Source organism: Streptomonospora nanhaiensis (assembly GCF_013410565.1).
Lineage (GTDB): Bacteria > Actinomycetota > Actinomycetes > Streptosporangiales > Streptosporangiaceae > Streptomonospora > Streptomonospora nanhaiensis.
This window is the reverse complement of the sequence record NZ_JACCFO010000001.1, coordinates 5180595-5295937: the sequence shown is the minus strand read 5'-3', so window position 1 is coordinate 5295937 and position 115343 is coordinate 5180595. Positions and strand designations below refer to the sequence as shown.

The 115343-nt window shown below is 75.8% G+C and carries 92 protein-coding genes, 2 pseudogenes and 2 riboswitches (1 of these 96 only partly in view); of the genes and pseudogenes, 40 read left to right on the top strand and 54 right to left on the bottom strand.

The annotated features are described in order from the left end of the window. From HNR12_RS29610 to HNR12_RS23490, 5 genes are all read left to right on the top strand, one after another. Window positions 1-1914: the 3' portion of a DNA/RNA non-specific endonuclease gene (locus HNR12_RS29610; RefSeq protein ID WP_338119851.1), read on the top strand. Its footprint begins 54 nt before the window's first position; 1914 of the gene's 1968 nt are visible here — the last part of the coding sequence; its start codon lies off the left edge, out of view; its stop codon occupies window positions 1912-1914. 23 nt (window positions 1915-1937) lie between these two features. Then, complete coding sequence (locus HNR12_RS28740; RefSeq protein WP_179769603.1) at window positions 1938-2411, top strand: hypothetical protein; 474 nt, start codon at window positions 1938-1940, stop codon at window positions 2409-2411. A gap of 130 nt (window positions 2412-2541) precedes the next feature. Then, window positions 2542-3006: an acyl-CoA thioesterase gene (locus HNR12_RS23500; RefSeq protein WP_179769602.1), complete on the top strand. Its 465-nt coding sequence runs from the start codon at window positions 2542-2544 to the stop codon at window positions 3004-3006. Between the two features lie 26 nt (window positions 3007-3032). Then, window positions 3033-3245, top strand: coding sequence for a hypothetical protein (locus HNR12_RS23495; protein ID WP_179769601.1), 213 nt, complete (start codon window positions 3033-3035; stop codon window positions 3243-3245). Window positions 3246-3302: 57 nt separating this feature from the next. After that, window positions 3303-4556, top strand: coding sequence for an MFS transporter (locus tag HNR12_RS23490; RefSeq protein ID WP_222600527.1), 1254 nt, complete (start codon window positions 3303-3305; stop codon window positions 4554-4556). A gap of 70 nt (window positions 4557-4626) precedes the next feature. On the opposite strand, the gene HNR12_RS23485 is transcribed toward HNR12_RS23490, so the two are convergent. Together HNR12_RS23485 and HNR12_RS23480 are read right to left on the bottom strand one after the other, a co-directional pair. After that, window positions 4627-5100 carry a carboxymuconolactone decarboxylase family protein gene (locus HNR12_RS23485; protein ID WP_179769600.1) on the bottom strand — a complete coding sequence of 158 codons (474 nt, stop codon included), beginning with the start codon at window positions 5098-5100 and terminating at the stop codon, window positions 4627-4629. A gap of 86 nt (window positions 5101-5186) precedes the next feature. After that, the gene (locus HNR12_RS23480) at window positions 5187-5936 is read right to left on the bottom strand and encodes a TetR/AcrR family transcriptional regulator C-terminal domain-containing protein (protein ID WP_179769599.1); all 750 of its coding nucleotides are present in this window, start codon (window positions 5934-5936) and stop codon (window positions 5187-5189) included. A 93-nt stretch (window positions 5937-6029) separates the two neighbouring features. Between HNR12_RS23480 and HNR12_RS23475 the strand changes: the two genes are divergently transcribed. Next, on the top strand, window positions 6030-7388 hold the full coding sequence (locus HNR12_RS23475; RefSeq protein ID WP_179769598.1) for a hypothetical protein: 1359 nt from the start codon (window positions 6030-6032) through the stop codon (window positions 7386-7388). Here HNR12_RS23475 and HNR12_RS23470 read toward each other — a convergent pair. The 9 genes from HNR12_RS23470 to cobC all read right to left on the bottom strand — a co-directional run bounded on the left by HNR12_RS23470 (window position 7354) and on the right by cobC (window position 22525). Further along, complete coding sequence (locus tag HNR12_RS23470; RefSeq protein WP_179769597.1) at window positions 7354-7812, bottom strand: globin; 459 nt, start codon at window positions 7810-7812, stop codon at window positions 7354-7356. The genes HNR12_RS23475 and HNR12_RS23470 overlap by 35 nt on opposite strands. A 148-nt stretch (window positions 7813-7960) precedes the next feature. Beyond that, window positions 7961-9625: an energy-dependent translational throttle protein EttA gene (gene ettA / locus HNR12_RS23465; protein ID WP_179769596.1), complete on the bottom strand. Its 1665-nt coding sequence runs from the start codon at window positions 9623-9625 to the stop codon at window positions 7961-7963. A gap of 98 nt (window positions 9626-9723) precedes the next feature. Beyond that, window positions 9724-10782, bottom strand: a complete 1059-nt coding sequence (locus tag HNR12_RS23460; RefSeq protein ID WP_179769595.1) for a DUF4192 domain-containing protein — start codon at window positions 10780-10782, stop codon at window positions 9724-9726. 80 nt (window positions 10783-10862) lie between these two features. Next, window positions 10863-12305 carry a sensor domain-containing diguanylate cyclase gene (locus HNR12_RS23455; RefSeq protein WP_179769594.1) on the bottom strand — a complete coding sequence of 481 codons (1443 nt, stop codon included), beginning with the start codon at window positions 12303-12305 and terminating at the stop codon, window positions 10863-10865. 621 nt (window positions 12306-12926) lie between these two features. Beyond that, complete coding sequence (locus HNR12_RS23450; RefSeq protein WP_179769593.1) at window positions 12927-15386, bottom strand: YfjP family GTPase; 2460 nt, start codon at window positions 15384-15386, stop codon at window positions 12927-12929. Continuing rightward, window positions 15383-17200: a GTPase gene (locus HNR12_RS23445; RefSeq protein WP_179769592.1), complete on the bottom strand. Its 1818-nt coding sequence runs from the start codon at window positions 17198-17200 to the stop codon at window positions 15383-15385. Before HNR12_RS23445 ends, HNR12_RS23450 begins: the two co-directional genes overlap by 4 nt. Before the next feature lie 32 nt (window positions 17201-17232). Beyond that, window positions 17233-18546, bottom strand: coding sequence for a uroporphyrinogen-III C-methyltransferase (gene cobA / locus HNR12_RS23440; protein WP_308118512.1), 1314 nt, complete (start codon window positions 18544-18546; stop codon window positions 17233-17235). Between the two features lie 214 nt (window positions 18547-18760). Beyond that, complete coding sequence (gene cobT, locus HNR12_RS23435; protein WP_179769591.1) at window positions 18761-21313, bottom strand: nicotinate-nucleotide--dimethylbenzimidazole phosphoribosyltransferase; 2553 nt, start codon at window positions 21311-21313, stop codon at window positions 18761-18763. A 135-nt stretch (window positions 21314-21448) separates the two neighbouring features. Continuing rightward, complete coding sequence (gene cobC / locus HNR12_RS23430; RefSeq protein WP_308118790.1) at window positions 21449-22525, bottom strand: Rv2231c family pyridoxal phosphate-dependent protein CobC; 1077 nt, start codon at window positions 22523-22525, stop codon at window positions 21449-21451. Window positions 22526-23568: 1043 nt separating this feature from the next. On the opposite strand from cobC, the gene HNR12_RS23425 reads away from it, so the two are divergent. From HNR12_RS23425 to HNR12_RS23405, 5 genes are all read left to right on the top strand, one after another. Then, complete coding sequence (locus HNR12_RS23425) at window positions 23569-24297, top strand: energy-coupling factor ABC transporter permease (RefSeq protein WP_179769589.1); 729 nt, start codon at window positions 23569-23571, stop codon at window positions 24295-24297. Window positions 24298-24299: 2 nt separating this feature from the next. Beyond that, complete coding sequence (locus HNR12_RS23420) at window positions 24300-24677, top strand: energy-coupling factor ABC transporter substrate-binding protein (RefSeq protein WP_179769588.1); 378 nt, start codon at window positions 24300-24302, stop codon at window positions 24675-24677. A 5-nt stretch (window positions 24678-24682) separates the two neighbouring features. Next, window positions 24683-25438: a cobalt ECF transporter T component CbiQ gene (gene cbiQ / locus HNR12_RS23415; RefSeq protein ID WP_179769587.1), complete on the top strand. Its 756-nt coding sequence runs from the start codon at window positions 24683-24685 to the stop codon at window positions 25436-25438. Next, window positions 25435-26286 (top strand): energy-coupling factor ABC transporter ATP-binding protein, encoded by an 852-nt coding sequence (locus tag HNR12_RS23410; RefSeq protein WP_179769586.1) that lies wholly within the window; start codon window positions 25435-25437, stop codon window positions 26284-26286. Before cbiQ ends, HNR12_RS23410 begins: the two co-directional genes overlap by 4 nt. 437 nt (window positions 26287-26723) lie before the next feature. Next, window positions 26724-27323, top strand: coding sequence for a GNAT family N-acetyltransferase (locus tag HNR12_RS23405; RefSeq protein ID WP_179769585.1), 600 nt, complete (start codon window positions 26724-26726; stop codon window positions 27321-27323). Between the two features lie 59 nt (window positions 27324-27382). Here HNR12_RS23405 and cobO read toward each other — a convergent pair whose 3' ends face one another. Then, window positions 27383-27985, bottom strand: a complete 603-nt coding sequence (cobO, locus tag HNR12_RS23400; protein ID WP_179769584.1) for a cob(I)yrinic acid a,c-diamide adenosyltransferase — start codon at window positions 27983-27985, stop codon at window positions 27383-27385. A gap of 130 nt (window positions 27986-28115) precedes the next feature. After that, the gene (locus HNR12_RS23395; RefSeq protein ID WP_179769583.1) at window positions 28116-30206 is read right to left on the bottom strand and encodes a putative cobaltochelatase; all 2091 of its coding nucleotides are present in this window, start codon (window positions 30204-30206) and stop codon (window positions 28116-28118) included. Window positions 30207-30262: 56 nt separating this feature from the next. Continuing rightward, a riboswitch (cobalamin riboswitch) is annotated at window positions 30263-30389 on the bottom strand. A 222-nt stretch (window positions 30390-30611) separates the two neighbouring features. Here HNR12_RS23395 and HNR12_RS23390 point away from each other — a divergent pair. Then, window positions 30612-32063, top strand: coding sequence for an amidase (locus tag HNR12_RS23390; protein WP_179769582.1), 1452 nt, complete (start codon window positions 30612-30614; stop codon window positions 32061-32063). Window positions 32064-32201: 138 nt separating this feature from the next. Continuing rightward, on the top strand, window positions 32202-33614 hold the full coding sequence (locus tag HNR12_RS23385; RefSeq protein ID WP_179769581.1) for an APC family permease: 1413 nt from the start codon (window positions 32202-32204) through the stop codon (window positions 33612-33614). A 62-nt stretch (window positions 33615-33676) separates the two neighbouring features. On the opposite strand, the gene HNR12_RS23380 is transcribed toward HNR12_RS23385, so the two are convergent. After that, on the bottom strand, window positions 33677-33946 hold the full coding sequence (locus tag HNR12_RS23380) for a DUF6504 family protein (RefSeq protein ID WP_179769580.1): 270 nt from the start codon (window positions 33944-33946) through the stop codon (window positions 33677-33679). Window positions 33947-34212: 266 nt separating this feature from the next. Here HNR12_RS23380 and HNR12_RS23375 point away from each other — a divergent pair, with 266 nt between their 5' ends. Continuing rightward, entirely contained in the window at window positions 34213-36504 is a 2292-nt protein-coding gene (locus HNR12_RS23375; protein WP_179769579.1) for a protein kinase domain-containing protein, read from the top strand. Between the two features lie 91 nt (window positions 36505-36595). Then, window positions 36596-37561, top strand: coding sequence for a quinone oxidoreductase family protein (locus HNR12_RS23370; protein WP_179769578.1), 966 nt, complete (start codon window positions 36596-36598; stop codon window positions 37559-37561). Between the two features lie 23 nt (window positions 37562-37584). Here HNR12_RS23370 and HNR12_RS23365 read toward each other — a convergent pair whose 3' ends face one another. The 3 genes from HNR12_RS23365 to cobN form a co-directional block, all read right to left on the bottom strand. Continuing rightward, a complete protein-coding gene (locus tag HNR12_RS23365; protein ID WP_179769577.1) occupies window positions 37585-38664 on the bottom strand; it encodes an SPFH domain-containing protein in 1080 nt (359 codons plus the stop codon). Between the two features lie 58 nt (window positions 38665-38722). Further along, entirely contained in the window at window positions 38723-39163 is a 441-nt protein-coding gene (locus HNR12_RS23360) for an NfeD family protein (protein WP_179769576.1), read from the bottom strand. Between the two features lie 158 nt (window positions 39164-39321). Then, window positions 39322-43077 carry a cobaltochelatase subunit CobN gene (gene cobN, locus HNR12_RS23355; protein WP_179769575.1) on the bottom strand — a complete coding sequence of 1252 codons (3756 nt, stop codon included), beginning with the start codon at window positions 43075-43077 and terminating at the stop codon, window positions 39322-39324. A 44-nt stretch (window positions 43078-43121) separates the two neighbouring features. Beyond that, a riboswitch (cobalamin riboswitch) is annotated at window positions 43122-43247 on the bottom strand. A gap of 111 nt (window positions 43248-43358) precedes the next feature. Here cobN and HNR12_RS23350 point away from each other — a divergent pair. After that, window positions 43359-43919 carry a hypothetical protein gene (locus HNR12_RS23350; RefSeq protein WP_179769574.1) on the top strand — a complete coding sequence of 187 codons (561 nt, stop codon included), beginning with the start codon at window positions 43359-43361 and terminating at the stop codon, window positions 43917-43919. Between the two features lie 77 nt (window positions 43920-43996). Here HNR12_RS23350 and HNR12_RS23345 read toward each other — a convergent pair whose 3' ends face one another. The 3 genes from HNR12_RS23345 to HNR12_RS23335 all read right to left on the bottom strand — a co-directional run bounded on the left by HNR12_RS23345 (window position 43997) and on the right by HNR12_RS23335 (window position 47279). After that, window positions 43997-44518: a hypothetical protein gene (locus HNR12_RS23345; RefSeq protein ID WP_179769573.1), complete on the bottom strand. Its 522-nt coding sequence runs from the start codon at window positions 44516-44518 to the stop codon at window positions 43997-43999. A gap of 191 nt (window positions 44519-44709) precedes the next feature. Further along, window positions 44710-46269 carry a cobyric acid synthase gene (locus HNR12_RS23340; protein ID WP_308251321.1) on the bottom strand — a complete coding sequence of 520 codons (1560 nt, stop codon included), beginning with the start codon at window positions 46267-46269 and terminating at the stop codon, window positions 44710-44712. Continuing rightward, complete coding sequence (locus tag HNR12_RS23335; protein ID WP_179769572.1) at window positions 46266-47279, bottom strand: cobalamin biosynthesis protein; 1014 nt, start codon at window positions 47277-47279, stop codon at window positions 46266-46268. Before HNR12_RS23335 ends, HNR12_RS23340 begins: the two co-directional genes overlap by 4 nt. 310 nt (window positions 47280-47589) lie before the next feature. Between HNR12_RS23335 and HNR12_RS23330 the strand changes: the two genes are divergently transcribed. Next, the gene (locus HNR12_RS23330; protein ID WP_179769571.1) at window positions 47590-47934 is read left to right on the top strand and encodes an MmcQ/YjbR family DNA-binding protein; all 345 of its coding nucleotides are present in this window, start codon (window positions 47590-47592) and stop codon (window positions 47932-47934) included. Window positions 47935-48448: 514 nt separating this feature from the next. Here the strand turns inward: HNR12_RS23330 and HNR12_RS23325 are convergent. Both HNR12_RS23325 and HNR12_RS23320 read right to left on the bottom strand, forming a co-directional pair. Further along, a complete protein-coding gene (locus HNR12_RS23325) occupies window positions 48449-49885 on the bottom strand; it encodes an ABC transporter permease (RefSeq protein WP_179769570.1) in 1437 nt (478 codons plus the stop codon). Further along, a complete protein-coding gene (locus HNR12_RS23320; protein WP_179769569.1) occupies window positions 49882-50796 on the bottom strand; it encodes an ABC transporter ATP-binding protein in 915 nt (304 codons plus the stop codon). The genes HNR12_RS23325 and HNR12_RS23320 overlap by 4 nt, the downstream gene beginning before the upstream one ends. 65 nt (window positions 50797-50861) lie before the next feature. Between HNR12_RS23320 and HNR12_RS23315 the strand changes: the two genes are divergently transcribed. The 3 genes from HNR12_RS23315 to HNR12_RS23305 all read left to right on the top strand — a co-directional run bounded on the left by HNR12_RS23315 (window position 50862) and on the right by HNR12_RS23305 (window position 54161). After that, a complete protein-coding gene (locus HNR12_RS23315; RefSeq protein ID WP_179769568.1) occupies window positions 50862-51359 on the top strand; it encodes a GbsR/MarR family transcriptional regulator in 498 nt (165 codons plus the stop codon). A 206-nt stretch (window positions 51360-51565) separates the two neighbouring features. Beyond that, entirely contained in the window at window positions 51566-52525 is a 960-nt protein-coding gene (murQ, locus tag HNR12_RS23310) for an N-acetylmuramic acid 6-phosphate etherase (protein WP_179769567.1), read from the top strand. 40 nt (window positions 52526-52565) lie between these two features. Beyond that, window positions 52566-54161, top strand: a complete 1596-nt coding sequence (locus HNR12_RS23305; RefSeq protein WP_179769566.1) for a PTS transporter subunit EIIC — start codon at window positions 52566-52568, stop codon at window positions 54159-54161. Window positions 54162-54266: 105 nt separating this feature from the next. Here HNR12_RS23305 and HNR12_RS23300 read toward each other — a convergent pair whose 3' ends face one another. The 5 genes from HNR12_RS23300 to HNR12_RS23280 all read right to left on the bottom strand — a co-directional run bounded on the left by HNR12_RS23300 (window position 54267) and on the right by HNR12_RS23280 (window position 60087). Continuing rightward, the gene (locus HNR12_RS23300) at window positions 54267-54635 is read right to left on the bottom strand and encodes an alpha/beta hydrolase domain-containing protein (protein WP_179769565.1); all 369 of its coding nucleotides are present in this window, start codon (window positions 54633-54635) and stop codon (window positions 54267-54269) included. A 141-nt stretch (window positions 54636-54776) separates the two neighbouring features. Then, a complete protein-coding gene (locus tag HNR12_RS23295; protein ID WP_179769564.1) occupies window positions 54777-56756 on the bottom strand; it encodes a hypothetical protein in 1980 nt (659 codons plus the stop codon). Then, entirely contained in the window at window positions 56753-57901 is a 1149-nt protein-coding gene (locus HNR12_RS23290) for a 5'-methylthioadenosine/S-adenosylhomocysteine nucleosidase family protein (protein ID WP_179769563.1), read from the bottom strand. Before HNR12_RS23290 ends, HNR12_RS23295 begins: the two co-directional genes overlap by 4 nt. Further along, on the bottom strand, window positions 57898-58629 hold the full coding sequence (locus tag HNR12_RS23285) for an NUDIX hydrolase (protein WP_179769562.1): 732 nt from the start codon (window positions 58627-58629) through the stop codon (window positions 57898-57900). The genes HNR12_RS23290 and HNR12_RS23285 overlap by 4 nt, the downstream gene beginning before the upstream one ends. 231 nt (window positions 58630-58860) lie before the next feature. Further along, window positions 58861-60087 carry a cytochrome P450 gene (locus tag HNR12_RS23280; protein ID WP_179769561.1) on the bottom strand — a complete coding sequence of 409 codons (1227 nt, stop codon included), beginning with the start codon at window positions 60085-60087 and terminating at the stop codon, window positions 58861-58863. 773 nt (window positions 60088-60860) lie between these two features. On the opposite strand from HNR12_RS23280, the gene HNR12_RS23275 reads away from it, so the two are divergent. The 4 genes from HNR12_RS23275 (at window position 60861) to corA (ending at window position 67506) form a co-directional block, all read left to right on the top strand. After that, complete coding sequence (locus HNR12_RS23275; RefSeq protein WP_179769560.1) at window positions 60861-62648, top strand: AMP-binding protein; 1788 nt, start codon at window positions 60861-60863, stop codon at window positions 62646-62648. Beyond that, complete coding sequence (locus tag HNR12_RS27940) at window positions 62645-65407, top strand: FAD-dependent oxidoreductase (RefSeq protein WP_218902027.1); 2763 nt, start codon at window positions 62645-62647, stop codon at window positions 65405-65407. The genes HNR12_RS23275 and HNR12_RS27940 overlap by 4 nt, the downstream gene beginning before the upstream one ends. After that, entirely contained in the window at window positions 65400-66236 is an 837-nt protein-coding gene (locus HNR12_RS23265; protein WP_179769559.1) for a thioesterase family protein, read from the top strand. The genes HNR12_RS27940 and HNR12_RS23265 overlap by 8 nt, the downstream gene beginning before the upstream one ends. A 292-nt stretch (window positions 66237-66528) precedes the next feature. Beyond that, entirely contained in the window at window positions 66529-67506 is a 978-nt protein-coding gene (gene corA, locus HNR12_RS23260; protein ID WP_179769558.1) for a magnesium/cobalt transporter CorA, read from the top strand. A gap of 42 nt (window positions 67507-67548) precedes the next feature. Here the strand turns inward: corA and HNR12_RS23255 are convergent, their stop codons facing one another. Together HNR12_RS23255 and HNR12_RS23250 are read right to left on the bottom strand one after the other, a co-directional pair. Then, the gene (locus HNR12_RS23255; RefSeq protein WP_179769557.1) at window positions 67549-68205 is read right to left on the bottom strand and encodes a response regulator; all 657 of its coding nucleotides are present in this window, start codon (window positions 68203-68205) and stop codon (window positions 67549-67551) included. Beyond that, the gene (locus HNR12_RS23250) at window positions 68202-69683 is read right to left on the bottom strand and encodes a histidine kinase (RefSeq protein ID WP_218902026.1); all 1482 of its coding nucleotides are present in this window, start codon (window positions 69681-69683) and stop codon (window positions 68202-68204) included. The genes HNR12_RS23255 and HNR12_RS23250 overlap by 4 nt, the downstream gene beginning before the upstream one ends. A gap of 208 nt (window positions 69684-69891) precedes the next feature. On the opposite strand from HNR12_RS23250, the gene HNR12_RS23245 reads away from it, so the two are divergent. Next, complete coding sequence (locus tag HNR12_RS23245) at window positions 69892-71448, top strand: serine hydrolase domain-containing protein (RefSeq protein WP_179769556.1); 1557 nt, start codon at window positions 69892-69894, stop codon at window positions 71446-71448. Window positions 71449-71513: 65 nt separating this feature from the next. Here the strand turns inward: HNR12_RS23245 and HNR12_RS23240 are convergent, their stop codons facing one another. Then, complete coding sequence (locus HNR12_RS23240) at window positions 71514-73229, bottom strand: right-handed parallel beta-helix repeat-containing protein (protein ID WP_179769555.1); 1716 nt, start codon at window positions 73227-73229, stop codon at window positions 71514-71516. Between the two features lie 51 nt (window positions 73230-73280). Between HNR12_RS23240 and HNR12_RS23235 the strand changes: the two genes are divergently transcribed. Further along, complete coding sequence (locus tag HNR12_RS23235) at window positions 73281-74120, top strand: TetR/AcrR family transcriptional regulator (protein WP_179769554.1); 840 nt, start codon at window positions 73281-73283, stop codon at window positions 74118-74120. Window positions 74121-74205: 85 nt separating this feature from the next. Here the strand turns inward: HNR12_RS23235 and HNR12_RS23230 are convergent, their stop codons facing one another. The 5 genes from HNR12_RS23230 to HNR12_RS23210 all read right to left on the bottom strand — a co-directional run bounded on the left by HNR12_RS23230 (window position 74206) and on the right by HNR12_RS23210 (window position 80449). After that, window positions 74206-75765, bottom strand: coding sequence for an AMP-binding protein (locus HNR12_RS23230; RefSeq protein WP_179769553.1), 1560 nt, complete (start codon window positions 75763-75765; stop codon window positions 74206-74208). Between the two features lie 92 nt (window positions 75766-75857). Further along, window positions 75858-76700, bottom strand: coding sequence for a class I SAM-dependent methyltransferase (locus tag HNR12_RS23225; RefSeq protein ID WP_179769552.1), 843 nt, complete (start codon window positions 76698-76700; stop codon window positions 75858-75860). Continuing rightward, a complete protein-coding gene (locus HNR12_RS23220; RefSeq protein ID WP_179769551.1) occupies window positions 76697-77995 on the bottom strand; it encodes an aspartate aminotransferase family protein in 1299 nt (432 codons plus the stop codon). The genes HNR12_RS23225 and HNR12_RS23220 overlap by 4 nt, the downstream gene beginning before the upstream one ends. A 10-nt stretch (window positions 77996-78005) precedes the next feature. After that, entirely contained in the window at window positions 78006-79139 is a 1134-nt protein-coding gene (locus tag HNR12_RS23215) for an NAD(P)/FAD-dependent oxidoreductase (RefSeq protein WP_179769550.1), read from the bottom strand. Next, window positions 79127-80449 carry a threonine synthase gene (locus tag HNR12_RS23210; RefSeq protein WP_179769549.1) on the bottom strand — a complete coding sequence of 441 codons (1323 nt, stop codon included), beginning with the start codon at window positions 80447-80449 and terminating at the stop codon, window positions 79127-79129. Before HNR12_RS23210 ends, HNR12_RS23215 begins: the two co-directional genes overlap by 13 nt. A gap of 160 nt (window positions 80450-80609) precedes the next feature. On the opposite strand from HNR12_RS23210, the gene HNR12_RS23205 reads away from it, so the two are divergent. Together HNR12_RS23205 and HNR12_RS23200 are read left to right on the top strand one after the other, a co-directional pair. After that, the gene (locus HNR12_RS23205) at window positions 80610-81971 is read left to right on the top strand and encodes a phenylacetate--CoA ligase family protein (protein WP_179769548.1); all 1362 of its coding nucleotides are present in this window, start codon (window positions 80610-80612) and stop codon (window positions 81969-81971) included. Continuing rightward, entirely contained in the window at window positions 81968-83485 is a 1518-nt protein-coding gene (locus HNR12_RS23200) for a class I adenylate-forming enzyme family protein (protein WP_179769547.1), read from the top strand. The genes HNR12_RS23205 and HNR12_RS23200 overlap by 4 nt, the downstream gene beginning before the upstream one ends. Window positions 83486-83609: 124 nt before the next feature. Here the strand turns inward: HNR12_RS23200 and HNR12_RS23195 are convergent, their stop codons facing one another. Continuing rightward, window positions 83610-84194, bottom strand: a complete 585-nt coding sequence (locus HNR12_RS23195) for a helix-turn-helix domain-containing protein (RefSeq protein WP_179769546.1) — start codon at window positions 84192-84194, stop codon at window positions 83610-83612. Window positions 84195-84431: 237 nt separating this feature from the next. Beyond that, window positions 84432-84872, bottom strand: coding sequence for a hypothetical protein (locus tag HNR12_RS23190; RefSeq protein ID WP_179769545.1), 441 nt, complete (start codon window positions 84870-84872; stop codon window positions 84432-84434). Window positions 84873-85127: 255 nt separating this feature from the next. Here HNR12_RS23190 and aac(3) point away from each other — a divergent pair, with 255 nt between their 5' ends. Next, a complete protein-coding gene (gene aac(3) / locus HNR12_RS23185; protein WP_179769544.1) occupies window positions 85128-85979 on the top strand; it encodes an aminoglycoside 3-N-acetyltransferase in 852 nt (283 codons plus the stop codon). Between the two features lie 142 nt (window positions 85980-86121). Here the strand turns inward: aac(3) and HNR12_RS23180 are convergent, their stop codons facing one another. The 3 genes from HNR12_RS23180 to HNR12_RS23170 form a co-directional block, all read right to left on the bottom strand. Further along, on the bottom strand, window positions 86122-86328 hold the full coding sequence (locus tag HNR12_RS23180; RefSeq protein WP_179769543.1) for a YbdD/YjiX family protein: 207 nt from the start codon (window positions 86326-86328) through the stop codon (window positions 86122-86124). A gap of 39 nt (window positions 86329-86367) precedes the next feature. Then, window positions 86368-88572: a carbon starvation CstA family protein gene (locus tag HNR12_RS23175; RefSeq protein ID WP_179769542.1), complete on the bottom strand. Its 2205-nt coding sequence runs from the start codon at window positions 88570-88572 to the stop codon at window positions 86368-86370. Window positions 88573-88874: 302 nt separating this feature from the next. Beyond that, complete coding sequence (locus tag HNR12_RS23170; RefSeq protein WP_338119821.1) at window positions 88875-89627, bottom strand: helix-turn-helix transcriptional regulator; 753 nt, start codon at window positions 89625-89627, stop codon at window positions 88875-88877. A gap of 333 nt (window positions 89628-89960) precedes the next feature. Between HNR12_RS23170 and HNR12_RS23165 the strand changes: the two genes are divergently transcribed. Further along, the gene (locus HNR12_RS23165) at window positions 89961-90821 is read left to right on the top strand and encodes an SDR family NAD(P)-dependent oxidoreductase (RefSeq protein ID WP_179769541.1); all 861 of its coding nucleotides are present in this window, start codon (window positions 89961-89963) and stop codon (window positions 90819-90821) included. A 69-nt stretch (window positions 90822-90890) separates the two neighbouring features. Here HNR12_RS23165 and HNR12_RS23160 read toward each other — a convergent pair whose 3' ends face one another. Beyond that, window positions 90891-91991, bottom strand: a complete 1101-nt coding sequence (locus HNR12_RS23160; RefSeq protein WP_246425159.1) for an alanine racemase — start codon at window positions 91989-91991, stop codon at window positions 90891-90893. Between the two features lie 280 nt (window positions 91992-92271). Here HNR12_RS23160 and HNR12_RS23155 point away from each other — a divergent pair, with 280 nt between their 5' ends. Together HNR12_RS23155 and HNR12_RS29255 are read left to right on the top strand one after the other, a co-directional pair. Then, complete coding sequence (locus HNR12_RS23155; protein WP_179769539.1) at window positions 92272-92982, top strand: sulfotransferase family protein; 711 nt, start codon at window positions 92272-92274, stop codon at window positions 92980-92982. Further along, the gene (locus HNR12_RS29255; RefSeq protein WP_179769538.1) at window positions 92979-93590 is read left to right on the top strand and encodes a DUF6875 domain-containing protein; all 612 of its coding nucleotides are present in this window, start codon (window positions 92979-92981) and stop codon (window positions 93588-93590) included. The genes HNR12_RS23155 and HNR12_RS29255 overlap by 4 nt, the downstream gene beginning before the upstream one ends. Window positions 93591-93708: 118 nt before the next feature. Here HNR12_RS29255 and HNR12_RS23145 read toward each other — a convergent pair. The 5 genes and pseudogenes from HNR12_RS23145 to HNR12_RS23125 form a co-directional block, all read right to left on the bottom strand. Continuing rightward, a pseudogene (locus HNR12_RS23145) lies at window positions 93709-94086 on the bottom strand (response regulator transcription factor); the annotation flags it as partial. A 339-nt stretch (window positions 94087-94425) separates the two neighbouring features. Then, on the bottom strand, window positions 94426-96189 hold the full coding sequence (locus HNR12_RS23140) for an ATP-binding cassette domain-containing protein (RefSeq protein WP_179769537.1): 1764 nt from the start codon (window positions 96187-96189) through the stop codon (window positions 94426-94428). A 62-nt stretch (window positions 96190-96251) separates the two neighbouring features. Next, window positions 96252-97403: a DUF1611 domain-containing protein gene (locus HNR12_RS23135; RefSeq protein ID WP_179769536.1), complete on the bottom strand. Its 1152-nt coding sequence runs from the start codon at window positions 97401-97403 to the stop codon at window positions 96252-96254. 621 nt (window positions 97404-98024) lie between these two features. Beyond that, a complete protein-coding gene (locus tag HNR12_RS23130) occupies window positions 98025-99596 on the bottom strand; it encodes a HAMP domain-containing sensor histidine kinase (protein ID WP_338119820.1) in 1572 nt (523 codons plus the stop codon). Window positions 99597-99811: 215 nt separating this feature from the next. Next, entirely contained in the window at window positions 99812-100708 is an 897-nt protein-coding gene (locus HNR12_RS23125; RefSeq protein WP_179769535.1) for an RNA polymerase sigma-70 factor, read from the bottom strand. Window positions 100709-100945: 237 nt separating this feature from the next. Here HNR12_RS23125 and HNR12_RS23120 point away from each other — a divergent pair, with 237 nt between their 5' ends. Together HNR12_RS23120 and HNR12_RS23115 are read left to right on the top strand one after the other, a co-directional pair. Next, entirely contained in the window at window positions 100946-101596 is a 651-nt protein-coding gene (locus tag HNR12_RS23120; protein WP_179769534.1) for a LysE family translocator, read from the top strand. Window positions 101597-101683: 87 nt separating this feature from the next. Continuing rightward, a pseudogene (locus tag HNR12_RS23115) lies at window positions 101684-102561 on the top strand (IS5 family transposase). On the opposite strand, the gene HNR12_RS23110 reads toward HNR12_RS23115, so the two are convergent. From HNR12_RS23110 to HNR12_RS23095, 4 genes are all read right to left on the bottom strand, one after another. Then, entirely contained in the window at window positions 102558-102947 is a 390-nt protein-coding gene (locus HNR12_RS23110; protein ID WP_179769533.1) for a VOC family protein, read from the bottom strand. The pseudogene HNR12_RS23115 and the gene HNR12_RS23110 sit on opposite strands and share 4 nt — an antisense overlap. Next, a complete protein-coding gene (locus tag HNR12_RS23105; RefSeq protein WP_179769532.1) occupies window positions 102944-103237 on the bottom strand; it encodes an ArsR/SmtB family transcription factor in 294 nt (97 codons plus the stop codon). Before HNR12_RS23105 ends, HNR12_RS23110 begins: the two co-directional genes overlap by 4 nt. 91 nt (window positions 103238-103328) lie before the next feature. After that, entirely contained in the window at window positions 103329-104087 is a 759-nt protein-coding gene (pepE, locus tag HNR12_RS23100) for a dipeptidase PepE (RefSeq protein WP_179769531.1), read from the bottom strand. 10 nt (window positions 104088-104097) lie between these two features. Then, on the bottom strand, window positions 104098-104949 hold the full coding sequence (locus HNR12_RS23095; RefSeq protein WP_179769530.1) for an IclR family transcriptional regulator: 852 nt from the start codon (window positions 104947-104949) through the stop codon (window positions 104098-104100). Between the two features lie 216 nt (window positions 104950-105165). Between HNR12_RS23095 and HNR12_RS23090 the strand changes: the two genes are divergently transcribed. The 5 genes from HNR12_RS23090 (at window position 105166) to HNR12_RS23070 (ending at window position 110210) form a co-directional block, all read left to right on the top strand. After that, window positions 105166-106815: an OPT/YSL family transporter gene (locus HNR12_RS23090; RefSeq protein WP_179769529.1), complete on the top strand. Its 1650-nt coding sequence runs from the start codon at window positions 105166-105168 to the stop codon at window positions 106813-106815. Between the two features lie 14 nt (window positions 106816-106829). Next, entirely contained in the window at window positions 106830-107537 is a 708-nt protein-coding gene (locus tag HNR12_RS23085) for an AroM family protein (protein WP_179769528.1), read from the top strand. Then, the gene (locus HNR12_RS23080; RefSeq protein ID WP_179769527.1) at window positions 107534-108175 is read left to right on the top strand and encodes an aspartate/glutamate racemase family protein; all 642 of its coding nucleotides are present in this window, start codon (window positions 107534-107536) and stop codon (window positions 108173-108175) included. The genes HNR12_RS23085 and HNR12_RS23080 overlap by 4 nt, the downstream gene beginning before the upstream one ends. A gap of 152 nt (window positions 108176-108327) precedes the next feature. Next, window positions 108328-109278 (top strand): DUF1177 domain-containing protein, encoded by a 951-nt coding sequence (locus tag HNR12_RS23075; RefSeq protein WP_179769526.1) that lies wholly within the window; start codon window positions 108328-108330, stop codon window positions 109276-109278. A 104-nt stretch (window positions 109279-109382) separates the two neighbouring features. Beyond that, window positions 109383-110210, top strand: a complete 828-nt coding sequence (locus HNR12_RS23070) for a hypothetical protein (RefSeq protein ID WP_179769525.1) — start codon at window positions 109383-109385, stop codon at window positions 110208-110210. 55 nt (window positions 110211-110265) lie between these two features. On the opposite strand, the gene HNR12_RS23065 is transcribed toward HNR12_RS23070, so the two are convergent. From HNR12_RS23065 to HNR12_RS23050, 4 genes are all read right to left on the bottom strand, one after another. Continuing rightward, a complete protein-coding gene (locus HNR12_RS23065) occupies window positions 110266-110475 on the bottom strand; it encodes a hypothetical protein (RefSeq protein ID WP_179769524.1) in 210 nt (69 codons plus the stop codon). Between the two features lie 157 nt (window positions 110476-110632). Further along, on the bottom strand, window positions 110633-111946 hold the full coding sequence (locus HNR12_RS23060; RefSeq protein ID WP_246425155.1) for a hypothetical protein: 1314 nt from the start codon (window positions 111944-111946) through the stop codon (window positions 110633-110635). Continuing rightward, window positions 111936-113369: a hypothetical protein gene (locus tag HNR12_RS23055; RefSeq protein WP_179769523.1), complete on the bottom strand. Its 1434-nt coding sequence runs from the start codon at window positions 113367-113369 to the stop codon at window positions 111936-111938. The genes HNR12_RS23060 and HNR12_RS23055 overlap by 11 nt, the downstream gene beginning before the upstream one ends. Then, window positions 113366-114091 carry a hypothetical protein gene (locus HNR12_RS23050; RefSeq protein ID WP_179769522.1) on the bottom strand — a complete coding sequence of 242 codons (726 nt, stop codon included), beginning with the start codon at window positions 114089-114091 and terminating at the stop codon, window positions 113366-113368. Before HNR12_RS23050 ends, HNR12_RS23055 begins: the two co-directional genes overlap by 4 nt. Window positions 114092-114346: 255 nt before the next feature. On the opposite strand from HNR12_RS23050, the gene HNR12_RS23045 reads away from it, so the two are divergent. Then, a complete protein-coding gene (locus HNR12_RS23045; protein WP_179769521.1) occupies window positions 114347-115114 on the top strand; it encodes an MBL fold metallo-hydrolase in 768 nt (255 codons plus the stop codon). Window positions 115115-115343: the final 229 nt, after the last annotated feature.

Here is a 115343-nt window from a genome sequence, read left to right as displayed (position 1 = left end):
CTGGGCATGTCCGGCTTCCACGACGGCCAGGGCGACTGGACGATCAACCCCGCGACCAGGTGGGAGAACGCCAAGGCCTACTGGGGCGACTCCCTGGCCGGAATCGCCATGCTCGCGGGCTACCACGACGGCGAGTTCAGCCTGTCCACCGCCCGCACCGCGTGGACGGAGGTCGGGCACTCCATGGTGCCGTGGCGGGAGTGGGACGACCGGCCCGGCTACGTGATCACCCAGGGCCTCGTCAACGTCGGCAGCATCGTGGGCGGGGCGATCGCGACCGCCACCGGCGCCGGCGCGGTCGTGGGCGTCCCGCTGCTGGCCTGGCGCGGCACGCGGGTCGTGCGCACTCTGAGCAACCTCGGCGACCTCGGCCCCGGCCGCAACGGCGACGGCGACGGCGGGGAGGGGGCGGAGTTCACCCGCACGGGTTCGGAGTTCGACCTGAGCCGGATCAACGGCCAGGACGCCCCCACCACGAGCGAACTCCAGCAGCGCATCAACGAGGTGCTGGACGTGCGCGCCGAGGAGATCGGCCTGGAGGCCGCCCTGGAGGAGGCCGCCGGCTGGCGCAACCGCCGGCCCGCCCTGGTCGGCGCCCCCGACATCGAGGCCAACGCCGACGGCCCCGACAACCCGCCCTCGTCCACACCGCCGCCCTCCGACACTCCCACGCACTCGCCGCCCACCGGCGGCACGCGGACCGGTTCGCCGTCGGGGTCGGAGACCGGACCCGGTCCGGAGCCGTCGGGCGGAGGCGGAGGTGGCACCGGCGGGCGGGGCGGAACCGGCGGTTCCGGCGGCCTGGGGGGCGACGATCCCGGCCTTCCCGATGACGGCCCCGAAGGCCCCGGCGACCCCGAGGGGCAGCGACCGGAGGACCGGGCCGAGGGCGATCCGACCGACCCGACCGACGCGACGGACCCCGCCGACCCCACTGACCCGCGCGCCGACGACCCGAACGAAACCCCGGGTGAGGAGCCCGCGGGTGATGTCGAGGGCGGCGACCTCGACATCACCGATGAGCGGGACGACGGCGAGGGTGAGGGCGACGGCGACACGTCTCAGCGGCCGCCCAAACCCGAGCGGCTCGATCCCGACAGCCCTCTGTGGCCGGAGGAGGGGAAGCGCTTCGGCGAGGGTGTCCGACTCGACCCCAACACCCGCTACGAACTGCGGGACTACCGGGACAACTACGCGAGTGACGCGGACTACGAGAACGACCGCCCCGAGGTCTTCATCACCAACGACAAGGGCGAGGTCGTCGAGGTCCACACGCGGACGGACCGCGAGAACGCGCAGAACCCGGAACTGATGGATCCCCGGCCGAACGCCACGTACGTGGTCGACGACCGGTACACCTACCGCACCGACCACCTGGGCCGCACCGAGTCCATGGAGGGCGTCCTCGAACTGGACAGCAACGCCCGCAACGACACACAGCAGCGGGCCATCGGGTGGGAAGGCCGGGATTACTACAAGGCCTACAACAAATACCTCACCGATCAGTTCACCGCACAGCACGGGCGCTCACCCAACCCCGGCGAACTCCCCCTCTACGAGGACGTCAACTGGAACGGCGGCCACATGGCGGGCGCGAGCGAGTTCGGCGGAGGCGGTGAACGCCTCAACGTGGTCCCGATGCTGGAGACGGTCAACCAGAAGCGGTCGCACCTGCCCGGTATCGGCGGCAGCTTCCGCAGGCTTGAGGAGGAGTGGGTCCGCCTCCTCAAGCAGGATCCGAAGCCGGAGGTGAGGGTTCGCATTACCAACGTGTACGACCCGAACATGCCGACGCTGACCGCTCCAGACGGAAGGGTGCTGCATCCCCCGCCCACCGATATTTTCGTAGAGTGGGAGGTCAACGGAGTCAAGCACCCCAGTCCTCTCAGGTACCGAAACTCGGACCGGCTGTGAACGCCCGTAAGAGCAGGTAGCCAATGAGAAACCACGACCGCCTCACTCCGTCACAGCAGGAGGCCCTACTGCGCGAGATTGGCCGCACCCTGGTGAAGGCGGCGCCGCGAAACTGGGACGAATTAACTTTGGAGTGTGACGCTCTGTTCGACTTCAGTACCACGAAGGCCACGGCCGTTTTGGATGATGGCAGCACGGAACAGGTGTCCACCCCTGCCGAGGTCGCGGTCAAGCTCGGGCAGTTGCGGGCCGGCATGTACTCACCGGGCAAGGGCACCTGGTACAAAGCGGTCTACAGGGTTACACGCCCGGGTAGGTTCAAGGTCCATTACAGCTACGACGAGGAACCCTCGTTCCCGATCCCGACCCACGACCACGATTTCCTCGTGGATTCCCGCGTGTACCCGCGGGACAACGACGCCACACCCGACTGGCTGCGCCGCCGCCTGGCCGCCGCCCTGGAGGCCGAGGCCATCGCGAAGGCCAACGGCAACTGACCTTTTCTCCGCCGATCCCGCCCGCTGATGTGACCGGCGTCGCGCCGCCGACCCCGGACTTGCCGAACCCCGTCCGAATCCGCGGCCGGTAGCGTGGGGCCGTCCGCGTCGCGAGGAGGAGGGGTTCCAGGTGGAGGCAGTCACCACGGCCGAGGCCGCGCGGGCGGGGGCCGGGGAGTCGCGGCGGCACGTCTACTGGGCGCACGTGCGGTTCGCCGACCTGGACCCGCTCAACCACGTCAACAACGTCCGGATGCTCACCTACCTTGAGGACGCCCGCATCGCGTTCCTGCGGTGGGACGTCCCCGAGGAGTCGCACACCCGCCTGGGCGGCCTGGTCGTGGCCCGCCACGAGATCGACTACCTCAAGCCGATCCTGCTGCGCCGCGACCCCGTCCGGGTGGAGACCTGGGTGACCGAGGTCCGCACCGCCAGCTTCCGCCTGGCCTACGAGATCCGCGACGACGACCACGTCTACGCCCGCGCCATGAGCGTGCTGGTCGGCTACGACACCGCCAAGCAGGCGCCGCGCCGCCTCAGCACCGAGGAGCGCGCCTTCCTCACCGCCCACCTGGAGCCCGCCGCCCCGGCGTGACCCGGCGGAGCACACACGGAGGCGCCATGCGCGTGCTGTACATGCAGGACCGGCGCACGCGCGAGACCCGGCCGTTCCTGACGCTTCACGACGACGGTTCACTGACCACCGACGACCCCCAGATGGCCAGGGCCATTCCCCGGATGCGCAAAAACCACGGTTGGTCCAACGAGTACATCTTCGGGTTCTGGAAGACCAAGGGAAACGCCTACGTCCGCTACTTCGAGGCCGCGGAGTGACCCGCCCGCGCCCGCCCCTGCGTGGGGCCGGTCAACGGTGTTGACTAACCTGGCCGCGTGGGCGAGCACAGACGTTGGGTCATCCTCTGTATCGGGATCGCCGCGCAGATCGCGAGTGTGTCGGCGCTGTTCGGGGTGCCCTTCGTCCTGCCCGAGCTGCGTGCCGCCTACGGGCTGACCATCGCCCAGGCCGGCACCCTGGCCGGGCTGCCCAGTCTGGGGCTGCTGGCCACCCTGCTCGGCTGGGGGGTGGTGATCGACCGCTACGGCGAGCGCTTCACCATGGCGGCCAGCCTGCTGCTGACCGCCCTTGCCCTGCTGCTGCTCGGCGCCGTCGACGGCCCGTGGGGCGCGGGCGCGGTGCTCACCCTGGTCGGGGCGGCCGGCGGGCCGGTGAACGCGGCCAGCGGGCGGCTGGTGCTGGCGTGGTTCTCCGCGCGGCAGCGCGGGCTGGCCATGGGGATCCGGCAGGCCGCCCAGCCGTTGGGCATCGGTGCTTCGGCGGCGCTGATGCCGCTGGCGGCCGAGCACTGGGGGTTCGTCGCGGCGATGCTGCTGCCCGCCGCCCTGGCCGTGGCCATGGTGCCGCCGGTACTGCTGTACACGGGCGCCCCCGGAGCCGATCCGCCCTCGCGGGCGCCCTCCGGCGGCGTCGGCTCCTCCCCCGCGTCCCCCGCCGACTCCGCTGCCGACGCGCCGGGCGCGGGCACCGCCCCGCGTCCGGCCGCCTCCCCCTACCGGCACGCCGCCATCTGGCGGGTCCACGGGGTCAGCATGCTGCTGGGCGTCCCGCAGTTCACCGTCATGACCTACGCGCTGGTCTACCTGGTCACCGAGCACGGCTGGAGCGCGCCCACCGCCGGGGCCGTCATCGCCGCCACGCAGGTGCCCGGCGCGCTGAGCCGCCTGCTGCTGGGCCTGTGGTCGGACCGGCTGGGCAGCCGGCTGCGGCCGGTGCGGATCGTGGCGGTGGTGTCGGGGGCGGCGCTGCTGGGGCTGACGGTGTCCTCGGCCGTGCTGCCGTGGGCGGCGGTACCGCTGCTGCTCGCCTGCCTGGTGCTGTCGATGAGCCACAACGGGCTGACCTTCACCGCCGTCGCCGAGACGGCCGGACTGGCCTGGGCCGGGCGGGCGATGGCGGCGCAGAACTCCCTCCAGGCCGTGAGCACGACCGTGACGCCGCTGCTCATGGGGGTGGTGATCACCGCCCTGGACGGCCTGGACGCGGTGTTCGCGGTCGCGGCGGCGTTCTGCGCGGCGGCGGTGGCCGCCGTGCCCCGCGACCGGGCGGGCGCCGCTCCCCCGCCGTGACGGCCCCGGCCGCGTACGGGTCGGCGGTCGAGCCGGGCGGGACCGGCCGCGCGGCCCCGCCCGGCTCCGGCTAGTCGAACTGGCCGGGCCGGTAGTCGCCGGCGGGCCGGCGGACGATGACGTTGAGCCGGTTGAAGGCGTTGATCAGGGCGATCAGGGACACCAGCGCGGCCAACTGGTCCTCGTCGTAGTGCTCGGCGGCCTTCGCCCACGCCTCGTCGGTGACCCCGCCGCCCGCGTCGGCGATGCGGGTGCCCTGCTCCGCCAGCTCCAGGGCGGCCCGCTCGGCCTCGGTGAACACCGTGGCCTCCCGCCAGGCCGCGACCAGGTTCAGGCGCAGCGCGGACTCCCCCGCGTGGGCGGCGTCCTTGGTGTGCATGTCCACGCAGAAGCCGCAGCCGTTGATCTGGCTGGCCCGGATCTCGACCAGCTCCCGCGTGGCGCGCGGCAGCGTCGAGCCCGCGAGCGCGGTGTTCGCCGCGATGAAGTGCTTCAGGGCCTTGCCCGCGACCGGGCTGCCGGCGAGGTCGAGGCGTGCTTCCATCGTCTGCTCCTTGTGTCGTGTGCCGATGGGACACCCTCGTGACCGATCAGGCCGGCCGGAGCTGACAGTCGATCGTGTGACTCGCGTCACCCGCCCCGTGGTCCGGTCCGGACCGCCGCGGACCCGGCGCCCCCGATCTGCGCCGCGATGCCGTCGAGCACGATGTCCAGGCCGATGCGGAACTGGGTGTCGAAGTCGGTGGCGCCCTCGGCGGCCAGCCGGGCGTAGAGCCCCAGCGCCGGGTAGGCGTCGGCGCGCTCGCCGATGTGCGCCCAGACGCGGCCGCGCAGGTCGGCCTCTGCCGCCGGATCGCGGTGGCGCGCCCGCCACAGGGCCTCTTTGAGCACGTAGCCGTCGACGTAGCCGGTGACGGCGCTGACGGCCGCGGCGACCCGGCGGTCGTCCAGGCCGGTGGCGGCCAGGGCGGCGTGGAACCGCTCGGAGGCGGCCAGCGCGTTGGGGCCCAGCAGCGGCCGGGTGCCCACCAGCGCCGGCACCCAGGGGTGGCGCAGCATGACCCGTCGGCTCTGGGCCGCCTGGGCGGTGACGGCCGCGCGCCACGGGGTGTCCGGCGCGGCCGGCGGGAGCTCGCCGAGGACCGCGTCCAGCGCCAGGTCGAGCACGTCCTCCTTGCCGCTGACGTACTCGTACAGCGACATGGTACCGGCCCGCAGCCGCGCCGCCAGGCGGCGCATGGAGAACCCGGGCACGCCCTCGGCGTCCAGCAGGCCGACCGCCGCCTCGACGATCCGCTCGCGGGTCAGCCGCTCCCGGCGCGGCCGATCGCCGCCGGCGCGCAGCCACACCCCGCCGGGCTCCCCGGCTCCGGCACCCATGCCGACTCCTCCCGTGCGCTGTACGGAAAACCGTACGGCTAACTTAGCGGCCGATCAAAGGACCGTCGACGGGCGGAGAGGAGCCGAAGAGCCATGGCGGACCTGGAGACCGGCACCGGGGCAGCGGCGGGTGCGGACGGTACGGGCGAGGACGGCGCGACCGGGCGCTGGCTGCGCGACTACGCGCTGACGGCGCTGCGCATCGACCGGCTCGCCACCCGGGGCGGCGGCGCGACCGTGCTGATCTACCGCGGCCCCGAGGAGTTGCGCGCGCAGGCGGCGGCCGGGGAGGCGCCCGACCCCGCTCGGCTCGCGGACGACGCCGAACGGCTGCTCGCAGAGATCCCGTTCGATCCGCCGCGCGCGGCCTACCTGAGTGCGCAGGTCCGGGCCATGCGGGCCGTGGCCCGCGGCCTGGCCGGCGCGGGCGCGGCGCCCGCCGACCACGCCCGGGAGTGCCTGGGCGTGGAGCCGCTGCGCCGTCCGGAGGCGGACTTCGCGGCCGCGCACGACCTGCTGGACGCGGCGCTGCCCCCGACCGGCGGCACGCTGACCGAGCGGCTGCACGCCTGGGAGGCCCGGCACGCGCTGCGGCGCCCGGACCTGCTGCCGGAGCTGCTGGAGAGCGCGGTGGCGGAATGCCGCCGACGCACCGAGGCCGATTTCGTCGTCCTGCCCGCCGACGCGTCCGTCGACTTCCGCCTGGTCACCGAGGGCGGCTTCCAGGGCGCCGGGCACTACGCCGGGGGCGCGCGCGGCACCCTGTTCGTCAACACGTCGGTGCCGTTCAACCTGGCCGACCTGCTCTACCTGGTCAGCCACGAGGTCTACCCGGGGCACATCGCCGAGTCCATGCTCAAGGAACGGCACCTGGTGGAGCGGCGCGGGCTGCTCGACCACCGGGTGCGGTTCATGGTCTCGCCGCCGTTCGTGCTCAGCGAGGGGATCGGCCTGCACGCCGAGGAGCTGGTGTTCCCCGGCGACGAGGCCCAGCGGTGGCTGTACGACCACCTCCCGGCCGAGGCCGGCGAGGCGCCCGCCGACTGCGACCTGGCCGCGGTGCACCGGGCCAGGAACGTGCTGTGGGGCGTGTGGGCCAACGCGGCGCTGATGGCGGCCGAGGGGCGCGGCGACGACGAGACCGCCGCCTACCTCACGCGCTGGGCGCTGCTGGACGAGGCCGGCCTGGCGGCCGCCCGGGCCCTGGTGCGCACGCCCGCCATGAGCACCTACGTGCTGGGCTACGACCTGGGGTGGCGGATCGTGGGCCCGTGGCTGGAGGCGCCCGACCGGCCCGAGCGGGTGCGGCGGCTGCTCACCGAGCAGCTGCTGCCGACCGACCTGCTGCCCGCGGACTCCCCGCTGCGCCCCGCACCCGCCGGCTGGCGGCCGGGCGCGGACGGCGGCGCCCCCGGGGTCAGGGGGCGGGGTTCTCCGGCGGACGCACCGTAAGGTCGGCGGTGTCCTCGGCCGCGGGGAGGTCGTCGGGCGCGTTCACCATGCTGTGCGCGGCGTAGACCAGGTATTCCCACAGCTGGCGGTCCAGCGGCTCGGGCAGGGAGAGGTCGTCCACGGCGGCGCGCATGTGGGCCAGCCAGTGGTCGCGTTCACGCGAGCCGATGCGGAACGGGAAGTGCCGCATGCGCAGGCGCGGGTGGCCGCGCTGCTCGCTGTAGGTGCGGGGACCGCCCCAGTACTGCATGAGGAACAGGCGCAGCCGCTCCTCGGCGGGGCCGAGGTCCTCCTCGGGGTAGAGGGGACGCAGCACGGGGTCGGCGGCCACGCCCTCGTAGAAGCGGCGCACGAGGCGGACGAAGGTGTCCTCTCCGCCCACGGCGTCGTAGAACGTCTGCTGGTCTTCGCGCGGGGAAGTCATAGTCGCCCGTCAGCTTATGCGGTGCCGCCCGCGCGCGCGAGCGGCGCCGGCGGCTTCGCCGATGCCTGGCCGGCGGCCCGCGGTCCGGCGCACACCCGGGGAGGGGTGCGCCGGACCGCGGGGCCGGATGTACCGGAGACCGCGGGGGTCAGTCGCGGGTGAGCTTGCGGTGGGTGACCGCGTGCGGGCGCGCGGCCTCGGCGCCGAGGCGCTCCACCTTGTTCTTCTCGTAGGACTCGAAGTTGCCCTCGAACCAGAACCAGTTGGCGCCGCCCTCCCAGGCCAGGATGTGGGTGGCGACCCGGTCCAGGAACCAGCGGTCGTGGCTGGTGATCACGGCGCAGCCGGGGAAGTCCAGCAGCGCGTTCTCCAGCGAGCCCAGGGTGTCGACGTCGAGGTCGTTGGTGGGCTCGTCCAGCAGCAGCAGGTTGCCGCCCTGCTTGAGGGTGAGCGCGAGGTTCACCCGGTTGCGCTCGCCGCCGGAGAGCACGCCGGCCGGCTTCTGCTGGTCGGAGCCCTTGAACCCGAACGCGGCGACGTAGGCGCGGCTGGGGATCTCGACGTTGCCGACCTGGATGAAGCTCTCGCCGTCGGAGACGACCTCCCAGACGTTCTTCTTGTCCTCGATGCGGCCCCGGTACTGGTCGACGTAGGAGATCTGCACGGTGTCGCCGACGTTGATGGTGCCGGAGTCGGGCTGCTCCTCGCCCACGATCATCTTGAAGAGCGTGGTCTTGCCGACGCCGTTGGGGCCGATGACGCCGACGATGCCGTTGGGCGGCAGGGAGAACGACAGGTCCTCGATCAGCACGCGGTCGTCGAAACCCTTGGTGAGGTTCTTGACCTCGACCACGGTGGTGCCCAGGCGCGGACCCGGCGGGATCTGGATCTCCTCGAAGTCCAGCTTGCGGGTCTTGGCGGCCTCGGCCGCCATCTCCTCGTAGCGCTGCAGGCGGGCGCGGCTCTTGGTCTGGCGGGCCTTGGCGTTGGAGCGCACCCATTCCAGCTCGTCGGCCAGGCGCTTCTGCCGCTTGGCGTCCTTCTGGCCCTCGACCTTGAGGCGGGCGGCCTTGGTGTCGAGGTAGGTGGTGTAGTTGCCCTCGTAGGGGTAGAGCTTGCCGCGGTCGAGTTCGAGGATCCAGGTCGCGACGTTGTCGAGGAAGTAGCGGTCGTGGGTGATCGCGATGATGGTGCCCGGGTAGCCCTCCAGGTGGGTCTCCAGCCACTGCACGCTCTCGGCGTCGAGGTGGTTGGTGGGCTCGTCGAGCAGGAGGAGGTCGGGCTGCTCCAGCAGCAGCTTGCACAGCGCCACGCGGCGCTTCTCGCCACCGGAGAGGGTGGTGACGTCGGAGTCCGGCGGGGGGCACCGCAGGGCGTCCATGGCCTGGGCGAGCTGGCTGTCGAGGTCCCAGGCGTTGCGGTGGTCGAGCTGCTCCTGCAGCTTGCCCATCTCCGCGAGGAGTTCGTCGGAGTAGTCGGTGGCCATCTTCTCGGCGATGTCGTTGAACTGCTGGAGCATCGCCTTGGTCTCGGCAACGCCGTCCTCGACGTTCTGCAGGACGGTTTTCTCGGGGTCGAGGCGCGGTTCCTGGGCGAGCAGGCCGACGCTGAAGCCCGGCATGAGGCGGGCCTCTCCGTTGGACGGCTGCTCGACCCCGGCCATGAGCTTCAGCAGCGTGGACTTACCCGCGCCGTTCGGCCCCACCACGCCGATCTTCGCCCCGAGCAGGAACTGCCCCGAGACGTCGTCAAGCACGACCTTGTCGCCGTGCGCCTTGCGCACGTTTCGCAAGCTGTAGATGTACTCCGGCATGCCTCCAAGCCTAGGGTGTGGGCGCAGGTGCCCCGGCCATGCGCGGGTGCGGGCGGCGGCCGGGCGCGGGGCGGCCGCGCGGGGCGCGGGCGGCGGGGTCACGGGCTGTCCAGGGGCCGGACCGCGTCCAGGCGCTCGGCCGGGAAGCCCTGCCAGGGCAACCCGGCCCGCAGGGCCTGGCACAGGAGGTCGGCCAGCGGGTAGCCGGGATCGGCCGCGCGCACGAGGTCGAGGGCGGCGTCGGCCAGCGCGATGTCGCCGCGGGTCCAGGCCGCCACCGCCAGCAGGCACCCCGGCGCGGGTCGGTAGCCGGGCTCGACGTGGCGCAGCACCTCGCGCCACAGCCGCACGTGGGCGTCGGCCGTGCCGGGGTCGATCCGCACCCAGGCGTCGTCGCGCACCCGCACGCAGGTCAGCAGGACGCCCAGCCACGCCAGGTGGTCGGGGGCGCGCGGGAGGTCGCCCCGCAACGCCGCCGCGATCGCGGTCCGCACCACGCGGGCGCCCTGCACCCGGAACCGGGGGCCGAAGGAGTCGCGCCCGGGCGCCGCCGCGCGCAGGCGGCGGCCGCGGCGCTCGGCCCGGCGGGTGGCGGCGCGCATGGGCGCGCGGGCGGCGCCCTCGACCGGCGCGAGGTAGGCGCGGATTCGGTTCAGGCTCTGCCAGGCGCTGAGGCCGTTGGCCACGGCGGTGGCCGACACCGCCGAGGCGGCGAGGTCGAGCGCCACGCCCTCGGCCGGGCAGCAGGCGGGTGAGTCGCACACATAGGACCAGTAGCGGCCGTCGGCGACCCGCAGCGCCTCGCCCACGGCGATGCCGGCCTCGGCGGCGCAGCGGCGCAGGGCGTCGACGCAGCGGGTGATGTCGGCGGCGGGTCCGTAGCCCACGATCAGCGCGGTGCCGCAGTCGTCGGCCCGCAGCCCGGTGACGAGGTGGCGCGCGGCCTCGGCGGGGTGCGCGGTGATGTGCTCGCCCAGGTCGCAGCGGAAGAGGGTGTGCAGGCGCGGGGTCGCGCCGCGCAGGCCCAGCACGACGAGGGTGTCGTTGGGGTGGTAGCCGAGCAGGTAGGGGACGGCGGCGACGATGTCGGCGGGTGTGGTGAGGGTGAGGACGGCGGGGGTGCGGGGGGCGGTGGGGTTCGGACGGTTGGCTTCCATACACCCAGCGTGATCAAATCGAACACGCTGAGCAACGACAACCGGGTCGGCTGTGGACAACCGCGGGCGCGCGGTGGGGGTCAGGGCTCCTGTCCGCCGGCGGCGCCCGAACCGCTGGGCGCGTCGGGCCGCCCGCCCTCGGTGGCGCGGGGACGCGGCACGTGGCGGGCCATGGAGGGCTCGGGCGGGGCCTCGGGCACGGCGGGGCCGGGCCGGCGGGCGGTGACCGCGGGGCGGGTCATGACCGGCAGGCACACCCGGTTGCGGCCGGCGCCCTTGGCCCGGTACAGCGCGAGGTCGGCCGCCGCCAGGAGGTCGACCAGGTCGTCGCCGTGGACGTTGAGCACGGCCACGCCCAGGGAGACCGTGATGCGGACGTCGTCGCCGTTGGCGCTGAGCCCCATGCGGCCGATCCGCATGCGCAGCCGTTCGGCGGCGCGGCAGGCCTCGGCCATGTCGGCGTCGGGCAGCAGGACCACGAACTCCTCGCCGCCGAACCGGCCGATCACGTCGGCCTTGCGCAGCTGGGCGCCGAGGGTGGTGGCCACGCCCAGCAGCACGTGGTCGCCGAAGAGGTGGCCGTAGGTGTCGTTGACGGCCTTGAAGTGGTCGATGTCGATGATCAGCAGCGCCGCCGCCCGGCCGCTCTGCCGCGCCCGCGCGAGTTCGGCCGCGGCCTCGGCCTCCCAGGTGCTGGCGTTGAGCAGACCGGTCTTGGGGTCGGTGCGCGCGGCGGTCTGCAACTGCTGGAACAGCAGGCTGCGCTGGAGGAGCATCGCCGGGGGCAGCGCGATGGCCAGCAGCACCGGCGACAGACCGGTGAGGATGGCGGCCGTGACGCCCACGCACAGCTCCACGCAGTCGACGGTCAGCGCCTCGCGGTCGAAGAGCATCTGCCGCCACGGGGCGTCGGAGGCGCTGAGGTGCACCGCGACCGCCACGATCAAAGTGTTGACGACGGTGAACGCCGCGCAGCACAGGACCGCCATCGACGCGCCCTCGACCGAGGTGATGTGGTCCTCGGTGATGGCCATGGGCACGCGCAGCGCCGACGCGGTGTCGTCGGCCAGCGCGCTGTGGAACAGCAGCGAGGCGATGAAGCCCGACACCGCCACCGAGGCGGCGTTGAACAGCCGCCGGTGGATGACCGTGCGGCGGATGCGGAACTGCAGCAGAAGGTAGACGGGAACCGGGAGGATCAGGGAGTACATCGGCGGGAGCAGCAGCAGCGTGGGGAACCACCACGCGCCGAGCAGGTCGCGGGTGAGCCCCGCGGGGGTGCCCAGGCGGCGCATGGCCTCCACGCACACCCCGGCGCAGATGGTGAGGGCGGCGAAGGTGGCGAGTTCGTCGCCCCGGACGGGGGTCAGCACGCCCGACCACGCCCCCATCAGCGCGGCACAGGTCAGGACCACGCTCATGAAGACCACAAGTCGGCGCGGCTGGGCGAACACCGGCCAGGCCCTCCACCACAGGGTCCACGGCCGCCGCCGCTCAGCCACCCCTTGCTCGGCCACCGCCACGTGGATCTCCCCCGCTCGCGATCAGGGCATCCCGCCCGACACGGATCGGTCGACGCCCGGCGGCCGATAGCGCGTCCGTCTCGGCGTGTCGGGTGCCGGCGACTAAGATCGTCTTTGGATTACAGTCAGTGATATTTTAATCGCTGGTTGTGCAGTGGTAGAGGGAAACAGCTAGATTGAAGTGTGCTGGTGTCCACTGACGCACCCGGCCCCACGGGCCGAGTCCGCGCCCGCGGCACCGGCGGCGGCGCGGCGCGGTGTCCCGACCCCGACGGGTCGGCCGCCGGCAGACTCGTTCGGGTGGTACACCCGCCACGGCCGGCAGGGCGGCTCGGGCGCGCGCCGGCGCTCCGGCCGCGTGGTCGCGATCAGTAGGAGGGGCCATGTCCTCCGGTATCCAGTGGGTCTAGGCGCGGCGCCGACCGCCGGGGCGAGCGGTTCCGCGATCGTCCGCCCCCGGCCGCCGGCGGCCCTCGACCACCACGTCAACCGCCTTGGCCGCGCGGCAGTGCGGCGGGGCGTCCGACGCACACGAACAAGGGCGGCGGACCGGGGGCGAACCCCGGCCCACCGCCCTTCGCGTGTGCCCGCCGCACGCGGCCCGGCCGCGTGCTCAGCGGTTCAGCGGCGCGGGCCTTGCGCGGTGGCCAGTGCCTGGCAGGACTCCAGGTAGCGCGCCAGCTCCTGCTCCACGGGGGCGAGGATCCGCTGCTCGGCGATCTCGCGGGCGCGCTGGGCCGAGCGCTGCTCGATCCGCTCGCGCCGCTGCGCGGCGGCCACCGACACCAGGTTGACGCAGCCGTTGCCGATCAGCCAGCCGACCAGCGGCGTGGCCACCACGACCGCCGCCGCGAGACCGAGGAACCGGGGGTCGTCCAGCACCGGCAGACCGGTGAGGCCGCCGCCCAGCCAGCTCACCAGCAGCGCGACCAGCCATACCAGGCCGGCCCCCGACAGGGCGGTCAGCAGGTACTGGAGCACCCGCACGACCTGCCACCAGGCCGGGGTGTCGCCGCTCGGCGGGACGGTCGAGGCGACCGCCTGGGAGAGCTCGCGCGGCAGGGCGTCCAGTCCGCCGCGCGCGGCCGCCCGAACGCGGCGCGGCCAGGGCCACGGCAGCGATCCCGCGGCGTGGTCGGCCACGGCGACGGCGGCCTTGTCGATGCCGGCCCCGTGCGGCTCCACCACGGCGGGGTCGCCGCCCTCGCCGCCGAGGTCGGCGCCCACCGCGCGCAGCGGGTCGCGGCGCAGCCCGCGGATCCAGCGGCCCAGCGGCCACCCCACGCGCTGGGCGCCGCGCTGCTCGTAGACGGACTCGGCGGTGTCGGCGATGGCCGAGACCCCGGCCGCCGCGACCAGGTCGTCCACCAGGCGGGTACGCACCCGCTCGGGCAGGACGGGCTCGACGCCGGGTGCCGCGGGGTCGCCGTGGTAGCGCTCGAAGCCCACGACGACGCGGTCGAGGTCGGCCACCAGCCGGTCGATGAGGGCCCGGCGCTCGCCCACGGTGTCGGCCAGCAGCGAGCGCAGCTGGCGGATGCCCTGGCCGGTGACGGTGGAGGTGGTCAGCACCCGGGTCTGCACGCCGGACTCGGTCTCCAGCAGCCGCCGGAGGTCGGTCAGCAGCTCCTCAAGCTCATCGGGCTCGACCCGGTCGACCTGGTTGAGGACGGCCACGGTGACGGCGCCGTAGCCCGACATCTCGGCGAGGTAGCGGTGGTGCACGGCGGCGTCGGCGTACTTCTGGGGGTCCAGGACCCACACGATGAGGTCGCAGGCGCCGATGAGGCGGTCGGCCTCGGCGGTGTGCATGGCGCGCACGGAGTCGTGGTCGGGCAGGTCCAGCAGGATCAGCCCGGACAGCTCCGAGCCGGCGCGGTCCAGCTCGCTGGTGCGGGAGTGGCGGTTGCGGCGCGGCACGCCCAGCCAGCTCAGCAGGCCCTCGGCGCCCTCGTTGCCCCAGACGCAGGCGTGCGCCGAGGAGGTGGTGGGCCGGGTGATCCCCACACGGGAGAACTCCAGTCCGCACAGCGCGTTGAACAGCGATGACTTGCCGCTGCCGGTGCCGCCGGCCAGCGCCACGACCGTGTGGTCGGCCGAGAGCCGCAGCCGGGCGCCGGCGTGGTTGAGCAGGTGGTGGGCGTCCTCGATCAGCTCGCGGTCGAAGTCGTCGTGCCCGATGCCCACCAGCGCCGACAGCGCGTCCAGGCGGGTGATCAGCTCCTCGCGGGTGGTGGCGGGCATGGGCTGCCACCACTCGCCGGTGGTGGGCTCGTACTCGTCGTCGTCGGCGACGGTGTCCGGGGCGGTGCCGGTGGAGGGGCCGTGGCCGGCGGATTCGGCGGGGCCGGACGGCGGCGCGGCGGGCTCGGGGCCGGCCTCGGGAGCCGCCGCGGCGGTCCGTGCGGGCGGGTCGGCGAGGTCCTCGGGGGCGGGCCCGGTGCCGGACTCGCCGCCGCGCGGGGTGTCGGCGGCCGCGACCGCGGGGATGGGGCCGGTGCGGCGGCCCGCGATCATGCCGGCCTCGTCGACCTCGGCGAGGCTGCCCACCCAGGCGGCGAGGCGGTCGTCGTCGGGGTCGTCCTCGTCGCGGCGGCGGGCGGCGCTGCGCGGGGGCGCAGCGTGGCGGCCGGGCGTGCTGCGCGGGGCGGGTTCGGGCCGTGCGGCGGGGGCGGCGGAGTCGGGTTCGCGCCGCGGCGCGGGATCGGCCGACCGGGCCGGCGGCGCGTCGTCGGCGGGGTCGGGGCGGGAGGCGGGCACGCTGGGGCCGGTGGTCTCGGGCGGGACGATGCCCGCGGCGGCCACGCCCGACTGGAGGTCGACCGCGCGGCGCAGGGCCGGGTAGGAGTCGGCCGGGGGCCCCACCGGGCGGCGGGCGGGCCAGGCGTCGGCGGCGGGCGGCGCCCACCCGGCGTTCAGGCGGTCGGCCTCGGGTACGACGTAGCCGGTCCAGCCCGCCTGCGCGCGGCGCGCGTCCGGAGAGGGTTCCGGCGCCGGGCCCGGTGCCGGGCGGTCGGCCGCCTGGTTCCCCGCCGCCTCCGGCTCCTCGTCAGCGTGAGCGGGGTTCCACTGAGTCGTCATCGCGCAATCTCAAGGTTGTACGTCGCTTGGTAGAGCTGGACGGCGTCGGATTCGTCGGGCAGCTTGACGGCGGCCAGCGTGTCGGTGAAGCGGGTGCGCTCCTCATACAGCAGGGTGCCGATCCGCTGCCGAAGGTCGTTGCGTGCCCTGTTGCCAATGTTACGCAGGGAATCAGCGCCGAACACACCCTTGAGCAAACGGTTCGGTGACGTCCGGGCGCCGCCGGCGGCGGAGGCCGCGTCGAAGCCGAGCAGTTCCACGATGAGCACGAGGGTGAACGCCTGCTTGTCGAAGTCGGCCACGCGGGCGACCGAGCGCTTGGTGGCGCCGTCGGCGGCGATCATCTCGCTGACGGTGTGCTGCCAGGCGGCGACGGCGTCGCGCGTGCGGGGGCCGAAGGACTCGGGCAGGCGGCGCCCGCCGGCGCGGTCGGCGAGGTCCTGGCCGCCGGGGATGTCGGACCAGCGGTCGGCCACCCGCTCCACGGCGCGCTCGGCGGAGGTCAGCACCAGCGACTCCAGGCTGTCGCGCACCGCCCGCTCCAGCGCCTGAACGCGGTCGCGCTCCTGCCCGCCGCCGCGCGGTTTGCGCTTGCCGCGCGAGCGCAGCATGCGCACCAGTTCGCCGCTGGCGGCGATGTCGTGCCAGCGGGCCAGCAGGTTGCCGGTGAGCAGGGAGCCGTCGCTGAGGGCGGTGTCGACCTCGGCCCCGGCGGACTCGTAGGCCGACTGCACGGCCGACTCCAGGGCGCGGCGGATCTCGACCTGGACCTCGACCTGCTTGGCGAGGTCGGGCACGCGGGTGCGGAAGCTGTCGATGACCCCGATGAAGGTGCGCAGCGACACGCGGTCGCGCTGCACGAGGTCGCCGGCGACGTCGGCGAGGTAGTCGCGGATGGGGTCGACGGTGTTGCCCTTGAAGCGCTCGCCCGCGATCTGGTCGGTCTCGGGGATGACGAACCGGGTGGCGCCGCCCAGGCCGTTGGCCTCCAGCATGGCGCCGAAGTGCTCGACCAGCTGGCGGCGGCCCTTCTTGGGCACCCGGGACAGCACGACGGCCAGGGAGGTGTCGCGGTCGCGGGCGACCTGCAGGAACTCCCAGACGCGGGCGTCGGCGTAGCGGCGGCTGGTGGTGACGAACACCCACAGGTCGGCGGCGTCGAGGAACTTCGCGGCGAACTCGTGGTGGGCCGACACCGCGGAGTCGACGTCGGGGGTGTCGAGCAGGGCAACGCCCTCGGGCATCGACTCGCTCGGCGCCAGCACGAGCATGCCGTCCTTGCCGGGCATGGCCAGGCCCTGCTGGCGCACGCGCGGCAGGGTGGGCAGGAACGACGCCTCGCTGAACCAGTCGACGTCGGCGGGGTTGCACGCCAGGACGGGGCTGTTGGTGGTGGGCCGGCGCACGCCGGTGGTGGTGACCTGCTCGCCCACAAGGCTGTTGACGAGGGTGGACTTGCCCGCCCCGGTGGAGCCGGCGACCGCGATGAGCAGGGGGGTGTCGGGGCGGCGGACGCGCGGCAGCACGTAGTCTTCGAGCTGGTGCAGGACGTCGGTGCGCGCGGTCGCGCCCTCCTCGGCACCGGGCAGGCCCTCGGCGAAGCGCAGGTTGCGGATGCGCGCGCCGAGGTTCTCCAGGACCTTCTCGAACCGGGTGTCGCTGGAGGCGCCCCGGTGCTTTGCGCGCCCCCGCCGCGGCGGCGCGGCCGGGTCGGCCCGCTCGTGGCGGCCCGGTCTTGGCTCGGACTGGTCGGCCGCTCCGGGCCCGTGCTGGCCCGCCCCTGTGGCTTCCGGCATCGCAGGCGGCCGGGACATAGCGCTTCCGCCCTTCTCATCGGTCGTCGCGGTCACAAGACCCGGTTCCCCTCGGGTGGGTCGCCGACGGCGGGATCGGCGGAGGCGGCGCCCCGCGCCCCCGGCCCTTCACGCCCCGTCTGCAGTATGTCAAGTTCCCCGGCCAGGTTGACCACTTCTCCGATCACGATCACGGCGGGCGGCCGGATCGCGGAGTCGCGGACGGCGCGCCCGACGGTGCCCAGGGTCGCCCGGACCGTGCGCTGGGTGGGGAGGGTGGCCTCCTGCACCGCCGCCACCGGGGTGTCGGGCGAGCGGCCGTGGGTGATCAGCGCTTCGGCGATGGCCTCAAGGCGCTCCACCGCCATCAGCGCCACGATGGTGCCCCCTCCGGCGGCCAGCGCGGCCCAGTCGACCGTGGAGCGGGGGTCGCCGGGCGCGACGTGGCCGGAGACCACGTGCACGTCCTGGGCGACGCCCCGGTGGGTGACGGGGATGCCGGCGGCGGCGGGCGCGGCGAGCGCGCTGGTGATGCCGGGCACGACGGTGACGGGGACCCCGGCGGCGGCGCAGGCCGCGGCCTCCTCGCCGCCGCGGCCGAACAGGAAGGAGTCGCCGCCCTTGAGCCGCACGACGAACTTGCCCGCCCGGGCGCGCTCGACCAGGACGCGGTTTATGTCCTCCTGGGTCATCGACCGGCCGTAGGGGATCTTGGCGGCGTCGACGATCTCGACGTCGCCGGGCAGGCGGTCCAGCAGCGAGGCGGGGGCCAGCCGGTCGACGACCACGACGTCGGCCTGGGCCAGGAGCTGGCGGCCGCGCACGGTGATCAGCCCGGGGTCGCCGGGCCCGCCGCCGACCAGGGCCACGCCGCGGTGGTGTTCGCGGCCCCGGCGGGCGTCGAGGGTGCCGTCGGAGAGCCCGTCCAGCACGGCGTCGCGCAGCCCGGCGGCGCGGCGGGGGTCGCCGTTGGCGACCACCCCCACGGTGACACCGGAGGCGCTGCCGCTGGCCGGGGTCCAGGCGGCCGAGGCGTGGCGGTCGTCGGCGCGCACGCACCACACGCGCTCGGCCTCGGCCTCGGCCGCGACGGCGGCGTTGACCTCGGCGGAGTCGGTGGCGGCGTGCACGAGCCAGAAGCGGCCCAGCGCGCCGTCGCGGATGTCGCCGGGTGCGTAGGCGCGGCGCAGCCAGGTGATGCGCCCGGCGCCGGCCAGGCCCTCAAGGGTGGCGGTGGCCTCGGGGGCCACCAGGGTGACGTCGGCGCCGGACTCCAGCAGCACGGGGACGCGCCGCTGGGCGACCCGGCCGCCGCCGACGACCAGGGCCGCGCGCCCCTCCATCCGCAGGCCGAGGAGATACGTCACCGAGGCTGCCTCCGTATCCGCGAGCGTGCGTTCGTTGGCGGGTGTTGGGCGGGGGATGCGGCCCGCGTTCGCCGTGTAGCGCGGTGTGCAGGCGGCGAAACCCAAAATACCGTGTCAAACGGGGGGCACGTGCGCACCGCGGCGGCCGCCGGCGCGCCCCGGCCACCCCGCCGCCGTGCGCGGCGGGGTGTGCACAACTCTACGGGGAATCCGGTCAGTACCGTTCGCTCACCCCGGCGGACCCGAAGGTGGCCACGTCGCGCAGCGCCCGCACCGACCCCTGCAGCAGCGGCAGCGCCAGGAGCGCGCCCGATCCCTCGCCCAGCCGCATCTCCAGGTCGATGAGCGGGCGCAGGCCCACGTGCCGCAGCGCGGCGGCGTGGCCGGGCTCGGAGGAGCGGTGGCCGGCGAAGCAGGCGTTGAGCGCGCGCGGCTCGATGGCGGCGGCCACGACGGCGGCGGCCCCGGCGCTGACGCCGTCCAGCAGGACGGGCACCCGCAGCGCGGCGGCGCCCAGGATGAACCCGGTCAGGGCGGCGTGCTCGAACCCGCCGACGGCGGCGAGGACGCCGACGGGGTCGGAGGTGTCGATGTCGTTGGCGGCGAGCGCCCGCCGCACCACGTCGATCTTGCGCTCCAGCATCGCGTCGTCGGCGCCGGTGCCGCGGCCGGTGACCTCGGCGGGGTCGGCGCCGGTGAAGGCGGCGATGAGCGCGGCCGAGGGCGTGGTGTTGCCGATCCCCATGTCACCGGTGATCAGGCAGCGGTTGCCGGCCGAGACCAGGTCGCGGGCGGCCTCGATGCCGGCCTCCACGGCGTAGTCGGCCTGGGTGCGGGTCATGGCCGGGCCCTGGGTGAAGTCGGCGGTGCCGTGCGCGATCTTGCGCGGGAGCAGGCCGGGCACGGCGGGCAGGTCGGCGGCCACGCCGACGTCCACGACGGTGACCTCGGCGCCCACCTGCTCGGCGAAGGCGTTGACGACCGCCCCGCCGCGCAGGAAGTTGTGCACCATCTGCGCGGTGACCTCCTGGGGCCAGCCGCTGACGCCCTGGGCGTGCACCCCGTGGTCGCCGGCGAAGACCGCCACGGCGGCGGGCTCGGGGACGGGCGGCGGGCACTCGCCGGCCAGGCCGGCCAGGCGCACCGAGACCTCTTCGAGGACGCCCAGGGAGCCGGCCGGCTTGGTCATGGCGGCCTGGCGCTCCTCGGCCTCCTTCAGCGCGCGCTGGTTGAGCGGGGTGATGGCGCCGACGGTCTCGTCCAGGAGGCTGGTGGCGTCCTCGCCCGGCAGCCCGCGGCGCCCGTAGTGGTCGCGGTGCACGGCCCAGGAGAGGGGGCGGCGGCGCGCCCAGCCGCTCATGGCCAGCTCGGGCTCGGGCGGGAAGTCCTCGACGTAGCCCACGCACAGGTAGGCCACGACCTCCAGGTGCGGCGGCAGGTCGAGGGCGCGGGCGAGTTCGCGCTCGTCGAAGAAGCTGACCCAGCCCACGCCCAGGCCCTCGGAGCGCGCGGCCAGCCACAGGTTCTCCACGGCCAGGGCGGCGGAGTAGCCGGGGGTGCGGGGCTGGGCGTGGCGGCCGAGCGTGTGGCGCCCGCCGCGGGTGGGGTCGACGGTGACCACGACGTTGACGGGGGTGTCGAGGATGGCCTCGACCTTGAGGCCGGAGAACGCCTGGGCGCGGGCGCCGGGCAGGGCGCGCGCGTACTCGTCGCGCTGGACGCGCACCAGTTCGTGGACGCGGGAGCGCAGGTCCTCGTCGTGGACGACGATGAAGTCCCAGGGCTGGGAGTAGCCGACCGAGGGTGCGCGGTGGGCGGCGTCGAGGACCCGGGTGAGCACGTCGTCGGGGACGGGGTCGGCGCGGAAGCCCACGCGCACGTCGCGGCGGTCGCGGATGGCGCGGTAGACGGCGGCGCGCTCGGCCTCGCCGTAGGCGTGTTCGGCCGCGGCCGCGCCGCCGCCGGGCCGCCCAGAGGTCTCGGCGGGTTCGGCGGGTTCGGCGGGTTCGGGCGCGGGGGCGGCCTCGGCGGCCGCGGCGTCGGGACCGTGGTCGGGGTGCTCGGGCTGGGCGGCGGCTGCGTGCGCGTTCACAGGAGAACCGTCTTCGCTCGGGGTCGGGGTCGGGGTGCGGCGCTCGGCGGCGGGCGCCGCGTCGCCGGTGTCGGCGGGGGCCTGCGCCGCGGGCTCGGGCGCCTCGGGGGCGTCGGCCGGAGCGGGGGCGGCGGGCCGGGCGGCCGGCGGCGGGTACTCGGGTGCGGCGGGGCGGGCCGGGGCCGCCTGCGCCGACGCGGGCGCCGCGACCGGGGCCGCCGCCGGGGCGGGCGGCGGGTACTCCGGCGCGGCGGGGGCCGCCGGGCGGGACTCGCGGGCGGCGGGGCGCCGCGCCGCGCCGCCGGCGCGCTCCGCGGCGGCCGCGGGTGCGCCGGGCTGCTCGGGGGCGGCGGGTTCGGCCGCGGCCTCGGGCGCCGCCGCCTCGGTGGCCGCGGACTCGGTGCGGGGCTGGGCCGCGGGCTCGGGCGCGGGGTCGGGCTCGGCGGCGGGCGCGGCGGCCGTGCGGTCGAAGCCGGCGCCGCGGAAGGGGATCACGTTGGGCCGGGAGCCGCCCGCGGGGCGCTTCTGCGGCACGTGGAAGGGGTTGGGGCGGGCCGCCGCCGGGCGCGGCGCGCCCCCCGCGCCGCGCCCGGTCTCGGGCAGGTCGTCGAGCAGTCCCTTGGCCGGGGGCCGGTCGTCGTCGGGTCTGCGGTGTCGGTGGTCCTCACCGGTCATGGTGCTCCTTTCGCGGCGGCTGCGGCGCGGGGCAGCCGGCCTCGCGCACCGCACCCGCCGGTCGTCCCCCCAGGGCACACCGGCGGTGCGGCCCGCCGGCGGTGGTCGTCAGTGAACACACGGACATCGCCATCCTCACTTCGGTGCGGCGTCACCGCGGGGCGATCCCAAGCGCAACTCTGCCAGAGTTCGCGTCAGCCGGAGAGCGGTCCGGCGGTCCCGGACCGCCACGCGCAGCCAGTCGGGGCCGAGTCCGGGGAAGGTGTCGCCGCGCCGCACCGCGATCCCGGCGGCGCGCAGCCGCTGCCGCAGCGCCTCTCCCCCGTCGGCGCGGACCAGCAGGAAGGAGGCCGCGGCGCCCGGTGTGACGTGCAGTCCGGCGGCGGCGAGGCCGCGGGCGAGGGCGGCGCGGTCGGCGGCCAGGCGCCGGGCCCAGGCGTCGGCCTCGGCCAGGGCGCGGGGTTCGCAGCAGGCGGCGGTGGCGGCCAGGGCGGGGGTGGAGACCGACCACAGGGGCTGGGCGTCGGCCAGCCGCGCGACCAGGGCGGGGTCGGCCAGCAGGTAGCCGGCGCGCAGGCCGGCCAGACCCCAGGTCTTGGTGAGGCTGCGCACAACGACGAGGCCGGGCAGGTCGGCGCGCCCGGCCAGCGACTCGGGTTCGCCGGGCACGCAGTCGGCGAACGCCTCGTCCACCACGAGGGTGCGGCCGGGCCGGGCGAGGGCGGCGAGGACGGCGGCGGGGTGGAGGACCGAGGTCGGGTTGGTGGGGTTGCCCACCATGACGAGGTCGGCGTCGGCGGGGACGGCGGCGGGGTCGAGGGCGAAGCGGGGCGGGGGCAGCAGGACGCGCTCGACGAAGTGCCCGGCGGCGCGCAGGGCGGCCTCGGGCTCGGTGAACTGGGGGTGCACCACCACGGCGCGGCGGGGGCGCAGTACGCGGGCGAGCAGCACGAACGCCTCGGCGGCGCCGGCGGTCAGCAGCACGCCGTCCGGGTCGCGCCCGTGGCGGCGGGCGACGGCGGCGCGCGCGGGGCGGGGGTCGGGGTAGGCGGCGAGGTCGGCCAGGGAGGCGGAGACGCGCTCGGCCAGCCAGGCGGGGGGCGTGCCGGCGCGCACGTTCACGGCGAAGTCGAGCAGCCCGGGGCCGACCTCGGCGTCGCCGTGGTGGCGCAGGTCCACGTCGTCGGCGCGCTCTCCGGCTTCAGCCGACACCGGCACCGCCCCGGGTGCGCGGAAGGAGGGCCGCCGCGCCGGAACGCGCGTGGCCGCCGCACCGGAGACGGCACGCGCCTTCCCCCCGGCCTTCCCCCCGCCGGCCTCCCGGGCGAGGGGCGGTCGCGGAGCCGTGCGCGGCATTGTGGACCCGGGCGCGGCCCCCCACCGGCGGTGCGGAACAGGAGCATGCGCGGCCCGCGCGGCAGCACCCGTCGCCGTCTCCGGGGCGGGACGCGGGTGCGGCGTTCGGGACTCGCGTACCAGCCTCGGACAAAACCGCCCCGAGGTTCCTGGAGACGGGGTTGCGGACAGGCCCGCGGCCGGCAATCGGACGCTCCTCATCGGCCCGTGCGCGGACCGCGCCGGCGCGCATTTCCGCATCCGCGGCGGCGGGCCGGAGGCCGTCGCCGGGACGGGAGGGCGGGACGGGGCCGGGAGCCGGGGCCGCGTGGGGCCGGGGCACGGGCCGCGGGCGGGACTCGGTACGCGGGGCGGGAGTGCCGCTGTGGCAGGTCCCGTGGCCGCCGCCGGATCCGCCCCGCGCGACGTGCCGCCCCGCCCGGTCCACCCGCGCCGCGGGCTCGACCGCGCCGCGGGCGGGCGGCAGCGCTCGGGGCGGTCGGGGCACGGCGGTCTCCGGGGTCGGCAGGGGTTGAGGAGTGCGGGTCGACGCGGGTGCGCGGGCGGGCCGCGGGGTCGATCGGCGCCCGGTCAGGGTACACAAGCGGTGTGCCCGGCTTCGGCCTGGGCATACTGTTTGTCGCTCTGTGTCCGCCATTGCGGTCGTACCGCCTACGCCGTACCTTCAGGAAGCCGTGGTGTTCGGGGACCCGGTCCGCACCGGCGCGCCCCCGCCCACCGCGAACGGGGAGCCCAACGCCCCGACCCACCGCAGCCGGCGGCGGGTCGGCGACATGCCACCGGGAGCGTCCGCGCGGCCGCGCCCGGGACGGCCGGCGGCGGGCGGTGATCCGCGAGCCCGGAGGCGCCGGCCAGGCGTGCCGACCGTCCACGACGTGCTGGAGGATGGGTCCCCCCTCATGCATATCGCCGAAGGCTTCCTGCCATGGCAGCACGCCGCCGCCTGGACCGCCGCCGCCGCTCCCTTCGTCGCCCACGGAATCCGCTCGATGACGCTCGCCGTACGCGCCGATCCCGACGCCAAGCTGCTGCTGGGCGCCTCGGGCGCGTTCTGCTTCGCCATGTCCGCGCTGAAGATCCCCTCGGTCACCGGCAGCTGCTCCCACCCCACCGGCGTCGGCCTGGGCGCGGTGCTGTTCCGCCCGCCCGTCATGGCCGCCCTGGGCACGGTCACCCTGCTGTTCCAGTCCTTGCTGCTGGCCCACGGCGGGCTGACCACCCTGGGCGCCAACGTGTTCTCCATGGCGGTGGTCGGGCCCTGGGTGGCCTACGGCGCCTACAAGGCGGTGCGCGCGCTCACCCGGTCCCTGCCCGAGACCACGGCGCTTGGCCTGGGCGTCTTCTTCGCCTCGGCCCTGGCCAGTATGAGCGCCTACACCGTGACCAGCGCGCAGCTGGCGCTCGCCCACCCCGACCCCGCCGGCGGGTTCCTCGGCGCCTTCGCCGCCTTCGCAGCGGTCTTCTCGGTCACCCAGATTCCGCTCGCCGTCATCGAGGGCCTGGTGACCGTGGTGATCGTGCGGCTGCTCAGCACGGTCGGCCGCGAGGACCTGCGGCGGCTGGGCGTGCTGCGCGCCCCCGAGCCCGCGCCCGCGGCGGCGCCCCGGACCGACGAGAAGGCGGGTTGAGCATGCCCCGGACCCTGACGACCTGGCTGCTGATCGCCGCCGCGGCGGCCATCGCCGTGCTTCCCGTGCTGATCGGCGCCGCCGACCACCTGCCCGAGCCGTTCCCGGGCGCCGACGCCGAGGCCGAGGAGGCCGTCCAGCGGATCGACCCCGACTACGAGCCCTGGTTCACCCCGGTCTACGAGGCGCCGTCCAGCGAGATCGAGTCGGGCCTGTTCGCGCTGCAGGCGGCCATCGGCGCCGGGATCATCGGCTACTGCTTCGGCGTGCTGCGCACCCGCCGCAGGCTGGAGCGCTCCGGTGCGCCCGGCACCCGGGCCGCCGAGGCGTCCGCGCCGGGCGGCGGGCCCGGGGCGAAGCGCGGCGGGGCCGCGCGGTAGGCGCGATGCCGGCGATCGACGCCGCGGCCTACCGGAGCCCGTGGCGGCGGCTCCACCCCGCTGTCAAGGGCGTCCTGTTCGGCGGGCTGCTGGTGTGCGCGCTCGTGCTGCCGGCCTGGCCGGCCGCTCCCCTGGCGGCCGCGGCCGCGGTGGGCGCGGTGCTCGGCCCGGCGCGGGTGGCGCCGCGCGCCTACGCGGGGGCCGTGTGGGGGCCGCTGCTGTTCGTCCTCACCGGCGCGGCGGCGCTGCTGGTCAGCGTCGGCGGTCCCGGGGGCGCGGTGGCCATGGCCGCCGACGGCGGGGCGCGCGCCGCCGAGGTCGCCGGGCGCGCCGCCGCCGCCGTGTGCTGCCAGGTGGGGTTCGCGTGCACCACGCCGCTGGCCGAGGTCCTGCCGCGTCTGACACGCGCCGGTGTGCCCGAACCGGTGGTCGAGGTGGTGGCGCTCGTCTACCGGATGCTGTTCGTGGCGCTGGAGGGCGTGCGGCGGATCCAGGCCGCGCAGGCGGCCCGGTTGGGCTACAGCGGGTGGCGGCCGTGGATCCGGTCGGCGGGCGCGCTGGGCGCGGCGCTGTTCGTGCGCTCCTACGACCGCTCCCGGCGCCTCCAGCGCGGGCTGGAGTGCCGGGGCTACACCGGCGCGCTCACCGTGCTGGTGGAGGAGACCCCGCTGCGCCCGGCGGCGCTGGCGGCGGCCGCCGCGCCGGCGCTGCTGGTGGCGGCGGTGGCGCTGGGTCCGTCGGCGCTGGGCGCGGCCCTGTGACGGGGGCGGCGCGGGACTCCGGCGCGCCGGCGCTGGCCGCGTGCGGCCTGGTGTTCGGCTACCCCGACTCCGGCCCGGTGTTCACCGGCCTGGACGCGGCGGTCCCGGCGCGGAGCACGGTTGCGGTGCTGGGACCCAACGGCGGGGGAAAGACCACGCTGCTGCGCCTGCTGGCGGGCAGCCTCTCCCCCGATGCCGGGGAGGTCCGGGTGGACGGCGAACCGGTGGGGCGGGGCCGGCGCGCGCTGGCCGGGCTGCGCCGCCGGGTGCAGCTGGTCTTCCAGGACCCCGACGACCAGCTCTTCTCGGCCAGCGTGCGCCAGGACGTCTCCTTTGGACCGCTGAACCTGGGGCTGGACGCCGCGGCGGCGGGCGAGCGGGTGGACTGGGCGCTGGAGGCGCTGGGGATCACCGCGCTGGCCGAGCGGCCCACGCACCTGCTGTCCTACGGCCAGCGCAAGCGGGTCGTGCTGGCGGGCGCGCTGGCCATGCGGCCGTCGGTGCTGCTGCTGGACGAGCCCACGGCCGGGCTGGACCCGCAGGGGGTGGAGTCGCTGCTGGCGACGCTGGAGGGGCTGCGCGCGCACGGCACAACCCTGGTGATGGCCACGCACGACGTCGACCTCGCCTACCGGTGGGCCGAGCGGGTGCTGCTGCTGGACCGCGCGGTGCTGGCGGAGGGGCCGGCGCGCGAGGTGCTCGCCGACCCCGACGTGCCGGCGGCGGCCCGGCTGCGCCCGGCGTGGGCGCCCACGGCCGCCCGCGCCCTGCGCCGGGCCGGCCTGCTGCCCGAGGACGCGCCCGACCCGGCCACCCCGGAGGAGGCCGCGCGGCTGCTGGGCCCGTGAGCCGAGGAGGAGAGGAGCCGATGGAAGCGGGTGGCGACCTCACCTGCCACCACGGCCTGGAACCCGTCTTCCACGGGCCCGCCTTCCTCACGTGCCCGGCGGCCTTCCACGACCCGGTCTTCCGCGCGCCGACGGCGCGGGAGGCCGCGGCCGCGAGCCCGTGCCGTGCCTCATCGCCGCCGAGCGCCTGGAGATCCGGCACGGGATCGTGCTCCGGCACGGCGGCGCCGGCGCGGACGCGCCGCCGGGAGGGCCCGCCGCCCCGGACGTCCGGCGGGAGGTGCGGCGGCCTCCGGGCGGCGGACCGGTTGGCGGCGGACATCTCGGGCGTGGGAAAATTTGAGCCGGTTCCTACCCGTATCCGCACTGGTCCGGGCGCCCGCCGGTGGCTGGGCCCGCTCCGCTGTGCGCCGTGCCCCCGCCGGGAGCGCCTGCCGATGACCCCACCCCGTGAACCCCGGACGATGCCGCTGGTCGTGCTGCACACCGAACGCCTCACCCTGCGGGCGCACACGCGCGACGACATCGATCCCGTGCACCGGGCCGCCACCGACCCCGAACTCCAGCGCTGGCTGCCGCTGCCGCGCCCGGGCAGGCCCTACACCCGCGCCGACGCCGAGCACTGGTGCCTGGTGGCGGCGCCGGAGTCCCGCGCCGCCGGCGACGGCCAGCAGTGGGCGATCGTGGAGACCGCGACGGGCGGCTACTGCGGGGCGGTCGGCCTGACGCGCACGATGTGGCGGGCCGCCACCACGGAGGTCGGCTACTGGCTGTCCCCCGCGGCGCGCGGCCGCGGCCTGGCCACCGAGGCGGCCGTCGCCGTGGCGCACTGGGCGCTGCGCGACCAGCGGTTCCAGCGGGTGGAGCTGAAGGCGGCCACGGGCAACACCGCCTCCCGGCGCGTGGCCGAGAAGGCGGGCTTCGTCTACGAGGGCACCGAGCGCAACGCGATGCCGCTGCACCGGGGCCGCACCGACCTCGCTGTGTACAGCCTCATCCCCGCCGACCTGACCGGCCTGGGACCCGGCACCCGCTGAGCGGGGCCGCCCCCCGGCGGCGGCGGGCCCGGGTACGGGCCGGGCGCGCCCGGCCGGGCCTACCACTCGATCCCGCGCTGGCCCTTCTGCCCGGCGTCCATGGGGTGCTTGACCTTGGTCATCTCGGTGACGAGGTCGGCGGCCTCCAGGAGGCGGGGGTGGGCGTCGCGGCCGGTGATCACCACGTGCTGGCGGCCCGGGCGGTCGGCGAGGGTGGCGACCACGTCCTCGACGTCGACCCATCCCCACTTCAGGGGATAGGTGAACTCGTCCAGCACGTACAGCCCGTAGGTCTCGGCGGCCAGGTCGCGTTTGATCTGCCGCCAGCCCTCGGCCGCGTCGGCGGCGTGGTCGGCCTCGGTGCCCGGGCGCTGGATCCACGACCAGCCCTCGCCCATCTTGTTCCAGTGCACCCGGCCGCCCTCGCCGGACTCCCCCAGCACCCGCAGGGCGCGTTCCTCGCCGATGCGCCACTTGGCCGACTTCACGAACTGGAACACGCCGATGTCCCAGCCCTGCGCCCACGCGCGGGCGGCCAGCCCGAACGCGGCGGTGGACTTCCCCTTGCCGGGGCCGGTGTGCACCATCAGCAGCGGGCGGTTGCGGCGCTGGCGGGTGGTGAGCCCGTCGTCGGGCACGTGGGTGGGTCTGCCCTGCGGCATGGGCGGCCTCCTGAGTGGGTCGGTGGTCGGGTCGGTGGCGGGATCGGTCGCCGTGGGGCGCGGCGGACGGCGGCGGGGCGCCCGCACGGACGGCGCTGTCGGGGCTGTCGGCGCGGACGGCGGGCGGGTGTCAGGCGGCGCGGCGGGTGCCGCGAACCAGGCCGGTCAGCGCGTCGGCGGCCAACTCCTCCAGGCGCACGGACTCGCCGTCCAGGGCGGCGGCCAGGCGGTCGGCCAGCCCGAGGCGAACCGGGCCGGACTCGCAGTCCACGACGACGCTGTGCACGCCGCGCGCGCCGATCCCGGCGGCGGCGCGCAGGGCGGTGTCGAGCCCGCCGTGCGTGGCGCGGCCGTCGGTGACCACGACCAGCAGCGGGCGGCGGGCGGGGTCGCGCAGCCGCTCGACGCGCAGCACCTCGGCCGCGCGCGCCAGGCCGGCCGCCAGCGGGGTGCGGCCGCCGGTGCGCAGCTCGCGCAGGCGGCGGGCCCCGGCCTCGACCGACGACGTGGGCGGCAGTGCGACCTCGGCGGCGCGGCCCCGGAAGGTGACCAGGCCGACCTTGTCGCGCCGCTGGTAGGCGTCCAGGAGGAGGCTCAGGACCGCGCCCTTGACGGCGCGCATGCGCTGCCGGGCGGCCATGGAGCCGCTGGCGTCCACGCAGAACAGCACGAGGTTGCCCTCGCGGCCCTCGCGGACGGCCTCGCGCAGGTCGCCCGGGCGCAGCACCAGTCCCGGACCGCTGCGTCCGCGGGCGCGCTGGTAGGGCGCGGCGGCGCGCAGGGTGGCGCCCAGGTGCAGGGCGCCCACGCGCCGCGCGGGCGGGCGGGCGCCGGAGGTGCGGCCGTGGGGGGTCTCGGCGCGGGAGCGGCGGCCGGGCGCGCCGTGGCCCACCCCGGTGAGGCGCAGCAGGCGCGGACGGTAGGGCTCGCCCGGTTCGGCGGCCGGGCCCTCCGACGCGGGGCCGGACCCGTCGGCCGGGGGGTCGTCCTGGGCACCGGGGCGGTCGTCGGCCGGGTCGGTGCCCGCCCCGCCCGGTGCGGGATCGGAGGTGCCGGTCCCCTCGGGCTCGGCGGGGCCCTCCGGGCCGTCCGCGCCCTCGGCTGACGCAGGCGGCTCGGGGGCGCCGGGGTCCGCGGGTGGGGGACCCTCCGGGGGCTCCGGGGGGTCCTCATCAGGGCCTTTTGGGTCGGGCTCACCCGCCTGCTCCGCCTGCTCCAGCGCCTCGCGCAGGCGGTCCTCGTCGAGGTCGGGGGCGTCGAAGGGGTCGCGGCGGCGCCGGTGCGGCAGGGCCAGGCGGGCGGCGTCGCGGACGTCGTCGGAGCCGACCTCGCCGTGGCCGCGCCAGGCGGCCAGCGCCATGGCGGCGCGGGCGGTGACGATGTCGGCGCGCAGGCCGTCGACGTCGAAGGCCGCGCACACGGCGGTGACCTGGCGCAGCGCGGCGTCGGTGAGCACCACGCCGGGCAGGCGCTCGCGGGCGGCGCGGATGCGTTCGGCGAGGTCGGCTTCGTCGTCGGCGTAGGCGGCGGCGAAGGAGCCGGGATCGGCCTCGAAGGCCAGCCGGCGGCGCACGACCTCGGCCCGCTGGGCGGGGTCGCGGGTGGCGGCGACCTCGACGGTGAGGCCGAAGCGGTCCAGCAGCTGCGGGCGGAGTTCGCCCTCCTCGGGGTTCATGGTGCCCACGAGCAGGAAGCGCGCCGCGTGGCGCACAGACACGCCTTCGCGCTCGACATGGGAGGTGCCCATGGCGGCGGCGTCCAGCAGCAGGTCGACGAGGTGGTCGTGCAGCAGGTTGACCTCGTCGACGTAGAGGAGGCCGCGGTGGGCGTCGGCGAGCAGGCCGGGCTCGAACGCCCTGACCCCCTCGGTGAGCGCGCGCTCCAGGTCGAGCGCGCCGACCAGCCGGTCCTCGCTGGCGCCCACCGGCAGCTCCACGAGCCGGGCGGGGCGCTCGGCCGGGGCCGCGCCGGGGACGTGGGGGCCGTCGGGGCAGCCGGGGTCGGGGGCGGCGGGGTCGCAGGCGAAGCGGCAGCCCTCGACCACGGCGATGGAGGGCAGCAGCGCCGCCAGGGCGCGCACCACGGTCGACTTGGCGGTGCCCTTCTCGCCGCGGACCAGCACGCCGCCCACGGCCGGCGACACGGCGTTGAGCAGCAGCGCCAGCTTGAGGTCGGCCATGCCGACGACCGCGCTGAAGGGATAGCGAGCAGGAGCGCTCACGCGGGTCAGTCCTTCCTCGGGAGTCCACGCCCACAGGGGTCGGTCGCGGTGCCGCGCAGTCTCCTGGCTTCCAGATCGCCGCTCCCCCGCCGCCTTCCCACCGGGGTCCGGCAGTGGCGTGCGTGGCGGGGTCGCTTCCTGGTCACAGTGGCGGGTCCGTCCCGGATTCGCACCGGGTTCCTGCTGTCGCGGCGGGCCCTGGACGAACCGGGGCGTGCGCCGCGATCGGGGCACCGCGCACCAGCGTCTCACACCGGCCTCCGCGCGCCCGCACCGCAGTCGCCCCGGGGCGCGGGGGGTGCCGGGGCAGGCGGGGGACGGTGAGGGCGCCGCCTTGCGCGCGGCCGGGCCGGTGGGGTGGGATGGCCGCGCCGACGGGGCGATGAGTCGAGGAGGGCACCGGCCGTGGACGAGGAGATCACCTACCGCTCCGCCCGCGACCTGGCGCGGATGCTGCGCGCGCGGGAGGTGTCGGCCCGCGAGGTGGTGGGCGCGCACCTGGCGCGGATCGAGGCGGTGAACCCGAGGGTCAACGCGGTGGTGACGCTGTGCGCCGAGCGGGCCATGGACGAGGCGGCGGCCGCCGACGAGCGGCTGGCCTCGGGCGCCGAGGTGGGGCCGCTGCACGGGCTGCCGGTCGCGCACAAGGACGCCCACGAGACCGCCGGGGTGCGCACGACGTTCGGTTCGCCGCTGTTCGCCGGCAACGTGCCCCGGCGCGACGAACTGGTGGTGGAGCGGATGCGCGCGGCGGGCGCGATCACCGTGGGCAAGACCAACACCCCGGAGTTCTCGGCGGGCTCGCACACGTTCAACCCGGTGTTCGGGCTGACGCGCAACCCCTACGACCTGACCCGGTCGGCCGGGGGCAGCAGCGGCGGGGCCGCCGCCGCGCTGGCGGCCGGCATGCACCCGCTGTGCGACGGCTCGGACATGGGCGGGTCGCTGCGCAACCCGGCGGCGTTCAACAACGTGGTGGGGCTGCGGCCCTCGCCGGGGCGGGTGCCCCGCCACCCCGCCCCGCTGGGGTGGTCGACGCTGGGCGTGCAGGGGCCCATGGCGCGGGAGGTGGCCGACGCCGCGCTGCTGCTGTCGGTGATGGCCGGGCCCGACCCGCGCAGCCCGATCGCGGTGCCCGAGCCGGGTGCGGGGTTCGCCGAGCCGCTGGAGCGCGACCTGCGCGGTCTGCGGGTGGCCTGGACCCCCGACCTGGGCGGGGCGGCGGTGTGCGAGCGGGCCGTGGTGGAGGCGCTCGCCCCGGTGCCGCGGGTGCTGGCGGACCTGGGCTGCGTGGTGGCCGAGGACTCCCCCGACCTCCGCGACGCCGACGAGGTGTTCCGCACGCTGCGGGCGTGGGCGTTCGAGGTGTCGCTGGGCGGGCTGCTGGACTCCGCGCGCGACCGGCTCAAGCCGAGCCTGGTGTGGAACATCGAGCAGGGCCGCGCGCTCAGCGGCGCCGACGTGGGGCGCGCCGAGGTGCTGCACACCCGGATCTACCACCGGATGCGGCGGTTCTTCGAGCGCTACGACGTGCTGGTGCTGCCGGTGAGCCAGGTGGTGCCGTTCGACGCCGGCCTGGAGTACCCGCCCGACATCGACGGCGTGGTGCAGGAGACCTACCTGGACTGGATGCGGTCGTGCTCCCACATCACGGTGACGGCCTGCCCGGCGGTGTCGGTGCCGGGCGGGTTCACCCCCGAGGGACTTCCGGTGGGCGTGCAGATCGTGGGCCCGCACCTGGCCGAGCGGCGGGTGCTGGAGGTGGCGCACGCGTTCGAGCGCGCCACGGGGTTCGGCAAGCGCCGCCCGCCGCTGTGCGGACGCGGCGCGCCGGCGAACGGACAGAACACTCGGTGAAACCCCAGAACCGACTTTTGTCATAAAAGCGTCCTTATGTCGAAACGAACCCTCAATACGCAGCTCATTGCCCCTGCACCGCGTCCGTGACTTCAATTGCTGATCACCTCTCTGTTCCCGAAGAGGAAGGCGCGGACAGTGGCGGCCAACAGCGAATTCCTGCGGGTGCTGGGGCGCGGGGACGTCCTGGCGCTGGCGTTCGGCGCGATGATCGGCTTCGGCTGGATCGTGCTCACGGGCGAGTTCATCGACGGCGCGGGCAGCCTGGGATCGGCGCTGGCGTTCGTGATCGGCGGGGCGATCATCGCGCTCGTGGGGCTCACCTACGCCGAGCTCATCTCGGCCATGCCGCACGCGGGCGGCGAGCACCACTACGCGCTGCGGGCGCTGGGCGGCCGGGGCGCGTTCGTGGCGTCGTGGGCGATGGTGCTCGGCTATGTCTCGGTGGTGGCGTTCGAGGCGGTGGCGCTGCCGCACACCGTGCTCTACCTGCTGCCCGACATGCGGGCGGGGTACCTGTGGACGGTGGCCGACTACGACGTCTACGCGAGCTGGGTGGCGGTGGGCGCGGTGGCGGCGGTGGCGATCACCGCGCTCAACTACGTCGGAATCCGGCCGGCGTCGGTCTTCCAGACGATCGCGGTGCTGTTCCTGCTGGCCTCGGGCGCCGTGCTGCTGCTGGGGGCGTTCACCGGCGGGTCGGCCCAGAACATGCAGCCGCTGTTCGCCGGCGGCGTGCCCGGGCTCATGGGGGTGCTGGTGGCGGTGCCGTTCCTGTTCGTGGGGTTCGACGTGGTGCCGCAGTCGGCGAGCGAGATCAAGATCCCCTACCGGCAGGTGGGCTGGCTGCTGGTGGTGTCGGTGGGGTGCGCGGCGGCCTGGTACATCATGATCATGCTGACGGTCAGCGCGGGGCTGTCGCCGGCGCAGCTGCTGGACTCCGAACTGGCCTCGGCGGACTCCATGGCGGCGCTGTGGGACAGCCAGGCGCTGGGCAACGTGCTGGTGCTGGGCGGGATCGCGGGGATCCTGACGAGCTGGAACGCGTTCCTGATCGGCGGCAGCCGGCTGCTCTACGCCATGGCGCGCTCGGAGATGATCCCGGCGTGGTTCGGCCGCGTGCACCCGAGATTCCGCACTCCCGGGAACGCGGTGCTGTTCATCGGCGGGCTGTCGGTGATCGCGCCGGTGTTCGGCCGCCCCATGCTGGTGTGGCTGGTGGACGCCGGCGGCATCAACATCGTGGTGGCCTACGTGACGGTCGTGCTCTCCTTCCTGGTGCTGCGCCGGCGCGAACCCGCCATGGAGCGGCCGTTTCGCACCCCGGCGGGCACCGCGGTGGGCGTGGCGGCGCTGGTGCTGTCGCTGGGCCTGGGCGTGCTGTACCTGCCGGGCATGCCGGCGGCGCTGGTGTGGCCCTATGAGTGGGTGATCGTGGGCGGCTGGTGGCTGGTCGGCGCGGTGTTCCTGTGGCGGCTGCCGCGGGTGGGCCCGGGCGCCGACGCCGAGGAGCGGCTGATCGCGGCGGTGCGAACCCGCCGGAGCGAGTAGCCGGCGCCGGGCGCGGGGCGGTGGCGGGGGCGCCCGGGCCGCAAGAGACGGGTGGACAGGTGTCAGTCGAGGACCCGGGCCAGCAGCCACTGCCCCGAGCCGGAGTCGTGCAGGAGTTCGTAGACGCCCGGCGCGCCGGCGGAACCGGCCTCGACCCGCCAGTGGACGCGCTGGGGCGGCTGGTCGTGGTGGGCGGGGGCCCAGTCGGCGCGCAGGGTGATCCAGTGGTCGACGATGTGCCGGACGGTGTAGACGCGTCGGTCCCATACGAAGCGCACCGGGCGCCCCTGGTGTTCGGTGACCGTGATCGGGACTCCGTAGACGTGGCCCACGTGGCGGCTCTCCCCTCGGCTGGTACGGCGCGGTGCGCGAACGCGGCCTGCGGGGAAGGACAGGCGTCTTCGAACGTCTGTACTAAGACTAGCGGATCTTTCGAACGCGGGGGAACCAGGACGCCGCGCACCGTGTCTAAAATCGGAGCACTTTCCGCCAGCCCCGCCCGACCCCGGCGCTCCTCCCGCGATCGCCGCCGATCGGCCCCCACCGGGTCTCTGTACGCTATGAGCGCGAACCACCCCCTTCAAAGGAACTTGGCACTGTGACGGACAACGGGCACGAGCGCGTGAAACCCCTTCGCACCGGCGACCCGCACCAGCTCGGCGACTACCGCATCGAGGGCAGACTCGGGCGGGGCGGCATGGGCACCGTCTACCTCGCCAAGGACACCGCGGACCGGCTCGTGGCCGTCAAGCTGATCCACCCCGACCTCGCCGACGACCCCGACTTCCGGCGGCGCTTCGCACGCGAGGTCGAGGCCGCCCGCCGGGTGGCCCGCTTCTCCACCGCCGGCGTGCTCGACGCCCGCCTCGACGGCGACCCGCTGTTCATCGTCTCCGAGTACGTGCCCGGCCCCAACCTCGCCGAGGCCGTCGCCACCGACGGCCCCATGCGCGGCGGCACCCTGGAGAGCCTGGCCATGGGCGTGGCCGCGGCGCTGACCGCCATCCACCGCGCGGGGGTGATCCACCGCGACCTCAAGCCGGCCAACGTGCTGCTGTCGGCGGTGGGCCCCAAGGTGATCGACTTCGGCATCGCGCGCGCCATGGACGACGAGGGCGCGGTCACCCGCTCCAGCCAGCTCATGGGCACCCCGGCCTACCTCGCGCCGGAGCTGATCGCGGGCGGCGACATCACGCCCGCCTCCGACATCTTCTCCTGGGGCTGCCTGGTCACCTACGCCGGCACCGGCAAGGCGCCCTTCAACGCCCAGACCGTCCCGGCGATCCTGCACCTCATCAGCGCCGCGCCGGCCGACCTGGAGGGCCTGGAGCCCGGCGTCACCGACCTCGTGCGCTCCGCGCTGGACAAGGACCCCGCCAACCGGCCCACCGCCCAGGAACTGCTGAACACGCTGGTGGGCCAGGAGAACCCGGCCGAGACCACCGTGGACCGCACGGTCGTGCGGTCCTGGACCCCGCCCTCCACCGCGCGGCCCGGTCCGGGCGACCTCGCGGGCGCCGCGGGCGCGGCCGCCCTGGGCGCCGCGGGCGCGGCTGCGGCCGCCGGCGCCGTGCCGGGGGCGGACTCCGGCAACGCGCCCACCGTCCCCGCCGAGCCGCCCGGCGCCGGCCCCACGCGCGCGCTGCCGCCCGAGACGGCCGAACCGGCCCCGCCCACGCGGCCCTCCGGCGGGACCGGGCGGCCCGACTCCGGTCCGCAGGCCCCGCCGGAGCCCGCCTGGGGCGCCTCCGGCGCGCAGCCGCCCCCGCCCGGGGGTCCGGGCTACGGTCCGCCCCCGGCCGGCGAGCCGGCCGCCTTCACGCCTCCGCCGGGCGTGCACCAGCAGCCGCACGGCCCGTGGCCGGGGCACACCCCGTGGGCGGGGCACGGTGCTCCGTCCGGTCCGCAGGCGCCCGGGCACGGGTTCCCGTCCGGTCCGCAGCCCGGCCACGGCATGCCCTCGGGGCCCCAGCCGGGGCACGGCCTGCCCTCCGGCCCGCAGCCGCCGATGGGCGGCCCCGGCGGTCCGGGCGGCCCCGGCACGACACCGCCCGGACCGGGGCCCTCCTCCGGTCGGCCCCGCACCCGCCTGATCGTCGGCGCGGCGGCGGGCGTGGTCGTACTGGTCGCGGGCGTCGCCCTGGGCGCCGTCCTGCTCAGCAGCGGGCCGCCCGAGGGCACGCAGATCTACGAGACCGACTTCCAGTCCGACACCTGGGGCTTTGACGCCTACGACCCCGAGAACGAGTACCTGGAGTACGGCATCCACCCCGACCACGGGCTGATCCTGCGGGTGGAGCCCTACAACGACGACGCCAGCATCGGCGCGTTCGTGCCCTACGACGGCGTGATGCCCGAGGCCGTCCGCGTGGAGGCCGAGGCCGAGATCGTCGCCGGCGAGCCCTACAGCGAGTTCGGCACCCGCTGCTACCACCAGGTCTCCGACGACGACGTGACCACCCACTACGAGGCGCTCGTGCGGTTCGACGGCGCCGACGCCCAGATCCGCCGCTACGGGGGCGACGCCGGCGACTCCGCCCTGGCCTCCACCGGCGACGTGCCCGGCTACGTCCCCGCGGAGGGCGAGGACGGCAGTGGTGAGGGCGGCGACCCGGTCGTCAACACGGTCACCATGACCTGCGAGCCCGACGGCTCCGGCGCGATCGAGATCAACATGTGGGTCAACGGCGAGCACGTCCTAGAGGCCACGGACGCCGACCCGCTGCCCGACGACGCCACCGAGCAGCCGCCCCGCCAGACCGGCATCACGGTCAAGCGGCGCGGCAACGAGACCAACGTCCCCGAGGTCGGGTTCCACCGGGTCGAGGTGCAGCGCCTGGGCGACCCCGAGGTGGACGCCTCGGAGGAGTCGCCCGACGACGGCGCCTGACCGCCGCGCCCCACCCCGCCGGCCCTACCACCCCCGCCACCCCAAAGGCGCGGCCGCCGCCGCGCCGCCCCACCGAGTGAGAGGAACCGCGATGCGCGCTGTCGTCGTCAAGGAGCCGGGCGGCCCCGAGGTGCTCCGGCTGACCGAGGCCCCCGACCCGGAGCCGGGCCCCGGCGAGGTCGTGGTGGACGTCGAGGCACGCGGTGTCAACTTCATCGACATCTACCAGCGCAGCGGCGCCTACGCCGTGCCCACCCCCTTCGTGCCCGGCGTCGAGGCGGCCGGGACCGTGGCCACGCTGGGCGAGGGGGTCGACGGCCCGCGCGTGGGCGCCCGGGTGGCCTGGGCGATGGTGCCCGGCGCCTACGCCGAGCGCGCCGTGGTGCCCGCCGACCGGCTGGTGCCGGTGCCCGACGGGGTCGGCGCCGAGCAGGCGGCGGCCGTGCTGCTGCAGGGGCTGACCGCCCACTACCTCACGCACTCCACCTACCCGGTGCAGCCGGGCGACACGGTGCTGGTGCACGCCGCGGCGGGCGGCACCGGCCTGCTGCTGGTGCAGCTGGCCAAGGCGCGCCGCGCCCGGGTGATCGCCACGGTCTCGACCGACGCCAAGGCCGACCTCGCCCGGGCCGCCGGCGCCGACGAGGTCATCCGCTACGACCGGACCGAGGTCGCCCCCGCGGTGCGGGAGCTGACCGGCGGCGCGGGCGTGGCCGCGGTCTACGACGGGGTGGGTGCGGCCACGTTCGACGCCAGCCTGGCGTCGCTGCGCCCGCGCGGCGTGCTGGCGCTGTTCGGGCAGGCCAGCGGCGCGGTGCCGCCGGTGGACCCGCAGCGGCTGAACTCCGCGGGCTCGGTGTTCCTCACCCGGCCCACGCTGGCGCACTACGTCGCCGAGCGCGAGGAGCTGCTGGAGCGGGCCTCCGACGTGCTGGGGCTGGTGGCCGCCGGAGCGCTGCGGGTGCGGGTGGGCGGGCGCTACCCGCTGGCCGAGGCCGCCCGCGCCCACGAGGACCTCGCCGGGCGGCGCACCACCGGCAAGCTGCTGCTGGACTGACGGGCGGCCGCGCGGCCGCGCCGCTACTCCTCGCGGCCGCGCTGGTCGGGCACGGCGCCGGGCGGCCGGGCCGCGGCCTCGGCCTCCTTGCGGGCGCTGGCCACCGCCTCGGCGGCGATCTCGGCGGCGTGGTCGGCGGCGCGCAGGGCGTCGTCGCGCGCGGGGCCCGAGGTGATCTCGGGCGTGGGCTGCTGCTCGCCGGACTCGTCGGCGGCCGGGCGCGGCGCCTCGGCGCCGGTGTCGCCGGAGAACGCCTTGGTGACGCTCTGCACGGCCTGGCTCAGCTCGCCGGGGATGACCCAGAAGGTGTTGCCCTCGCCCTTGGCCAGCGACGGCAGGACCTCCAGGTACTTGTAGGCCAGCAGCTTGGGGTCGGCGTTGTTGGCGTGCACCGCCTGGAACACCCGCTCGATGGCCTGGGCCTCGCCGTCGGCGCGCAGGATGCGTGCCTGCTGCTCGCCCTGGGCCTCCAGGATGGCCTGCTGGCGGGCGCCCTCGGCGGTGAGGATGCGCGACTGGCGCTCGCCTTCGGCGTGCAGGATCACCGCGCGCTTGTCGCGCTCGGCGCGCATCTGCTTCTCCATGGCCTCCTTGATGGAGGGCGGCGGGTCGATGGCCTTGATCTCGACCCGGTTGACGCGGATGCCCCACTTGCCGGTGGCGTCGTCGAGCACGCCGCGCAGCCGGGTGTTGATCTCCTCGCGGGAGGTGAGCGTGCGCTCCAGGTCCATGCCGCCGATCACGTTGCGCAGCGTGGTGACGGTGAGCTGGTCAATGGCCTGGAGGTAGTCGGCGACCTCGTAGGCGGCGGCGCGGGGGTCGGTGATCTGGTAGTAGAGCACGGTGTCGATGTTGACGACCAGGTTGTCCTCGGTGATCACCGGCTTGGGCCGCGAGGAGAACACCTGCTCGCGCAGGTCGTACTTGGTGTTGACGCGGTCGACCACCGGGATGATGAAGTTCAGGCCCGGCTGCAGGGTGCGCATGTAGCGGCCGAACCGCTCGATGTTGTAGGCGCGCGCCTGCGGCACGATCCGCACGGTCGAGACCACCGCGAGGACCACCAGCACCGCGACGGCGGCGAACAGGATGTTCAATGCCATGGCTGCCTCCAGCCGGTTTCGGCGCCCCGGTCCGGCGCGCGGGAGGCCGGCGCCGGGGTCACGGCAGGGCCTCCCGGGGGTAGACGATCGCGGTGGCGCCTTCGATGTCCATGACGTCGACCCTGGTGCCGGCGGGGATCACCTGGTCCTCGTCGATGCAGCGGGCCGACCACTCCTCGCCGGAGATCTTGATGAGGCCGTGCTCGCCGGTGACCTCGGAGACGACCACGCCCGAGCGGCCCACCAGCGCGGCGGTGCCCGACCGCAGCGGCGGGGGCTGGGTGAGGTGGCGCCGCGCGATGGGCCGCACCACCAGCAGGGCCGCGGCGGCGGTGACGACGAACGCGGCGATCTGCAGGGCCGGGCCCATGCCGAGGGCGCCGACCACGCCGGCCACCAGCGCGGCCACGGCGAGCAGGCCCAGGGAGAGCGTGAGTGTGAAGATCTCGGCCGCTCCGAGGAGGGCCGCCGCGATCATCCAGAGGACCCACACCGGCATGGCACCGACCTCCCGTCCCATCGCGGCTACCACCAAAACTACCAGCGCGGGCGTGGCCGGCACACATTCGGCGGTCACATTCCGGGGTACGCCGCGTTGGGGCGGGCGGGGCCGGTGCCCGGAGCGGTGCGCCCCGCCGCCCCGGCCCCGCCGCGCGGTCAGTCGTCGTCCTCCAGGTCGCCCTCCAGCGCGAGGTAGGTGTCGCGCAGCCGCTCGACCACCCGGGGGTCGGGGCGCTCCCACAGCTTGCGGTCGGCGGCCTCCAGCAGGCGCTCGGCGATGCCGCGCAGCGCCCAGGGGTTGGAGCGCTCCAGGAAGGCGCGGTTCTCGGGGTCGAACACGTAGGTCTCGGCCAGCCGGGTGTACATCCAGTCGTCCACGACTCCGGCCGTGGCGTCGTAGCCGAAGAGGTAGTCGACGGTGGCGGCGAGTTCGAAGGCGCCCTTGTAGCCGTGCCGGCGCATCGCCGCGATCCACCGGGGGTTGACCACGCGGGCGCGGAAGACCCGCCGGGTCTCCTCGGCCAGGGTGCGGGTCTTGACCTGGTCGGGCGCCGCGGAGTCGCCGATGTAGGCGGCGGGGTTGCCGCCGGTGAGCCGGCGCACCATGGCCACCATGCCGCCGTGGTACTGGAAGTAGTCGTCGGAGTCCACGATGTCGTGCTCACGGGTGTCCTGGTTCTTGGCGGCCACCGAGATGCGCCGGAACGACGCCTCCATGTCGGCGCGGGCCTCGCGGCCGTCGAGCCCGCGGCCGTAGGCGTAGCCGCCCCATACCGCGTAGACCTCGGCGAGGTCGGCGTCGTCGCGCCAGTTGCGGGCGTCGATCAGCGGCAGCAGGCCCGCGCCGTAGGCGCCGGGCTTGGAGCCGAAGACGCGGGTGGTGGCGCGCCGCCAGTCGCCGTGGTCGGCGAGGTCGGCCAGCGCGTGGGCGCGCGGGTAGTTCTGGTCGGCGGGTTCGTCGAGGTCGGCGACCGCCCGGACGGCGTCGTCGACCATCCCGATGACGTGCGGGAAGGCGTCGCGGAAGAAACCGGAGATGCGCAGGGTGACGTCGATGCGCGGCCGGCCCAGTTCGGCCAGGGGCACGATCTCGAGGCCGGTGACGCGGCGGGAGGCGTCGTCCCAGGTGGGGCGCACCCCCAGCAGGGCCAGGACCTCGGCGATGTCGTCGCCCTGGGTGCGCATGGCGGCGGTGCCCCACACGGTGAGGCCCACCGAGCGGGGGTAGGCGCCGGTGTCGTCCAGGTGGCGGCGGATGAGGGAGTCGGCGAGGGCCTGGCCGACCTCCCAGGAGTTGCGCGAGGGCACGGCCTTGGGGTCGACGGAGTAGAAGTTGCGGCCGGTGGGCAGCACGTTGACCAGGCCGCGGGTGGGCGAGCCCGACGGCCCGGCCGGGACGTGGCCGCCGTCGAGGGCGTGCAGCACGGCGTCGAGTTCGCCGGAGGTGGCGGCCAGGCGCGGCACCACCTGCTCGGCGGCGAAGCGCAGGACGTCGGCGGCGCGGCGGAGGGGGTCGGACGGGCAGTCCGGGCCCAGGGCCTCGGCCGCCACGGCGCCGGCCGCCTCGGGCGCCCAGGCGCGGTCCTCCATGGCCTCGACCATGCGCCGGGCCAGGGTGTCGACCAGGTCGAGGGCGTCGGAGGCGGTGCGGGCCGGGCCCTCGACCAGCGCGGTCAGCGCCGCCGGCACCGGTACGCGGGCACCGGGTTCGGCCAGCAGGTGCTTCTCGTCCAGGCCGAACGCCCCGGCGACCACCGCGCGCAGGCCGGGCAGCGCCCCGACCCTGCCGCCCCACACCTGCGCGGCGCGCAGCACGGCCATGACCAGGTTGACGCGGGCCTCGCCCTCGGGGGCGCGGCCCAGGACGTGCAGGCCGTCGCGGATCTGCACGTCCTTGATCTCGCAGAGGTAGCCGTCGACGTGCATGACGAAGTCGTCGAACTCGTCCTCGCCGGGCATGTCCTCGCGGTGGAGGTCGTGGTGGAGTTCGGCGGCCTTGATCAAGGTCCAGATCTGGGCGCGCAGTGCGGGGGCCTTGTCGGGGTCGAGGTCGGTGACCAGCGCGTACTCGTCCAGCAACTGCTCCAGTTTGGCGATGTCGCCGTAGGTGTCGGCGCGCGCCATGGGCGGGACCAGGTGGTCGACCACGGTGGCGTGGGCGCGCCGCTTGGCCTGGGTGCCCTCGCCGGGGTCGTTGACGATGAAGGGGTAGACGAGGGGGATGTTGCCCAGCGCGGCGTCGGGTGCGTCCTCGGCGGCCAGGCCCAGGCCCTTGCCGGGCAGCCACTCCAAAGTGCCGTGCTTGCCCAGGTGGACCAGGGCGTCGGCGCCGAACCCGCCGGAGTCGGGGGGCGCCTCCAGCCAGCGGTAGGCCGCCAGGTAGTGGTGGGAGGGCGGGAGGTCGGGGTCGTGGTAGATGGCGATGGGGTTCTCGCCGAAGCCGCGCGGCGGCTGGATCATCAGGACCAGGTTGCCGAACCGCAGCCCGGCCAGCACGATCTCGGGTTCGCCCCGGGAGTCGTCGACGTAGAGGCCGCCGGGCGGCTCGCCCCAGTGCCGGCGGACGGAGTCGCGCAGCGGTGCGGGCAGGGCGCCGAACCAGCGCTGGTAGTCGCGCAGCGGCACCCGGGTGGTGGCGGCGGCCAACTGCTCCTCGGTCAGCCACTCCACGTCGTGGCCGCCGGCGCTGATCAGGGCGTGGATGAGGGGGTCGCCGTCGTCCTCGCGGCGGTCCTCGCCTGCGGCAGGCGGGCGCCACAGGGAGTCGTCGGGGCCGAGGTCGTAGCCGCGGGCGGCGAGGTCGCGCAGGAGGCGCACGGCCGAGGCGGGGGTGTCCAGGCCCACGGCGTTGCCCACCCGGGAGTGCTTGGTGGGGTAGGCCGACAGCAGCACCCCCAGGCGCCTGCGCTCGGGCGGCACCGAGCGCAGGCGGGCGTGGCGCACGGCGATCCCGGCGACGCGGGCGGCGCGTTCGGGGTCGGCGACGTAGACGGGGATGCCGCTGTCGTCGGCGACCTCCTTGAAGGAGAACGGCACGCTGATGAGACGGCCGTCGAACTCGGGGATGGCCACCTGCATGCCGGCGTCCATGGGGGTCAGGGCGGCGTCGGAGGCCTGCCAGCGCTCCCGGCCGGTGGTCAGGACCAGGCCCTGGATGACGGGGACGTCCAGGGCGGCGAGCGCGCCGGCGTCCCAGGCGTCTTCGTCGCCGCCGCCGGAGGCGTTGGCCGCGACGGCGCCGCCGGCGGCCAGCACGGTGGTGACCACGGCGTCGGCGGAGTCCAGCAGCGCGAACAGGCCGGGGGTGGTGGCGCGGGTGAGCCCGCGCAGCGAGCCGGAGAACACCGGCAGGGCCGCGCCGCCGGCGTCCTCGATCGCCGCGCACAGGGTGTCGACGAACGCGGTGTTGCCGGAGAGTTCGTGCGCCCGGTAGAAGACCACGGCGACCGTGGGGCGGTCGGCTCCGGGTTCGGCGCGGGCGGCCCGCTCGTGCACGCCGTACTCGGGCATGGGCTCGGGCGGGGCGAACCCCTCGCCGGTCAGCAGCACGGTGTCGGAGAGGAAGCGGGCGAGTTCGCGGAGGTTGGCCACGCCGCCCTCGCGCAGGTAGGCGTGGGCCTCGGTGGCCACACCCGCCGGGACGGTGGACAGCGCGAGCATCTCGGCGTCGAGGGCGGCCTCGCCGCCCAGGGCGACCAGCGGAACGCCCGAGGCGCGCAGCCGCTCCAGGCCCCCGGGCCAGGACTCGCTGCCGCCCAGGATCCGCACCACGGCGAGGTCGGCGCCCGCGAGGAGGCCGGGGAGGTCGGCGGGGTCGGTGCGGGCGGGGTTGGCGGTGCGGTAGCCGGCCCCGGCCGCCCGCGCGGCCAGCAGCTCGGTGTCGGCGGTGGACAGCAGCAGAATGGTCGCCACGTGCGGGCCCTTCGTTCGCAGAAGCGGGGTCCTCGCCCCGGCACTGGACAGGTACGGCGGCGGAAGTTCCTGGCTGGGGTCGGCGCCGATAGGCTGCGCGGACCGTGACAGTTGCGGGACAGCCGCGGATTCGCACCGCGTTCCTTCGCGCCGTCGCGGCTTCATCCTGACAGACGGTGCGGGTGCGGGCCGGTGCCGGGCCGCCGGTGCGGCCCCGGCCACGCCGGAGCGGCGTCCAAGCAAGTACCGCCGCACCCCCGCCTTTGCGAGAATCAGGTGCTATGAGCTATCCCGAACCCCCGCCGGGCTCCGGCGACCCCTACCAGCAGTACCCGCAGGGCGACCCCTACGCCCAGCCCGGGACGCCCTCCGGCGGCTACCCCGCCGGCGACTACTCCTCCGGGGCGATGGTGCCCTACAACCAGCAGACCGGGGGTTACCAGGCTCCGTACGCTCCCGTTCCCGAGAGCGAGGCCATCCTCACCACCATCGGCGACATCTCGATCACCCAGACCACGGTGATCACGCCCGCCGGGCGGTTCCCGATCAAGGGCAGCACCTGGAACGCCTCGGACATGACCCACACCACCACGGGCGTGTCGACCACGGGGGTCGTGCTGACGGTGATCAGCCTGGTGATCTTCATCTGGGCGTGCGGCCTGGGGCTGCTGGGTCTGCTCTTCCTGCTCATGAAGGAGGAGAAGACCCAGGGTTCGGTGCAGGTCACCGTGCAGGGCAACGGGGTGTTCCACTCGACGATGGTGCCGGCGCGCAGCCCGCAGACGGTGATGCAGGTGATGCAGTCGGTGAACTACGCGCGTTCGCTGGCGGCCACGCACTGAGGCGTTCGGGCGGCCCCGCCGGACGGCCGGGACGCGGCCGCCGGCGGAGCACTCCGGTGGGGCGCAGGCCCGCGGCGCTACCCGGCCGTGCCGGGCCGGCCGGGCGAGCCGCCGTCCGGTGAGCCGCGGTCGGCGGACGCGGGGTGGTCGCCGGCGCGCTCGTCGGCCGCGGCGCCGGGCTCGGCCGCGCGGGGGCCGGCCGGATCGGTGCGCTCGGGGCCCAGCAGGTCGGCCAGCAGGTCGCGCAGGTAGGCGGCCACCGGGCGGTCGCCGGCGGCCCTGCTCAGCGCGGCGAACTCGGAGTCGCTGAAGGCCACGGAGACGGTGCGGGGGTGGTCGCCGCGGCGGGGCAGCCCCAGCATCTGGCGGTGGACGCGTTCGACCGCCTCGGGCGGCAGCGGGCCGTAGACGGCCTCGATCTGGGTGAGCCACTCGCGCAGCTCCGACCAGCGGGCGTAGCGCCCGGCGAGGGTGCACAGGTAGGACGCGACGTCGCGGTGCCCGGCGGCGCGTTCGAGTTCGGCGTGGGTGAGGGGGTCGAGCGCGAGGCTCACCCGGCGGGCCGGGACGGCGGGCGGCGCGAGCGTGGGCGTGGTCATGCGGACCTCCAGGAGGGGTCGGCGGGCGAAGGGACGGGCCGCGGCGGACGCGGCGTGCGGCGCCTTCGCGCAGGGGCGGCGCCCCTGACCTCCTGGCCGCTCGAACACGACCCACCCTAGCCCGCCACACGCCCGCGCCGGAGGTTGTCCACAGCCCCGCGGCGCAAGTTCTCCTCCGCCCGCCCGGCCGCTCAGCCGCCGCCCGGGCCGGGTACCCCGGCGGGCGGCACCACCGGCAGGCCCGCCGGCGCCCCCTCCTCCAGCAGCCGCAGCAGCGCTTGGGTGTCCAGGTGGTGTTCGACCAGGTCGCCCAGCGCGTCCAGGCGGGCGGCGCGCTCGGCGGCGAAGTCGGTGTCCGGCGCGGGCCGGAAGTCGCGCCCGGCCCGGCGGGCGACGTCGGCGAGGAAGGCGCGGCGGAACCCGTCGTTCTCCAGGGCGCCGTGCCAGGTCGTGCCCCACACCGCGCCGCGGCGCAGCCCGTCGAGGAAGGGCTCGGTGTCGGCGTCGGCGCCGGGCTCACCGCCGAGCGGGGCGTGCACCGTGGTGATGCCGTGGTGGATCTCGTAGGCCGCGACCGGCTGCCCGTAGGCGGTGCCCGCCGGACGGCCGAGAGTCTTCTCGGGGGCGAAGACCACCGTGGTGGGCAGCAGGCCCAGCCCCTCGACCCGGCCCGCGCCCGACTCCACCGCGTCCTCGATGCGGCGGGCCAGCATCTGGTAGCCGCCGCAGACGCCGAGCAGGGGGCCGCCCCGCTCGGCGCGCCGCCGCAGCGCCGCGTCCAGCCCGCGTTCGCGCACCCAGGCGAGGTCGGCGACCGTGGCGCGGCTGCCCGGCAGCACCACCAGGTCGGCGTCGTCCAGCTCGTGGGGCGCGGTGACGAACCGGACCTCCACCCCGGGCTCCACCGCCAGCGCGTCCAGGTCGGTGAAGTTGCTGATGCGCGGCAGCCGCACGACCGCCACCCGCAGGGTGCGCCCCGACAGGGGGGCGCGGGCGCCGCGCCGGGCGCTCAGCGCCAGGGAGTCCTCGACGTCGATCCACTCGCCGTCCAGCCAGGGCAGCACCCCGTAGACGGGCCGCCCGGTGAGGCGGCGCAGCATGTCCAGGCCCGGTTGCAGGATCTCGGGCGCGCCGCGGAACTTGTTGATCACAAAGCCCGCGACCAGTGCCTGGTCGGCGGGCTCCAGCAGGGCCAGCGTGCCGTGCAGCGCGGCGAAGACGCCGCCGCGGTCGATGTCGCCGACCACCACGACCGGCAGGTCCGCGGCGCGGGCCAGCCCCATGTTGGCGATGTCGCCGGCGCGCAGGTTGATCTCGGCGGGGCTGCCCGCGCCCTCGCAGACCACCACGTCGTAGTCGGCGCGCAGCTCGGCCAGACTGGCCGCGGCGACCTCGCGCAGCCGCGCGCGGTAGCGCCGGTAGTCCAGCGCGTCGGTCTCGCCGATGGCCCGGCCGCGCACGATGACCTGGCTGCGGCGGTCGCTGCCGGGCTTGAGCAGGACCGGGTTCATCGCGGCGGTGGGCTCGATCCCCGCGGCGGCGGCCTGGGCGGCCTGGGCCCGGCCGATCTCGGCGCCGTCGGCGGTGACCATCGAGTTCAGCGACATGTTCTGCGCCTTGAAGGGGGCGACCTTGACCCCCTGGCGGGCGAGCCACCGGCACAGGCCGGCGACCACCACGCTCTTGCCGGCGTCGGAGGTGGTGCCGGCCACCAGCAGCGCCGGGGCGCCGGCGGCGCCGCGCCGGATCACCGGGCGCTCCCGGCGGACCCGGCCGGCCGCGCCCGCCGGGCCGCCCGCGCCGCCCCGGCGGCCACGTCGGGCGCCAGGGCGCAGGCCGCTGCGGCCAGCGCCGCCAGGCCGTTGACCGCGCGGGCCAGCCGCACCGCGCGGCGGATGTCGCCGGGGCCGGGGCGGCGCCCCTCGCCCAGTTCGGGGCGGTGCTCCACCCGTGTGCCGTAGACGTTGCGCCCGCCCAGGCGCAGGCCCAGGGCGCCGGCGAACGCGGCCTCGCACCGGCCGGCGTTGGGGCTGGGGTGGCGGTGGCCGTCGCGGACGGCGACCCGCAGCGCCGCCCCGGCCGAGCCGCCCGCGACCGGCGCGGCCAGGGCGGTCAGCCCGGCGGTCAGCCGGGCCGGCGCCCAGTTCAGCACGTCGTCCAGGCGCGCCGCCGCCCAGCCGAAGCGCGCGTGGCGCGGCGAGCGGTGGCCCACCATCGCGTCCAGGGTGTTGGCGGCGCGGTAGGCGAGCAGGCCGGGCACGCCGAGCAGGCCGCCCCACAGCAGCGGCGCCACCACCGCGTCGGAGGTGTTCTCGGCGACCGACTCCACCGCCGCGCGGGCGATGCCCTTCTCGTCCAGGGCGTGGGGGTCGCGGCCGCACAGGCGCGGCAGCCGGAGGCGCGCGTCGTCGAGGTCGCCGGCCTCCAGCGCGGCGGCGACGCCCTCGGCCTCGCGGCCCAGCATGGCCCCGCCCAGCACGGTCCAGGTGGCGGCGGCGGTCAGGGCGGCGCGCGCCGCCCCCCGCGTGCGGGCCTGGGCGAGCGCGCCGAGGGCGGCAGCCGGCGCCACCGCCAGCGCGGTGAAGACGGCGCCGCGCGGGCGGGAGTCGGCGTGCAGGGCGCGCTCCAGCCGTCCGGCGGCCGCGCCGAAAACGGCCACCGGGTGGCCGCGCGGGGGGTCGGGCACGAGGCGGTCGAGGACCGCGCCGCCGAGCAGCCCGGCGGCGACGGACCAGGCGGAACGCTGATGGGGACGTCTCACCCGGTCAACGGTAACGGCCCGCCCCGGGAAGCTTCACGCTTGCCCCAAGCCGGGGCCGGGGAGGCCGCCCGCGCCGGGGCGGGCGCCTATAACCGTTGCACGGCTCGGGCGAGAGGGGGACGCGCCATGCTGATCGAGATGGTGCCGCTGCTGCTCAGCGGCGCGTGGTGGGTGTTCTGAGCACACCGGCCGGCGCCGCCGCGCGCCCCCGGGGCGGGGCGCTGGAGCCGGCGGCGCCGGGGTGGGATCCTGGTCGGCGGGACGGGGCACCGGCCCCGGACCGCCCTCCGCATCGAAGGGATGCCGCGGTATGGCCACATGGGACGACGTCGTCGCGATCGCGGCCGCGCTGCCCGGGACCGAGGAGTCCACCTCCTACCGCACCCCCGCGCTCAAGGTGCGCGGCCGGACGTTCGCCCGGCTGCGGACCGAGGCCGAGGGCGGGCTGATGCTGCTGTGCCCGCCGGCGGAGAAGGCGGCGCTGCTGGCCTCGGGCGACCCCGCGTTCTTCACCACGGCGCACTACGACGGCCACGGCTCCATCCTGGTGGCCCTCGACCGGGTCGAGGACGACCACCTGGCCGAACTGGTCACCGAGGCGTGGCGGCTGAAGGCGCCCGCAGCGCTGCGCGCGGCGTTCGACGCCGGGTCCTAGAGCGCGTCCCAGGGCCACCGCCCTTCCGCGCCGCGCCCCGGGTGGGGGTTTCCGCGCGCCGCGTTCTCCGGGGCCCCGGCCGGGAACGGCCGGGGAGGGAGCCCCCGGCCCCCTCTTCGCGGGGCGCCCCGGAACGGCGCCCGCGGACGGGGTGCCGGGGGTTCGCCCCAGCCCGAAACAGCCGGGCGCACCGGACCGGCATTTGCCAATCGCCCCTACCGCGGCCCTTGCAGGCACTACGCTCGGAAACGTGTCCGCGGACGGGGCCACCGGGCCCCGCCCGGGTCCGCCGCCTCCCGCCCCCGCGGGCGGCCCCGCCCCGCGCCCGGGCGCGCCGGGCGCCGCACCGCCCGTTCCACGGCGGGCACAGCCGAACCGGACCACTCCCCCAGGGCGCTGCGGGAGGCGTCCCCCCGACTCCCCCCTTCGTCGGAGCGCCTCCCGCACGGCCCGCCCGCCGGGACACCATGCCCCACCTCCCATGGTGTCCCGGCTTCCCCCGGGCACCGCCGGGTCAGCCCCCGAGGTCGCGCCGAGCCAGGGCCGCCAGGCCGGCTCCCGTGAGCCCCGCCGCCACCGCGCACAAGGCCGCCACCGGCCCCAGGGCGAACGGGGCCGCCGGCAGCCCCGGGGTCAGCGCGAACGGCGACACCGCGAGGACGGCGTGCGGCGCGCCCAGCAGGTCCACCGCCAACTCCAGCAGCAGGCAGACGGCGAGCACCGTGTAGGCCCCGGCCGCCGCCACCAGCAGGTGGCCCAGCGCCCAGCGCAGCCGGCCCACCGGCCCGGAGAGCAGGAGTTCCAGCCGCCCGGACGCCTCCTCCGCGCGCAACCGCAGTACGGCCTGGAGGGTGAAGACGGTGACAACCTGCGCGGAGAGGTAGACGATGAACGCGAAGAAGCCGTCGACCGGGCGCGCGGACGCCCCCGCGCGGGCGACGATGCCGCTCAGCACCGGGCTCTGCGCGAGTTGTTCGGCGATGGTGGGGGCCGCCGCTCCGACGCCCGCGCCGAACAGGGCCATCCCGGCTGTCCAGGCGAGGACGGTGCCGCGCTGCCCCCGCCAGGCCAGGGCCGCGGGCGTGCGCAGGAGCGCGCTCGCGCGAGCCCGGCCCGGCCGGGCGGGAAAGGCGCCCCGGCCCAGGTCGCGCCGGGCCGAGACGGCGTAGGCCGCGGCGAGGAGGGCGGCGCAGGCCGCGGGCGCGGGAAGCAGCGCCCACCAGTGGTCGCCGGCGAAGGGGCGCACGTGCTCCACCCAGCCGAACGGTGACAGCCACGAGAGCCCGTCGCCCGCTCCGAGGTCGGCCACCCCGCGCACGGCGTAGCAGGCCGCCATCACCCCCGCCGACAGCCCGATGGCCGCTCGCGGGCTCTCGGTGAGCTGCGCCGCCACGGCGGCGACCGCGGCGAAGACGCAGCCCGAGGCCGCGAACGACAGGCCTGTGGCGAACGAGCCGGCGGCGGGCGATCCCAGCGCCGTCAGGCCCGCGCCCACCGCGAGGCCGGCGAGGAGGTTGGCGGCGAAGGCCACCACGAGCACGGCCGTCAGCGGCGCCTGCCGCCCGATCGCGGTGGCGCCGAGGAGTTCGCGGCGCCCCGACGCCTCCTCGGCGCGGGTGTGGCGCACCACCAGCAGGATGCCGGCGATGGAGAGCAGCAGTGCGGCCTGCCCCCGGGGGCGCCAGGCCGCGACCGCGCCCACCGAGGATCCGTGGACGGGGCCGATCGCGAACAGCTGGGTGGGGTCCTGCGCGGTGGCGGCGACCAGGGCCTGGCGCGCCTCCTCGGTGGGGTAGGCGCCGGGCACGGCGGCGGCGACGCCCACCACGAACAGCGCGGTCAGCCCGTACCAGAGGGGGAGGCGCAGGCGGTCCCGCCGCAGGACCAGCCGCACGAGCGCCGCCGTGCCGGCGGCGGACCCGGTGCGCGCGCCCGGCGCGGGGGCGCTCACCGGCCGGCCTCGGCTTCGTGCTCGGCGCGCTCGTCCCGGTAGTGGCGCAGGAACAGCTCCTCCAGGGACGGCGGCCGGCTCGTGAGGGCGCGCACGCCGGCGTCGGCGAGGGCGCGCAGGAGGCCGTCCAGGGCTTCGGCGTCGACCCGGCAGTGCAGCCGGCGGCCCTCGACCCGCACGTCGTGCACGCCGGCCCGGCCCGCGAGCGCGGGCACCGGGCCGGCCAGTTCGGCGGTGACGGCGGTGCGGGTGAGGTGGCGCAGTTCGGCGAGGGTGCCGGTCTCGACCCGGCGGCCGCGCCGGATGATGCTGACGCGGTCGCAGAGCGCCTCGACCTCGGTGAGGAGGTGGCTGGAGAGCAGGACGGTGCGCCCGCGGTCCCGCTCCCGGCGGACGCAGTCCTGGAAGACCGCCTCCATGAGGGGGTCCAGGCCTGACGTGGGCTCGTCCAGGATGAGCAGTTCGGCGTCGGAGGCGAACGCGGCGACCAGGGCCACCTTCTGCCGGTTGCCCTTGGAGTAGGTGCCGCCCTTCTTGCGCGGATCGAGGTCGAAGCGGTCCAGGAGTTCGTCGCGGCGGGCGGGGTCGAGGCCGCCGCGCACGCGCCCGAGCAGGTCGATGGCCTCGCCGCCGGAGAGGTCGGGCCACAGGGTGACGTCGCCGGGCACGTAGGCCAGGCGGCGGTGCAGCGCCGCGGCGTCGCGCCAGGGGTCGCCGCCCAGGAGGGCCGCGGTGCCCGAGTCGGGGCGCAGCAGGCCCAGCAGGATCCGGAGGGTCGTTGACTTGCCCGCCCCGTTGGGCCCGAGGAACCCGTGCACCTCTCCGGGGGCTACGGCGAGGTCCAGGCCGTCCAGTGCGCGGGTCCGGCCGTAGGTCTTGACCAGACCGGACACGGATATCACGTTCGACATGACGGCGAACATACGCTGATTTCACAAAATTTGCGAACTTAGTGAGAGACAGTAGGCTGGCCCCCATGGCCGACGCTGGAGACGACGCTCGCGACATGGCGGAGCGGCGGTACGCCGAGAGGTTCGCCGTCCTACTCTGGGAGTCGGGGTACCCGCGCATGGCGGCGCGGGTGTTCGCCTCGATCCTCACCGCCGAGAACGGCCGCCGCACGGCCGCCGACCTCGCCGAACGCCTCCAGGTGGGCCCCTCGGCCATATCGGGCGCGGTCAAGTACCTGATCGACGTGGGCATGGTCGTCCGCGAGCGCGAACCGGGGCAGCGCCGCGACCACTACTGCGCGCGCCCCTCGGCCTGGTTCGACGCGGTGGCCGCCAACCTCGACGTGTTCACCCGGTTCGAGACCGGTGCCCGCGAGGGCGTGGAGGTCTTCGGCGCCGGCACCCCCGTCGGCGAGCGCCTGGACGAGGTGAGCCGGGCCTTCGCCTTCCTCCGCCGCGAGATCCCGCTGCTGCTGGAGAAGTGGCGGGCCCAGGAGGCGGAGCGGACGGCCCCTACCTCCTAGACGCCCGCCCCCGCGGTTTCCTCACCGCCTCCGCTCGTCCCGCCCGGCACCGGAAGTCCCCGGCACCGGGCGGTTTCGCGTGCGCGGTCCCGCCCGTACCAGCGGCCTCGGAAAATTTCCTACTTGACATGTCCCATCACGGGTGGAAATTTACGACACAACGAACATCTCATCACCGGGTCCGTCGGAAGGGACTGCTCCTGCCCATGGCGACTACAGACACCAGCGGGGCCGAGAACTCCGTGCGCGGGCTGCGCGCCGACCTCGCCGGGCTGGCGACCGAGGCCCGCCGGACCGACCTCGCGGGCATCGACCGCATGGGCACCGAGGCCATCGTGCGCGCCATGAACGACGAGGACCGCGCCGTCGCCCCGGCCGTGGCCGCCGCCGCGCCGGCCATCGCCGCCGCCGTGGACGCCATCGCCGAGCGCATGAACCGCGGCGGGCGCCTCATCTACGTCGGCGCCGGGACCGCCGGGCGGATGGGCGTCCTGGACGCCTCGGAGTGCCCGCCCACCTTCAACACCGCCCCCGGGCAGGTGGTCGGGCTCATCGCGGGCGGGCCCACCGCCATCCACAACGCCGTCGAGGGCGCCGAGGACGACACCGAGGCCGCGGTCGCCGACCTGGAGGCCCTGGCCCTCGTGCCCGACGACACCGTGGTCGGGATCTCCGCCTCGGGCCGCACCCCCTACTCGGTCGCCGCCGTGCGCCACGCCGCCGGGCGCGGCGCCCTGACGGTGGGCGTGTCCTCCAACCCGGGATCGCCGCTGGGCGCCGCCGCCGACCACGCCATCGAGGTCGAGACCGGCCCCGAGCTGATCGCCGGCTCCACCCGGCTCAAGGCGGGCACCGCACAGAAGCTCGTCCTGAACACGCTGTCGACGGTCACCATGATCCGGCTGGGCAAGACCTACGGAAACCTCATGGTCGACCTGCGCAGCACCAACGAGAAGCTGCGCGTGCGGGCGCACCGGATCGTGGAGATGGCCACCGGCGCCGACGAGGACGAGGTGCGCCGCGCCCTGTCCGCCGCCGGCGGCCACGTCAAGACCGCGATCCTCACGATTCTCGGCCGCCTCGACGCCGAGGAGGCCGCGCGCCTCCTCGACGCCTCCGGCGGCCGGCTCCGCGAGGCGGTCGAGTCGGCCGCCCCCAGGGACTAGGCGTCCCACCCCCTCCCCCGAGCCCGGAAGGAAGCAGGCAATGAGCGACTCGGGTGCCGCCGACCACGCGGCCACAGCACGGGACCTCCTCGCGCTGGTCGGTGGCGAAGGCAACGTCACCTCCATCGCCAACTGCATCAGCCGGCTGCGCGTCGGCGTCGCCCACCGCGACCGGGTGCGCGACCAGGAGATCCGCGAGCATCCCAAGGTGCTCGGCGTGGTCGAGGACGAGACCTTCCAGATCGTGCTGGGCCCGGCCGCGGTCTCCAGGGTGGCCGAGGAGTTCCGGCGGCTGGTCGAGGCCGAGCGCGTCGGGTGCGCCGACTCCCCCGCCGGCGCGCCCGACGCGGGCGGCGCGGGCGGCGCGGGCGGCGCGGGCGGCGGCGCACCCGACGCGGGCGGCGCGGCCTCCGACGCCGCGGCGCTGGCCGCCAAGGGCGCGGCGATCCGGGCCGAGAACAAGCGGCGCAACGCGACCCCGTTCAAGCTGCTGCTGCGGCGCGTGGCCAACATCTTCGTGCCGCTCATCCCCGCGCTGATCGCCTGCGGCATCCTCGCCGGTGTCACCGGGGTGCTCACCAACCTGGGCTGGCTCACCCCGGCCCTCCCGGCCATGCGGGCCATCGCGCAGGGCTTCATGTCGCTGATCACGGTGTTCGTCGGCATGAACGCCGCCAAGGAGTTCGGGGGCACCCCCGTGCTGGGCGGCGCGGTCGCCGCGATCATCCCCTTCGCCGGGATCGCCGAGGTCCAGGCGTTCGGGGTGCAGCTCACGCCCGGCCAGGGCGGCGTGCTGGGCGCCCTGGGCGCGGCGGTGCTGTGCGCCTACGTCGAGCGGTGGGCGCGCCGGTGGGTGCCCGGCACCCTGGACATCCTCCTCACGCCCACCATCGCGGTCCTGGTCTCGGGCCTGGTCACCGTCTACGGGCTGATGTTCGTGGCAGGCGAGGTCTCCGCGGCCATCGGCGTGGGCGCCAACTGGCTGCTGGGCCAGGCCGGGGCCGTGGCCGGGCTGGTGCTGGGCGGGCTGTTCCTGCCGCTGGTGATGCTGGGGCTGCACCAGGCCCTCATCCCCATCCACACCACCCTCATCGAGGTGGACGGCTTCACCGTGCTGCTGCCGGTGCTGGCCATGGCGGGCGCGGGGCAGGTCGGCGCGGCCGCCGCGGTCTACCTGCGGCTCAAGAACAACGAGGGGGTGCGCGCCACCATCCGCTCGGCGCTGCCCGCCGGCCTGCTGGGCGTGGGCGAGCCGCTGATCTACGGCGTGACCCTGCCGCTGGGCCGCCCGTTCCTGACGGCCTGCGCCGGCGGCGCGGTCGGCGGCAGCTTCCTCGGCCTGGCCAACCAGCTGGGGGTCAGCGCGGGCTCGACCGCCATCGGCCCCTCGGGCTGGGCGCTGTTCCCGCTGGTGCAGGGCAACCAGGGCATCGGGGCCGCCGTCCTGGTCTACGGCCTGGGCCTGCTGGTCGGCTACGTCGCCGGGTTCCTGCTGACCTACTTCTTCGGGTTCAGCCGGCAGAGCCTGGCCGAACTCAACGCCGCGGAGTCGCCGGCGCCCGAGGCCGACCCCGCCGACGACCCCGCGGCGCCGAAGCGGTCGGAGGCCGGGACCGGGGTGGCGGCGGGCGGCTGACACCGGGCCGCCGGCGGGAAGGCGACCGCCGGTGCGGGGGTGTCCACGGGGCCGACGGCCGCGCGGCCACCCCCGCCTTCGTGTTCCGTCCTGCCCTGCCGCGCGCTATCCGCCGATACCCGAGAGGGCGGCCTCGCGCCGGTTGCGCGCGGAGTCGGCGCGGGTGATGTAGCCGTCGCGCAGGTTGCGCAGCTCCACGCGGGTGACCGCGGCCAGGTAGCCCGCCCGGGTGGGGTAGAGCTCGGCCAGGCGGTCGTCGTCGTAGGGGGCGTGCGAGCCGAAGAGCACGCAGAACTCGTTGCCCGGGCCGTCGGGCCGGTTGGCCCCGGTGTTCAGCGCGGTGGGGACCTCCACCTGGGACAGCCGGATGCCGCCCAGGGCGTGGCCGTCCGCGCCGCGCGCGATCCGGCCCTGGCCGTCGCGGGTGATCCGCTCGGCGGCCGGCGGCGGGGTGCCGGTCCGCGCCCGGCCCACCAACCGAACGCGAAGAAACAGGGGCGTCCCTCATCCAATATCCGCGCCCTCGGCCGCGCATCGGTGCGGTCTCGACACCCGGTGACCGCACCACCACACCGAAATGCGACCCAGCGGCGAACAGGCCGGCACGGCGGCGGACTAGCCACTCCCGACTTCGGCCTTGGCGAACGGATCATCGGACGCGCTTGGGGGCTGGGCTCGGCCGATCCACATTTTGCCCTCAGCGGCAATACCCTCGAGGATCCGGAGCGTGTGACCGAACCCGGCCGCGTCGAGGTTGACCTGGGACTGTTCGCCGGGGCTTTCCCCGGCGTCGGGCTCCTGCGCGTTTGGGCCCGTGACCAGGATTTCCTTGGCGGGGCCGTTCATGAGGGTGAGGTTCAAGGTGTAGCTGTGATCGTCGGACTCGGAGACGTGGACCGACGAGACCGACTCGAACCGGAAGTTGTCGCGTTCCTGCCCCATGGTTTCGGCCTTTTCGAAGTCGAGTTCCGTGGTCACCTCACGGACTCCGTCGTGGGTGACCAGGTAAATCCTTATTTCGTACTTCGAGTAGCGCCAGGGGCCTGACTGCAACTGTGCCCGCTTGCAGCCCTTGGCAGGCGTCTGCAAGAGCGCGTAGGCGAGGATGTCGCGCCACGCCAGTCGGTAGTGCCGCAGCGCCCTATCGAGAATCAATGTCTTGTCGCAGTTCAGCCACTCCTCCATCTCCATCTCGGAGGGGCGGGTGGTTTCGAGCTTCGCCTTCCACCTCGCGTGCTCTTCCTCCCGTTCCGCCAGGGTGAGCGAGTACTCCGCCTCGTCCTCGACGACGCGTCGGCGTTCGCCGAAGACCAGCAGCCACAGCGGCGCGGCGAACCGCGCGCCCACCACCGCGGCCGCCACCGCGGCGGCGCCGGGCAGTGGCGCCTCCTGGACCGTCGCGACGGCGACGCTGACGGCCGCCGCCGCCAGGGCCGCTGAGGAGGCCAGGAACCGCGCCTTGGTGGTAGCGGTGACCTTGTAGTACGCCCGGTGCTCCAGGAGCCTTCCGGCCAGCCACCGCCTTCGGACATCGCGGACCAGGTGGCGGATCAGCCACCTGACCTTGTCTGCGCTGACCCTTTCCTCTCGGTAGATCTCGGCGACCTCATCCCGCAGGGTGCCGCGGATTCCGGCGGTCTCCGCAAGCCACGCCGCTCGGCGGTCGGGAGCGTACTTGGTGAAGTAGTACTCGAACGCGTGGTCGACGCGGTTGGCGAATCCGCCTTCGGGAGCACGGGAGTTCCGCCTGGTCTCGATGTACTCGAGGTCCTTGTCCCTCAGTCTCCCCACCCGGTAGTGCCACTCCATCCCGCTTCGCGCCGCGATCACTCCGGCCGCCAGGGCGACGAGATAGGCGAGGTCGGGCACCAGGCCCGCATGGGTGAGGACGGACCAGCCCATGTACCCGGCCGCCAGCGTGAACAGCACGGACCACGCCACGGCACAAAGGCGGTCTCCGGGAGTGGCGCGGCTCCCTTCGGGGTGGCGCGCCCGGGCGCCCGCCGGGTCGGGCTCGAAGTACGCCCACACCCGCTTGAGGCGGTCCCTGCCCAGCCTGTTCTCCTCCGCCGCTTGGCGCGTCTGGACCCACAGACTGTCCTTCATTCCTCCAGTCAGGACCAGGTCGAGATGCCGAATGATCTTGTCGCGCTGGAGTGCGGGGAGGTTCTGCAGTTCCTTGAGTGCCAGTCCGGGATCGCCGCCGGAGTCGGACAGGCAGTCGAGGAGATCGCAGATGGCCTTCAGCGCGCGTCTCCAGTCGTCCGCGGCGTAAGTGTGCACACGGCCCGAGACGCGGCCCAACGCCGCCCGCTCCTCGGGGGCGAGGTCCCGATAGGAGCGTTTGCTGAGCATGGCCAGGACCCAGTGGAAGCGCACCTCACCGCCGTCGTGTCCGTGGGCGATGGCCTCCTCGATCAGGCCGCGGGCCCGAGTGGGCGCCCCGTTCTCCAAGAAGCGCACTCCGACCTGGTACTTCCGCGAGGGCGGCGAGTCGGGAAGAACCTGGTACACCGTCGAGTTGTGTACCGCTCCGGCCTGGATGCCGACGTTGGCGTTCTCTCCGGTCGTGTTGTTGACGGCCGACTCGTTCACGAGACTCCCTGCGCTGCCGCGATGAAAGCCGCCACCTTCGCCGCCAGTTCGGCGACGTCTCCGATAAGGCCCCGCAGCCGCTTGAGGGCGAGGACGAACGCGCCCTTTCCCTCCGGCGTGCTGTCCGCCAAGGCCTTGCTCGCGATATCGATCTCCGCCTGCGCGGCGTCGTACGTCGCCCCGTCGATCCTGCCGGCCGAGCGTTCGCGCACCAGGTCGTCGCGGAACGCCGCGAGCCCGGCGGCGAGGTCGGCCGGCTCCGGTCCGGAAAGGTCCGCGCCCATGGAGACCCTGCTCCCGGTGACCTGACCGGCCTGAATACCCACCTGGCCGAAGGCGTAGTTGGTGACGCCGCCGCCCTTCTCGCCGAATGTGCCGTCATCCATACCGCGACGCTCCTGATCCTTGGTCAGTTCTGCGGCGAGCCGGGCGGCGAACGCCGCGGCGTTCGCCGCCGCACGCGGCTGCCAGGTCCCGTCCCCGTCCGTTGACTTGGTTCCATCGGCCCTGTCGCTGATACCTCGCACGATCGCGACCGGTGATCCGTTGAGATGCCCGGCCTGCGCCACACCGGCGGCCTCCATCTCAATCGCCAGGGCGTCGTTGTACGTCTTGCGGATCCAGCGCGCCTCGTGGGAGATCCGTGAGTTCTGCACGATCTCGCCCGCCGCGATCGCGCCGAAGTGGACCCTGGGCGGACGGTGGCCGGGTTCCGCCGGGGGCGCCCAGTCGCCGGTCCGTCCCACGTGGGCGGCGACCTGGCTGATCTCGTGTGCCAGCTCCCACACCCGCGGACGGGCCTTGAGCCCGTCGTCCTCGCTTGTGCCGCCGTGATAGGCGTAGACGTGCGTTGCCATCACGACGTCGCCGAGCGGCGTGGCGTCCCACAGCGCACCCGCCACACCGACGAAGAGGACGGCCACCGGCGAGAACCGCTGGATGGCGCGTTCGGCCAGCACGGCGGCCGGGTGGTTCCCCTTTCCGGTGAGCCCCAGGGCGACCCGGCATTTCGTGCCCGCTAAAGTGCCGACCTCGAAACGCGTTCCCCGTTCGTGGCGGTGCACCTCCGGACCAACCAGTTTGCGCCACACCGCCTCGTACTCGAGGTTGAGAGCGGTGAGCATGACCACCAGGTTGTCTTTCACTGATTCCCCTCGTTCGTCGCCGGAGAACCGGGGCGGACCAGCGGTGGGTGCAGCGCGTTCCGCGGCCCGGCCCGGAAGAGTCGTGCGGGCCGCCCCTTCGTCGTTCGGCGGTTCGGTCCCGCCGGAACGATGAATCCGGGCACACCCTGGATCTTTCGATAGAAGTTCCGCTGGTCGAGCCGGACCCCCCAGACAGCCTCATAGACACGCTGCAATTCCGCGACCGTGAAGGTTTCACCGCAAAAGGCGGTCGCAAGGGAGGAATGCTCGATTTTCGCGCGGGCGCGCTCCACCCCGTCAGCGAGAATCTGCCGATGGTCGAACGCCAGTCTCACACGCCCCGAACTGACGTCCTCGACGGGTCTCCAGGAGGCTCCCGCCGCGTCGGTACCGGCGACAGGTTCGGGGAGCCCAGGCGCAATGGCCAGGTAGGCGACTGAAACGACCCGGCCGCGCGGGTCCCGGTCGGGCGCGCCGTAGGCACCCAACTGCTCCAGGTGCAGCCGCGCCCCCTCGAGGTTCGCCTCCTCGCGGAGTTCACGATGGGCGGCGGCGAGCACGTCCTCGCCGGCGTTGTTGAGAAAGCCGCCGGGGAGGGCGTGGTGGCCCCTGAAAGGCTCGATACCGCGCTCCACAAGCAAGACGTGGAGGCGTTCGGAACGCAGGGTCAGAATGACCAGGTCGACCGCCACCAGGACGGCCGGAGGTTGCCAGGATTCGTCGAGCATGTCGACGACCCTATCTTCCTGTCACTTCGACAGGAAGAAATTTTGTTTTTTTCCTTGAATTAGCGGGAGATCATTTCGTGGCGCGCGTCCGCACCAATGCGTTTCTCCAGGTGACGGTGGGTGAGGATCGGACTCACCCACCGTTGTGGAACGTCGCTGTGCCCTCACATCGGCCCGAGTAAAAGCCGTGAAACGACGGACCGATACTTCATCTCACATCCGGCAGGGCCGCTACCAGCGGACGGGCAGAGCGGCCAGGGTGATGGCCATGTGGTTGGGGCGCCATTCGAGTTGTTCGGGGGGGACCGCGAGGCGGAGGTCGCGGTGGTGGGACAGTTCGGTGAAGGCGATGCGGGCGACCCAGCGGGCCAGGTGGGCGCCCGCGCAGTAGTGGGGGCCGTGGCCGAAGCGGATGTGGGGGTTGGGACTGCGCCGGGGGTCGTAGCGGTGGGGGTCGGGGAAGACCTCCGGGTCGTGGTTGGCGGCGTCGGTGGAGATCAGGACCATGTCGCCGGCGCGCAGGCGGCGGCCGGCGATCTCGGTGTCGGTGGTGACGATGCGGGCCAGGGCGTTGCCCAGGACCACGCTGAAGCGCAGCAGCTCCTCGATGTGGCGGTCGGCGGTGGCGGGGTCGGCGCGCAGCTCCTCCAGGGCCCAGGGGCGGCGCAGCAGGTTGTGGGCGCCCACGCCCAGGAAGCTCGTCATGTCCTCGTAGCCCAGGACGAACAGCCCGCCCACGATGTTGGCCAGCTGGCCGGTGGTCAGGCCGCGGTCGGGGTCGTTGCGCGCGACCAGGCGCTGCATGAGGCCGTCGGCGGGGATCCGGGCGGACGCCGCCGTACCGTCGCGGACCTGGGCGATCAGCCCGGCCATGTGGCTCTGCATCCCGGCCCAGTTGCGCGCGGTCTGCTCGGCGGGCACCAGCATGGTGACGTCGCCGTCGGCGAACTCGGCCACCCGCGGGAGGTCGGCGAGCGGGATGCCCAGCAGCCGGCACATGACCTCGCCCGAGACCCGGGTGGCCAGGTGGTGCTGGAGGTCGCCGGGCTGGGGGCCGGCGAGCATGGCCGCCAGTTCGCGGCGGACCACCGCGCGCACCCACTCCTCGGGCAGGTCGGGGTGCTCGGGGCCCAGGGCGCGCCGGACCTCGTCGGCGAGGCCGGCCCGGCGCAGGAAACCCATGGTGTTCATGACCTCGGGCGCGTAGATGGGGGTGTCCTGGACGGGGGCGTCCGGCAGCCCCACCGCCGCGCGGTCGAAGACGCGGGAGTCGGTCAGCACCGCGCGGGCCTCGGCGTGGCCGGTGACGAGCCAGACGTCCTCACCGGCGTTGCTGAGGGCGGGGACGACGGGGCACTCGCCGCGCAGGTCGTCGAGTTCGGGCGCGAGGCAGTCCCCCCGGGAGCTGAAGGGGTACTGCGGACGGGGCGCGGTGGCGGTCTCGGTCGTCTCGGTCATGGGCGAACCTCACTGTGGCGGTCGGAGCGGAGGTGGCGGTCGGCGCCCGCCGGCGCGGACGCGGGCGGGCACGGGGAATTCCGCGCCGGTATCCGGAGGCGGGGACACCGTTTTTCCCCGAGCACGGCGTGCTCCACCTCATTTCCGCGCGACAGGTGCGGTCCCCGAGCCCGATCACCGTTCCCACCTCGATATGCCCGGCCGGGGACCCGGGACAAACGGCGGCGCCTTTCACCTGCAGCGAGTTGAGCGAAAATCACAGGTTCGTCCCCGGCGGAAAAGACCCGAAACCGCCATTGCGGGGGTCATGGAATGGCGGTAACCGGCGACCTGATATGGGTGCGCCGACGCGGCGGACGCGCCCACGGCGCCCACGGCGCCCGACGGCCACCGGTCGGCCGCCCTCGCGCCGCGGCGCCGGAAAGCCCTCGGCGGCGGCGGATCCGGACGCCCCGGCCCGCCGGGGCGGTCCGGGCCGTTCGCCCCGCGCCCCCGCACGAGGGACGCGCGAAACGCGGAAACGAGCGGCGCACCCCGCACCGGCCGCGCCGAACGATCACCGGGCCGCCTTTCCGTCGAAATACCCGCGGGTAACACAACCCGCGCTCCCGGCACCTCTCATCGGACACCCAGGAGGATTTCAACTCATTTTTACCGTGCCCGGATAAGGTGTTCCCGAATTCACCGGGAACGACCACACGACAGCGTTCGACTTTCGAAAGACTTTCGGCTGCTCACCGCGGGTTCGCGGGTCCGGGCGGGGAAGGAGACGGGTGGACCACACCAAGGCCGGCGGCGAGCGATCCGTCGCGGCGCGCTTCCGGGAGCTGCACGACCGCGTCCCCGACCGCGGACTTCTCGTCTTCACCGACGACGACGGCCGCGACGTCGACACCATGACGGTGCGCCGCCTGGCCTGGGAGGCCGAGCGCATCCGGGCCGACCTGGCCGGGCGCGGCCTCGCCCCCGGCGCCCGCGCCCTCCTGGTGCACCTGCCCTCCCTCGACTTCGTCAGCGCGTTCCTGGGCTGCCAGGCCGCGGGACTCGTGCCGGTGCCGGTCGCGCCCCCCAACCCGTTCAAGCCCGGGCGCGACATCGGGGTGCTCGCGGCCGTCGCCGCGAGCTCGGGCGCCGACCTCGTGCTGACCCACACCCCCTACCGCGACCTGCTCGCCGCCGGCCGGCACGCCCGGCGGTCCGCCCCCGGCGCCCCCGCCTGGCCCGACCTCCCCTGGGCCGACACCGACCGCCCCGGCCCGGTGCCCGCCCACGCCCCCGACCTCGGCCGCTGGCACGAGCCCGCCGACCTGGACTCCCCCGCGTTCCTCCAGTACACCTCCGGCTCCACCGGCGCCCCCAAGGGCGTGGTCGTCAGCCACCGCAACATCCACCACGAACTGGACTCCATCGCCCGCGACCTCGACCTCGGCGACGACACCGTCGCGGTCACCTGGGTCCCGCACTTCCACGACCTCGGACTCGTCAGCTTCCTGCTCAACACCCTCGTCGGGCACTCCGCGCGCACCCACGTGCTGTCCCCGCTGAGCTTCCTGCGCCGCCCCGCCGTGTGGTTCGAGGTGGCCTCGCGGGTGCGCGCCACGCACACCGCCGCCCCCAACTTCGCGTTCGACCTCGTCGTGCGCAAGACCGCCGCCGAACAGCGGGCCTCCTGGGACCTGTCGTCGCTGCGGGTGGTGGGGTCCTCGGGCGAGCTGATCCGGCCCGCCACGGTCGAGCGCTTCCTGGCCGCCTTCGCCGAGGCCCGCTTCCCGCCCGAGGCGTTCTACCCCACCTACGGCCTGGCCGAGCACACCCTCAGCCTCACGATGGGCGGCAGCGGCCCGCTGCGCGTCGACCCCGACGCCATCAGGCTCGGCCGCGCCGTGCCCGTCGGCGACGACCCGGCGCGGCCCGCCGCCTCCTACTACGGCTGCGGCACCGTCACCAAGCCTGGCGCCCGCCTGCGCGTGGTCGACCCGCAGACCCGCCTGCCGTGCGGGCCCGGCCGCGTGGGCGAGATCTGGGCCGACTCCGCGACCAAGGCCCGCGGGTACTGGGGCCTGCCCGACCACACCCGCGAGGTGTTCGCGGCGCGCACGGCAGACGGCGACCCCCGGGAGTACCTGCGCACCGGCGACCTCGGGTTCCTCCACGAGGGGGAGCTGTTCGTCACGGGCCGGCTCAAGGACATGATCATAGTCCGGGGCCACAACCACTATCCCCAGGACATCGAGGACACCGTCCGCGGCTGCCACCCCCTCGTCCGCTCCGGCGGCGTCGCGGCGTTCGCGGTGCCCGCCGAGGAGGATGCGGCGGCGGGCGAGCGCCTGGTGGTCCTGGTCGAGACCACCGTGGAGCCCTCCGCCGAGGACGCGGCCGCCCTGGTGCGCGCGGTCCGCCGCGCGGTGGCCGACGCCCACGGCATCCCCTGCGACGACGTGGTCGTGGGCGGCCGCGGCCTGGTGCTCAAGACCACCAGCGGCAAGATCCGCCGCAGCGCCTGCCGGGCGGCCTACCTGGACGGCGCGGCCGCGGCCGGCGCCGCGGCGGTGGGGCGGTGAGCGGCGGCCCCGCCGGGGCCCCCGGCCTGCGCTTCTCGGCCGGCCCCGACGACCCCGCCCTCCACGACCACGGCCCCGGTCTGGCCGCGCTCCTCACCCGCTTCGAGGTGATGGTCCGGTCCTCCCACCGCACCCGCCGGCGCTTCTTCCACGCCGACGCCGCCGCGGTGCGGGGCGAGGCGGTGGCCGCCCCGGCGCCCGGCGGCCCCGAGCCGCACCCGTTCTTCGCCTCCGGCGCGCGCGTGCCGGTGCTGGCCCGCTACAGCAGCGGCGAGCGGGCCGACGAGGTGCTGCCGGGCACCCGGGGGCTCTCCCTGCTCTTCTGCGACCCCGCGCACCCCGGCGACCCCGGCCGCGCCGTGTTCGCCCTCACCCTGAACACCGGGCGCCGCCTGTTCGCGCGCAGCGCCGCCCACTTCCACCGCTTCACCTTCGGCACCGACGCCGACCGGGAGGCCATGGCCCGCGAGGACCCCGGCCTGCGCGCGGCCGTGTGGGAGCAGGTCCGCGACCCCGTGGCCTACCCCCGCTACCACTACCACTCGCAGGTGCCGCGCCCCTACGTCGACGGCGCGGGCCGCCCGTGGCTGGCCCGCTACCGCGCCGTCCCCGCCTCGGGCGCGCCCGACGCCGGCCACCACGACCCCGGCGGCCACCCGCCGCCGGCGGCGCCGCCCCGGTCCCCGCGCCGCGCGCCCGGCGACGACCGGCCGCCCACCCTGCTCAGCGACGCGCTGCGCGCCGACGTGGCGGACGGCGGCTTCCGCGTCCTCCTGCAGGTCCAACTGCATCCCCTGGGCGCCGACCCGGCGGCCAACCGCGCGGCGCTCGACCCCGCGCGGCTGTGGCCGGAGCCCGCGCACCCCTACCGCACCCTCGCCGAACTGCGGTTCGACGCCCCGCTCGACGGCGCGGTCGCCGAGGGGCTGCTGTTCGACCCGGCACTGGCTCCCGAGGGCCTGGGCATCGCGCTGGCCCGGTCACCGCACGAGGCCGCCTCGGTCAACCACGTCCGGGCGCTGGTCTACCGCGCGGCGCACGCCGCCCGCACCCGCGCGCCCGCCCCGCCCGCCCCGCCCGCCGCGAACGGGCGCGGCCCCCGGCGGCTGACCGTGTGCGTACTCGGCGCGGGCCCGGCCGGGCTGGCGGCCGCCCGCGAACTGGAGCTGCGGGGCCACCGCGCCGTGGTGCTGGAGCGCGCGCCCGAGGTCGGCGGGAAGTCGGTCTCCGTCCGCGTGGAGGGCCGCGCCTACGACCTCGGCGCCCACATCTGCACCCCCGAGTACGCCGAGGTCGCCCGGCTCGCCGCCGACCTGGGCGTTGAGACCGAGGACGCCACGCCCACCCGCGTCCACGGCCCCGGCCGGCCGGCGGCCCGCCGCCCCGACGCCGCGTTCTTCCGCCCCGAGGCGTTCGCGCGCTACACCCGGCTGCGCGCCGAGCTCTTCCCCGGCATCCGGCAACCCGGCCTGGCCCACTCGGCCGCGCACCTGGCCCGGCCCGTGGCCGAGTGGCTGCGCGGCAACGGCCTGACGGCCATGGCCGCCTCCCTGGGCGACGGCTACACCGCCTCGGGCTACGGCCACCTGCGCGGCGACCTGCCCGCGCTGTACTTCGTCAAATACGCCGAGCTGACCGGCCTGCTGTCGGCCGGGCCGGCGCCGACCGGCCACGCGGGCGCCTTCACCGTCCGCGACGGGTTCGCGCGGCTGTGGCGGCGCGTGGCCCGCGACCTCGCCGACGTGCGGACGGGGGTGCGCGTCCGCGCGGTCGAGCGCACCGGCGCGGGGGTCGCGGTGTACACCGACGGCGGGCCGGTGCGCGCGGACGCGCTGGTCCTCACCCCGGCCCTGGACCGGGTGGTGCACCTGCTCGACGCCACCGACGAGGAGCGCGACCTCGCGGCGCGGATCCGCACGGTCGACTACCGCACCGCGGTGTTCCGGGCCTCGGGCCTGCTCCGCGAGGGCTTCTACCTGGTCGGCGAGCACACCGCCGCCGCGGCCGAGCCGGGGCACCTGGTGGCCTACCACCACCGCCACGCCGGCGCCGACGTCTACACCGGCTACCTCTACGGCGCCGAGGGACTCGGTGAGGCGGGGGTCCGCGCCCGGGTGGCGGCCGACGTCGCCCGGCTGGGCGGGCGGGTCGAGGAGGTCCTGCTGGTGCGCCGGTGGCCGTTTATGCCGCACTTCTCCGGCGCCGACCTCGCCGACGGCGCGCTCGCGCGGTTCGAGGGCATGCAGGGCCGCGCCCGGACCTACTACACCGGCGGCCTGCTCGGCTACGAACTGGTCGAGACCGCCGTCGCCCACGCCCGCGACCTCGTCGGGCGGTTCTTCCCGGACGCCCCGCAGACCGGCGGCGCCGAGAGGCGCGCGGCGGCGGGCGGGGCGGCCGCGTGGGCCAAGCCCGCCGCCGCGCCGCCGCGCCCGGTGGCGGTCCGGGGCGCCGCCGAGATCCGGGACTGGCTGCTGGCGCGCGTCGCCGAGGAGGCGGGAGGGCCGGTGGACCCCCGGGCGCCCCTGGACGACTACCTGGTGGACTCGCTCGCCGTCGCGGGCGTGCAGGGCGAGCTGTCGGAGTGGCTCGGGTTCCGGGTTTCGCCCACCCTGCTGCTGGAGCTGCCCACCGTCGAGGCGGTGGCGCTCCACCTGGCCGGGCTCGTGGGCGGCCCCGCGGCGGCTCCCCACGCCCGGACCGCCTCCGGCCACGAGGAGTCCGGACCGACCGTTCCCGAAAGGATCCCCCATGAGTGATTTCAGCACGGCCACCGAGGTTTGCCCGCGCGGCACCGGCGGCCCGGTGCGGGAGTTCGGCGCCGCCCTGGACCCGCGCTGGAGCGTCGGCGGCAAGCCGCACGGCGGCTACCTGCTCGCGGTCCTGGGCCGGGCGGCGGCCGAGGCCGCCGGCGACCGCCCGCGCCTGACCGCGGTGAGCGCGTCGTTCCTGGAGGCCGCCGCCCCCGGCGGCGCGGTCGCCGAGGTGGAGGTGCTGCGGGTGGGGCGCACCTCCACCCAGCTGCGCGCCCGCCTGCTCCAGGACGGCCGTCCCAAGGTCGAGTGCCTGATCACCCAGGGCGCTCTGGAGGACGGCGACGCCTGGTGGTCCGCCGCCGAACCCGTGGAGCTGCCCGCGGAGCGGGACTGCTTCCTGGCGCCACCGGAGGTCCCCGAATTGGGGCTGAGCGCGCCGCTGCTGTCGGTGGTCGAGCACCGCCTGGACCCCGGCCTGCTGGGGTTCACGGCCGGCCGGCCCTCGGGCCGCGGGCTCGTCCTGGGCTGGCAGCGCCTGGCCGACGGGGCGGCCTGGGACCCGCTCAGCGTGCTGGTCGCCCTGGACCCGATCCCCTCGGCCACCCTCGACCTGGGCATCGCGGGCTGGGCGCCGACGATCCAGTTCAGCGCCTACGTGCGGCGGCCGCCCGCGCCGGGCGCGCTGCGCACCCGGCTGCGGGCCACCGACGTGGGCGCGGGGACCATGGACCTGGCCGCGCACGTGTGGGACGCCAAGGGCCGCCTGGTCGCCCAGGCCACGCAGATCGCGGCGGTGCGGATCCCCGGCACCCCGGCGCCCAAGGGCCCGTGACGCCGGGCGCGCCGCGCGCGGGGGGCGCCCGCGCTCGGCGGGGGTGCGGGCGCGGGCGGCGCCGCGCGGCGAAGGGCGGGGAAAGCGGGGCGGGGGTCCGGGGCGCGGCACCGTTCCCCTCACACCCCCCCGCTTTCGCGCGCGGCCCCCGCGGCGCTGAAGTCGCAGGGCACACCGCACGCGAGCCACCACCGAAAAAGCTCACTTTCTCGGAAAACGGACCAATCACCATGTGGGCGTGGAAGGGCCGGAAACCCGGTCAGAGCGCGGTGAAATCGGCCACCATGCTCTGGTGATTGTTGACTGTGCTATCTACCACTCCGGCGGCCGTGTGGACGTCGACGGCGACATCAGCGACGCGCTGGACGCGGCCGTCAAGAGCCACGACGGCTCCTTCTGCTGGATCGGGCTGCACGAGCCCACCTCCGAGGAGTTCGACCTGGTCGCCGAGGAACTGGGCCTGCACCCCCTCGCGGTGGAGGACGCCGTCACCGCCCACCAGCGGCCCAAGTGGGAGCGCTACGGCGACATCGCGTTCGTCGTCTGCAAGGCCCTGGTCTACGACGACGCCGCCAAGACGATGCTCACGGGCGAGGTGATGGTCTTCCTCGGCGCCAACTTCATCGTCACGGTGCGCCACGGCGAGGCCAACCCCCTCAAGGGCCTGCGCCGCCGCCTGGAGGCCGACAAGGAGATGCTCCGCTACGGCCCGCCGGTCGTGCTCTACGGGGTCCTCGACGCCGCCGTGGACGCCTACGTCGAGACCGCCGACACCTTCCAGGGGGCCGTCCACGACATCGAGGAGGAGGTCCTGCTCTCGGGCAAGGGCCAGCTCGCCCCCCAGATCTACGCCCTCAAGCGCGAGGGCCTGCGGATCCACGGCGCCGTCGATCCGCTGATCCCGGTGCTCAAGGCGATGTCGGCCGGCGACGCCGTGCGCGTCAACCCCGAGGTGCTGCCCTTCTTCCGCGACGTCCACGACCACGCCGTGCAGGTCGAGGCGCGCGTGGCCTCCCTCAACGAGCTGCTGCCGCAGGTCATGGCGGCCTACCTGGCCCAGGTGGGGGTGCAGCAGAACAACGACATGCGCCGGATCTCGGCGTGGGCCGCCATCATCACCGCGCCCACGATGATCGCCGGCGTCTACGGCATGAACTTCGACTACATGCCCGAACTGCGGCAGTCCTGGGGCTACCCGGCGGTCCTGCTGTTCATGGTGACGGTGTGCACCACGCTCTTCGTGCTCTTCCGCCGCAACAAGTGGCTGTGAGCCCGGGCCGGCCGCTTGGAGCGCCGGGGCGGGGCCGGCGCCTCAGCCCCGGCCGCTGATCCCCGCCTCGTGGGCGAGGACCGCCGCCTGCACCCGGTTGCGCAGGTCTAGCCGGGCCAGGATCGCGCTGACGTGGGCCTTGACCGTGTCCTCGGCCAGGTGCAGCTCCCGCGCGATCTCGGCGTTGGAGCGGCCCGCCCCCACCAGGGCCAACACGTCCTTCTCGCGACGGCTGAGCGCGGCCACCCGCTCGCGTGCCGCGTGCGCCGGGGACGCCGGGCGGTCGCGCAGCTGGGTGATCACCCGCCGGGCGACCTTGGGCGAGAGGAACGCGCCGCCGTCGGCCACCGCGCGCACCCCGGCCATCAGCTCCTGGGGCTCGGCGGTCTTGAGCAGGAACGCGCTGGCTCCCCCGTCCAGCGCGCGGGTGATGTAGGCGTCCTGCCCGAAGGTGGTCAGGATCGCCACGGCCGTGCGCGGCGAGGCCCGCAGGATCTCGGGCACCGCCGTCAGGCCGTCGGTGTCGGGCATCTGGATGTCGACCAGCGCGACGTCGGGCCGGTGGCGGCGGGCGAGGTCGACGGCCTGGCGGCCGGTCCCCGCCTCGGCGACGACCTCGATGCCGGGGTCGGCCGAGAGGATCGTGCCGATCCCGGCCCGGATCAGGGCCTCGTCGTCGGCGAGCAGGACCCGGATCACCGGGCTCCCCCTTCCGTTCGGGTGCCCACCGGCACGGTCTCCTTCACGGCGAGCCGGCCGTCCGCGAAGCACAGCCGGTAGGCGGTGGTGGCCGCGCCCGGCCACGTCAGCTCCGAGCGGTAGAACCGGCACCGCGCGTCGCCGGCGGGCGCGCCGCCGCGTTCTGCGGGCGGGTCCAGCATCGACATGGGCGGCAGCACCGCCTCCACCCGCGCCTGCTCCTGGCCCACGCGCAGCCGGTCGAACTCCGCGGGCGCCAGAACGGCGTTGGCCGACACGTAGCCGTAGTAGCCCAGCCACACCGCCGCCAGCGCGGCGAGCAGCGCCGCCGGGGCCAGCACGGCCGCACGCAGCGCGCGCCGCTGCGCCGCCGCGAAGCGCGAGGCCAGCTCGGCCGCGCCGGCACCGCCCGCGCGGCCCGGGGCCGCGCCCGCCGGGACGCGGGCCCAGACCTCGAACCCGCCGTCGGCCCGCGGACCGGCCTCGACCGCGCCGCCCAGAGGGCGCAGCCGCTCGGCCAGCCCGGCCAGGCCGCGCCCGCCCGAGACCCCCGCGCCGATCGGCCCGCCCCGGGGCGCGGGGCCGTTGCCTACCCGCACCGCCCAGCCGACGCCCGCCTCGCGCTCGACGCGCACGGTCACCGCCGCGCCCGGCGCGTGCTTGGCGGCGTTGGTCAGCGCCTCCTGCACGGCGCGGGCCAGTGCCCGGCGCACCGGTTCGGGCGCGTCCGCCAGCCGGTCGCCGCCGCGCAGCCCGATGTCCATGCCGGCGCCGCGCGCGCGGTCGACCAGCTCACCGACCCCCTGCCCCAGCGGCTCACCCGCCAGCGGGTCGCCGGTCTCCCGCAGGATGCCGATGATCTCCTGCAGCCGCTCCACCGCCGCCGCCGCGCCGGCCCGCAGCTCCCCCGCGGCGTCGCGCAGCTCGGCCTCGCCGTAGTCGGGCCCCACCTGCATGGCCCCGGCGCGCACCACGATCAGGCTCAGCTCGTGGCCCAGGGAGTCGTGCATCTCCTCGGCGATGCGGGCCCGCTCGCGCAGCCGCTCGCGCTCGGCCACGAGGTCGTGCTCGCGCTCCAGCAGCTCGGCGCGCCGCCAGCCGAAGGACGCCGCCTCGGCGCGGCGCCGCAGGTAGCGGCCCAGCAGCCAGGGCAGCACGGCGAAGACCACCGCCGAGGCGGCCGCGACGAACCCGTGGGTCACGGTGGCCCCGCCCAGCACCGCGACCGCGGGGTACCCGGCGGTGAGGAGCGCGAGCGCGCCCGCCATCAAGGTGTCGCGGCCGCTCACCCGGCCCAGCAGCAGCGCGGCCGCGCCCAGGGCGGGCGCCGGCAGCGGCACCTCCTGCCCCGCGGGCAGGGCGGCCAGGACCGCGCAGACGGCGAACACCACCCACAGCGCGGCCTCGCGCGGGGCCGCCCCCTTCGCGGCGCGCGCGGCCGCCGGGGAGCCGTCCGCGAGGTCGGTGATCACGTTCACGGCGTCCACCGTATTGGAAGCGCGGCCGCGTGTCCTCGCCCTTCAGTGGGGGGCCGCCGGGCCGGGAGTGCCACGAACGTGGGGGGCGGGCCCGCGCGGCCGGCCACGAACGGGCGCCCCCGCCGCCCACCGGCGGGCGATGCCCGCGCGGCCCGCCGCTGCCTAGCGTGGCCCGGCAGGACGACCGACGACTCCCTGGGAGGAACGAATGCGGGCCAGCAGACCCCGGCACGGGCGGGGCACCACCGAAGGACGCCGCCGCCGCACGCTGCCCGGCGCGGCCGCGGCGGGCGCGCTGACCGCGCTCGCCCTGCTGGGGGCGTTCGCCGGACCCGGTGCCCCCGCGCTCGCCGACGAGGCGGGGGCGGGCGCGGCGGAGCTGGACCGCTTCGCCGAGCGCTACGTGGAGCGCACCGGCCTGCCGGGCGCCGCCGTCGCGGTCACCCGGGGCCAGGAGGTGGTGCTGACCGCCGGCTACGGCCACGACTCCGACGGCGCCCCGCTGAGGGCGGACACGCCGATGCGCATCGCCTCGCTCAGCAAGTCGTTCACCGCGCTGGCGGTGATGCAGCTGGTGGAGGCGGGCCGGGTGGATCTGGACCGGCCGGTGCGGACCTACCTTCCGGAGTTCCGCCTCGCCGACCCGCGCGGGGCCGACATCACCGTCCGCCAACTGCTCGACCAGAGCTCGGGCATGTCCGACCGGACGTTCCCCGAGGCCACCCGCAGCCAGCCGGACTCCCTGCGCGAGGCCGTGGCGCGGCTGCGCACCGCCGGGCTGGCCGCCGACCCGGGTACGGACTGGAACTACCACAACCCCAACTACCACGTCGCCGCGCGCCTGGTGGAGGTGGTGTCCGGGCGGCCGTTCGACGCCTACCTGGAGCAGGAGGTGTTCGCCCCGGCCGGCATGGACGACACCACCGCGGCCGAGACGACGGGCGCGCCCGTCCCCGGCCTGGCCGACGGCCACATCCGCGCCTACGGGGCCGCCGTCGCCGTTCCCGAGCCCGACCAGTTCGCCGCCGGGTCGGGCGGGATCGTCTCCACCGCCGAGGACATGGCGCGGTGGCTGCTGGTGCAGGCCAACGGGGGGCGCTCGGACACCGGCGAGCGGCTGCTGTCGGCCGAGGGCGTCGCCGAGACCCACACCGCCTCGGCCAACGAGGGCCGCTCGGCGCTGGGCTGGATGCGGCGGGTGCCCGAGGCGGGCGACCGCGCGCGGCTGCCGCAGGTCTGGCACGGCGGCATGCTGTCCACCTACTCCTCCTACCAGTTCCTGGTGCCGGAGACGGGGTACGGCGTGGCGGTGCTGTTCAACAGCGGGATGGCCCTGACCGAGGAGGACACCTCCGGCCTGGCCGAGGGCCTGCTCGCGCTCGCCGAGGGGCGCACGCCGCCGGAGGGCGGCTCCACGCTGTGGCGGACCGACGCCGTGTTCGGCGTGCTCACCGCGCTGACGGCCGCCCTGGGGGTGCGGGGGGTGCTGCGCGCCGGGGCGTGGGCGGCCCGCCGCGTGCGGCGGCCGCGGTGGCGGGCCGCGGCGCGGCTGCTGCCCTACCTGGTGCCGCCGGGCCTGCTGGCCGTCTTCCAGCCGCTCGCCGACACCGTGATGGGCGGGCGCGACGCCTCCTGGCTGACGCGCTTCTACGCCGTGCCCGCCGAACTGCTCTTCCTCGGCACGGCCGCGCTCGCGTGCGCGGCGGTCGTGGCGGTCCGCGTCGCCGCGCTGGTCCGCTCGGGCAGGGGTGCGCGGAGCCGGTGAGGCGGCGCGCGGCCCCCGCCCTCCCGCCCCGGTGCCCGGGCGGGAGGGCGGGGGCCGGCGTGCGGCTAGGCGGCGGGCCGCCGTTCGCGCAGCAGCCCGGCGTTCGCGGAGATCCGCTCCGCCGCGGCGGCGGCCGACGGGTCGCCGCCGGCCAGGAGGAGGTTGCCGGCGAAGTCGACCCCGTCGGGCACGGCGTCGGCGCCCACCGGCTCGGCGTCCCAGACGTTGCCCCGGTATGCCACGTGGTCCAGCGGCGGGGCGACGGTCAGGACCGCGGTGTTGTCGGAGCGGGTCACCACGTTCTCCTCGCACCGGACCCACGCCGCGCCGTAATCGGTGTAGAGGCCGAAGTTGTAGGGCGTGCGGGTGTCGGCGACGACGTTGCCGGAGACCACGGCGCCGGTCTGCCAGGAGTCGCCCTGGGGGCCGGCGACGTAGATGCCCCCGCCGTCGGCCAGCGCGCCCATGGAGTTGGTGACCCGGTTGCCAATGATGCGGGTGCCCCGCCCGGTGTAGGCGCAGATGCCGCAGTGCGGCACGTCGTCCACGTGGTTGCGGGTGACGGTGCAGTCGGTGGTGTCGCCGATGCTGATTCCCGGCGCGCCGGGGTAGTCCAGGCCGGTGCGGTGGACCAGGTTGTCCTCCAGCAGCGCACCGCGCGTGCCCGCGAGCGTGACGCCGGCCGCGGAGATGGTGTCGAAGTCGCAGCCGCGCACGGTGAGGTCCGCGCCGCCGGTCGCCGCCAGCGCGGTGGCGCCCAGGCGGGTGAATCGGCAGCCGTCGAACCGCACACCGGTGGCGCCGTCCAGGACCACGCAGGCGGGGATGGCCTTGGTCCGCGCGGGGACGGTCACCCAGGACCCGCCCTCGGTGATCGGCACCTTCTCGATCGCGCCCTCGCCGTCGTAGTAGCCGGTGCCGTGGTAGTGCAGGAAGGCGCCGGCGCGCGGCCAGGTGGCGTCGGCGAGGACCAGGCCCTCGAAGGCGAGGTCGCGGGCGCCCTCGACGCGCAGCAGGACCGGCAGCGCCGGGGCGACCGCGCGGGTGGTGGCGGGGTCCTCGCCGGGCCGGGGCAGGTAGTGCAGGACGTGGCGGCCCGGGCGGGAGCGGTCCAGGGCGAAGGTGCCCGGTTCGGTGAGGAAGGCGGGGTCGTTCTCGACCCGGGTGGGCAACTCCAGGCCGGAGCCGGTGTACCCGTCATACGCGTAGTTGTAGACGTCGCCCGCCTGCGCGAACGCGGGCTGGGCCATGGTGATCACCGTGGTGTCGCCCTCGCGGTCCACGGCGGCGACCGGGCAGCGGGCCTCGGTCCAGGGGTAGACGCCGCGGTAGACGAACTCCACCGACGCCGGGCCGCGCCAGGCCAGGGGCGCGGTGCTCGGGGTGGCGTATCCCGTCTCGGTGCGGACGGTGCCCTCGGGCAGGGCGTCGACGGCGGCGCGCTCGGCGCGGCGGCCGTCGACGTACAGTTCGCGGAAGTCCAGGGCGCCGACCTCGGCGGTCCAGACGCCGCCGCTCTCCCGCCACCCGGTGACCGGGCGGCCGCCGCTGATGACGGCGGGCCCGTCGCCGTGGGCGCGGAAGGCGGTGCCGGAGTCCTCCTCGGTCAGCACCAGGGGCTCGGTGAGCACGTGGGTGCCCGCTCTCAGCCGCACGGTCGCGCCGCCCGGGGCCGTGCGGGCCGCGTGCAGGGCCCGCTCCAGGGTGGCGAAGGGGGTGTCGGGGCCGCCCTCGGCGGAGTCGTCGCCGTCGGGGGACACGTGGAACCGATACCTGGTCATGCCGCACCACACTTTCATGTTTATGGCGTACACATGATATATAGCATAAACATGAGCGACCGAGCGAACGACCCCGACGAGGGCGTCGAACTCCTGTGGCGGCAGCGGCGGGGGCAGGGGCACGGACTGGACGTGGAGCGGATCGTGGCCGCGGCGATCGAGGTGGCCGACGCCGAGGGGCTGCCGGGGCTGTCGATGCGCAAGGTCGCCGAGCGGCTGGGCTTCACCACGATGTCGCTCTACCGCCACGTCCCCGGGCGCGAGCGCCTGGTGGACCTCATGCGCGACGCCGTCCTGGCCCGGCTGCCCGCGCCGCCCGGCCAGGGCTCCTGGCGGGAGCGGCTGGAGGCCCACGCCCGCCTCGACTGGGAACTGCGCCGCCGCCACCTGTGGCTGGCGGAGGCCCGGGGCACCCGCCGCCTGCCGGGCCCCGGCGCGGTGGCGCACTACGAGGGCGTCCTGGCGATCCTCGCCGAGACGGGACTGGCCCCCTCCGAGGTCGTCGCGGCGGCCGACCTCCTCGGCGGCTTCATCGACGCCGAGGCGCTCACCCTGGTGGAGGCGGCGCGCGCCGAGGACGACAGCGGCCTCACCCACGAGGAGTGGTGGAGCGGGCGGGACTCCCTCTACGACCGGCTCGGCGCCTACCCCACGATCACCGCGCTGTGGGAGGCCGGCGGCTGGGACCACCCGGAGGACCGCTTCGCCTTCGGCCTGGCCCGCATCCTCGACGGCATCGAACTCCTCATCACCCGCAATCGTGACGAAACGCGTGACGATTCGTGCCGCATGTGCGGCCGCCCGCTGGACCAGCCCGCCTCGGGGCGCCGCCGCACCTACTGCTCGCGCGCCTGCCGGCAGCGCGCCTACCGCCGGGGCCGGTCGGGGTGACGGCCGGGCGCCGGCCCGGGCCCGCCCTGCCCGTCGGCGCCCCCGCCCCGCTCCCCCGCCTGGTGCGTGCCCGGTGCGCGCCCGGTCAGTTCCCCTCCGCCGCGGGCACGGCCTCGGCGGCGTCCGCGGGGACCCCCTCGGCGTGCCAGCGGCGCAGCAGGTCCAGATTCACGTCGTGGGAGCGGGTGTAGGGGATCCGCGCCACGAACAGCACCGAGGACGGCGCGTACGCGGCGCCCCGGCGCTCCCGTACGGCGGCCTGGAGTTCCGCAGCGCTCACCGGGACCCCCGGGTCCCGCACCACCGCGCTGTGCAGGGTCTCCCCCTCGGGGCCGGGGACCCCGAAGGACGCGGAGTCCAGCACGCCCGGCCGCTCCTGGAGGACGGCGTCGACCTCCACGGCGAAGACCGCCGCGCCGGCGACGGAGATCGCGTTCCTGGCCCGGCCCAGCAGGACCAGCAGGCCCTCCTCGGTGCGGTAGCCGATGTCCTGGGTGTCCAGCCAGCCCTCGCGCAGCACCCGCGCGGTGTCCTCCGGGCGGTTCAGGTACCCGGCCATCAACAGGGGCGTGCGCACCCACACCCGCCCGCGTTCGCCCGGACCCAGCACCCGCCCCTGGAGGTCGCGGATCTCGACGTCCACCCCGGGGAGCGGACGCCCGCAGCTGCGCCGGGCCTCCGCGCCGGTCCCGGTGTAGTGCTCGGGCTCCAGCCAGGCGATGTTGCCCGCCTCGGTCTGGCCGTAGGAGCTGTACACGACGGGGCCCAGGCGCGCCACCGCGCGGTTGAGCAGCGCCGGCGTCATCATTCCGCCCCCCGTGATCACGCAGCGCAGCGACGACAGGTCGGCTGCCGCGGCGGCGGGGTCGTCCAGCAGCCGGCGCAGCTGGTGGGTGGGCAGGAAGACGTGGCTGGCCCGGTGCGCCTGGACCGCCCCGGCCACCCGCGGCGGTTCGAAGTCGGGCAGCAGTACGCACCGGCCTCCGATCGCCAGGCACCCGTTGATCAGCGTGCGCCCCACCCCGCTCAGCTGCTCGGCCAGGACCACGCGCGCCCCGGGGCCGTGGGAGGCCACCATCCGCGCGTACCAGATGGTCCGCGGGTCGGGAATCGGCGCGAACACCCGCACCACCGGCTTGGAGCGGCCCGTGGTGCCCCCGGTGAGGCCGATGCGGATGGGAGCCCCGGCGCGCGCCCGCGGCGGGAACGGCTCGGGCGAGTGGCGCTCCAACTCGGCGAGCAGGTCCTCGCCGTGGGCCGCGGCCCCCAGCGTGAGCAGCCGCACCCCGGGCATCGCCGCCACGGCGCGCAGCACCGGGGCGGCGACGGCCTCGGGATCGGCCACCACGAAGGCGGCACCGTACTCCTCGAAGAGGCGGACGTACTCCGGCGCCGGCAGACCCATGGGCACCTCCCCCTGCGCACCGCCCACGTGCTCCACCGCGTGGGAGCACAGGTACAGCCCGGTGCTCAGCGGCCCCGCCAGGGCGACGACCCGGTCGGGGCCGCAGCCGCGGGCGCGCAGGGCGCGCGCGAACCGGTACACGGTGTCCACCGCCGCTCCGGCGGTCAGCCACCCGTTCCGGGCGTCGTGGAGCACCGGGCGGTCCCGGTCCGACGCCAGTATCTCCAGCAGTGTGCTCATGGCGGTTCCGTCCTCACGTGAGGGGGCGATGAAGGGAACACGGGGCGTGCCCGCCGGCGGCCGCGCGGGTCGGGCCGCCGGCGGGCGCGCCGTCACATGCGGCGCGGGGAACCGGGCGCCGGGGGGCGCACGGCCGTGGCGAAGCGGGCGCCCGCGACGGCGGGCAGCCCCTCGTCGGGCACCAGGGGAGCCAGCATCGCGAACGCCTCGCGCCGCATCTCCTCCAGCAGCGGCGGCGGAAGCCGCTCGTAGAACGCGCGGACGTTGACCGTCCAGGTCCACTCCCACCAGGCGTCGACGCTGGGGAAGACGAACTCCCGGACCTCCTCGGCGGCCTCGACCCGCGTGAAGCCGGCGTCGGCGAGCAGCGCCGCGGGGTCCAGGTCGAAGTCGGGCATGAGGACCGGTGCGGAGCCGTCGAGCAGCCGGCGCGCGTAGGAGTGGTAGAGCCGTTCGACGTCCCAGAGTCCGGCGGGCCGGAGCGGACCGTCCGGGACGGAGACGGCGCAGCGCCCGCCCGGCCGCAGCGCGCGCAGGAACCCGGCCGCCGCGGCGGCGGGGTCGGGCAGGATGAACAGCGTGAACGCGCAGGTCACCACGTCGTAGGAGGCGTCGGGCACGGTGAGCGCCTGCGCGTCCATGCGCCGGGCCGTGGCGTTGCGCACGCCGCGCTCGGCGATGTCGGCCGCCAGGCACTCCACCATCCGCTCGGCGAGGTCGACACCGTCGACGCGCCCCTGGGGGCCCACGCGCCCGGCCGCCGGGAAGAGGCAGGCGCCCCGGCCCGCGCCGACGTCGAGCACGCGTTCGCCCGGCCGGGGGTCGGCCAGCTCCACCAGGCGCGCGCCGAACGTCGTGAAGTGGGCGATGTGGGGGTCCCAGCCGTCGGCGCTCCTGCTGTAGGACGCCTCGTACCCCGCGCGGGGCGGGGTCACCGCGCGCCCTCGGCGCAGACCTCGGCCAGCGACTCCGCCAGGACGTCGGCGATGGTGTCGATGTCGGACCGGGTGTGCGCGGTGCTGAGGAACCAGGGTTCGTCGGGGATGGGGTGGAAGTACACACCTCGTCCCTGGCAGGCGATCTGCAGGCGGCGGTGCCCGTCGGGGTCGACGGCGCCCGTGGCGGGGCTGGTCAGGGCCACCGACATCACCGAGCCCACGCGCCGCACCTGGAGGGTGCGCTGGGCCGCCGCGGCGGCCTCGTGCACCCGCGCCTCGGCGTAGGCGCCCAGGGCCTCCAGTTCGGTGTAGAGCCCCGGCAGGGAGCGGACCTTGGCCAGGGACGCGGCGACGGCGGCCATGGCCGCGTGGTTGCCCGCGTAGACGCCGGCGTGGAACGCCTCCAATTGGGCCAGGGGCTTCATGGCCTGGCGGGGGCCGCCGAACGCCGCCACGGGGAACCCGCCGCCCATGACCTTGGACAGCACGGTGAGGTCGGGCACCACGCCGTAGAGCTCCTGCGCGCCGCCGCGCGACACCCGGAACCCGGTGATCACCTCGTCGAAGACCAGCAGGGCGCCCGAGGAGCGGGTGCGTTCGCGCAGCAGCTCCAGGAATCCGGGGGCGGGCGCCACCACGCCCGCGTTGGCCAGGACGGGCTCGCACAGCACCGCGGCGAGTTCGCCGCCGTGCTCCTCGAACACCGCCTCCACCGCCGCGGCGTCGTTCCAGCCGACCTGGAGGGTGTGCGCCATGGCCTCGGGGATCATGCCCGGCGCCAGGGGCCGGGGCCGGTAGCCGTCGCACTCGCGGGTCCGCAGCAGGGTCTCGCTCCAGCCGTGGTAGTGGCCGCCGAAGGTCAGGACCAGGGTGCGGCCGGTGAGGGCGCGCGCCAGCCGCACCGCCGACATCAGCGCCTCGGTGCCGGAGTTGGCGAAGCGCAGCTGCTCCACTCCGGGTACGAGTTCGGCGACGAGTTCGGCCGCCTCGTGGTCGAGGCGGTGCGGGAGCCCGGTCAGGTGGCCGCACCGGAACCGCGCGGCGACGTGCTCGGTGACGTCGCGGTCGGCGTAGCCGAAGATGTGGGGGCCGTAGCCCATGTTCGCGTCGATCAACTCGTTGCCCTCGACGTCGCGGATGCGCGCGCCGGCGGCCGAGTCCACCACGAGCGGCGCCGCCACGCCCCGGGCCCGCATGTTGCTGCTGACCCCTCCCGCGACGACGTCGCGCAGCCCGTCGTAGGCGGTCTTGTTCGACTGTGGTGCCTGCACGTCGCTGATGGTGCCGGTCATCCTCGTCCTCTCACGTGTGCGCCGGTACGATGCCGGCTCCCTGGTCGGGTACTGCGGAACCGCCGAAGCGGTCGGGGGTGTAGGGGGCGAGCAGGCGGGAGCGGTGCCCGGAGGCGATCTCCTCGGCCGCCAGCCGCCCCAGAAGGGGGCCCAGTGTGGCGCCGCTGTGGGTGACGGCCTCGTAGTAGCCCGGCACGCCGCTGAGGAAGCCGACGCTGGGGTAGCCGTCGGCGGGAAAGGCGCGCACCCCCACCCGGGTGGCGGCGGGCCGGGCGCCCGCGAGTTCGGGCAGGACCGCGGCGGCGCGGTCGACGAGTTCGGCGGCCAGCTCGGCCACCAGGGCGGCGGAGGGCGCGGCGCCGAGGCGGGCGTCGACCGCGTCGGAGCGCAGCAGCGCCGCGTTCGGCCCGGCCGGGCGGATGCTGACGTCCGGGGCGAGCAGCATGGCGTCCAGCTCCCGCGCCAGGGGGACCTCGGCCAGCAGCCCGGCGCTGGGGGCCAGGACGAGGGGGCCGCCGACCAGCCGGGCGACCTGGTCGGCCTGGGCGCCGGCGGCGTTGACCACGGTGTCGGCCTCGACCGCGCCGCCGTCGGCCAGGACGAGGGCGCGCACGGCTCCGTCGCCGCCGGTGCGCACGCCCGCGGCCCGCCCGCCGAACCGGATGTCGGCGCCGAAGCGCCGCGCCCGCGCCAGCATCCAGTCCGCCATGGCGGGGAGGTCCACCCACCCCTCGGCCGGGAGGTAGGCCGCCCGCGCGGCGGGCACGGCGCGGCCCGGCCCGGTGGGGACCGGGAGCTGGTCGCAGGGCCGGTGGCAGGCGCGGTAGCCCCGGTGCCGCGCCGTGGCGACGGTCTCGGCCAGGGCGGGGTCGTCCTGGCTCCAGACCAGGCTGGGGCAGGGGCGGAAGCCGGGCACGCCGGTCTCGCGCAGCCGGTCCAGGGTGCGCAGGCCCGCGTGCCGCAGCTCGAAGTAGGCCCGGGGCGCCCGGCCGAACGCGGTGGCACGGGCGAAGGAGGCGCCGCTGGCGCCCGCCCCCGGCACCGGCGCGCGCTCCACGACCGTGACGCGCAGGCCCCGGCGGGCGAGGTTCCAGGCGGTGGCGGCGCCGACGATGCCCGCGCCCACGACGGCTACAGCACGCACGTGTCCCGCCCCTCCTGCCCGCCCGCCGGGGCGGCGCCTGCGGGCGGCGCGCCCGGCCCGCCCCACTCCACCGGGCCGCTGGGGAACTCGGCGTCCACGACGTGGCAGCGGGTGGGCACCGGCCAGCCGATCCGCTCGCCGCCGGTGAGGTTCACCAGGACGGAGGCGTCCTCGGGCAGGGCGCCCTCGCGCCGCATGCGCACCGCTCCGGCCAGGGCGGTGGCGCTGGCGTGGCACACGGCCACGCCCTCGGTGTCCTCCAGCAGGGCGCGGGCGCGGCGGATCTCGTCGTCGTCGACGGCCATGATCCGGCCCCCGGTGCTGTGGCACAGGTAGCGGATGTAGGGGTAGGTCTGGCCGGGGTTGCCGCGCAGGATCGCCTCGGCGAGGCCCCGGGGGTCGTGCACGACGTGCCGGGGGGCGATCTCCTCGGCGCCCTCGCCGTAGGCGTGGGCCATCGGCGCGCAACTGGACTGCTGCACGGCCACGAAGCGGGGCAGCCGGGAGAGCCGCCCGAGGCGCTGGTACTCCAGGGCGCCCTTGTAGGCGCCCAGCAGGCCCATGCCGCTGCTGACGGCCTGGAACACGTAGTCGGGCGGGTCGGCCATCCAGTCGAACGCCTCAAGGTAGGCGAGTTTCAGCCCTTCGCGCCGTGCGAGGTTGAAGAAGCCGCCCTCGGAGAGGGCGCCGGTGCGCTCGGCGAAGCGGCGGGCGGCCTGGCCGGCGGCGACGAAGTCGCCCTCGACGAGGTAGGTGGTGACGGCGCTGTGGTCGGGGTAGTTGAGGCGGTGGCGGAACCGCACCCCGCAGAAGAGCGCCATTTCGAAACCGGTGACGGACTGCACGCCGCGCGCGTAGGCGGTGGAACTGTTTCCGGTCGATGCCATGACGAATCTCTTGACACCGAGTTCGGCGAACCGGGATAGCCCGACAGAGGCGATTCGGTCCTTTGTGCTGCGCGTGGGATTGGCGCTTTCGTCTTTCAGGACGAGGCCGGGAATTCCGGTGCGGTGTCCGAATCCCTCGGCCCGGAAGCACGGGGTGTCGCCGTCGCCCAGCCAGATGACGTTGCCCCGGTCCCGCACCGGAAGGAGGTCGAAGTAGCGCTGGATCGGATTGTCCCCGCTGCTCAGGGACACGTTCTCCAGCGGGTGAATGGCGTCGATCGCGCCGCCGCAGTCGCCGCAGCGGTTGGCCAGCAGACGACCGGGAGCGCGCCCGCAGACCACGCAGGCCAGCGCGAATTGAGCCCCTTCCGAGGCCGTGACGGATCCGCCGATGAGTTGCTCATAACAGAGATTGAAGCCCATAGGGGGTTTTCCTTTCCCGGCGGCACCGGCGGGGGGATGAACTTGGCTCCATTGTTTTGTTTTCCCCTCAACACCCGGGGGTAACCGTAGTACAAAGCATTTTCATTAAATTACCCTCACGCGCACCCCGGAACTTCCCAAAAAGAAGGATTGAATACCCATGGTGCACATTCCCCCACGAATCGGAGAATGGTCCGATTTCGACGGCCTGCGGGCGATATGGCAGGAGCGGCTGCCCGCCGTGGTGCGCGCGGCCGCGCACAGCGACTTCTACCGCAGCCGGTTCGGCCCGGACGTCTCCCCCGTGGACCTGGGCCGCCTCTCCGGCCTGCCCCTCACCACCAAGGCCGACCTGCGCGCGAACCACCCCTTCGGCATGGTCGCGGTGCCGCGCCGACGGCTGGCCTCCTACCACGAGTCCAGCGGCACCTCCCCGGGCCAGGCCACCGCCTCCTTCCACACCGAGGCCGACTGGGCCGAGATGCTCGACCGCTTCAGCCGGGGCCGCTACAACCTGAGCGACTCCGACACCGTGCTCGTGCGCGTGCCCTACGCGATGGTGACCATCGGCCACCAGGTCCACGCCGCGGCGCGGGCGGCGGGCGCGCTCACCGTGCCCGCCGACGCGCGCTCGACCGCCATGACCTACCCCCGCGTCCTGCGCCTGCTGCGCGACCTGGAGGTCACCGTCGCCGCCGCCCTGCCCACCGAGCCGCTCCTGTGGGCCGCCTGCGCCCGGCTGCTGGACTCCTCGCCCCGCGACCACGCCCCCCGGCTGCGGACGCTGATCGCCACCGGCGAGCCGCTCAGCCGGGCGCGCCGCGACCGGATCGCGCGGATCTGGGGCTGCGACGTCACCGTCAGCTACGGCAACTCCGAGTGCGGCTCCAACCTGGCCGGCGAGTGCCCCGAGGGCACCCTGCACCTGTGGGCCGACCGCTACCTGCCCGAGGTCCTGGACCCCGCCACCGGCACCGCCTCGCCCGAGGGCAGCGGGCGGCTCGTGCTGACCACCCTGTTCCGCGAGGCGATGCCGCTGGTGCGCTACGACACCGGCGACGCCGTCGAACTGTCCTACGAGCCCTGCCCGTGCGGCTGGGCGCTGCCGCGGGTGCGGGTGCTGGGGCGCTGGGAGCAGGGCGTCGTGCTCAACGGGCGCCGGGTGTTCTCCTCGCAGGTGGAGGAGGCGGTGTACCGCCTGCCCCCCGAACTGGACGTGCTGTTCTGGCGGGCGGTCGAGGACCGCGGCACGCTCCGGGTGCGGGTGGAGGCGGCGGGGTCGGCGGCGCCCGACGTCGCGCCCGCCCTGCGCGGGGAACTGGCGCGGCACCTGGGGGTCGCGGCCGAGGTCGAGGCGGTCGCCCCCGGCACGCTGGTCCCCCTGGAGGAGCTGACCCGCGAGTCGCACATCGCCAAGCCCCGTTACCTCTCCTCCGCCGACGACGGCAGCCCCGGCCTGTCCTACCCCGCGAGCGCGGCCGCCCCCCGACCGCACGCCTCCTCCGAAGGAGCCCGCCGTTGACCCCCTTCATCGCCGAACTGGAGCGCGACCGCGACCGCGTGGTCCTGCACGACCGCCGCGGCGGCCTCACCGCCGGCCAGGCCCTCGACACGATCCGCCGGCTCGCCCGCGCCCTCGCCGGCCTGGGCCACGGGCCCGGGCGGATCGCCGCCCTGATCGGCTCGATGACCAGCCGCCTCCACCTCCTCGCCCACGCGGTGGAACTGACGGGCGGCGGCCAGGTCGAAATCCCCGACACCCTCCCCTTCGCCGACCAGGCCGGGCTCATCGCCGAGTGCGGAGCCTGCCTCGCCATCGCCGACCCCGGGGGCGTGCGCCGCACCCGCCTGCCCGACCTCGCGGCGCTGCCGGGCGTCCGCCTGCTCACCCTCGGGCCCGGCCCCGGGACCGACCTCCTGGGCACCGCCGCCGCGCTCTCGGCCGCGCCCTTCCCGCCCCGGGCGCGGCCGGGCGATCCCAACCGGATCACGCTGACCGGGGGGACCACCGGCCGCGCCAAGCCCGTGCTGCGCCGCTTCCGCGCCGGCCCGCCGCGCACCGCCCCCGGGGTGCGGGAACTACTCGCGGGCGGCGCCCCGCCGCGGCTGCTCAAGACCGGCCGGCTCACGGGGCTCGGGCGCGCCCTCGGCGACGCCGCCGTGGCGGCCGGGGGCCGGCTCATCACCCTGCCCGGATTCGACCCCCCCGAGGTCGCCGCCGTCCTCGCCGAGCAGAAGGCCACCCATCTGGTCCTGTCGCCCTACGAGCTGCGCCTGCTGCTGGACCACCTGGACGGGTCGGCGGCGCGGCGCTTCCCGCACCTGCGCTCCGTGCTCAGCGCCACCGCCGCCACCTCGCCGGCGCTGCTCAGCCGGGCCGTGGACCGGTTCGGGCCGATCGTGCGCGCCGGGTACGGCCAGACCGAGGCCGGATCGGTGGCGCGCCTGGAGCCCGAGGACTACGCCGACGGCTCCTTCGAGGTCCGCCGGAGCGCGGGCCGGCCCCTGCCCGGTGTGCGCGTGGAGGTGCGCGACCCGCGCGGCCGCCCCCGCGAGCCGGGCGAGCGGGGCGAGATCTGGGTGCACAGCCCCAGGCTGACCACCGAGTACTGGAGGCGCCCCGAGGCCACCGCCCACGCGCTGCGGGACGGCTGGCTGCGCACGGGCGACGTCGGCTTCCTCGACGCGGACGGCCTCCTCACCCTCCTGGGCCGGGCGAGCGACGCCATGGAGATCGCGGGCGAGGTCGTGTTCGCCGCCGAGGTGGACTCCTGGCTCCAGGAGCATCCGGCGGTGCTGGAGTCGGCGACCTTCGACGTCCCGGACTCCACCGGCGGGGCGACCCTGCACACCGCCGTGGTCACCGCGCCCGGAGCCGCCGCGGAGGCCGGCGCGCCGGAGCTGCGCGCGTGGCTGAGCCGCCGGCTCGACCCCCGCCGGGTGCCGTCGTCGGTGCTGTTCGTGCCGCACATCCCGCTGACCTACGCCAACGAGCCCTGCCGGGACACGCTGCGCAAGTGGCACGCGGCGGGGTGACCGGGGTCCGGCGCGCCTTCCGCACCGGCGCCGGACCGCGCCCGGCACCCCCTGGGTGCCGGGCGCTCCCGTGTCCGCGCGCGCCCGGCTCCGCCGGCCTTGAGGGCGGGCGCGGCGCCGCGGGTCAGGCGGGCCGGTGGCGCGCCCGCACGCGGAACCGCTCGCCCTGGGGGCCGACGACGCTCAGCAGCTCCACCGGGCGGGGGCCGGCGTTGTCGAACCAGTGCGGCAGGCGGGTGTCGAACTCGGCGGCCTCGCCGGCGGCCAGGACGAGGTGCCGGTCGCCCAGGCCCAGGCGCAGCCGCCCGCTGAGGACGCAGAGCCAGTGGTGGCCCTCGTGCGACCGGGGCCCGGGTGCGCGGTCGCTCGGCCCCGCCGGGAGCACCCGTTTGAACGCCTGCAGGCCGCCGGGTCCGCGCGTCAGCGGGACGACGGCCATGCCGTTGTGGGTGAAGGGCCGGGGGTACAGCCGCGGGTCCGCGGCGGCGGGGGCCCCGACAAGGTCGTCCAGCGGCATCCGGTAGGCGCGGGCGAGCGGGAGCAGGAGGTCCAGGCCCGGCCTGCGCCGCCCGGACTCCAGGCGGGACAGGGTGCTGACGGAGATGCCGGTGGCCTTCGACAGCGCGGCCAGGGTCGCCCCGCTGCGCCGCCGCAGGGCGCGCAGCCGGGGGCCGACCGCGCCGAGCACGGCCTCGAACTCGTCGTCCATACCCCCACCCTGCACCCGGTTTCGCGGTTCCCGCAAAGGAGGTCGGCACGGGCCGCCGCGCACAGCGGGTTGGGGGCGTCCGCACACCGGCCACCACCGAGGCGGGGTTCACGGACGCGGCTTTCGGGGACCGGACACGAGCCCCGCACCCGTGCCCGAGGGCGCCCGGCACACGCGGGACGAGTCCTGCGGGCCCGGCGGGAGCGGTGGCCGCGCGCCCCGTGGGCGCCGCCGGGCTCAGCGCGGGTCCGGCGCGGTGGCGCGGGCGTAGGACAGGACGGTCGCCGCCATCAGTCCCAGCAGGACCAGGCCCAGAACGCCGTGGTACCACCGCCAGCCCACACCGAACCCGACGAACCCGTCGGCGATCATGATGCCGGCGCCGCCGCCGACGGTGAGCAGCATGCCGGTGAGCCCCGCCAGCATCAGGGCGCGCGGGACGCGGCGCCCCACGGCGGTCACGGTGGCCAGGACCAGCAGGGCGGCCAGCACCCCCGTCGGCACCGCCAGCCACTGCACCGTGGCGACGTCCATCATCTCGCGGGCGTAGGCCTCGTGCTCGGCGGCCGACACCGGCGGACCGCCGGGGAACCCGAGCCTGCCCTGCGCGGCGTAGACCCCCTTGCCGGCGGCGTAGGCCAGAAACGCCGCCGCCAGCGCCCACGCCGGCCAGCGCACCTGGCGCCTGGGCGCTCTCCCGGCGCCCTCGGGTGGCGTGCCGCCACGCGGCCCCCGCCCCACACGCGCGGGAGCGCTGCCCCCGGATCGGCTGTTCACGGCACCCAGTCTGGCCGCGCCGTGCGGCCCGCGCCTCCCCGGCGCGGAGGACTCCCCTCCCCCGCACGGGGGAGGCGGGGGCGGCCCGCCGCTCGGGTGCCGGCGCGGCGGGAACTCGCTTGCCGCGCGGCCCCGGTTCCGGGATAGTTCACCGCCATGGACGAGACGGGTCTGCTCAGGCGTTCGAACGGTCCGGTGACCCGGGGGCGGCTCGGCCGCGACCTGGGCGCGCTGGGGCTCGGCGACGGCGACGTCGTCATGTTCCACACCCGCATGTCCGCCATCGGCTACGTGGCCGGCGGGGCGCAGACCGTCATCGACGCCCTGCTCGACACCGTGGGACCGGCCGGGACCCTGATGGTGACCTGCGGCTGGAACGACGCGCCGCCCTACGACCTGGGCACCTGGCCGCGGGAGTGGCAGGACGCGGTGCGCCGCGAGCACCCCGCCTACGACCCCGCCCTCAGCGAGGCGGACCACGGCTACGGCCGGCTCCCCGAGGCCCTGCGCCGCCGCCCCGGCGCCGTGCGCAGCCGCCATCCCGACGCCGGTTTCGCGGCGCTGGGCGCGGCGGCCGCCGACCTGATGGCCGACCACCCCTGGGACGACCCCCACGGCCCCGGCAGCCCTCTCGCGCGGCTGGTCGACCGCGGCGGCCGGGTCCTGCTGCTGGGCGCGCCTCTGGACACCCTCACCCTGCTGCACCACGCCGAGGCGCTCGCCGACGCCCCCGGCAAGCGGTTCGTCGACTACGAGCAGCCGATCCTCGTGGCCGGCCGGCGCGTGTGGCGCCGCTTCCGCGACATCGACTCCGAGTCCGGGGCCTTCGACTACTCCGCCGTGGTGCCCGAGGGGCAGGACCCGTTCGACGCCATCGTGCGGGACATGCTCGCCGCGGGCATCGGCCGGCGCGGCCGCGTCGGCGCCGCCGACAGCCACCTGTTCGAGGCCCGGGAGGTCGTCGACTTCGGCCGGGCCTGGATCGAGGAGCGGCTGGGCGGAGCCTAGCCGCGCGCCCGCCGCGCGCGGCATGTCGGCGGGCCTTTGCCGGAGGGCGGCCGGGCCGGCTGAGGCGCGCGGCCCGGGCGGCCTGCGTGCGGGCCGGGAGGCGGCCTCCAAGCCGTGGCTCCGGGGCCGCCCGCGACCGCGCTCAGCAGCAGCGGGAACCGGGGTCGGTGTCGCCCTTGTCGGTGTGGCGGCGCCAGAACTCGCGCTCGCCCATGGGCGCCCGCCCCGGGTGCTCCCGCCGGTGGTGCTCCAGGTAGATCTCATAGGCGCGCTCGCCGGCGATGCCGCGGGCGATCTGCCACGCCTCGCCGAGGCCCCGGCGCAGCCGGGGGAGCAGGTCGGACGCCATCGGGTTCGCCTCCTTCGCGTCGTCGGGTCCTCGCCGCGCCTAGTGCGCGCCGTCGGCGCCGGCGCCGGTCTTCTCGCGCTTGGCGATCTCGCGCTCCTCCCGCGTGGGGATGAGGCCGGAGGGCGCCCACAGGCGGGACTGCTCGTGGGGGTGCTCGGAGGTGGGCAGGGTGCCCTGCGGCGCGCGCAGCGCCTTGATCCACACGCGCATCGCGTCCACCAGGACGATGATGATGAGCACCGCGAACAGCACCGACAGCACGCCGTCGACCGTGGTGTTGACCACGACCTGGCGCATCGCGTCGACCCCCTCGGTGGCGCCGAGGCTGGTCTCGCCGTTGGCCAGCGCCTCGGCGTACATCTGCCGCTGGGCGAAGAAGCCGATGGCGGGGTCGTCGGAGAACACCTTCTGGTAGCTGGCGGTCAGGGTCACCACCGCGTCCCAGGCCAGCGGCACGAGCGTCACCCAGGCGTACTTGGCGCGGCCCGACTTGATGAGCAGCGTGGTGCACACCGCCAGCGCCACCGCGGCCAGCAGCTGGTTGGCGATCCCGAACAGCGGGAAGAGCTGGTTGATCCCGCCCAGCGGGTCGTTCACGCCGGCCCACAGGAAGTAGCCCCACGCCGCCACGATCAGCGCGCTGCACAGCCACAGGCCGGGCTTCCAGCTCACGTCGCGCATCGGCTTGTAGACGTTGCCCAGGGTGTCCTGGAGCATGAACCGGCCCACGCGGGTGCCGGCGTCCACCGTGGTCAGGATGAACAGCGCCTCGAACATGACGGCGAAGTGGTACCAGAACGCCATCATCGCCGGGCCGCCGAAGACCGAGGAGAAGATCTGCGCGGCGCCGAGCGCGAAGGTGGGCGCGCCGCCCGTGCGGGCCAGGATCGACTCCTCCTCGATCAGCTCCGCGGTGGACTGGAGGGTCTGGGCGTCGACGGTGAAGCCGAGCTGGCTGACCGCGGCGGCGGCGCTCTGCACGGTGTCGCCCAGCGCGGTGGCCGGCATGTTCATCGCGAAGTACACGCCGGGGTCGATGATGCAGGCGGCCACCAGCGCCATGATCGCCACGAACGACTCGGTGAGCATCGAGCCGTAGCCGATCATCCGGACCTGGCTCTCCTTCTCGATCAGCTTGGGCGTGGTGCCCGAGGCGATGAGGGAGTGGAAGCCGGAGAGCGCGCCGCAGGCGATGGTGATGAACACGAACGGGAACAGCGAGCCGGCGAACACCGGGCCCTGGCCGTTGAAGGCGAAGTCGGTGAACGCGGGCAGCTGGAGGGTCGGCATCGCGATCAGGATGGAGACCGCCAGCATCACCACCACGCCGACCTTCATGAAGGTGGACAGGTAGTCGCGGGGGGCGAGCAGCAGCCACACCGGCAGGACCGAGGCGACGAACCCGTAGACGATCAGGCCGAAGGTGAGCTGGTTGGCGGAGAAGTGGAACACCTCGCCCAGCACCGGGTGCGCGGCGACCCAGCCGCCGCCCGCGATGGCGGCCAGCAGCAGCACCACGCCGATCCCGGAGGTCTCCATGACCCGGCCCGGCCGCAGGTAGCGCAGGTAGACCCCCATGAACAGGGCGATCGGGATGGTCATGATCAGCGAGAAGGAGCCCCACGGGGAGTCGGCCAGGGCGTTGACCACGACCATCGCCAGCACGGCGAGGAGGATGACCATGATCGCCAGCACGGCGATGAGCGCGGCGACACCGCCCACCGGGCCGATCTCCTCGCGCGCCATCTGGCCGATCGAGCGGCCGTTGCGGCGCATCGAGAAGAAGAGCACCACCATGTCCTGCACCGCGCCGGCGAAGATCACGCCGAGGATGATCCAGATGGTGCCCGGCAGGAAGCCCATCTGCGCGGCCAGGACCGGGCCGACCAGCGGGCCCGCGCCGGCGATCGCGGCGAAGTGGTGGCCGTAGAGCACCCGGCGGTCGGTGGGGTGGAAGTCGGCCCCGTTGTTGATCCGCTCCGCGGGGGTGGCCCGGGTGTCGTCGGTCATCAGCACCTTGTACTGGATGAACCGTGCGTAGAACCGGTAGCCGATGGCGTAGGAGGCGAGCGCGGCGAAGATGATCCAGATCGCCGAGACCTCCTCGCCGCGGGAGATCGCGAGCATGGTCCAGGCGGCCGCACCGACGACGGCGACGGCGGCCCATACGGCGATGCCCGCCGGCGTCCATGTGGGTTTCGGCGGGCGCGCGTTCGCCTGCAGGTCGGCCGGTGCAGCGGACATCGGGCCGTTCTCCCTTCTCGTGCTCCTCACGGCAAGGCAGGGGCCCCGGGACGCGCCCGTGTGACCCCTGCCTCATCGTGGCACCCGCCTCTGGGCGGGACCACGGTTGGAGAGCTGCGATTTCATCACGGCTTTACAACCCCGCAAACCTGCCCTTAATCGGCGGTGGGTACACGCGCCGCTCACGGGAGGACAGCCGGACGCGCCCGCAGCTTCAGGACGGGGCCGACCGCACCGCCCCGCGCCGCCCCCGCCGGAACGGCGGTCCGCGCCCGCCACGCGCGGGCGGGGGCCGCCGCACGTCATCGCTCGGAGGCCGCCTCGGGCCGGTCGGGACCGGACGGACCGGTGCCGGGACCGGCGGCGGTCCAGCTGGCGAGCAGGTCCAGGGCCTGCCGCGAGGGCGACCCGGCGGCGGCGGTGTAGACGAACAGGGTGGTGTCGGGGTCGCCGGGCGGGGTCAGGGTCTCGTACTCGACGGTCAGCTCGCCCACGAGCGGGTGGCGCAGCCGCTTGGAGCCGTGGGTGCGCTGGTGGCCCCGGTGCCGCACCCACCACTGGTCGAACTCGCGGCTGCGTTCGCGCAGCTCGGCGACGAGTTCGGCCGTTGCGCGGTCGTCGGGGTCGGCGCCGACGGCCAGCCGCAGGCTCTCCACGGCGGCCTGCGCCTGCTCGGGCCAGTCCACGAACAGCGCGCGGGCGCCCTCGTCGAGGAACATCCAGCGCGCGTACTGGCGCTGGGCGGGCGGCATCCGCTCGAAGTCGGTGAACAGCGCCTTGGCCATCCGGTTGGCGGCCAGGACGTCGGTGCGGCGGCCCAGGACGAGCACGGGCTCGCCGTCGAGGCTGTCGAGGAGCTGGTAGAGGCCGGGCCGCACGCGCTGGACGCCCCGGGCGCGCCGGCGGTCGGGGCCGGCGGCCGGCCCGATGAGGTCGCGCAGGTGCGCGCGCCCGGCGTCGTCCAGCTGCAGCGCGCGGCCGATCGCCTCGACCACCGACGGCGACGGCGTGATCCGGCGGCCCTGCTCCAGGCGGGCGTAGTAGTCGGTGGACACCCGGCCAGCAGCGCGACCTCCTCGCGCCGCAGGCCCGGCACGCGGCGCGCCCGCCCGTCGGGCGGCAGGCCCGCCCGCGAGGGGTCGACCTGGACGCGGGCGCGGCGCAGGAAGTCGGCGAGTTCCCGGTTCGTATCTGCCACGCGACCGATTATCCGCCACGGCGGCCGCCTCCGCCTGGGTCCGCGCGTCCTAGGTTGCCCGGTGCGCGGTCGCGCAGGGCGCGCTGCGGCCCCCCGCGGCGGCTTCGGCGGGCCAGTCTGGAGACGTGCCGGAGACCGGGCCAGCCCCGGGCGGCACCATCCGTGAACCGTCCACCGTAAGGGACACACCATGAGCACTCCCACGGACCGCCCCGCCACCTGGTTCGTCACCGGCGCCTCCCGCGGCCTGGGTTTGGAGCTGGTCGCGCAGCTGCTGGAGCGCGGCGAGCGCGTCGCCGCGACGACGCGCTCCACCGAGCGGCTGCTGTCGGCGCTCGGCGACCGGGCCGACACCGCCCGCCTGCTCCCCCTCGCCGTCGACCTGACCGACGAGGCGGCCGTGCGGCGCGCCGTCGAGCAGGCGGCCGCGCACTTCGGCGCCCTCGACGTCGTGGTCAACAACGCCGGCTACGGGTTCCTCGCCGCGGTCGAGGAGACCGGCGACCGCGAGGTCCGCGCGATGCTGGACGTCCAGGTCGTGGGCGTGTGGAACGTGCTGCGGGCGGCGCTGCCGATCCTGCGCCGGCAGCGCGGCGGCCACATCGTCAACGTCTCCTCGGTCCTGGGCCTGACCGCCGTGCCGGGCTGGGCGCTCTACTGCGCGGGCAAGTTCGCGCTGGAGGGCCTCAGCGAGGCCCTGGCCGCCGAGGTGGCCGACTTCGGGATCGGGGTCACCATCGTGGAGCCGGGCTACTTCCGCACCGCGTTCCTGTCCCAGGACTCCATCGCGCTGCCCGCCGAGCCCCTGGCCGACTACCCCGCCATCCGCCGGATGACCGCCGACCACCTCAAGCTCCAGGGCGGCCAGCTCGGCGACCCGGTCCGCGGGGCCGCGGCGATCATCGACCGCGTCGCCGCGGGCGAGGGCCCGCTGCGCCAGCTGCTGGGGTCCGACGCCCACGCCTACGCCACCGCCAAGGTCGAGGCCCTGCGCGCCGAGGTCGAGGCCGCCGCGCAGACGGCGCCCGCCACCGACTTCCCCGCCTCCTGAAGGCGCCGCACGCCCCCGGGCGGCCGCCCGGGGGCGGCGGTCCGCCCCGGGCGGGCCCCGGTGCCGTGTTCAGCGCAGGTAGTGGAACGCGGGCCGGGGGTGCATCAGGAAGTCGTGGTAGGAGATGTTCCACGCGTAGGCCCCGGCCAGGCGGAAGACCAGGGTGTCGCCGACCTCCATCCGCAGGGGCACGCCCCGGGCCAGCACGTCGAAGGGCAGGCACAGCCGCCCCACGACGGTGACCGGCTCGCCGGGCTCGCCCGGCCCGCCCATGACCAGCGGCTGGTCGTGGCCGCGCGCCGCCGGGGTGCGCATGTGGTGGGTGCCCCCCTCCACCACGGCGTAGAGCCGTCCGTGCACCCGCTTGAGGTCGACGACGGCCGTGACGTAGTAGCCGCAGTAGGCGGCCAGCGCCCGCCCCGGCTCCACGCGCAGGACCTCGCCCGGGCGGCGCAGCCGCGCCAGGCCCCGCCCGTAGGCTTCCCAGTCGAAGCGGTGGTCGGGGTCGGAGTAGGACACGCCCATGCCGCCGCCCAGGTTGACCTCGACAGCCCCCAGGGCGCGGGCGTGGTCGAGCACGGCGGAGGCGACCTGGAGCATCGCGGGAGCCTCCAGGCCGCTGGCGAGGTGGGCGTGCACGCCGCGGAAGCGCACCCGGTCCTGGGCGGCGAGGCGGCCCACGCACTCGCGCGCCTCGGCCGGGGCCATGCCGAAGGGTACGGACGGCCCGCACATGTTGGGGGCCAGCCCGGGGATGTCCAGGTCCAGGTTGAGGCGCAGCAGGACGTCGGCCCGGCGCCCCGAGGCCAGCAGGCGGTCCAGTTCGCCCAGGCTCTCCAGGTGCAGGCGGTGGACCGGGGTGTCGAGTTCGGCGGTCTTGCCGGGGCCGGCCAGGGCGACGGGTGCGCCGGGCACGGTCGCGCGGACGTGGGCGGCCTCGCCGACCGAGGCGGTCTCGAAGCCGTCGACGTGGGGGGCCAGGGTGCGCAGGATGTGGGGATCGGGGTTGGCCTTGACCGCGTAGTAGACCTCGACCCCGGCGAGGGCGGTGCGCACGGCGGCGGCGTGGGCGGCCAGGGCGGGGAGGTCGTAGACGTAGGCGGGCAGCCGGTCGGGGATCTGGTCCGGGGAGAGCGGCGGGCGGACGGGACGCGCGGAGGAAGCGGTCAAATCCGCGGGAATGGAAGAAACAGAGGACATGGGCGAAACGGGGGTTACCATGTTTTCTCCTCAATCGGGCGTTGCACCAGTGCGGGGCAGACCCCCGGTACTGGGCGAATGAAAAACCGGGTGACCCGGTTTCGGTAAGTTCGGCCGGCGCATGTAATCAGTTCCCCTGAAAAGGGTAAACCACCCTCAGTGATTATGTGAATCTTATGTGTGTACTGATATAAGGCCGGACCCCTGCGGAGGGGTGGCGGCCGGTACACCGGGATGAGGGGAACCGCATATGGTGAAAGTCATCGGAGCCGGTCTGGGCCGGACCGGAAGTTTCTCGCTCCGGGCCGCACTCGAACGCCTGGGATTCGGCCCGTGCCACCACATGGCCTCGCTGGGCGAAAACCCCGGCCTGATCGACGAATGGGAATCCGTCGTGCGCGGCGACCCCGTCGACTGGCCGCGGCTGCTCGCGGGCTTCGGCTCCACCGTCGACTGGCCCTCCTGCGCCTACTGGCGCGAGCTCGCGGACGCATTTCCCCAGGCCAAGGTGGTTCTGACCGTCCGCGACCCCGACCGCTGGTACGACAGCGCGCGCTCCACCATCTGCCGCTACACGGCACCCCAGCGCGGGATCGAGGGGCTCCTGACCCGAATGGAGAACCGCCTGTACCCGGAATTGGGCCGGCGGCGAGAACTCTGCCGGAAACTGGTCTGGGACGGCACTTTCGGCGGACGGTTCGCCGAACGCGAACACGCCCTTAACATCTTCCGCCGGCACAACGACACCGTCCGCGCGGAAATCCCCGCCGATCGGCTGCTCGTTTTCGAGGTGCGCCAGGGCTGGGAGCCGCTGTGCTCCTTTCTGGGGGTCGAGGTCCCCGACGAGCCCTTCCCTCACCTGAACGACTCCGAGTCGTTCCGCCGCACGGCCTCGGAGCGCCGTTTTCGGGCGCTTACCTTCCGCAGGCAGATAACCCCCGAGAACTCGGCCATCCGATGAACACCCCCGCCGGCCAGATCACCGCCGCCCTGGACTGGATGACCACCTTCCTCATCACCCCCCACCCCGAAATCGGCCGCAAAGGCGCCGTCTGCCCCTTCGTCGAACCCGCCATGCGCGGCCAGACCCTGCGCGTGGAGCACCGCCGCGTCCCCGCCCACGCCACCGTCGACGACATCGCCGCCCTCGTCGACCACATGGCCGAGGTCTTCACCACCGCCCACTGGAAGCACCCCAACCGCGTCCTGCACGCCCTGGTCGTCGTCGTCGACGGCCTGCCCCCCGACCGCACCCGCGTCCTCGACGACGCCCACCCCCTCGTCAAACCCGCCCTGGTCCGCCGCCGCCTCATGCTCGGCCAGTTCCACCCGCACTGCCCCGACACCGCCGCCCGCAACCCCGCCTTCCCCGTCTCCCGCTCCCCCGTCCCCCTCCTGGCCATGCGCCACATGGCCTTCCACGACGTCCTCTTCCTCCACCAGGACCGCGCCTGGTTCACCTCCTACGCCCAGGCCTTCGGCCACCGCTACCGGCGCGGCACCATCCCCGACCCCCTCTTCACCGACCTCTACACCCAGGCCTGCCGCCGCTGGGGAATCCCCGAATAACCACCCACACCACCCCACCCGCCACCACGGCCACCGCCACCCACCGACACCGCCGCACCATCCGCCCCTCCGCGGGTGCGCGGCCGGCGCGCACCCGGGCCGGCCGCGCACCCGCGGGCTAGAGCCAGTCGTGCTCGCGCGCGTAGCGCGCCGCCTCGTGGCGGGTGCGCGTCTGGGTCTTGCGCATCGCGTTGGACAGGTAGTTGCGCACGGTGCCCTCCGCCAGGTGGAGCCGGGCGGCGATGTCGGCGACCGAGTAGCCGTCGGCGGTCACCCGCAGCACGTCGACCTCCCGGTCGGTCAGCGGGCAGTCGTCCACGACGGCGAGCGCGGAGACCTCCGGGTCGATCCACCGCCGGCCCGCGTGCAGCGCCGCGATGACCTCGGTGATGTGCGCGGGCTCCGCCGCCTTGCTGACGAACCCCTGCACCCCGAGCTTGAGGGCCTTGCGGAGCACGCCCGGACGGGCGTGGCGGGTGAGCATGAGCACCACCCGCCGGCGCGGGCGGGAAGGCCACCGCCGTCACGAACCGCCCGCCCTCGCGCTCCACCCGCAGCTCGCCGCCCTCGGCCGCCACCCGGTCCCGCAGGGCGGCCAGCCCTCGCAGTGGGGGCGGTCCCTCCCCCGGCCCCGCGCCGTCCCTCGGCGCTCATCGTGGGCGTCATCGCCTGCGAGGTGATGCGCCGGAGCGGATCCGTCTGGCCGGCGGTGGCCGTGCGCGTCGTCAACAACCTGGCCCTGCCGCTGCTGGTGCTGTTCACCGGGTTCACCGGCCCCGGGCCGATGGGCGGCTGATCCCGCGTCGGCGCCGCCCCGCCCGCGGCCCGAACGTGCCTAGCCGGCCGCGTCCGGGCCGCCGGGCTCCTCGCGCAGCAGCCCGCGGTCCAGGCGCCAGACCACGTCGGCCGACCGCAGGCGCTCGGGGCGGTGGGCGACCACGATGACCGTGCCGGAGAACCCGGCGATCACGCGGTCCACCACCTCGGCGGCGCGGGCGTCGAGGTGGGCGTCGGCCTCGTCGAGCAGGAGCAGGCGCGGGCCGGGCAGCAGCGCACGGGCCAGCGCGACACGCTGCTGCTGGCCGGCCGACAGCCCGGCGCCCGACTCCCGCACGGGCGTGCGCAGGCCGTCGGGCAGTTCCGCCAGCAACTCGTCCAGGCCGCTCGCGCGGACCGCCTCGTGCAGCCGGCGGGCGTCGGCCTTGGGGTCGGCGTAGCGGACGTTGTCGGCGATCGTGCCGCGCATCAGCGGCAGGTGCGGCCCGGCGAGCCCGATGGCCGCGCGCACCGACTCGGTCCGGTGCGTGGCGATGTCGGCGCCGTCCAGCAGCACCCGCCCGCCGTCGGGTGGGACGAGCCCGGCGATCACCGACAGCAGCGTCGACTTTCCGCTGCCGTTGCGGCCGGTGACGGCGACGACCGCACCGGCCGGGACGCGCGCGGTGACCGGGGCGAGCACGCCGTTGATGCGCACCCCCTCCAGGACCAGCTCTCCCCGGCCCTTGGGCAGCGCGGGCGCGGTGCGGCCGGGCAGCCGCCGGCGCGGGCGCGCGAGTTCGGCCCGCACCTGGCGCATGGCGACGGCGCAGGCCGAGCGGTACTCGCTGATGCGGGTCAGCTCCCGCAGCGGGGTGACCATGACCCCCACGATCGCGACGGCCACCGCCGCCGCGCCCGCGCCCTGTCCGGCGGCGCCGACCGCCACCAGCACGGCCGCGGTCGCCAGCAGGGTGGTCGCCTCGCCGATGGCGCGGGCCGCGCCCACCGCGCGGGCGCGCCGCACCTGGGCGTCGGCCAGCTTGCGCGAGCGGCGGGTCAGGACGCGGCGCTCCCCCCGCTCCCGCCCGAACGCCTGCACCACCTGCGGGGCCCCGACCCGCTCCACCACGTGCGCGGCCACCCGGGCCTGGCGGCGGCGCGCCGCCCGGTGCGCCGATCGGAGCCAGGGCGCCAGCGCGGCGGTGGCGCCCAGGCCGCACGCGGTCGTGGCGCCCGCCGCGAGCGCGACCGAGGGGTCGATCAGCGCGAACGCCACCAGGCACCCGGCCAGCAGCGGGACCGCCACGGCGACCTTGGCCAGCCCGAGGGTGGCCCACCGGCGCAGGGCGCTGAGGTTGCCCATCATGCGCAGCGAGGTGCCGCCGGTGGAGCGCCCGCGGCCGGCCGTGCGGGCGGGGGAGGTGATGACGCGGCGGAACAGGCTCGTGCGGACGTCGGCCACCCACGACTGCCCCAGCCGCTCGGCCAGGACCCGCTCGGCGTAGAGCAGCGCGGCGGCCGAGGACACCAGGGCGACCAGCCACGCGAGCACGGGCGGGGCCGGGTCGGGCACCGGTGCGGGCGCCTGGAGGGGCAGCGGGGCGAGCAGCGCGTCGAGGAGCGCGGCGCCGCCGCCTCCGGCCGCCGTCCCCCCGCCCAGGCCGCCGGCGATCCGGCCGACCAGCCAGGCCCACGCGATGGCCGAGGCCGCCTGTCCGAACCCCACCGCGACCAGCAGCGCGAACGTCCACCGGCGGCGCCCCGCCAGCAGGCGCGGGGGCCGCGCCGCGCCGCCCTCGTCGGCGGAGCCCGTGCGGAGGCGGTCCGCGCCGCCGGCCACCGCGGCCGTTTCCGGGGCCGCGTCTCGGGCCGTGTCCCGGCCCGCGGCCGTGTCCGCCGCCATCAGGCCGTCCGCTCCGCCACCGGGTCCAGCACCGGGCCCATCCGCAGCCGCGACACCAGCCCGGCCGCGATGGCCGGGGCCGCGAGGTCGTCGTTGCCGTAGACGGGCGCGTCGAGCAGCTGCTGGGATTCGCGCACCGCCAGCGGCGAGGCGGTCATCCGGCCGCCGGCCGCGAGGACGGGGAGCCCGGCCGCGCGCACCCGCTCGGTGCCGTACAGCGCGCCGGCGGCGTCGCCCGCGGCGAACACGCAGCCGTGCGCCAGTTCGGCCAGGCCGCCGTGGCGCAGCAGCTCGGCGGTCTCCGGCTGGAGCACGCCGTCGGCGACCTCCAGCACCAGCGCGTCGGCGCCCGCGCGCAGCAGCCGGTCCAGCAGGCGGTGGGCGCTCGCCAGGATCCGGCCGACCGGGACGCGGTAGGTGGTGGCCAGGCCGGCGTCGGTGAAGTCGACGGCCGCGACGGCGCCCGCGTCCTGGTACATCCAGCGGTCGCCGCCGGCGCCGGTGCCGGTGATCTTGGCCGCGCCCACGCGGTGGCCCGCCGCGGTCAGTCCGCGCACGAGCGCGGCGCCGGTCGTGGTCTTGCCCGCGTTCATCGACGTCCCCACGACCGCGATGGAGACGGCCGGCGCGCCGCCGGGCAGCGCCGCCAGCCCGCCCCGCCCGTTGCGCTCGCGGGGGGCGGGCGCGTCGGCGAGGTCGGCCATGTTGACGGGCGCGCCGGTGGCGTCCGCGACCAGCCCCACCGGCTCCAGGCGGGTGGGCGCGGCCATCCCGGCGTGGGCGCTGACGACCTCCGACGCGATCCCGCCCGCCGCCACGAGGTGGCAGGGCCGCAGGTCCTCGGGCGGCTCGGCCTCGAACTGGTCGGGGGCGTAGCGGGCGCCGTAGGCGACCAGGACCTCGTCGCCGGGGTAAAGGTGCGCGCGCCGTCCCACGGCCGACTCCAGCCGGGTGTGCTTGCCGATCTCGACGACCCGGGCGAGGACGATGTCGCCGTGGCGGGGTCTCACGCCGGGACCGGAGAGGACGCGCTCGGGCCGGTCACGGTCGAGGGCGCGCACCGTGTAGGAGACCTTCAGCGCCGCGCGCCGGGCGTCGGACAGCCGGTGGAGCTCGACGCCGGAGACGGCGGAAGCCGGCGGGACGGTCATGTTCTCTACCTCCGTGTTTCGCTGGCGGCGGGACCCGCCAGGGACGTAGAAAATCCTGATTGCCACTAATGAGACTTTTCTGAACCGCTCATGAGAGCCCTTTCATCAGCGGGTGGCGCGCGGCACAACGGAAGCCCACGAGCACGCCGGAGGCGCGGCGCAGGCGCCGATGCGAGCGTCCGCACGCCCACCGCCGCACACGGCCCGTGAGACGAAAGGCACCCCGCGCCGCCCACCGGACACGCGTCCCGCGACCGGGACGACCGGCGGTCGAGAGCACCCGGCACCGACCGCCGCGCGGCGGGCCGCCGAGCACGCGCGTCCCCGGAGGGCGAACACAACGGCTGCTGAAGGCGCGCGCGGCCGCGAAGAGGGCGTCGGGCCGCCAAGGCGCACCCGGCCCGCCCCGCCCTCGCCGTGAAGGCGTTGGCGGCCAAAACCCGCCGACCGCGCAGGAGGGGCCAACGCCATCACGCCCGCCCGTCCCGCGTCCGCCCCCGAAGCCGCCCCGCAAAGCCGCGCCAAACCGGTGCGACGGCCGCTGGGCGGCACACGCGGCGGCACACGCGTGCCACCGCGCGCCGCGCCCTGCCCCTGGGCCGGGGGGACGGTCCGGGCCGTTCAGGACGTGTGCGGCTCCCGGGCGTCCACGGGAAGGACCAGGCGGAGGACCGCGCCCTCGCCCGGGGCCGACCGCACGACCACGGTGCCGCCGTGGGCCCGTGCCACCGCGCGCACGACCGCCAGGCCCAGTCCCGCGCCGGGCCGGTCCGCCCTCCCGTGGGGCCGGCCGCTGTCGTCGGCGCCGCCCTCGGGGCGCTCCTCACCGCCGGCGAGGGCGAACGGCGCGAAGACGCGGTCCTGGTCGTCCTCGGCGATACCGGGTCCGGAGTCGGCCACCCACAGGGACACGGTGCGGCCGTCCGCGGAGAACGCCGAACCGGTGTGGATCGCGGCACCGGGTTGGGTGTGCCGGACGGCGTTGCGGGCCAGCCGCTCCATCGCCTGGGTGACGCGGGCGGGGTCGAGGTAGGCCGTGCCGTCGGCGATCTCGTCCAGCCGCCACTCGCGGTCGCCGCGCGCCCGGAGCCGGGCGTCGAGGTCCACGGTGAGTTCGGCCACGGAGACCTTGCTCGGCCGCAGGAAACCGGGGCGCGCCGCCTCCGTCAGCAGGCGCAGGTCCTCGGCGATACGCGCCATCCGGTCCAGTTCGTCGGCGACCGGAGGCCGCCCGCCCGCCGCGCGGGCCATCCCGGAGCGCTCCCCGGCGCTCTCCCCCTCCGGCGGAGGGGCGGCCTCCGCCAGGAGGGCGGCCAGCGCGGCGAAGCGCTCCCCCAGCCGCGCGGCATCGTCGGACCCGCCGCGTGCGCCGCCGCGGTCGCCGGTGCCGGGCCGCTCGTCCGCCGGGCCTTCCCCGGCCTCATCGTCGTCGTCGCCCGGACCGGCCGCCCGGCCGACGGCGCGGCGGGCCGGGGCGGCGCCGCGCCCGGGCCGGTCGGACGGCGCGGCCCGCCCGGCCAGCGCCCACCCCGCCCAGCCCGCCGCCGCCGTGCCGCCCAGGCTGACGAGCGCGAGCACACCGGCGGTGCGGTCGGCCCCGGCCATGTCGGAGTCCACGAGGTAGCCGGCCACGAACCAGCCGCGCCGCCCGTCGCCGGCCCCCTCCCGCGGCGGCTCAACGCGCACCTTCTCCCACCGCAGCAGCCCCTGCGGCGTTTCCGTCTCCCCGCGGGCCCGGGCCGAGGCGAGGATCTCCTCCCGCGCCGCCCGCTCGGCCGAGACCAGCCCGCCCGGGTCGCCGTCGACGTGCCCCAACGCGACCTCGTGGGGACCGGGCCGCCGCCCGTCGAGGTAGGCCCGCAGCAGGGCGCCGACGTCGGCGAACTCCGCTCCGGTAGCGGGGTCGGTGTTGTCGGTCGCGAACGCGCGGAACGCGGCGGTCTCGGCGGCGATCAGCCGGTCGGCCCGGCCGTCCACGGCGGCGCGCAGCGCCTGCCAGGCGGCGAGGTCCACCGGTACCAGCAGGGCGGCCATGAGCAGCGCGGCCCACGCGGCGGCCCGGGCCCGCGGCGCCCGCTGCGGCCGCCGCTCCGGCGCGGTGGACGGCGCGCCGCCGTCGTCGTCGGTGGGACGCGCGGCCGACAGCACCAGCGCGCGCGGCAGCGCCACCGTCGTGGCCGCCCCGTCCCCCACGTCCAGCCGGATCGTGGCCCCACCCCGCCGTCGGTCACCGCTCCTGCGCGCTCTCATGGCGCCGATGATGCCGGGCGCGGGTCAGCCGTTGATGAAGCGGCGATGAGAATCGCTTCATCCTCGCCCGGCGGCTCGCCCGCCTCCCCGGCCGCCTGCTCGGCCGGAAGCGGGCCGCGGTACGCGCCCGGGCCCCGGCCCGGGCTTTGGACCGGGCTTCAGCGCAGGGTGAGCGGGGTCTCGGTCTGCACGCGGGTGAGCTTCTCCGGGTTGCGGACGTAGTAGAGGCCGGTGACGCGGCCGTCCTCGACGCGCAGCGCCAGCACGCCGTCGAGTTCGCCGTCCAGGCGCACGACCAGGGCGGGGTTGCCGTTGACCAGCGTGGGCTCGCCGGTGACGACGCGGCCGACCCGGCCCAGGCCCCCGGCCAGGAAGCGCGTGATCCTCTCCGCGCCCACGACCGGTCGCAGCGCCGCGTGCTTGACCCCGCCGCCGTCGCCGACGAAGACGACGTCGGGGGCCAGCACGTCGAGCAGGCCCTGCGGGGCGCCCGTTTCCAGCGCCCGGCGGCAGGCCTCCAGCGCCGCCCGGGTCTGGCTCGCGGGGACCGCCGCGCGGGGGCGGCGGGCGTCGACGTGCTTGCGGGCGCGGTGCGCGATCTGGCGGACGGCCGCGGGGCTCTTGCCGACGGCCTCGGCGATCTCGTCGTAGCCGACGTCGAAGACCTCGCGCAGCACGAACACGGCGCGCTCGGTCGGCGCCAGCGTCTCCAGGACGAGCATCAGCGCCATCGACACGCTCTCGGCGAGTTCGGCGTCGGCGGCCACGTCCGGGGTGGTCAGCAGCGGCTCGGGCAGCCAGGAGCCCACGTAGGACTCCTTGCGGCGCTTCAGCGTGCGCAGCCGGTTGAGCGCCTGCCGGGTGGTGATCCGCACCAGGTAGGAGCGCTCGTCGCGCACCTCCTCCAGATCGACCTTGACCCACCGCAGCCAGGTCTCCTGGAGGACGTCCTCGGCGTCGGCCGCCGAGCCGAGCATCTCGTAGGCGACGGTGAAGAGCAGGTTGCGGTGGGCGACGAACGTCTCGGTCGCCGGGTCGGTGGCGTGGTCGCTCATGTGTCGGCCCTTCGTGGTCGCGTCCTCGGCGGTCGGGCGGCGGCCGCCGCGTGCCCTCCCCCGGCCCGGCGGAGGCCGGGGGTGAAGGCGCGCCCGAACCACCCGGGCGCGGCGGGCCGTCGGCCACAAGACACCGGGGGTCCGCCGGCTGTGACACCGATGTGACGCGCGCCACTCCGGGTGGGCCGCGCGGAACCGCGTTGCGCGTCCGCCGGGCCGCGTGGTCCGATCGTCGCCATGGACCTCGTGGCCGCTCTCCCCGCGTTCGTCGTCGCCGTGGTGCTGATCTCGGCCTCGCCCGGCCCGGCGATGGCGCTGATCCTACGCCGCGCGGCGCTGCGGGGCGTGGCGGGCGCCGTTCCGACGGTCCTGGGCCTGGAGGCCGGCCTGTACGTGTGGGCGCTGTGCGCCGGCGCCGGCCTGGCGGCGCTGGTCGCCGCCTCCGAGGCCGCCTACCTCGTGCTGCGCGTGGTCGGCGCGGCCGTCCTGCTCTACCTGGGGGTGCGGTCCTGGCGCGCGGCGTGGGCGGCCCGCGGCGCCGGCGCGGCGGCGCCCATCAACCCGGCCCCGGCGGCCCCCTCTCCGCGGTCGTGGTGGCGGGCCTTCGGCGAGGGCGCCCTTGTGATGCTGGCCAATCCCAAGGCCGCAGCGTTCATGATCGCCTTCTACCCGCAGTTCGTGCCCGCCGGCCGGCCGCTGCTGGCCACGACCGCGCTTCTGGCGCTGCTCCAGGTGGCCGTCGAGACCGTCCTCTACCTGGGCCTGGCCGCCGTGGTGGGCCGCGCCGGCGCCTGGTTCCGCCGCCCCGCCGTCCGCCGCCGCCTGGACGCGGTCAGCGGGACCGTCCTGGTGGCCCTCGGCCTGCGGATGGCCGCCGAGGGCCGCTGAGGGCCGCGCGGCCCGGCCCGGGCGCCTAGGTCCTGTTTTTTTGAAAGGTCTGCGGGGCGGGCTGGTCTTCGGTAATCCTTGGGATCCATGGTCCGACGCCATGAACTCACCGACGCCGAGTGGGACCTGCTCGCCCCGCTCATGCCCGCCCACCCCCGCAAAGGCAAGCGGTGGGCCGACCACCGCCGCGTCATCAACGCCATCCTCTACCGCACCAGGACAGGCATCCCCTGGCGCGACCTGCCCGAACGCTACGGCCCCTGGGAAACCGCCGCCGGACGCCACCGCCGCTGGTGCCTGGACGGCACCTGGCAGCGCATCGCCGACCGGCTGCGCATCGACGCCCTCACCGGCGCCGAACTCACCGCCGGTATCGACTCCACCGTGATCCGCGCCCACCACCACGCCGCCGGAGCCCCAAAAAAGGGGAGGCGGCCCGGGACGAAGGGGACAGGGCCCAAGCACTCGGGCGCTCGCGGGGCGGCTGGTCCACCAAGCTCCACCTGATCGCCGACACCCGCCGGCGGCCGCTGGTCCTGGCCCTCACCCCCGGCCAGCACGCCGACACGGTGATGCTGCGGCCTCTGCTGGAGCGGCTGCGCCTGGCGCGCTCCGGGGGGCGGGCGCGCACCCGCCTGGACCGGTTGCTGGGCGATAAGGCCTACTCCAGCCGCGCCAACCGGTCCTACCTGCGCCGGCGCAAGACCAAGGCGACCATCGCCGAGCCCGCCGACCAGCGGGCCAACCGGCTGCGGCGCGGTTCGGCGGGCGGCAGGCCCCCGTCCTTCGACCGGGAGGCCTACCGCTTGCGCAACACCGTCGAGCGCGCGATCAACCTGCTCAAGCAGAACCGCGCGGTGGCCACCCGCTATGACAAGCGGGCCGTGATCTTCGAGGGCACCGTCCAGGTGGCCTCGATCAGAATCTGGCTGCGCGACCTTACCCGTTCAACAAACACTGCCTAGGGCTGCTGGATGATCTGGATGAGGTTGCCGCAGGTGTCGTCCAGCACCGCGGTGGTGACACCGCCCATCTCCAGGGGCTCCTGGGTGAAGGCCACGCCGAGCCCGCGCAGGCGCTCGAACTCCGCCTGGACGTCGGCCACGGCGAACTGGGCGAGCGGGATGCCGTCCTTGGCCAGTGCCTCGCGGTAGGGCGCCACGGCGGGATGCCCGGCGGGCTCCAGCAGGAGTTCGGCGCCGTCGGGGTCCTCCGGCGAGACGACGGTCAGCCACCGGTCCTCGCCGCTGATGGGGACGTCGTGCTTCTTCACGAAGCCCAGCACGTCGGTGTAGAAGCGCAGGGCCTTCTCCTGGTCGTCGACGAAGACGCTCAGCAGGCGGATTCTCATGGTGTGCTCTCCGGTTGGTCGGGCCGGGTCCACCGCTCGGTGATGCGCTTCAGCGGTGCCGGGTTCAACGTGTGGAACTTGTAGCGGCCCTCCCGCCGGGTCTCGACCAGCCCGGCGGCCTCCAGCACGGCGAGGTGCTGGGAGACCGCCTGGCGCGAGATGCCGAGCCGGTGCTTCATGCTCAGCCGCGTGCAGATCTCGAAGAGCGTCTGCCCCGAGGACTCGGCGAGCTCGTCGAGGATTGTGCGGCGGGTGGGGTCGGCCAGTGCCTTGAATACATCGTCGGCCACACCCCCACAATAGGCAAGTGTGTACTTGCATATCAAGCCCGGACCGGCGGTTTTTGCCTCCAGGCCCCGGCGCCCGAGCGCGCGCCCGGCCCTAGGCGGGGTGGTCGAAGCGCGGCGTGCGCGCGAACAGGTCGGTGACCTCGCCGGAGACCTCGAAGGGCTCGGTGCCGCGGCGGAACACGATCGCCGGTCCCGGGGCGCCGGGCTGCACGGCGGTGCCGCCGACCACCGCGCGCTCTACCTCCGCCCCGCCGCCCCGCACCCGCAGGTGCGTCCCCTCCCGCAGGCCGAGCACGTCCACGTCGTTGGCCTCCAGGAACTCCCGCAGCCGGGTCTCGCGGGTCTCGCCGTTGTGGGTGGAGGCCGGGTCGGCGTCCAGGTAGTGCGGGTTGATCTGGAACGGCAGGAACCCCAGCGCGGCGAACGACGCGGGCTCCACGATGGGCATGTCGTTGGTGGTCCGCAGCGTGGGCGCGGTGATGTTGGTGCCCGCGCTCGCCCCCATGTAGGGCAGCCCGGCCGCCACGCGCTCCCGCAGGGCGTCCATCAGCCCGGTGCGCTGGAGGGTGTCCACCAGGCGGAAGGTGTTGCCGCCGCCCACGAAGACCGCCTGCGCCCCGTCCAGCACCCCCGCGGCCCCGGCGTCCGCCGGCACGCCCGTCACCGCGATCCCGCGCGCGGCGAAGGCGGCGGCCACCCGCGCGGTGTAGGCGCCGTGGTCGCCCCCGGCGAACGGCACGAACGCCACCCGGTCCCGGCCGTCGAGGAACGCCTCCACCTCCTCCCACGCGTGGTCCAGGTAGCCCCGGCCGTGGTTGGTGGAGTTGGAGAAGAGGAGCAGTTCGGGCATGGGTCGTCCTTCAGGGTGCGGTGGTGCGCGGGGCGGGGCGGGCGCCGTGCCCCCGCCGCCAGTTGCGCGTGGGCGGTTCCGGGCGGCGGTTGGACAGCAGCCCGGTCAGCTCGTCGGCGGCGGCGCGCAGCGCCGCCAGGTGGTCCAGCAGGTCGTCGCCGTGGTCGGAGTACTTGTTCTCCACCAGCGACACCGACCCCACCGGGCGCTTGCCGCCGAACACGGGCACGCCCAGCGCGCGGGACGCGGCGTCGTACTCGCCCTGGGAGAGCGCGTAGCCCTGCTCGAAGGCCTCGTCCAGCAGCGCCTCGACCTGCCGCTCCTCGAACGGGGTGAGGTCGGAGAAACGCGCGGAGGGGCGGCCCGCCAGCAGCGCCCGGCGCTCGGCGGGGTCGAGGAAGGCGAAGTAGGCGCGGGAGGTCGCCCCGGCGTGCGCCGGGTACAGCTCGTCCACGAACGGGTGCGATCGGCGCGGCCCCTCCGTCCCGCTGACCGCGGCGATGCAGCGCACGTGCGCGCCGTCGGGGACGCAGAACAGCGCGGTGCGGCCGCTGGCCCGCGCCAGCTCGGCCAGCAGGGGCTCGGCCAGCACCGACAGCCCGCCCGAGCGCTCCCACAGCCCGGCCATGCGCCACATGGCCGGGCCCATGCTGTAGCGGCGGGTGTCGGGGTCGGCGCGCAGGAACCCCTTTCCCGCCAGCGAGGCGAGGAGGCGCTGGGCGGTCGACTTGGACAGCCCGAACGCGTCGGCGAGTTCGAGGACGCCCCAGCTCGTGCGGTACTCGTCGAAGCTCAGGAGGATGTCGAGGGCCCGGTCGACCGTCTGGAGGGGTCCGGTGCGCCCGGTGGAGCCGGTGGACATGGGCTCACCCTACGTCCGTCCGAGGAGCGGGACACCCCTCGCATGGGGACCGAAATATGATCTTAACTCCCAGATAGTGGGAAACCTTTGCTTGCGCGGGTGAACGGCAGGCAGCCTGAGCGGGTGGGGACATGACCGGGTCGTCGCGCACCGCATGCCCCCTGACCAGTGTCAACTCCGCCCTTGATGGACGTGAGCATCCGCGAAGGACCACACATGGAACCGTCGGCACCCGGTTCGGCCGCCGAACCGCAGACCTCCGAGAGCGCCCGCCACCCCCGGGCGTTCGAGCCCGTCGTCGTCATCGCCACCGTGCTGGTGAGCCTCCTCGGCGCCGTCATCGGCATCCACATGATCACGACGCTGGGGGTCTCGCCCAACACCAGTGTCATCGGCGCGGTCATCGCCATGCTCATCGGCCGGATCGGGTTCCTGGGGATGCGGTCCTTCCGCAACACCAACCGGCAGAACCTCCTCCAGTCCTCGATCTCGGGTGCGACGTTCGCCGCCGCGAACTCCCTGCTCACCCCGATCGCCATCCCGTTCCTCTTCGGCCGCCCCGACCTCGTGTGGCCGATGCTGCTGGGCGCCTCGCTGGGCCTGCTCATCGACGTGTGGGTGCTCTACAAGGCGTTCGGCTCCCGGTTCCTGCCGGCCGACGCGGCCTGGCCGCCCGGTGTCGCCGCCGCCGAGACCATCAAGGCCGGCGACAGGGGCGGCCGCCAGGCGGCGATCCTCGTGGGCAGCGGCGTGTTCGGGCTGGGCGCGTCCTTCCTGGGCATGCCGATGTCGGCGGCGGGCATCGCGATGATCGGCAACGTGTGGGCGCTGCTGATGTTCGCCGTCGGCCTGCTCGTCGCCCAGTACTCCCCGGCGGTCATCGGCGTGGACCTCAACGCCGTCTACGTGCCCCACGGCGTGATGATCGGCGCGGGCGTGGTGGCGCTGGCCCAGATCGTGGTCATCCTCGCCGGCCGGCAGAGCCGCCGCGAGACCGAGCGCGAGGCGGCCCGCGAGCGCGCCGCCCAGGACGACCCGTCCCTGGCCTACACGGTCAGCCGCGCCACGCTGGGCCGGGCCCTGGGGTCGGGCTACGCCCTCTTCGCCCTCGGCGCCCTCGTGCTCGCGGTCGCCGGCGGGATCTGGTCGGACATGAGCTGGCTGGGCATCATCGGGTTCGTCCTGTTCGCCGCCGTGGCCGCCCTGGTGCACGAGCTGATCGTGGGCCTGGCCGCCATGCACGCGGGCTGGTTCCCCGCCTTCGCGGTCACCCTCATCTTCCTCATCCTCGGCCTGGCGCTGGGCATCCCCGGGGTGCCGCTGGCCCTGCTCGTCGGCTACTGCGCGGCCACCGGCCCGGCATTCGCCGACATGGGCTACGACTTCAAGGCCGGCTGGATCCTGCGCCGCGACCGCCGCCCCTACACCGCCTTCGAACTGGACGGCCGCCGCCAGCAGCTCTTCTCCTCGATGATCGGCTTCGCCGTGGCCATCGGCATGGTGGCGCTGCTGTGGCAGGGCCTGTTCGAGGAGGGCGCCGTGCCGCCCACCTCCATCGTCTACGCCGACACCATCGAGGCCGGGCTGACCGACCCCTCCGTCCTGCTGCAGTTGGCGCTGTGGGCCGTCCCCGGCGCGCTCGTGCAGCTGCTGGGCGGCCCCCGGCGCCAGATGGGCGTCCTGCTCGCCACCGGCCTGCTCGTGGCCACGCCCAACGCCGGATGGCTGGTGCTGGCCGGGCTCGCGGTCCGCCTGGTGTGGCAGCGCCGCCGGGGCGAGAAGGGCGAGCAGGAGATCTCCCTGGTCGGGGCCGGGCTCATCGCCGGCGACTCCGTGCACTCCGTCGGCACCATCTTCAGCCGCTGAACCCGGGAGGGACCATGACACGACTGGGAGTCCTCACCATCGGCCAGGCGCCGCGCCCCGACCTCACCCCCGAACTCACCGCGCTGGTGCCCGAGGCCGCCGTCGTCGAGCGCGGCGTGCTCGACGGCCTCACCCGCGCCCAGATCGAGGCGCGGCCGGTCGCGCCCGGCGACCACGCCCTCACGACCCGCCTCGCCGACGGCACCTCCGTGGTGCTGGGCGAGTCGCTGGTGACCGAGCGCCTGCCCGCGATCCTGGCCGATCTGGAGCGGGAGGTCGACGCGGTGCTGCTCGCCTGCACCGGCGCCTTCCCCGAGCCGGTCCACACCAAGCCGCTCTTCGTCCCCGACCGGATGATCGCCTTCGGCGCGGCGGCCCTGCTCGGCGAGGGCGGCACGCTCGGCGTGGTGTGCCCGCTGCCCGAGCAGACGCGCGACACCGAGGCCAAGTTCGGCCGCCGCCTGCCCGCCGGCGCCCGGGTGCGCACCGACGTCTGCTCCCCCTACACCGGCACGCCCGCCGACCTCGCCGCCGCCGCGCGGCGCCTGGCCGACGCCGGCGCCGACCTGCTGGCCCTGGACTGCATCGGCTACACCGAGGAGATGCGCGCCCGCGCGGCCGCCGCCTCGGGGCTGCCGGTGGTCCTGGCCCGCTCGGTCTGCGCGCGCCTGGCCGCGGAGGTCCTGGACTCCCTCGCCGCGCGCACGCGGGGGGCGGCGTGAGGATCGGGGTCATCCGGGTCGTCACCACCGGCGACGACGGGCTGCTGGGCGCCCACGGCCGGGTCATCGAGGCCGAACTGGGCGTGGAGACCGTGTCGCGGTGCCTGCCCGACCAGCCCGACGGCGTGCACGACGACGCCACCTTCGCGCTCGCCGCCGCCAAGGTCCCCGAGCTGGCCGCGCGCATGGAGCGCGAGGACGGCGTGGCGGCGCTGCTCGTCAGCTGCGCGGCCGACCCGGGGCTGGCCGGCGCCCGCGCCGCGGTGGGGGTGCCCGTCGTGGGCGCGGGCGAGGCGGCCGCCCGCCGCGCGCTGGAGCTGGGCTCGCGGGTGGGCGTGCTCGACCTCACCACCCGCACCCCCGCGGCCGTCACCTCCGTGCTGGGCCCCGCCCGCGTCGCCGCGCTGGTGCCCGAGGGCGTGCGCAGCACCCACGACCTGCGCGGTGCGGCGGGCCTGGCCGCGTCGGTCCGGGCCGCCGAGCGCCTGGTGGCCCTGGGCGCCGACACCCTGATGTTCGCCTGCACCGGCATGACCACCATCGGGCTGGCCGCCCACCTCGCCGAGCGGGTGGAGGTCCCCGTGGTCGACGCCGTCCGCGCCGGGGCGCGCGCCGCCGTGCGCGCGGCCGGCGGCTGACATGCGCCCCGGCGGGCCGCCACCGCCCGCGCGCGCCCACCGCGCCGCGGGCGCGGCGCGCCCCTCATCCCCGACCGCCCCGGCCCTGACGCGCCGGCCGCGCCCGCCCGCCGGGCCGGCGATCACCCACCACCACACCTGAGAGGAACCCCATGTCCTGGAGCCACGTCATCGAGGCCTACGACCTGCTCGACACCCCGGCCGCCGACGGCGCGTCGGTCGCCGAGTACCTGCGCCGCCACGGCGCCGCCGAGGACGAGGTCGTCGTGGAGACCGTCGCGGGCGAGGGCGGGTCCACCGACTTCGTCCGGGTGACCGTCGCCGGCACGGCCGGGGCCGCCTCGGGCGGGCCCGCGCCCACTTTGGGCATCCTGGGCCGCCTGGGCGGCCTGGGCGCGCGCCCCGAGCAGATCGGCTTCGTCAGCGACGGCGACGGCGCCCTCACCACGGTCGCGGCGGCCGCCAAGCTCCTGGACATGCGCCGCCGGGGCGACACCCTGCCCGGCGACGTCGTGCTGGCCACCCACGTCGACCCCGACGCCCCGACCCAGCCGCACGACCCGGTCCCGTTCATGAGTTCGGCCGTGGACCAGGAGGTCAGCAACCGGCACGAGGTGCTGCCGGCCATGGACGCGATCCTGTCCGTGGACACCACCAAGGGCAACCGGGTCTGCAACCACCACGGCATCGCCATCACCCCGGCCGTGGTGGACGGGTGGATCGTGCGCGTGCCCGAGACCCTGCTGGACGTCGTCTCGCGCACCACCGGCCGCCCGCCGGTGGTCATGCCGCTGACCATGCAGGACATCACCCCCTACGGCAACGGCGTCTACCACGTGAACTCGATCCTGCAGCCCGCCACGGCCACCGCCGCCCCGGTCGTGGGCGTGGCCATCGTGACCGAGACCGCCGTGGCGGGGTCGGCCACCGGCGCCACGGACCTGGGCACCGTGGAGACCGCGGTGCGGTTCGTGATCGAGACCGCGAAGGACTACGGCCGCGGCATCGCGCGGTTCGTGGACGCCGACGAGGTGCGGCGGCTCCGGGAGCTGTACGGCCCCATGTCGCACCTGCGCGGCGCCGGCGAGCCCGCCGCCCGCTGAGCCGCCGCCCGGCCCGCCCCGGCGGCCCCGGCCGTCTCCGGCGCGGGGCCGCCGAGGCGGGCCGGGCCTTCCGCCGTCCGGGCCGGGCCGCTACGGTGTCGGGCGTGTGCGTCTCCATGGCCCCCGCCGACTTCTCCGCGACCACGCTCTACGCCGGCCGGCTGCGGCACCCCGAGCACGGGCTCGTCCACGTGGCGGGCTACCAGAACGTCGCGCTCAACCTCGCCGGCGGCCCCAACGCCATGGTGCTGCACTTCCCGGCGAGGGCGATGGGCCCGGACAACTTCGTCCCGGTCGGCGACGCCGAGAACGTCCTCGCCGACATGGCCCTGGCCCTGCCGCCGCCCGCCCCCGCCGCCCCGGGCGGGATGGCGCCGATGGGCGGCGCGGCCGGCGCCGCGCCCCGGGTGCGGGTGTTCGACCACGACGTCTACACCGTGCTCCTGGCCGAGGACGCCACGCTGATCCCGGCCGCCCTCGAGGAGGTGCCCCGGCGCCGGCGCCCGCGCCTGGACCACGGGCTCCTGCGGTTCTACACCGACCACTACCCCGACCACGTGTTCGCGGTGTGCTGCTTCGACACCGCCGAGCGCCGCCGGGCCAAGCCGCTGCTGGTGTGGTACGTCCCGCTCGACCCCGACGTGCTGACCGCGCCCGCGCTGGACGGCCACACCGGCGGACCGCCCGACCTCGCGGACCGGGTCCTCACCGACCACACGGTCCTCTTCGGCACCGACGAGGCCGCCGACGGCTGGGGGTGGCCGGTCCGCTACCGCGACACCGCCGGCCCCGGACTGGCGCCCTTCCTGCCCGACGCGGTCGTGGGCGCCCGGTTCCACGGGTTCATGCCCAACGGCGACTTCGCGATCCCCCACGCCGCCGTGCTGGCCGGCGACCTGCGCGCCGTGCGGCGCGTCGGCCCGCCCGCCTGACCGCGCCCCGCCCCGCCGCCCTCGGCCGCGGCGGCCGGGAGCGCCGGCGGCGCGGCTAGCGGACCCACGCGCCGTGGTGGATCCCGCCCGAGCACCAGTGGTCGGGGCCGAGGTCGACGCGGGTGGGCAGGACCGTGCCGCCGCCGGCCTCGCACTCCTCGGGGCTGACGATCACCTGGGCGGCCGCCGGCGCCCCGGCGCCGAGGACGGCGGCCCCGGCCAGGGCGGCGACCGCCAGGGGGCGGCGGATGCGGAGGGGGGACATGGGGCCTCCTCGTCACGGGGCGAATCCGTTCATCACCGTATGTGACCGCCGCCCGGCCGGGGGAAACCCGCCGGCCCGACCGGGTGGCCGGGTTCGCGCCCGCCCCTCCCCGGCTGCGCCCCGGCCCGGCGGGCGGCGCCGGGAAGGGGCGGGCGGATCAGGTCCGCCGCAGGTCGCCGCGCAGCACGCGCTGCACGAGGTCGCCGCCGAGGTTGCCGTAGCCGGTCGCCGACCACACGCTCTCCTCGGCCGGGACCTCGTAGTATGGCACCCGGTCGCCGTCGTGCCGCACGGGCAGGGCGGTGGGCGCGCGGTGGCCGCGGACGGCCGCGGCGCAGTCGGTGCAGGCGTGCACCTTGATCCGCCGCGTGGTGCCCACGGCCCGCCAAATGACCGGCCGGGTCGAGGTCGGGTGCAGCGGGTTGAAGAAGCAGTGGCGGCGCGGCGCGGGCGCCCTGCGCCCGCTGTCGCGCGCCTGGGCCGCCGCCAGCAGGTCCTCCCCCAGGTGCAGCAGGACCCGGGCGCCCGCCAGGTCGTCGATGCCGCGCGCCCCGTCCAGCACCCGGCCCGCCGCGTCGTGGGCGTCCAGGGCGGCCGCGTGGTCGGCGGCGGCGCGGCCGTCGCCGCCGGTCAGGGTGGTGGCGCCCAGCCGCTCGCCCAGGTCCACCAGCTCGCGCTCGACCTCGGCGCGCAACTGCTCCCGCCGGGCGCGGTCGGCGTTGTCGAAGGCGACCAGCCGGGGCGCCGCCGGCGCCCGGCGGCGCCGGACGAGCAGCCAGGCGCCGGCCGCCCCCAGCAGCAGGACCGCCCCGCCCGCCGCGAGCCAGACCGGGGTACCGCCCGCCCAACCGCCGCCCGCGCCGGGGACCGCGGGCGCGGGGGCGTCCCACTCCTCGGTCTCGGCGGCCAGTTCGTCGCTCTCGCGCTCGTAGTCGGCGGTGCCGGTGCCCGCGTCGATGATCTCCACGGTCCGGGTGAACAGCCCGAACAGGGAGGTGTCGGCGGCGTCGCTGTCCAGGCTGACGGCGCTGGCGGCGTCGGCGGCCTGGTGCTCGGCCTCGGTGCCGTAGTCGACGCCGGTGATCCAAGTGCTGGAGCCCAGCTCCGAGGCGAGGTAGGAGCCGTCCGCGCCGAGCCGGTCGTGCACCGCGCCGATGAGCTGCTCGGGCTCGCCGCCCCACGCGTCGCCCGCCACCAGGGGCACCACGATCACGTACACGGGCTTGCCGGTGGCCTCGATCTGCGCGGCCAACTCCGCCCGCTGGCCCTCGGGCAGCGCGGCGTCCAGCGACGGGTCGACGTAGACGGGGGACTCGCGCAGGCCCTCGGCGATGCGCTCGGCCGGGCTGGGTCCGGCGGGACTCGGCGCGGCGGCGGCCGGGGCGGCCGCCAGGGCGAGCGCGGCGGTGAGGACGGCGGCGAGCGCGGCGCGGACCGCCGCGGCGGGCGTGCGGACGAGGCTAGTCGACATCGAGTTCCTTCAGGACGCGCCGGGCGAGGTCGGGGGTGCGGTGACCGTACTGGACGGACTTCCAGAAGCCGTCGACCAGGTCGTGCTGGCGGAGCCGGCCGTCGACCCGCACCTGGAGCGTGCGCGGCGCCACCGGGCGGCCCAGGTCGGCGCGTGCCCAGCAGTGGGCGCACCAGCGGCCCCCGGCACCGCGGGCGGCGGCCTGCCGCTTGGCCGCGGCGCGGCGCCTGGCGGCCTCGCGCCGGGCGCGGCCCCGGGGCCGGGCGCCGGTGTCCGCCCCGCCGGGGCCGGACACCGCCCGCGCCGGCACGGCGGCGCCGTGCAGCGGGTTGACGGCGCAGAAGGCCGGGCTGGTGGCCGGGGCGTCCAGGGTGAGTTCGGCGCGGGCGGCGCGGGCCATGGTGATGGCGCCGACGGTCCAGGTGGGGTCGTGCTCGCCGCGGTCGATGAGGGTCGCGGCGTCGAACGCGGCCACCGCGCGGGCGTGGTTGGGGTGGTCGGCGGGGGCGCGCTCGATCTCGCGGGCCAGGCGGCGCAGCTCGGTGCGGAGCATGCGGGAGAGCCGGCGGGGGCTCGGCGCGACCGGCGCCGGCCGCGCCCGCAGCAGCGCGGGGATGCCGTCCTCGGCGCCCGGGGGGACGGCCGCGCGCACCGCGCGGGAGGAGCGCACCCCGGCGGCGGCCAGCAGCCACGCGCCGATGAGGAGGAGGCCGAGCAGCGCGCCGACGATGACACCGGGGACCGCGTCGGTGAAGTAGTCGGCGCGCGTGGGCTCCTCGTCGGGGATGTCGTCGGAGGTGTCGGCGAACAAGGGGACGGGGGAGGCCGGGGTGCCCTCGGGTGCGGTGCGGATCTGCTTGACCAGGGTGCGCACCTGCTCGGTGAGCAGCTCGTTCTCGGCCGTGGGCAGCTCGCTGTCGGGGATTTCCTCGTAGTCGATCCACAGGGCCTCGAACTCGTCCACGGGGACGTCGAAGGCGAGCGCGGTGAGGTCGAAGGGCCCGACGCCCCCGGCGCGGGGGTCGGCCATCACGTAGACGCCCGGTTCGCCCAGCTCGTGGTGGAGGGCGTGCAGGAACAGCTCCGGGTCGCCGTTGGACTCGTCGTAGTAGGTGGAGGGCAGGACCGCGACGAACACGGGCTGCCCGGCTTCGGCGACCAGCGCCTCCACCCGGGTCTCCTCGCCGTCGGCGAGGTGGGCGTGGGCCTCGGGGTCGACGTAGACGGGGTCCTCGCGCAACTCGGCGGCGACGCGTTCGGCGCGGCCGGTGTCGTGCACGTAGGGCGGGGTGGGCATCGGGGAGGGCGCGTAGCCGTCGGCCTGCGCGGGGGCGGCGCCGAGTGCGAAGGCCGGCGCGCCCAAGAGCACCAGGACTGCGGCGGCCGGCGCGGCGCCGCCGGGCGCGCCCGGATGTCGCCTCACGAGCGGCCCGCCCTGCGGGCGGGGGCGGCCGCCCGGACGGCGCGGACGACGGGGTAGCCGATGAGGACGGCGGCCGCCCCGGCGCCGATCCCGGCGGTGAAGCCGATGTTGTTGCGGCCGACCACGCTGTCGGAGTCGAGGTCGTCGGCGAGGTCGGCCCACATCCCGGAGCCGGTCTCGGCGTCCTCGTCGTAGGCCGCGCTCTCCTCCCGGGACGCCTCCTGGGCGCGCCCCAGCCGGGCGGCGGCCTCGCCGGAGAGCAGGTTGTCGACGGTGCGCTCGACCAGGCGCACCGGTCCGGCGTCGAGGTAGCCCGCCTCCGTGACCGCGTCGTCCAGGCCGGGGACGGAGACCCCGTAGGCCGCCCCGGTGAGCTGGAGGGAGATGTCGCCGGTCACCGCGAGGTAGACGCCGTCCTCGCCGAGGCGGTCGTGGACGGCGGCCAGCAGCGGCCGCAGGTCGTAGTCCTCGCTCAGGGCGGGGGCGACGATGACGTGGACGGGGACGTCCAGCCGGGCGGTGGCGGCGGCGATCCCCGAACGGGTCCGCTCCACGCCGGGGCCGGCGAGGTGGTCGCTGACGTAGACGGGGTCCTCGGCCAGGCGTTCGGCGTAGAACGCCGCGGTGCTCTGGGGGGCGGCGGCCGCGGGAGCCGCCGGCAGCACGGCGCACGCCAGCGCGGCGAGGGCGGGGAGCAGCGCGCGCAGTCGAAAACGAGGCACCGCCAAAGCGTACAGAACACCGCCGCGGCGGCCCCGCCCCGCCCATGGCCCCGGCCGCCCGCCTCCCCCGGCCGGGATGCGGCCGCGTCCGGGCCGCCCGCCCGGGCCGACCGTCCGGCGCGGCCTCCCGGAGCGCGCGCCGGGGCCGGCCGAAGCGGCGCGCGACCGGGAGACGGCGTATCGTGACCGGTGTCACGGTGCGCGGCGCGGCACCGGCCCCTCCGCGCGCCCGGCCCCCTCCGCGAAGGAGCGCCCATGGCGCGCACGCCCGCCTTCCGTGTCGTCCCGGCCGCCGACGGCGTGTTCCTCATCCGGGGCCCGGCCGTCAACTGGGCGCTGATCGCCGACGGCGACGCCCTCACCCTGATCGACGGCGGGTACCCGGCCTACGCCGACGCCGTCGAGGCGTCGATCCGCGCGGTCGGCCGCCGCCCGGCGGACGTTGCCGCGGTGCTGGTCACCCACGGGCACGTCGACCACATCGGCTCGCTGGCGCGGTTCGCCGCGCGCCACGGCGCGCCCGTCTACGCCGGAGCCGCCGAGGTCCCCCACGTCCGGCGCGCGTTCCTCCAGCAGGTCACCCCCGCCCGGATCCTGCGCAACGCCTGGCGGCCGCGCGTGCCGCCCTGGGTGGCGCACCTGGTGCGCGCGGGCGCGCTGCGGGACTGCCGCGTGGAGGCGGTGCGCCCGCTGCCGCCCGAGGGCCCGCTGGACGTCCCGGGTCGGCCCGTGCCCGTGCCCACGCCCGGCCACACCTCCGGCCACCTGTGCTACCACCTGCCCGGGCGCGGCGTCCTGGTCACCGGTGACGCCCTGGTGACCGGGCACCCGCTCTCCCGGTTGGCCGGCCCCCAGCCGCTGCCGTCGATGTTCGACCACGACCGGTCCGCGGCCCTGGCCTCCATGGCGGCCCTGCGGTCCTGTGCCGCCGACACCCTCCTCCCCGGCCACGGCCCCCTGTGGCGCGGCACCCCCGAGGACGCCGTGACCCGGGCCCGCGACCGCGCCGAACTCGTCTGGTAGCGCTGCGGCGGGCCCGCCCCCGGGTGCCCCTGCGCCCCGCCCGGCGGGGCCGGGGCACGTAGCGGTACCCGCGTGCGGGGCCCGCCCTCCACTCCGCCTTCGGACGGCGGCGTGCTCCTCAGCGCCTCGCCGCCGACGCCACCGCCCCGCGCGACGGGGGGCGGGCCCGGCGGGCCACGCGCCCGGCGGTTCCTCCGCGCAGCGGGCCGAAGGCGGCCGCCGCCCCGGC

Coding starts and splice junctions, on each gene's coding strand:
- HNR12_RS28740 (WP_179769603.1), top strand. CDS start 1,938: ATGAGAAACCACGACCGCCTCACTCCGTCACAGCAGGAGGCCCTACTG.
- HNR12_RS23495 (WP_179769601.1), top strand. CDS start 3,033: ATGCGCGTGCTGTACATGCAGGACCGGCGCACGCGCGAGACCCGGCCG.
- HNR12_RS23485 (WP_179769600.1), bottom strand. CDS start 5,100: ATGGAAGCACGCCTCGACCTCGCCGGCAGCCCGGTCGCGGGCAAGGCC.
- HNR12_RS23480 (WP_179769599.1), bottom strand. CDS start 5,936: ATGGGTGCCGGAGCCGGGGAGCCCGGCGGGGTGTGGCTGCGCGCCGGC.
- HNR12_RS23475 (WP_179769598.1), top strand. CDS start 6,030: ATGGCGGACCTGGAGACCGGCACCGGGGCAGCGGCGGGTGCGGACGGT.
- HNR12_RS23470 (WP_179769597.1), bottom strand. CDS start 7,812: ATGACTTCCCCGCGCGAAGACCAGCAGACGTTCTACGACGCCGTGGGC.
- ettA (WP_179769596.1), bottom strand. CDS start 9,625: ATGCCGGAGTACATCTACAGCTTGCGAAACGTGCGCAAGGCGCACGGC.
- HNR12_RS23460 (WP_179769595.1), bottom strand. CDS start 10,782: ATGGAAGCCAACCGTCCGAACCCCACCGCCCCCCGCACCCCCGCCGTC.
- HNR12_RS23450 (WP_179769593.1), bottom strand. CDS start 15,386: ATGACGACTCAGTGGAACCCCGCTCACGCTGACGAGGAGCCGGAGGCG.
- HNR12_RS23445 (WP_179769592.1), bottom strand. CDS start 17,200: ATGTCCCGGCCGCCTGCGATGCCGGAAGCCACAGGGGCGGGCCAGCAC.
- cobT (WP_179769591.1), bottom strand. CDS start 21,313: ATGACCGGTGAGGACCACCGACACCGCAGACCCGACGACGACCGGCCC.
- HNR12_RS23425 (WP_179769589.1), top strand. CDS start 23,569: ATGCATATCGCCGAAGGCTTCCTGCCATGGCAGCACGCCGCCGCCTGG.
- HNR12_RS23420 (WP_179769588.1), top strand. CDS start 24,300: ATGCCCCGGACCCTGACGACCTGGCTGCTGATCGCCGCCGCGGCGGCC.
- cbiQ (WP_179769587.1), top strand. CDS start 24,683: ATGCCGGCGATCGACGCCGCGGCCTACCGGAGCCCGTGGCGGCGGCTC.
- HNR12_RS23405 (WP_179769585.1), top strand. CDS start 26,724: ATGACCCCACCCCGTGAACCCCGGACGATGCCGCTGGTCGTGCTGCAC.
- cobO (WP_179769584.1), bottom strand. CDS start 27,985: ATGCCGCAGGGCAGACCCACCCACGTGCCCGACGACGGGCTCACCACC.
- HNR12_RS23370 (WP_179769578.1), top strand. CDS start 36,596: ATGCGCGCTGTCGTCGTCAAGGAGCCGGGCGGCCCCGAGGTGCTCCGG.
- HNR12_RS23365 (WP_179769577.1), bottom strand. CDS start 38,664: ATGGCATTGAACATCCTGTTCGCCGCCGTCGCGGTGCTGGTGGTCCTC.
- HNR12_RS23360 (WP_179769576.1), bottom strand. CDS start 39,163: ATGCCGGTGTGGGTCCTCTGGATGATCGCGGCGGCCCTCCTCGGAGCG.
- HNR12_RS23350 (WP_179769574.1), top strand. CDS start 43,359: ATGAGCTATCCCGAACCCCCGCCGGGCTCCGGCGACCCCTACCAGCAG.
- HNR12_RS23345 (WP_179769573.1), bottom strand. CDS start 44,518: ATGACCACGCCCACGCTCGCGCCGCCCGCCGTCCCGGCCCGCCGGGTG.
- HNR12_RS23330 (WP_179769571.1), top strand. CDS start 47,590: ATGGCCACATGGGACGACGTCGTCGCGATCGCGGCCGCGCTGCCCGGG.
- HNR12_RS23320 (WP_179769569.1), bottom strand. CDS start 50,796: ATGTCGAACGTGATATCCGTGTCCGGTCTGGTCAAGACCTACGGCCGG.
- HNR12_RS23315 (WP_179769568.1), top strand. CDS start 50,862: ATGGCCGACGCTGGAGACGACGCTCGCGACATGGCGGAGCGGCGGTAC.
- murQ (WP_179769567.1), top strand. CDS start 51,566: ATGGCGACTACAGACACCAGCGGGGCCGAGAACTCCGTGCGCGGGCTG.
- HNR12_RS23305 (WP_179769566.1), top strand. CDS start 52,566: ATGAGCGACTCGGGTGCCGCCGACCACGCGGCCACAGCACGGGACCTC.
- HNR12_RS23285 (WP_179769562.1), bottom strand. CDS start 58,629: ATGCTCGACGAATCCTGGCAACCTCCGGCCGTCCTGGTGGCGGTCGAC.
- HNR12_RS23280 (WP_179769561.1), bottom strand. CDS start 60,087: ATGACCGAGACGACCGAGACCGCCACCGCGCCCCGTCCGCAGTACCCC.
- HNR12_RS23265 (WP_179769559.1), top strand. CDS start 65,400: ATGAGTGATTTCAGCACGGCCACCGAGGTTTGCCCGCGCGGCACCGGC.
- HNR12_RS23245 (WP_179769556.1), top strand. CDS start 69,892: ATGCGGGCCAGCAGACCCCGGCACGGGCGGGGCACCACCGAAGGACGC.
- HNR12_RS23240 (WP_179769555.1), bottom strand. CDS start 73,229: ATGACCAGGTATCGGTTCCACGTGTCCCCCGACGGCGACGACTCCGCC.
- HNR12_RS23235 (WP_179769554.1), top strand. CDS start 73,281: ATGAGCGACCGAGCGAACGACCCCGACGAGGGCGTCGAACTCCTGTGG.
- HNR12_RS23230 (WP_179769553.1), bottom strand. CDS start 75,765: ATGAGCACACTGCTGGAGATACTGGCGTCGGACCGGGACCGCCCGGTG.
- HNR12_RS23220 (WP_179769551.1), bottom strand. CDS start 77,995: ATGACCGGCACCATCAGCGACGTGCAGGCACCACAGTCGAACAAGACC.
- HNR12_RS23210 (WP_179769549.1), bottom strand. CDS start 80,449: ATGGGCTTCAATCTCTGTTATGAGCAACTCATCGGCGGATCCGTCACG.
- HNR12_RS23205 (WP_179769548.1), top strand. CDS start 80,610: ATGGTGCACATTCCCCCACGAATCGGAGAATGGTCCGATTTCGACGGC.
- HNR12_RS23195 (WP_179769546.1), bottom strand. CDS start 84,194: ATGGACGACGAGTTCGAGGCCGTGCTCGGCGCGGTCGGCCCCCGGCTG.
- HNR12_RS23180 (WP_179769543.1), bottom strand. CDS start 86,328: ATGGCGTCCGACCTGCTCCCCCGGCTGCGCCGGGGCCTCGGCGAGGCG.
- HNR12_RS23175 (WP_179769542.1), bottom strand. CDS start 88,572: ATGTCCGCTGCACCGGCCGACCTGCAGGCGAACGCGCGCCCGCCGAAA.
- HNR12_RS23165 (WP_179769541.1), top strand. CDS start 89,961: ATGAGCACTCCCACGGACCGCCCCGCCACCTGGTTCGTCACCGGCGCC.
- HNR12_RS23155 (WP_179769539.1), top strand. CDS start 92,272: ATGGTGAAAGTCATCGGAGCCGGTCTGGGCCGGACCGGAAGTTTCTCG.
- HNR12_RS29255 (WP_179769538.1), top strand. CDS start 92,979: ATGAACACCCCCGCCGGCCAGATCACCGCCGCCCTGGACTGGATGACC.
- HNR12_RS23135 (WP_179769536.1), bottom strand. CDS start 97,403: ATGACCGTCCCGCCGGCTTCCGCCGTCTCCGGCGTCGAGCTCCACCGG.
- HNR12_RS23125 (WP_179769535.1), bottom strand. CDS start 100,708: ATGAGCGACCACGCCACCGACCCGGCGACCGAGACGTTCGTCGCCCAC.
- HNR12_RS23120 (WP_179769534.1), top strand. CDS start 100,946: ATGGACCTCGTGGCCGCTCTCCCCGCGTTCGTCGTCGCCGTGGTGCTG.
- HNR12_RS23110 (WP_179769533.1), bottom strand. CDS start 102,947: ATGAGAATCCGCCTGCTGAGCGTCTTCGTCGACGACCAGGAGAAGGCC.
- pepE (WP_179769531.1), bottom strand. CDS start 104,087: ATGCCCGAACTGCTCCTCTTCTCCAACTCCACCAACCACGGCCGGGGC.
- HNR12_RS23095 (WP_179769530.1), bottom strand. CDS start 104,949: ATGTCCACCGGCTCCACCGGGCGCACCGGACCCCTCCAGACGGTCGAC.
- HNR12_RS23090 (WP_179769529.1), top strand. CDS start 105,166: ATGGAACCGTCGGCACCCGGTTCGGCCGCCGAACCGCAGACCTCCGAG.
- HNR12_RS23085 (WP_179769528.1), top strand. CDS start 106,830: ATGACACGACTGGGAGTCCTCACCATCGGCCAGGCGCCGCGCCCCGAC.
- HNR12_RS23075 (WP_179769526.1), top strand. CDS start 108,328: ATGTCCTGGAGCCACGTCATCGAGGCCTACGACCTGCTCGACACCCCG.
- HNR12_RS23065 (WP_179769524.1), bottom strand. CDS start 110,475: ATGTCCCCCCTCCGCATCCGCCGCCCCCTGGCGGTCGCCGCCCTGGCC.
- HNR12_RS23060 (WP_246425155.1), bottom strand. CDS start 111,946: ATGTCGACTAGCCTCGTCCGCACGCCCGCCGCGGCGGTCCGCGCCGCG.
- HNR12_RS23045 (WP_179769521.1), top strand. CDS start 114,347: ATGGCGCGCACGCCCGCCTTCCGTGTCGTCCCGGCCGCCGACGGCGTG.